The 115,343-nt window shown below is 71.2% G+C and carries 86 protein-coding genes, 3 rRNA genes and 2 pseudogenes (2 of these 91 running past the window's edge); 37 read left to right on the top strand and 54 right to left on the bottom strand.

All coding sequences use genetic code 11. From position 1 onward, the window contains the following. Positions 1 to 2,315 carry the 5' portion of an AfsR/SARP family transcriptional regulator gene (locus J2S55_RS01775; protein WP_306856790.1) on the bottom strand. The gene continues 763 nt to the left of window position 1, outside the view, so the window shows 2,315 of its 3,078 coding nt (coding positions 1-2,315); the start codon lies at positions 2,313 to 2,315; its stop codon lies beyond the left edge, outside the window. A 180-nt stretch (positions 2,316 to 2,495) separates the two neighbouring features. Further along, positions 2,496 to 4,016 carry an MFS transporter gene (locus tag J2S55_RS01770; RefSeq protein WP_306856789.1) on the bottom strand — a complete coding sequence of 507 codons (1,521 nt, stop codon included), beginning with the start codon at positions 4,014 to 4,016 and terminating at the stop codon, positions 2,496 to 2,498. Positions 4,017 to 4,261: 245 nt separating this feature from the next. Here J2S55_RS01770 and J2S55_RS01765 point away from each other — a divergent pair, with 245 nt between their 5' ends. The 3 genes from J2S55_RS01765 (at position 4,262) to J2S55_RS01755 (ending at position 6,920) form a co-directional block, all read left to right on the top strand. Continuing rightward, entirely contained in the window at positions 4,262 to 5,068 is an 807-nt protein-coding gene (locus J2S55_RS01765; protein ID WP_306856788.1) for an SDR family NAD(P)-dependent oxidoreductase, read from the top strand. Positions 5,069 to 5,307: 239 nt separating this feature from the next. Continuing rightward, positions 5,308 to 5,670 carry a YciI family protein gene (locus J2S55_RS01760; protein ID WP_306856787.1) on the top strand — a complete coding sequence of 121 codons (363 nt, stop codon included), beginning with the start codon at positions 5,308 to 5,310 and terminating at the stop codon, positions 5,668 to 5,670. 2 nt (positions 5,671 to 5,672) lie between these two features. Next, complete coding sequence (locus J2S55_RS01755; RefSeq protein WP_306856786.1) at positions 5,673 to 6,920, top strand: RNA polymerase sigma factor; 1,248 nt, start codon at positions 5,673 to 5,675, stop codon at positions 6,918 to 6,920. Positions 6,921 to 6,951: 31 nt separating this feature from the next. Here the strand turns inward: J2S55_RS01755 and J2S55_RS01750 are convergent, their stop codons facing one another. Together J2S55_RS01750 and J2S55_RS01745 are read right to left on the bottom strand one after the other, a co-directional pair. Further along, on the bottom strand, positions 6,952 to 7,689 hold the full coding sequence (locus J2S55_RS01750) for a sulfite exporter TauE/SafE family protein (protein ID WP_306856785.1): 738 nt from the start codon (positions 7,687 to 7,689) through the stop codon (positions 6,952 to 6,954). A 311-nt stretch (positions 7,690 to 8,000) separates the two neighbouring features. After that, a complete protein-coding gene (locus tag J2S55_RS01745; RefSeq protein WP_306856784.1) occupies positions 8,001 to 8,789 on the bottom strand; it encodes an SDR family oxidoreductase in 789 nt (262 codons plus the stop codon). Positions 8,790 to 8,898: 109 nt separating this feature from the next. Here J2S55_RS01745 and J2S55_RS01740 point away from each other — a divergent pair, with 109 nt between their 5' ends. Continuing rightward, the gene (locus tag J2S55_RS01740) at positions 8,899 to 9,498 is read left to right on the top strand and encodes a TetR/AcrR family transcriptional regulator (protein ID WP_306856782.1); all 600 of its coding nucleotides are present in this window, start codon (positions 8,899 to 8,901) and stop codon (positions 9,496 to 9,498) included. A gap of 40 nt (positions 9,499 to 9,538) precedes the next feature. Here the strand turns inward: J2S55_RS01740 and J2S55_RS01735 are convergent, their stop codons facing one another. Continuing rightward, positions 9,539 to 10,462, bottom strand: a complete 924-nt coding sequence (locus J2S55_RS01735) for a cyclase family protein (RefSeq protein ID WP_306856780.1) — start codon at positions 10,460 to 10,462, stop codon at positions 9,539 to 9,541. A gap of 30 nt (positions 10,463 to 10,492) precedes the next feature. On the opposite strand from J2S55_RS01735, the gene J2S55_RS01730 reads away from it, so the two are divergent. Then, positions 10,493 to 11,791 (top strand): serine hydrolase domain-containing protein, encoded by a 1,299-nt coding sequence (locus tag J2S55_RS01730; RefSeq protein WP_306856778.1) that lies wholly within the window; start codon positions 10,493 to 10,495, stop codon positions 11,789 to 11,791. A gap of 2 nt (positions 11,792 to 11,793) precedes the next feature. Here J2S55_RS01730 and J2S55_RS01725 read toward each other — a convergent pair whose 3' ends face one another. Further along, positions 11,794 to 12,585 carry an SDR family NAD(P)-dependent oxidoreductase gene (locus J2S55_RS01725; protein ID WP_306858540.1) on the bottom strand — a complete coding sequence of 264 codons (792 nt, stop codon included), beginning with the start codon at positions 12,583 to 12,585 and terminating at the stop codon, positions 11,794 to 11,796. Beyond that, the gene (locus tag J2S55_RS01720) at positions 12,585 to 13,205 is read right to left on the bottom strand and encodes a cysteine hydrolase family protein (RefSeq protein ID WP_306856777.1); all 621 of its coding nucleotides are present in this window, start codon (positions 13,203 to 13,205) and stop codon (positions 12,585 to 12,587) included. Before J2S55_RS01720 ends, J2S55_RS01725 begins: the two co-directional genes overlap by 1 nt. A gap of 173 nt (positions 13,206 to 13,378) precedes the next feature. Here J2S55_RS01720 and J2S55_RS01715 point away from each other — a divergent pair, with 173 nt between their 5' ends. The 6 genes from J2S55_RS01715 (at position 13,379) to J2S55_RS01690 (ending at position 20,749) form a co-directional block, all read left to right on the top strand. Further along, positions 13,379 to 15,409, top strand: coding sequence for a serine/threonine-protein kinase (locus J2S55_RS01715; RefSeq protein ID WP_306856774.1), 2,031 nt, complete (start codon positions 13,379 to 13,381; stop codon positions 15,407 to 15,409). A gap of 31 nt (positions 15,410 to 15,440) precedes the next feature. After that, entirely contained in the window at positions 15,441 to 15,803 is a 363-nt protein-coding gene (locus tag J2S55_RS01710; protein WP_306856773.1) for a Zn-ribbon domain-containing OB-fold protein, read from the top strand. Next, the gene (locus tag J2S55_RS01705; RefSeq protein ID WP_306856771.1) at positions 15,800 to 16,141 is read left to right on the top strand and encodes a VOC family protein; all 342 of its coding nucleotides are present in this window, start codon (positions 15,800 to 15,802) and stop codon (positions 16,139 to 16,141) included. Before J2S55_RS01710 ends, J2S55_RS01705 begins: the two co-directional genes overlap by 4 nt. 162 nt (positions 16,142 to 16,303) lie before the next feature. Further along, positions 16,304 to 17,878, top strand: coding sequence for a class I adenylate-forming enzyme family protein (locus J2S55_RS01700; RefSeq protein WP_306856769.1), 1,575 nt, complete (start codon positions 16,304 to 16,306; stop codon positions 17,876 to 17,878). Then, a complete protein-coding gene (locus tag J2S55_RS01695) occupies positions 17,875 to 19,998 on the top strand; it encodes an acetate--CoA ligase family protein (protein WP_306856768.1) in 2,124 nt (707 codons plus the stop codon). The genes J2S55_RS01700 and J2S55_RS01695 overlap by 4 nt, the downstream gene beginning before the upstream one ends. A gap of 1 nt (position 19,999) precedes the next feature. Then, on the top strand, positions 20,000 to 20,749 hold the full coding sequence (locus J2S55_RS01690; protein ID WP_306856767.1) for a glucose 1-dehydrogenase: 750 nt from the start codon (positions 20,000 to 20,002) through the stop codon (positions 20,747 to 20,749). Between the two features lie 132 nt (positions 20,750 to 20,881). Here the strand turns inward: J2S55_RS01690 and J2S55_RS01685 are convergent, their stop codons facing one another. Then, positions 20,882 to 21,517 (bottom strand): PaaI family thioesterase, encoded by a 636-nt coding sequence (locus tag J2S55_RS01685; RefSeq protein ID WP_306856766.1) that lies wholly within the window; start codon positions 21,515 to 21,517, stop codon positions 20,882 to 20,884. A 394-nt stretch (positions 21,518 to 21,911) separates the two neighbouring features. On the opposite strand from J2S55_RS01685, the gene J2S55_RS01680 reads away from it, so the two are divergent. Continuing rightward, the gene (locus tag J2S55_RS01680; protein WP_306856765.1) at positions 21,912 to 23,774 is read left to right on the top strand and encodes a CHAP domain-containing protein; all 1,863 of its coding nucleotides are present in this window, start codon (positions 21,912 to 21,914) and stop codon (positions 23,772 to 23,774) included. A 127-nt stretch (positions 23,775 to 23,901) separates the two neighbouring features. On the opposite strand, the gene J2S55_RS01675 is transcribed toward J2S55_RS01680, so the two are convergent. The 8 genes from J2S55_RS01675 to J2S55_RS01640 all read right to left on the bottom strand — a co-directional run bounded on the left by J2S55_RS01675 (position 23,902) and on the right by J2S55_RS01640 (position 36,199). Beyond that, the gene (locus tag J2S55_RS01675) at positions 23,902 to 24,723 is read right to left on the bottom strand and encodes a TIGR03619 family F420-dependent LLM class oxidoreductase (protein ID WP_306856763.1); all 822 of its coding nucleotides are present in this window, start codon (positions 24,721 to 24,723) and stop codon (positions 23,902 to 23,904) included. Positions 24,724 to 24,883: 160 nt separating this feature from the next. Next, the gene (locus J2S55_RS01670; RefSeq protein ID WP_306856761.1) at positions 24,884 to 25,858 is read right to left on the bottom strand and encodes an acyl-CoA dehydrogenase family protein; all 975 of its coding nucleotides are present in this window, start codon (positions 25,856 to 25,858) and stop codon (positions 24,884 to 24,886) included. Next, entirely contained in the window at positions 25,855 to 27,000 is a 1,146-nt protein-coding gene (locus J2S55_RS01665) for an acyl-CoA dehydrogenase family protein (protein ID WP_306856759.1), read from the bottom strand. The genes J2S55_RS01670 and J2S55_RS01665 overlap by 4 nt, the downstream gene beginning before the upstream one ends. Before the next feature lie 135 nt (positions 27,001 to 27,135). Further along, positions 27,136 to 28,857, bottom strand: coding sequence for a S1 family peptidase (locus J2S55_RS01660; protein WP_306856758.1), 1,722 nt, complete (start codon positions 28,855 to 28,857; stop codon positions 27,136 to 27,138). A gap of 647 nt (positions 28,858 to 29,504) precedes the next feature. Continuing rightward, positions 29,505 to 29,762 (bottom strand): hypothetical protein, encoded by a 258-nt coding sequence (locus J2S55_RS01655; protein ID WP_306856757.1) that lies wholly within the window; start codon positions 29,760 to 29,762, stop codon positions 29,505 to 29,507. Positions 29,763 to 30,851: 1,089 nt separating this feature from the next. Next, positions 30,852 to 31,601, bottom strand: a complete 750-nt coding sequence (locus tag J2S55_RS01650) for an ABC transporter ATP-binding protein (RefSeq protein WP_306856756.1) — start codon at positions 31,599 to 31,601, stop codon at positions 30,852 to 30,854. Positions 31,602 to 31,752: 151 nt separating this feature from the next. After that, positions 31,753 to 34,587, bottom strand: coding sequence for an ABC transporter permease subunit (locus tag J2S55_RS01645; RefSeq protein WP_306856755.1), 2,835 nt, complete (start codon positions 34,585 to 34,587; stop codon positions 31,753 to 31,755). Positions 34,588 to 34,939: 352 nt separating this feature from the next. Beyond that, positions 34,940 to 36,199: an ABC transporter substrate-binding protein gene (locus J2S55_RS01640; protein WP_306856754.1), complete on the bottom strand. Its 1,260-nt coding sequence runs from the start codon at positions 36,197 to 36,199 to the stop codon at positions 34,940 to 34,942. A 209-nt stretch (positions 36,200 to 36,408) separates the two neighbouring features. On the opposite strand from J2S55_RS01640, the gene J2S55_RS01635 reads away from it, so the two are divergent. Further along, a complete protein-coding gene (locus tag J2S55_RS01635) occupies positions 36,409 to 37,512 on the top strand; it encodes an alcohol dehydrogenase catalytic domain-containing protein (protein ID WP_306856753.1) in 1,104 nt (367 codons plus the stop codon). Positions 37,513 to 37,515: 3 nt separating this feature from the next. On the opposite strand, the gene J2S55_RS01630 is transcribed toward J2S55_RS01635, so the two are convergent. After that, the gene (locus tag J2S55_RS01630) at positions 37,516 to 39,753 is read right to left on the bottom strand and encodes an MMPL family transporter (protein WP_306856752.1); all 2,238 of its coding nucleotides are present in this window, start codon (positions 39,751 to 39,753) and stop codon (positions 37,516 to 37,518) included. 124 nt (positions 39,754 to 39,877) lie between these two features. Here J2S55_RS01630 and J2S55_RS01625 point away from each other — a divergent pair, with 124 nt between their 5' ends. After that, positions 39,878 to 40,423, top strand: coding sequence for a TetR/AcrR family transcriptional regulator (locus J2S55_RS01625; protein ID WP_306856751.1), 546 nt, complete (start codon positions 39,878 to 39,880; stop codon positions 40,421 to 40,423). 85 nt (positions 40,424 to 40,508) lie between these two features. Here the strand turns inward: J2S55_RS01625 and J2S55_RS01620 are convergent, their stop codons facing one another. The 3 genes from J2S55_RS01620 to J2S55_RS01610 all read right to left on the bottom strand — a co-directional run bounded on the left by J2S55_RS01620 (position 40,509) and on the right by J2S55_RS01610 (position 44,848). Next, entirely contained in the window at positions 40,509 to 42,440 is a 1,932-nt protein-coding gene (locus J2S55_RS01620) for a serine/threonine-protein kinase (RefSeq protein WP_306856749.1), read from the bottom strand. A gap of 108 nt (positions 42,441 to 42,548) precedes the next feature. Further along, on the bottom strand, positions 42,549 to 43,997 hold the full coding sequence (locus J2S55_RS01615; RefSeq protein WP_306856748.1) for a serine/threonine protein kinase: 1,449 nt from the start codon (positions 43,995 to 43,997) through the stop codon (positions 42,549 to 42,551). 26 nt (positions 43,998 to 44,023) lie between these two features. Continuing rightward, positions 44,024 to 44,848: an LLM class F420-dependent oxidoreductase gene (locus J2S55_RS01610; RefSeq protein ID WP_306856746.1), complete on the bottom strand. Its 825-nt coding sequence runs from the start codon at positions 44,846 to 44,848 to the stop codon at positions 44,024 to 44,026. A 110-nt stretch (positions 44,849 to 44,958) separates the two neighbouring features. Between J2S55_RS01610 and J2S55_RS01605 the strand changes: the two genes are divergently transcribed. From J2S55_RS01605 to J2S55_RS01585, 5 genes are all read left to right on the top strand, one after another. Continuing rightward, positions 44,959 to 45,750, top strand: a complete 792-nt coding sequence (locus J2S55_RS01605; protein WP_306856745.1) for an alpha/beta fold hydrolase — start codon at positions 44,959 to 44,961, stop codon at positions 45,748 to 45,750. Beyond that, complete coding sequence (locus tag J2S55_RS01600; RefSeq protein ID WP_306856743.1) at positions 45,747 to 46,997, top strand: LLM class flavin-dependent oxidoreductase; 1,251 nt, start codon at positions 45,747 to 45,749, stop codon at positions 46,995 to 46,997. Before J2S55_RS01605 ends, J2S55_RS01600 begins: the two co-directional genes overlap by 4 nt. 33 nt (positions 46,998 to 47,030) lie before the next feature. Further along, entirely contained in the window at positions 47,031 to 47,912 is an 882-nt protein-coding gene (locus J2S55_RS01595; protein ID WP_306856742.1) for a TIGR03619 family F420-dependent LLM class oxidoreductase, read from the top strand. Between the two features lie 246 nt (positions 47,913 to 48,158). Continuing rightward, positions 48,159 to 48,968: a HipA family kinase gene (locus J2S55_RS01590; RefSeq protein WP_306856741.1), complete on the top strand. Its 810-nt coding sequence runs from the start codon at positions 48,159 to 48,161 to the stop codon at positions 48,966 to 48,968. Next, the gene (locus tag J2S55_RS01585; RefSeq protein ID WP_306856740.1) at positions 48,965 to 49,342 is read left to right on the top strand and encodes a DUF3037 domain-containing protein; all 378 of its coding nucleotides are present in this window, start codon (positions 48,965 to 48,967) and stop codon (positions 49,340 to 49,342) included. Before J2S55_RS01590 ends, J2S55_RS01585 begins: the two co-directional genes overlap by 4 nt. Positions 49,343 to 49,564: 222 nt before the next feature. Here J2S55_RS01585 and J2S55_RS01580 read toward each other — a convergent pair whose 3' ends face one another. The 3 genes from J2S55_RS01580 to J2S55_RS01570 form a co-directional block, all read right to left on the bottom strand. Continuing rightward, entirely contained in the window at positions 49,565 to 49,945 is a 381-nt protein-coding gene (locus J2S55_RS01580) for a hypothetical protein (protein ID WP_306856739.1), read from the bottom strand. A gap of 135 nt (positions 49,946 to 50,080) precedes the next feature. After that, positions 50,081 to 50,923 carry a GNAT family N-acetyltransferase gene (locus J2S55_RS01575; RefSeq protein ID WP_306858539.1) on the bottom strand — a complete coding sequence of 281 codons (843 nt, stop codon included), beginning with the start codon at positions 50,921 to 50,923 and terminating at the stop codon, positions 50,081 to 50,083. Positions 50,924 to 50,979: 56 nt separating this feature from the next. After that, complete coding sequence (locus J2S55_RS01570; RefSeq protein WP_306856738.1) at positions 50,980 to 52,584, bottom strand: alpha/beta hydrolase; 1,605 nt, start codon at positions 52,582 to 52,584, stop codon at positions 50,980 to 50,982. 458 nt (positions 52,585 to 53,042) lie between these two features. Between J2S55_RS01570 and J2S55_RS01565 the strand changes: the two are divergent. After that, positions 53,043 to 54,034: pseudogene (locus J2S55_RS01565) on the top strand (IS5 family transposase). On the opposite strand, the gene J2S55_RS01560 reads toward J2S55_RS01565, so the two are convergent. Further along, a complete protein-coding gene (locus J2S55_RS01560; RefSeq protein ID WP_306856737.1) occupies positions 54,012 to 54,416 on the bottom strand; it encodes a WD40 repeat domain-containing protein in 405 nt (134 codons plus the stop codon). The pseudogene J2S55_RS01565 and the gene J2S55_RS01560 overlap by 23 nt on opposite strands. Before the next feature lie 537 nt (positions 54,417 to 54,953). Here J2S55_RS01560 and J2S55_RS01555 point away from each other — a divergent pair. Continuing rightward, positions 54,954 to 56,225 (top strand): M4 family metallopeptidase, encoded by a 1,272-nt coding sequence (locus J2S55_RS01555; RefSeq protein ID WP_306856736.1) that lies wholly within the window; start codon positions 54,954 to 54,956, stop codon positions 56,223 to 56,225. 1,535 nt (positions 56,226 to 57,760) lie between these two features. Here the strand turns inward: J2S55_RS01555 and J2S55_RS01550 are convergent. From J2S55_RS01550 to dxr, 4 genes and pseudogenes are all read right to left on the bottom strand, one after another. Further along, positions 57,761 to 58,174, bottom strand: coding sequence for a DUF3592 domain-containing protein (locus J2S55_RS01550; protein ID WP_306856735.1), 414 nt, complete (start codon positions 58,172 to 58,174; stop codon positions 57,761 to 57,763). Positions 58,175 to 58,296: 122 nt separating this feature from the next. Then, positions 58,297 to 59,118: pseudogene (locus tag J2S55_RS01545) on the bottom strand (IS5 family transposase). 69 nt (positions 59,119 to 59,187) lie between these two features. Further along, a complete protein-coding gene (gene ispG / locus J2S55_RS01540; RefSeq protein ID WP_306856734.1) occupies positions 59,188 to 60,357 on the bottom strand; it encodes a flavodoxin-dependent (E)-4-hydroxy-3-methylbut-2-enyl-diphosphate synthase in 1,170 nt (389 codons plus the stop codon). Positions 60,358 to 60,391: 34 nt separating this feature from the next. Further along, entirely contained in the window at positions 60,392 to 61,576 is a 1,185-nt protein-coding gene (gene dxr / locus J2S55_RS01535; RefSeq protein ID WP_306856733.1) for a 1-deoxy-D-xylulose-5-phosphate reductoisomerase, read from the bottom strand. A gap of 184 nt (positions 61,577 to 61,760) precedes the next feature. On the opposite strand from dxr, the gene J2S55_RS01530 reads away from it, so the two are divergent. Together J2S55_RS01530 and J2S55_RS01525 are read left to right on the top strand one after the other, a co-directional pair. Beyond that, complete coding sequence (locus J2S55_RS01530; protein WP_306856732.1) at positions 61,761 to 62,816, top strand: trypsin-like serine peptidase; 1,056 nt, start codon at positions 61,761 to 61,763, stop codon at positions 62,814 to 62,816. A gap of 53 nt (positions 62,817 to 62,869) precedes the next feature. Continuing rightward, on the top strand, positions 62,870 to 63,880 hold the full coding sequence (locus tag J2S55_RS01525) for a trypsin-like serine peptidase (RefSeq protein ID WP_306856731.1): 1,011 nt from the start codon (positions 62,870 to 62,872) through the stop codon (positions 63,878 to 63,880). A gap of 141 nt (positions 63,881 to 64,021) precedes the next feature. On the opposite strand, the gene J2S55_RS01520 is transcribed toward J2S55_RS01525, so the two are convergent. Continuing rightward, complete coding sequence (locus tag J2S55_RS01520; protein ID WP_306856730.1) at positions 64,022 to 65,449, bottom strand: aldehyde dehydrogenase family protein; 1,428 nt, start codon at positions 65,447 to 65,449, stop codon at positions 64,022 to 64,024. A gap of 217 nt (positions 65,450 to 65,666) precedes the next feature. On the opposite strand from J2S55_RS01520, the gene J2S55_RS01515 reads away from it, so the two are divergent. Continuing rightward, positions 65,667 to 66,293: a TetR/AcrR family transcriptional regulator gene (locus tag J2S55_RS01515; RefSeq protein WP_306856729.1), complete on the top strand. Its 627-nt coding sequence runs from the start codon at positions 65,667 to 65,669 to the stop codon at positions 66,291 to 66,293. A 60-nt stretch (positions 66,294 to 66,353) separates the two neighbouring features. On the opposite strand, the gene J2S55_RS01510 is transcribed toward J2S55_RS01515, so the two are convergent. After that, positions 66,354 to 67,817: a PucR family transcriptional regulator gene (locus J2S55_RS01510; RefSeq protein ID WP_306856728.1), complete on the bottom strand. Its 1,464-nt coding sequence runs from the start codon at positions 67,815 to 67,817 to the stop codon at positions 66,354 to 66,356. 91 nt (positions 67,818 to 67,908) lie between these two features. On the opposite strand from J2S55_RS01510, the gene gabT reads away from it, so the two are divergent. Continuing rightward, positions 67,909 to 69,261: a 4-aminobutyrate--2-oxoglutarate transaminase gene (gene gabT, locus J2S55_RS01505; RefSeq protein ID WP_306856727.1), complete on the top strand. Its 1,353-nt coding sequence runs from the start codon at positions 67,909 to 67,911 to the stop codon at positions 69,259 to 69,261. A gap of 179 nt (positions 69,262 to 69,440) precedes the next feature. Further along, a complete protein-coding gene (locus J2S55_RS01500) occupies positions 69,441 to 69,686 on the top strand; it encodes a hypothetical protein (protein WP_306856726.1) in 246 nt (81 codons plus the stop codon). A 194-nt stretch (positions 69,687 to 69,880) separates the two neighbouring features. Here the strand turns inward: J2S55_RS01500 and J2S55_RS01495 are convergent, their stop codons facing one another. The 8 genes from J2S55_RS01495 to J2S55_RS01460 form a co-directional block, all read right to left on the bottom strand. Continuing rightward, positions 69,881 to 71,593: an ABC transporter family substrate-binding protein gene (locus J2S55_RS01495; protein ID WP_306856725.1), complete on the bottom strand. Its 1,713-nt coding sequence runs from the start codon at positions 71,591 to 71,593 to the stop codon at positions 69,881 to 69,883. 21 nt (positions 71,594 to 71,614) lie between these two features. Then, positions 71,615 to 73,675: a dipeptide ABC transporter ATP-binding protein gene (locus J2S55_RS01490; protein ID WP_306856724.1), complete on the bottom strand. Its 2,061-nt coding sequence runs from the start codon at positions 73,673 to 73,675 to the stop codon at positions 71,615 to 71,617. Beyond that, positions 73,672 to 74,511: an ABC transporter permease gene (locus J2S55_RS01485; protein ID WP_306856723.1), complete on the bottom strand. Its 840-nt coding sequence runs from the start codon at positions 74,509 to 74,511 to the stop codon at positions 73,672 to 73,674. Before J2S55_RS01485 ends, J2S55_RS01490 begins: the two co-directional genes overlap by 4 nt. Then, on the bottom strand, positions 74,512 to 75,489 hold the full coding sequence (locus J2S55_RS01480; RefSeq protein WP_306856722.1) for an ABC transporter permease: 978 nt from the start codon (positions 75,487 to 75,489) through the stop codon (positions 74,512 to 74,514). 416 nt (positions 75,490 to 75,905) lie between these two features. After that, complete coding sequence (locus J2S55_RS01475; RefSeq protein ID WP_306856721.1) at positions 75,906 to 77,132, bottom strand: saccharopine dehydrogenase family protein; 1,227 nt, start codon at positions 77,130 to 77,132, stop codon at positions 75,906 to 75,908. 246 nt (positions 77,133 to 77,378) lie between these two features. Further along, on the bottom strand, positions 77,379 to 78,638 hold the full coding sequence (locus tag J2S55_RS01470) for an extracellular solute-binding protein (RefSeq protein WP_306856720.1): 1,260 nt from the start codon (positions 78,636 to 78,638) through the stop codon (positions 77,379 to 77,381). A gap of 401 nt (positions 78,639 to 79,039) precedes the next feature. Then, positions 79,040 to 80,545, bottom strand: coding sequence for a CoA-acylating methylmalonate-semialdehyde dehydrogenase (locus tag J2S55_RS01465; RefSeq protein ID WP_306856719.1), 1,506 nt, complete (start codon positions 80,543 to 80,545; stop codon positions 79,040 to 79,042). Then, positions 80,542 to 81,843: an aspartate aminotransferase family protein gene (locus tag J2S55_RS01460; protein WP_306856717.1), complete on the bottom strand. Its 1,302-nt coding sequence runs from the start codon at positions 81,841 to 81,843 to the stop codon at positions 80,542 to 80,544. The genes J2S55_RS01465 and J2S55_RS01460 overlap by 4 nt, the downstream gene beginning before the upstream one ends. A gap of 530 nt (positions 81,844 to 82,373) precedes the next feature. Between J2S55_RS01460 and J2S55_RS01455 the strand changes: the two genes are divergently transcribed. Continuing rightward, positions 82,374 to 83,081: an alternative oxidase gene (locus J2S55_RS01455; protein WP_306856716.1), complete on the top strand. Its 708-nt coding sequence runs from the start codon at positions 82,374 to 82,376 to the stop codon at positions 83,079 to 83,081. On the opposite strand, the gene J2S55_RS01450 is transcribed toward J2S55_RS01455, so the two are convergent. Next, complete coding sequence (locus tag J2S55_RS01450; RefSeq protein ID WP_306856715.1) at positions 83,049 to 84,557, bottom strand: MFS transporter; 1,509 nt, start codon at positions 84,555 to 84,557, stop codon at positions 83,049 to 83,051. The genes J2S55_RS01455 and J2S55_RS01450 overlap by 33 nt on opposite strands. A 55-nt stretch (positions 84,558 to 84,612) precedes the next feature. Here J2S55_RS01450 and J2S55_RS01445 point away from each other — a divergent pair, with 55 nt between their 5' ends. Then, a complete protein-coding gene (locus J2S55_RS01445; RefSeq protein ID WP_306856714.1) occupies positions 84,613 to 85,383 on the top strand; it encodes a TetR/AcrR family transcriptional regulator C-terminal domain-containing protein in 771 nt (256 codons plus the stop codon). A gap of 134 nt (positions 85,384 to 85,517) precedes the next feature. On the opposite strand, the gene J2S55_RS01440 is transcribed toward J2S55_RS01445, so the two are convergent. From J2S55_RS01440 to J2S55_RS01430, 3 genes are all read right to left on the bottom strand, one after another. Beyond that, positions 85,518 to 86,444: a DMT family transporter gene (locus tag J2S55_RS01440; protein ID WP_306856713.1), complete on the bottom strand. Its 927-nt coding sequence runs from the start codon at positions 86,442 to 86,444 to the stop codon at positions 85,518 to 85,520. Positions 86,445 to 86,704: 260 nt separating this feature from the next. Next, complete coding sequence (locus J2S55_RS01435) at positions 86,705 to 91,186, bottom strand: HAMP domain-containing protein (RefSeq protein WP_306856712.1); 4,482 nt, start codon at positions 91,184 to 91,186, stop codon at positions 86,705 to 86,707. A 42-nt stretch (positions 91,187 to 91,228) separates the two neighbouring features. Then, entirely contained in the window at positions 91,229 to 92,389 is a 1,161-nt protein-coding gene (locus J2S55_RS01430) for an EamA family transporter (RefSeq protein WP_306856711.1), read from the bottom strand. A gap of 168 nt (positions 92,390 to 92,557) precedes the next feature. Between J2S55_RS01430 and J2S55_RS01425 the strand changes: the two genes are divergently transcribed. Together J2S55_RS01425 and J2S55_RS01420 are read left to right on the top strand one after the other, a co-directional pair. Continuing rightward, positions 92,558 to 94,183: a PucR family transcriptional regulator gene (locus tag J2S55_RS01425; RefSeq protein WP_306856710.1), complete on the top strand. Its 1,626-nt coding sequence runs from the start codon at positions 92,558 to 92,560 to the stop codon at positions 94,181 to 94,183. A 19-nt stretch (positions 94,184 to 94,202) separates the two neighbouring features. Continuing rightward, positions 94,203 to 94,598, top strand: coding sequence for a cupin domain-containing protein (locus J2S55_RS01420; protein WP_306856709.1), 396 nt, complete (start codon positions 94,203 to 94,205; stop codon positions 94,596 to 94,598). A gap of 82 nt (positions 94,599 to 94,680) precedes the next feature. On the opposite strand, the gene J2S55_RS01415 is transcribed toward J2S55_RS01420, so the two are convergent. Then, positions 94,681 to 94,830, bottom strand: coding sequence for a hypothetical protein (locus tag J2S55_RS01415; protein ID WP_306856708.1), 150 nt, complete (start codon positions 94,828 to 94,830; stop codon positions 94,681 to 94,683). A 289-nt stretch (positions 94,831 to 95,119) separates the two neighbouring features. Here J2S55_RS01415 and J2S55_RS01410 point away from each other — a divergent pair, with 289 nt between their 5' ends. Then, positions 95,120 to 96,583, top strand: coding sequence for a phosphodiester glycosidase family protein (locus tag J2S55_RS01410; RefSeq protein ID WP_306856707.1), 1,464 nt, complete (start codon positions 95,120 to 95,122; stop codon positions 96,581 to 96,583). A gap of 380 nt (positions 96,584 to 96,963) precedes the next feature. Here J2S55_RS01410 and rrf read toward each other — a convergent pair. From rrf to J2S55_RS01395, 3 genes are all read right to left on the bottom strand, one after another. After that, positions 96,964 to 97,080 (bottom strand): 5S ribosomal RNA (gene rrf / locus J2S55_RS01405). A 145-nt stretch (positions 97,081 to 97,225) separates the two neighbouring features. Further along, a 23S ribosomal RNA gene (locus J2S55_RS01400) occupies positions 97,226 to 100,350 on the bottom strand. A 415-nt stretch (positions 100,351 to 100,765) separates the two neighbouring features. Beyond that, positions 100,766 to 102,288 (bottom strand): 16S ribosomal RNA (locus J2S55_RS01395). The 16S, 23S and 5S rRNA genes sit together here, the layout of an rRNA operon. A 541-nt stretch (positions 102,289 to 102,829) precedes the next feature. Here J2S55_RS01395 and J2S55_RS01390 point away from each other — a divergent pair. After that, positions 102,830 to 103,882 (top strand): AI-2E family transporter, encoded by a 1,053-nt coding sequence (locus J2S55_RS01390; protein WP_306856706.1) that lies wholly within the window; start codon positions 102,830 to 102,832, stop codon positions 103,880 to 103,882. On the opposite strand, the gene J2S55_RS01385 is transcribed toward J2S55_RS01390, so the two are convergent. Then, positions 103,845 to 104,462: a response regulator gene (locus J2S55_RS01385; RefSeq protein ID WP_306856705.1), complete on the bottom strand. Its 618-nt coding sequence runs from the start codon at positions 104,460 to 104,462 to the stop codon at positions 103,845 to 103,847. The two genes, J2S55_RS01390 and J2S55_RS01385, sit on opposite strands and share 38 nt — an antisense overlap. Beyond that, on the bottom strand, positions 104,459 to 105,553 hold the full coding sequence (locus J2S55_RS01380) for a sensor histidine kinase (protein WP_306856703.1): 1,095 nt from the start codon (positions 105,551 to 105,553) through the stop codon (positions 104,459 to 104,461). The genes J2S55_RS01385 and J2S55_RS01380 overlap by 4 nt, the downstream gene beginning before the upstream one ends. 139 nt (positions 105,554 to 105,692) lie before the next feature. Between J2S55_RS01380 and J2S55_RS01375 the strand changes: the two genes are divergently transcribed. Continuing rightward, positions 105,693 to 106,688, top strand: coding sequence for an ABC transporter permease (locus J2S55_RS01375; protein ID WP_306856702.1), 996 nt, complete (start codon positions 105,693 to 105,695; stop codon positions 106,686 to 106,688). Further along, positions 106,685 to 107,392 (top strand): ABC transporter ATP-binding protein, encoded by a 708-nt coding sequence (locus tag J2S55_RS01370; RefSeq protein WP_306856701.1) that lies wholly within the window; start codon positions 106,685 to 106,687, stop codon positions 107,390 to 107,392. The genes J2S55_RS01375 and J2S55_RS01370 overlap by 4 nt, the downstream gene beginning before the upstream one ends. Here the strand turns inward: J2S55_RS01370 and J2S55_RS01365 are convergent. Beyond that, a complete protein-coding gene (locus tag J2S55_RS01365; RefSeq protein ID WP_306856700.1) occupies positions 107,372 to 108,670 on the bottom strand; it encodes an RNA polymerase sigma factor in 1,299 nt (432 codons plus the stop codon). The two genes, J2S55_RS01370 and J2S55_RS01365, sit on opposite strands and share 21 nt — an antisense overlap. Positions 108,671 to 108,800: 130 nt before the next feature. Next, positions 108,801 to 109,196, bottom strand: a complete 396-nt coding sequence (locus J2S55_RS01360) for a YciI family protein (RefSeq protein WP_306856699.1) — start codon at positions 109,194 to 109,196, stop codon at positions 108,801 to 108,803. A gap of 288 nt (positions 109,197 to 109,484) precedes the next feature. Between J2S55_RS01360 and J2S55_RS01355 the strand changes: the two genes are divergently transcribed. After that, on the top strand, positions 109,485 to 110,150 hold the full coding sequence (locus J2S55_RS01355; protein ID WP_306856698.1) for a helix-turn-helix transcriptional regulator: 666 nt from the start codon (positions 109,485 to 109,487) through the stop codon (positions 110,148 to 110,150). Between the two features lie 105 nt (positions 110,151 to 110,255). On the opposite strand, the gene J2S55_RS01350 is transcribed toward J2S55_RS01355, so the two are convergent. The 3 genes from J2S55_RS01350 to J2S55_RS01340 all read right to left on the bottom strand — a co-directional run bounded on the left by J2S55_RS01350 (position 110,256) and on the right by J2S55_RS01340 (position 113,385). Continuing rightward, positions 110,256 to 111,020 (bottom strand): arylamine N-acetyltransferase family protein, encoded by a 765-nt coding sequence (locus tag J2S55_RS01350; protein ID WP_306856697.1) that lies wholly within the window; start codon positions 111,018 to 111,020, stop codon positions 110,256 to 110,258. Between the two features lie 98 nt (positions 111,021 to 111,118). After that, positions 111,119 to 111,961, bottom strand: coding sequence for a PhzF family phenazine biosynthesis protein (locus J2S55_RS01345; RefSeq protein WP_306856695.1), 843 nt, complete (start codon positions 111,959 to 111,961; stop codon positions 111,119 to 111,121). Between the two features lie 38 nt (positions 111,962 to 111,999). Further along, positions 112,000 to 113,385: a putative hexosyltransferase gene (locus tag J2S55_RS01340; protein WP_306856694.1), complete on the bottom strand. Its 1,386-nt coding sequence runs from the start codon at positions 113,383 to 113,385 to the stop codon at positions 112,000 to 112,002. A 127-nt stretch (positions 113,386 to 113,512) separates the two neighbouring features. On the opposite strand from J2S55_RS01340, the gene J2S55_RS01335 reads away from it, so the two are divergent. Further along, positions 113,513 to 113,764, top strand: a complete 252-nt coding sequence (locus J2S55_RS01335; protein ID WP_306856692.1) for a lipopolysaccharide assembly protein LapA domain-containing protein — start codon at positions 113,513 to 113,515, stop codon at positions 113,762 to 113,764. On the opposite strand, the gene J2S55_RS01330 is transcribed toward J2S55_RS01335, so the two are convergent. Continuing rightward, positions 113,721 to 114,920 (bottom strand): MFS transporter, encoded by a 1,200-nt coding sequence (locus J2S55_RS01330; protein ID WP_306856690.1) that lies wholly within the window; start codon positions 114,918 to 114,920, stop codon positions 113,721 to 113,723. The genes J2S55_RS01335 and J2S55_RS01330 overlap by 44 nt on opposite strands. A gap of 50 nt (positions 114,921 to 114,970) precedes the next feature. On the opposite strand from J2S55_RS01330, the gene J2S55_RS01325 reads away from it, so the two are divergent. After that, a protein-coding gene (locus tag J2S55_RS01325) for a nitrate reductase subunit alpha (RefSeq protein ID WP_306856689.1) crosses the window boundary here: on the top strand, positions 114,971 to 115,343 show its beginning. 3,170 nt of this gene lie beyond the right edge of the window; only the first 373 of its 3,543 coding nucleotides appear in the window; it begins with the start codon at positions 114,971 to 114,973; its stop codon lies beyond the right edge, outside the window.

The raw sequence follows: 115,343 nt of genomic DNA, 5'->3' as shown, positions 1-115,343 counted from the left end.
GTCGACTCCAGCCCCCGCTCGGCGTCGATCACCCTGCCGTCGAGCAGGTGCACCAGGGACTCCCCCAGCATGGACACGGCCCGGCTCCACGGGTCGGAGCCGAGCAGCCGCCCCCGCCTCAGGGTGGACTCCGGATCCGACGGTCCCGCGACCATGCCCCACAGCACGTTCGCGAACGGGTGCCGCAGCTCCCGGTCCAGTGACCGCATGATCTCCTCGGCCCGCGCCCACTGCTCCGGCGAGGCATTCGGTACGGCCTGCAGCACGCACATGACGTACTCCTCCTCCAGCGCCTCGGGCGGCCCGGCGCCGAACCGTTCGAGCAGCCGCAGCGCCGACGAGGCCGCCTGGCCGCGCCGCCCGCTCAGCCACCAGTACGCCGCCAGGGCCGCGATCAGCCGCAGCGCCGTCTCGGGGTCGCCCTGTGTGGCGTGGCGCAGCGCGGCCTGCAGGTTGCTGTGCTCGGCGGAGAGCTGGGCCAGCCATCGGAGCTGCTCGGCCCGGCGCAGCCACGGCTCGGCGCGCTGCGCCAGGTCGAGGAAGTAGGCGGCGTGAGCGTCGCGCAGCCGCTCCCCCTCCCCGGCCTCCGCCAGCCGCTCCGCGCAGAACAGGCGGATCGTGTCGAACATCCGGTAGCGGCCGTCACTTGCCTCGATGAGGGACTTGTCCACCAGGTCGGCCAGCACCTCGCCGGTCCCGCAGACCCGTTCGACCGCCTCCAGGGACGCGCCCCCGGAGAACACCGAGAAGCGCCTGGCCAGCGTCTGCTCCTCGGGGCCGAGCAGGCTCCAGCTCCACTCCACCACCGCGCGCAGCGTCTGGTGGCGGACCGCCGCGGTACGGTCGCCGCGCGACAGCAGCGTGAACCGGCCGTGCTCGTTCAGGCGCGCGGCGATCTCCTCCACGGTGAACGACCTCACCCTCGCCGCCGCCAGCTCGATGGCCAGCGGCGACCCCTCCAGCGTCACGCAGATCTCGGCGACCTCGGGCCGCATCGTGAAGCCGGGACGCACGGCGGCGGCCCGCTCGGCGAACAGCCGCACCGCGGGGTAGGCGAGCGCGTCCTCGGGGTCCGTGCCCGGGGGCGGCACGGCCAGCGGCGGCAGCGGTACGAGCATCTCGCCGGTGAGCCCGAGCGGCTCGCGGCTGGTGGACAGGATGGACAGCCCCGGGCAGGCGTCGAGCAGCCGGCGGGTGAGCGCCGCGGCCGGCGCGATCACGTGCTCGCAGTTGTCCAGGACGAGCAGGATCTCCTGGTCGGCCAGCGCGCTCACGAGCCGGTCGGCGGCGTCGGACCGGCCGAGGTCCGGTGGCCGCAGCCCCGCCTCGCGCAGGCCGAGCGCGCCCAGCACCACCTGGGGGATCTGGCCGCCGTCGTCGAGCGGGGACAGGTCGACGAAACACGTGTCCTGCCCCCGGCGACGGGCCGCCTCGACCGCCAGCCTGGTCTTGCCGGTGCCGCCGGGACCGGTCAGGGTGACCAGCCGGGAGTCCCGGAGCGAGTCGATCCGCTCCAGCTCCGTCGCGCGGCCCACGAAGCTGGTGAGCTGCGCGGGGAGCCGGTGGCGGGCCGCCTGCCCGCGCGCCCGCTCACCGCGCAGGATCGCCAGGTGGAGCGCCGCGAGCTCGGGCGAGGGGTCGGCGCCGAGCTCGTCGGCGAGCAGCCGCCTGATCTCGTCGAAGACGGCCAGCGCCGCCGCCTGCTGCCCGGCGGCGTGCAGCGCCCGCATGAGCTGGCCGCGCAGCCGTTCGCGCAGCGGGTGCGCGGCCACCAACTGCCGCAGCTCGGCCGTCGAGGTGCCCTCGGGGAGCGCGAGCTCGGCCTCGACGAGGTCTTCCCGCGCCGCCAGCCGTGTCTCCTCCAGGCGGGCCGCCTGCGACGGCGCGAAGGGCGAGTCGGCCACGTCCGCCAGCGCGGGCCCTCGCCACAGCTCCAGCGCGTCCTTGAGCGATCTCGCGGCGCGCTCGTGGTGCCCCGCGGCCAGGAGCCGGCGCCCCTCGCGGGCGAGCCGCTCGAAGCGGTGGGCGTCCACGTCGTCGGGGTCGACCGCGACCCGGTATCCGGTCCCGTGGAACTCGATCAGGTCAGGGGGGAGGTTGCGGCGGAGCCGGGACACGTGGGCCTGGATCGCGTTGGCCGCCCCGGCCGGCGGGTCGTCGCCGTACTGGCCGTCGATCAGCCGGTCCACGCTGACCAGCCGGCCCGCGTCGAGCAGGAGCAGCGCGAGGAGCGCGCGCGGCCGCGGCCCCCCAACGGAGACCGCTCCACCCTCAACCGTCCGGACCTCCAGCGGCCCCAAGATGCCGAACTGCACGGAACCGATTGTGTCCCATGTGTCCGGCCCGCGAGGCCCGCCACCCACCCCCCGGCCGCGCGGCCGGCCGCTGTCCGTCACCGCCGGAGGCGGCCGGCACCGTGTCCGTACCGATGCTCCCGGGTCGGGCTCGGCGTGGACCACGGTGCCGTCACAGTGACGACCGGCGGCCTCGGTCCCTCACTCCCGGTGGGAACGCCTGGAGCGCGCTCCGGAGTGCAGTCTCACCAGGACCGGGATGGCGAGGGCGAAGACGATCAGCAGGGCGAGGCCGGCCCGCAGGGCGCCGGCCCAGTCGGCGAGGCCCGTCCGGGCCGCCCCGGTCACCCCGGCCGCGGCGGCCCCGCCGTCGAGGACCGCGAAGAAGACGGCGCCGACGGCGGTGACGCCGAGCACGCCCGCCATCTCCTGGACGGTGCCGAGCACTCCGGCCGCCACCGCGGCATGGCGGTCACGCACCCCGGCCAGCACTGACGCGATCAGCGGCGACATCACCCATCCCATCCCCGTCCCGGCCACCGCCAGTCCGGCCGCCAGCCATCCGACCGGACCGGCGGCGGCGTGATACAGCAGGGCCAGCCCGGCGGCCAGCGCCAGGCCGCCGGCGCACGGCAGCCGCCGGCCCAACCGGCCGGCCAGCCGCCCGGCGACGGCCGAGCCGGCCAGGAATCCGGCGTTGAGCGCGGTGACCAGCCCGCCGGCGGCCGGCGGCGCCAGCCCCCGGCCGTCCTGCAGGTAGAGCACCAGCACGAACGGCAGCCCGGCCGAGCCGGCGAACAGCGCCAGCACCGCGGCCAGCCCCGGCGCGAACCCCGGCTCCCGGAAGATCGCCAGATCCAGCAGCGGGGCCCGGCCGGCCGCGGCCCGCCGGCGCTGCCGGTGGGCGAACCCGGCCAGCAACGGTACGGCGGCGGCCAGGGCGGGCCACGTCCAGGCCGGCCAGCCCTGCTCACGGCCCACGCTCAGCGGCCCGGCCAGCGCCAGCAGCCCGGCGGCCAGCAGCAGCGCCCCGGCCCCGTCCAGCCCCCGCCACCGCCGGCCCGGGCGCCTCTCGCCGGGCCCGGGACGGCCCGCCCCGGGCAGCAGGAGCGGGGTCAGGGCCAGTGCGGCCAGCCCGATCGGCAGGTTGACCAGGAAGCAGGTGCGCCAGCCCAGCCCGGCCGGGTCGGCCGCGACCAGCAGACCGCCGACCAACTGGCCGCTCACCCCGGCCAGGCCGACCGTGGCGCCGTACCAGCCGAACGCGCGGGCCCGGCCGGCGCCGGGGTACAGCACCGTCAGCAGCGCCGGCACCTGCGGCGCCAGCAGCGCCGCCGCCAGGCCCTGGCCGACCCGGGCGGCTACCAGCGCGCCCGCGGTGGGCGCCGCCGCGCAGGCCGCCGAGGCCAGGGTGAACAGCGCCAGGCCGGCGGTGAAGACGCGCCGGGGTCCGTGCAGGTCGCCCAGCCGCCCGGCCAGGATCAGCCCGGCCGCGTAGGCCAGCCCGTATCCGGCGATCACGAACTGCATCGCGGCCGCGCCGGCCTGCAGGTCCCGCCGGGTGGAGGGGATCGCCACGGTGACGATGAAGAAGTCGAGCGTGGTCATGAAGACCGCGGTCAGCACCACCGGCAGGGCCCGCCACCGGTTCCGGTCCCTGTCCGGCACTCCGCGCGAGCCGGGAGGGCACGGCGGGCAGGCAGGCGGCGTGATGGTCGGCATGTGGGGATCTCCAGCGTCTGATCGCCGGCCCGCGCCGGCGACGCCCCACCTTGGCCAGCGGCGACTCGCGGCGCTGGCGTATTTCGGCCGTCGATGTGCCGGGCGGTCGCGCCGGATTACAGGTCCGAATTCAGCTGAAATTACTGGTCTGAAGCTCGCCGGGGTCGGGCCGCACGCCCGCCGTAGCTTTGCTCCATGAAGCGCCCCTTCCAGCCGGAAGGGGCTGATGAGGAAAAGGGCACACCATGGATCTGCAGCTTTCCGGCCGCGTCGCGGTCGTCACCGGCGCCTCCAAGGGCATCGGCCTGGCCGTCACGCGCACCCTGCTCGACGAAGGGGTCCGCGTCGTGGCCGCCTCGCGCAAGAGCACCCCGGAGCTTGAGGCGCTCGGCGGTGCCGGGCTGCTCCACGTGCCGGTCGACCTGATGGCCCCCGAGGCACCCGGCCGGGTCGTGGCGCGTGCGGTGGAGGAGTTCGGCGGGCTCGACATCCTGGTGAACAACGCCGGCGGTCCGCCGCCCGGCGTCTCCCTGCCACGCTTTTCGTTCCTGGCACCCACCGACGACGACTGGCGGGTGATGTTCGAGTTCAACCTGTTCTCGGTCGTCCGTGCCATCCGTGCCGCCATCCCGCCGATGCTCCAGCGCGGCGGCGGTTCGATCGTCAACGTCTCCTCGGGCAGCGCCCGGCTGCCCGCCCCGATGAACGTCGACTACAACGCGGCCAAGGCGGGCCTGAACAACCTGACCAAGGCGCTGTCGGAGGAGTTCGCCCCGCAGGGCATCCGGGTGAACACCGTCTCGCCGGGACCCGTGCGGACGGCGTGGTGGACCGAGGAGGGCGGTGCGGCCGACATCATCGCCGCCCAGGCGGGCACCGACCGTGACAGCGTGATGGACAGCGTCGCACCGGAGATGATGAAGCTGTCGACCGGGCGCCTCGTCGAGCCGCAGGAGGTGGCCGACGTGATCGCCCTGCTCGCCTCGCCCCGCTCGGCGAGCACGACCGGCGCGGACTTCGCCGTCGACGCCGGGTTCCTCAAGGAGGTCTGACCCGCCGGGGTCCACCGGCCCGGACCTCCCCGGCTGCTCCGCCCCGGCCCCATGGGGCCGGGCGGAGAGCGGAGACCGTGGATCGTCCCTCCGGGCCGCCCAGGGGACCGAGGTCCCCGTCGGCGGCGCGGGAGAGAATTTCGAGTAGTTTGTCACCGGATGTCGAGGACCTGCCTCCGGCTCCGACCGAGAGGTGACAGCGCGCCGGCAGGGCACGCGCGACCGAGGGGACACCCGGGATGAAGTACGTAGCGATGATCTATGGCAACCAGGCCAAGTGGGACTCCTTCCCGGCCGAGGCGTGGCCGGAGGCCATCGCCAGGCAGGAGGCGTTCAACGCCAAGTATCGGGAGACCGGGGAACTGCTGGGCGCCTACGGCCTGGCGGACGCGGCCAACGCCAAACTCGTGCGGCGTGAGGGTGGAGCCCCGGCGGTCACCGACGGGCCATACCTGGAGACCAAGGAGTACATCGCCAGCTTCTACCTGTTCGACTGCGAGAGCGAGGAGCGCGCGCAGCAGATCGCGGCGGACATGCCCTTCGCCGACGTGGAGCCGGTCGAGCTCTGGCCGGTCCTGCACGGGTCCGCGGCGGACATGTGAGCGTGGACCATGGTGTCGAGGACCTGCTGCGCGAGCTCGCGCCGCAGGTCCTCGGCGCGCTGGTCCGCCGGTACGGCGTCTTCGACGCGTGTGAGGACGCCGTCCAGGAGTCGTTGCTCGCCGCCGCGCTCCAGTGGCCGGCCGAGGGGATGCCGGACAGCCCGAGGGGCTGGCTGATCACCGTCGCCTCGCGCAAGCTGGTGGACCAGGTCCGCAGCGAACAGGCACGGCGGCGCCGTGAGGACCGCATCGCCCTGGCCACCCCGCAGGCGGAGCTGCTCAGCCGGGCCGCCGACGCCGACCCGGGCACGGACCGGGACGACTCCCTCGCGCTGCTGTTCCTGTGCTGCCACCCGGCGCTGTCGGCGCCCAGCCGGATCGCGCTGACGCTGCGCGCCGTCGGCGGCCTGACCACCGCGCAGATCGCCGCGGCCTTCCTGGTCCCGGAGGCGACCATGGCCCAGCGCATCAGCCGGGCCAAGCAGACCATCAAGACCTCCGGCACCCCGCTGCGCATGCCCGAGGCGGCCGACCACGCCGAACGGCTGGGCGCGGTGCTGCACGTGCTGTACCTGATCTTCAACGAGGGATACACCGCGACGGACGGCGCCGACCTGACCGCGCCGGCGCTGTCGGCCGAGGCGATCCGGCTCACCCGGATGCTGCACCGCCTGCTGCCCGACGACGGCGAGGCGGCGGGGCTGCTGGCGCTGATGCTGCTCACCGACGCGCGCCGCCCCGCACGCACCGGCCCCGACGGCGACCTGGTGCCGCTGGCCGAGCAGGAGCGCGGCCGGTGGGACCGGCGGCTCATCGCCGAGGGGATCGAGCTGATCAGTCAGACCCTGCCCCGGGGGCAGGTCGGCCCGTATCAGCTCCAGGCGGCCATCGCCGCCGTCCACGACGAGGCCGAGCACGTCGACGCCACGGACTGGCCGCAGATCCTCGTGCTGTACGGGCTGCTGGAACAGGTCGCGCCGAACCCGATGGTCACCCTCAACCGCGCGGTCGCCGTCGCCATGGTGCACGGCCCCGCCGCCGGGCTGGCCCTGCTGGCCGACCTGGAGTCCGACCGGCGGATGGCCCGCCACCACCGCCTGCTCTCGACCCGCGCCCACCTCCTGGAGCTGCTCGGCGAACACGACGGCGCGGCGGACGCCTACCGCGACGCCGCCCGGCGCACCACCAGCGCGCCGGAACGGCGCCACCTCGCCTCCCGCTCGGCGCGGCTGGCCGCCGGACGGAGCTGAGCCGGGCCGCCGGTGGCCCGCGGATGAGGCCTCACAGGAGCAGGCGCACCGCGGCGAGCAGCGTGAGCGCCACCGTGATCCGTTCGAAGAGCTTGCGGTCGATGCGTCCGATGACCACGCGGCCGGCCGCCGCCCCGGCGAGGACGGCCGGGAAGGTCAGCGCGGCGAACCCGAGCGTGGCCGGGGTGACCAGGTCCAGCGCGACGCTGAAGGGCACCTTGAACGCGTTGATGATGAGGAAGAACCACGCGCTGGTCCCGAGGAACCCCAGCATCGGCAGGCCCGCCGCCAGCAGGTACAGGGCCATGACGGGCCCCGCCGCGTTGGCCGTCATGGTCGCGGCGCCGGCGAAGAACCCCGTGAGGGCGGCCACCGGCCGGCGGTGGGCGAGGGAGTCCTCGGGGCCGCGGCGCCGGTTCCACAGGTGGACGGCGAGGATCGCCAGCAGGATCCCGCCGATCAGCCGCCTCATCTGCGTGTCGTCGACCCAGCGGACGACGACCGCGCCGGCCGCCACGCCGGCCGCCACCCATGGGAAGAGCCTGACCAGCTTCGGCCAGTCCGCGTGGCGGCGGTAGGCGACCACGGCGACCACGTCGCCGACGAGCAGCAGCGGCAGCAGGATCCCGGTGGACTGCTTGGCCGGCAGGACGAGCGCGAACAGCGCCACCGCCACCGTCCCCGCGCCGGAGACGCCCGTCTTGGAGAACCCGACCAGGAACAGGGAGAGCAGGATCACCGCCCATTGCAGGGCGTCGAGAGTGGGCATCAGCCGCGCCGCCGCCGTGGCTCCGGCGCGGGGAGCGCCCGTTGCGCCGGGCGCGCGGGCCGTCCCCGCCGTCCGGCGGCCGCCTCCCGGGCCCGTCCGATGCCGGCCATGGTCTCCCCCTGACGTGGCCCGCCCGGAGCCGCCGTGCGGCCACCCCTATGACCGGCCAGAGGACATCATGCCGTGCTGTGCGGTTTCGGGATGAATCGCCCCTATGATCCCGCTCCGGCCGGCCGGGCCCCGCGCCGGCGTGCCGGAGCACTCCGCCGGCGGGGGCGCCGCCACCGTCCGCCGGGCCCGCCGTACCCGGGTCAGACGGTCTTGACGGACCCGCCGTCGATGAGGTGGTCGGCGCCGCTGACGCTGGCGGCGTGCGGCGAGGCGAGATAGACGACCATGGCGGCCACCTCGGCCGGTTCGACGAAACGGCCCGTGGTCATGCCCGTCCAGGCCGGGAGCTGCGCCAGCACCTGCTCGTGCTCCAGCCCCATCGACCTGGCGAGCTCCGCGCCGTAGCCGGCCGGGTCCTCCCACATGGAGGTGCGCACCGCGCCGGGCGAGACGGTGTTGACGCGCACCCCCTGGGGGCCGAACTCCTCGGCGAGGGCCTTGCCGAACGCGGTCAGCGCCGCCTTGGCGGTGGTGTAGGTGACGGGGCCGGCGTGTGGCATCCGGGCCCCGTTGGAGGAGATGTTGACGATGCTCCCCCGGCTCCGCAGGAGGCTGGGGAGCGCGGCCCGGGTGGCGCGGACCGCGCTGAGGAAGTTGAGGTCGAACGCGTGCAGCCACTGCCCGTCGTCGAAGCCGAGGAATCCGCCCAGCTGTCCCTCGCCCACGTCGCCGCCGCCGACGTTGTTGACCAGCAGGTCGATCTCACCCAGCTCCGCCAGCGCCTCGCCGACCAGCAGCGCCGGACCTTCCTGTGTGGACAGGTCCACCGGCACGGCGGTCGCGCCGGTCTCCTTCAGCTCGGGCGAGACCGTGCGCGCGCCGGCCACCACCCGCATCCCCTCGGCGGTGAGCGCGGACACGATCGCCAGCCCGATCCCCCGGCTGGCCCCGGTCACCACGGCGGTCTTCCCGCTCAGTCCCATGTCCATGAGAGTCCCTTCCAGAATCTGCATCACTCAAGACGCAGTAAACATAGTAGTTGCAACATAGTTGTTGCAACTACCGCCGAAAAGGCGTCTCTGGTGTAGTCTCCGGTCCGTGACGAGGGCGCAGAGCGCGGCGGAGGGCGACATGGCGGGCCACGGCGGCCGGGCGCGGCGCGCCGACGCCGAGCGGACCGTGCTGGCGATCCTGGAGGCGGCCGAGCGGGTCCTGAGCAAGAACCCCGCCGCGACCATGGAGCAGATCGCCGAGGCCGCCGGCGTCGCCCGCACCACCGTCCACCGCCGCTTCGCCTCCCGCGAGGCGCTCGTGGACGCCATGACAGCCTGGGCCACCCGCCAGTTCGGCGCGGCCGTGGACGCCGCCCACTCCTCGACCGCCCCGCCGCTGGTCGTCCTCCACCAGGTGACCGCGAACATCCTCCGCATCAAGATCGACTGGGGGTTCGCCATGGGCCGGGCCCCGCAGGGCGATCCCGAGGTCGCCCGCGTCCACGCCGCCGTGCTGGACAAGTGCGACGAGATGTTCCGCCGCGCGCGGGCGGCGGGCGTCCTGCGCCCCGACGCCGATCTCCGGTGGACCCGCCGCGTCTACTACGCCCTCATCCACGAGGCCGCGCAGAGCGAGGGCGACGCCGACACCCTCGCCGTCCAGGTCGTGGACACTCTCCTGCGGGGCGCCGGCGCCGGCCACTGAGCTCCCGCCCGCGGCCGGGGCCGCCGCCGACCCGGGACCGCTAGAGGATCGCCAGGGGGTTGATGGGGCTGCCGGTGCCTCCTTCGATCTTGAGTGGGGCCGCGACGAAGACGAAGTCCCCGCCCGTACGGCCGGCGCACGCCGCGGCCAGTTCCTCCAGCCAGAGCATCTCGGCCAGGTGGATGCCGTGCCGCCAGAGCAGGATCATGTGGAGGTCGTCCTCCAGGCCCTCGTCGGCGAGCTGGCGGGCGTTGAGGCCGCCGATGGCGGCGTTGTCGGAGGCGACCATCGCGACGTCGCGGGAGGCGAGCCAGCGGCCCGCGTCGGCCGACAGGCCCGGCTGGCCGGACCAGTAGTCCTCGGGAGAGCTGTCCCAGACCAGGGGCCAGCCGGTGCGGACGACGGCCACGTCGCCGGGCCGCACGTCGTCGCAGATCTCCCGCAGCAGGTCGCCGGAGACGCGCAGGTCCACCGGGAGGTGGTCCAGGCCCAGGTGGCGGGGGACGTCGAAGAGCACGGCCCGGGCCACGACGCCGCCGACGGTCTCGATGCCGCACCGGGCCGCGCCGTACGATCTGACCCTGGCGGCGGGATGGCCGTTGTAGATCTCCTCCCCCGACCACATGTGGCACAGGGCGTCCATGTGGGTCGTGGTGCCGTGGCAGGTGACGATGACGGCATCGTCGGCCATGCGGAGTCCCGCGCCGACCGGGCGGGTCCCGGCCGCGTAGTCGCCGCCGTCGACCGACATGAAATGCTGCGGCAGCGGGCGGCCGCGCAGGTGGGGGACCGTCGTGGGGGCGGATGAGGAGGTGGCCCCCCTGAGGGGCATGGCCAGGCTGATCACCTGACCGGTGGCGGCCGAGGCCAGCGCGGCGAGGACCGTCGCGGGGGTCAGCAGGTTCAGCGTGCCGCGCTGGTCGTCTGGGCCGAAACGGCCCCAGTTGTTAGGCTCGGTTACCAAGCAAGTGCTCACTTTCATGGAGGGGCGGTCATGACGGCGGTTCACGGGCAGTGCGATCCCCGGTTCTCCCGGGTGCGCGAGGTGTTCGACGGACACTTCGCCGAGGGCGAGGAACTGGGCGCGGCGTTCGCGGTCTTCCTGGACGGCGAGCCGGTCGTGGACCTGTGGGCCGGGGTCGCCGACCGGCACAGCGGGCGGCCCTGGGAGCGCGGCACCCCGGCGCTGACCTACTCGTGCACCAAGGCGGTGACCGCGACGGCGGCGCTGCTGCTGGCCGAGCGCGGGCTGCTCGACGTCGCCGCGCCGGTCGCCGACGTGTGGCCGGAGTTCGCCCGCGGCGGCAAGGAGCGGATCACCGTCGAGCACCTGCTGACCCACCAGGCGGGGCTGCCCGTGATCGAGGAGCCGGTGCCGGTGGAGGAGTTCGAGGACCAGGCCGCCATCGCCGACCGGCTGGCCGGGCAGGCGCCGATCTGGGAGCCGGGCACCGCGCACGGCTATCACGCGCTGACGTACGGCTTCCTGCTCGGCGAGGTGATCCGCCGGGTGTCGGGCAGGTCCGTGGGCGAGTTCGTGACCGCCGAGATCGCCGCGCCGCTGGGGCTCGAACTCTGGCTCGGCGCGCCGCAGGACGTGGCGGCGCGGGCGGCGCGGCTGTCGGCCGGGGAGCGGCGCGGGACCGCCGGGACCGCGGAGGGCACCGGGACCGCGGAGGGCACCGGGACCGTGGAGGGCACCGGGACCGCGGGGGGCGCACAGGCGCTGTCCGGGGCCGCCCCGGACACCGCCCCGGACGCCGTCCCGCGGGTGTCGGGAGCCGCCACGCCACCCGGCGACCCGTTGACGGAGATGTCCAGGGCCGTCCTCGACAAGGACAGCCTGATGAACCGGGCGCTGGGCAACCCGCCGATCCACCTGCTGAAGGGTGGCGCCAACCACCCGGTCATGCTCCGCTCGGGCTGGCCGGCGGTAGGGGCCGTCGCCACGGCGCGGGGCCTGGCCGGCTTCTACCGCGACCTGGTCGCCGGGCGGATCCTGCGCCCGGCGACCCTGGCCGGGGCCGTCCGGCGGCGGGTCGACGGCCGGGACATGGTGCTGTGCGTCGGCAGTTCCTTCGGCCTGGGCTACATGCGCCCGGCTCTGACCTTCCTCACCCCCACCGCGGGGGCGGAGTCCGCCTTCGGCCACACCGGCATGGGCGGGTTCCTGGGGCTCGGCGACGTCGAGCACGGCCTGGGCATGGGCTACACGATGAACAAGATGACCGGCGCGGTCTCCAACAGCCTCCGCGCCTACCGCCTCGCCGAGGCCGTCTACGGCTCCCTCTAGCCTCAATGCATCGTGATGCCGCCGCTGACCGACATGATCTGGCCGGTGATGTAGGCGGCCCTGTCGGTGCAGAGGTAGGCGACCAGGCCCGCCACGTCCTCGGGGGTGCCGAGGCGGCGCAGCGGGACGCTCCGGGTCAGCTTGTCCACCAGCCCAGGCCGGTCGGCGTCCACGCGGCGGAGCATGGGGGTGTCGGTGGGCCCGGGGCAGACCACGTTCGAGGTCACGTTCGCCCGGGCGGTCTCCCGGGCGAGGGTCTTGGCCAGGCCGAACAGCCCGGCCTTGGTCGCGGCGTAGGCGCCCTCCCCGCCGGATCCGGCCCGCGCGCCGTCGGAGGAGATGAAGATCAGGCGTCCCCAGCCGCGCCCGGTCATCCCGGGCAGCAGCAGCCGGGTGAGGAGCATCGGACCGCGCAGGTTGACCCGCCACATCAGGTCCCAGTCCGCCGGGTCGCTGTCGGCGAACGGCTCGACGACCGACACCCCGGCGCCGTGCACCAGGATGTCGGGCGCCCCGGCGCCGCCGCAGAACTCCGCGATGGAGCCCGGGTCGGTCAGATCCACCGGCAGCGCCGTGGCCGGCGCCCTGGGCCCGCTCGGCGCCCCGGCCCTCGCGCCCAGCCCCAGCGACTGGCTGTTCAGCTCGTCGGCGATCCCGGCGGCGCCCGCCCCGTCCACGTCGGCCACGACGAGCCGGGCGCCGAGCGAGGCGAGGTCGCGGCAGATGGCCGCGCCGATCGCGCCGGCCCCGCCGGTCACCACCGCGGTACGGCCGTCCAGCCGCAGGCCCTCCATCATCTCCAGACCTCCACGAGATCGGCGGCGGTCACCCGCGCGGCCAGGAGGCCGACGGTGTTGTCCAGTACGGCCTGCGCGTAGTCGTCGGGGACCCCGGCCACGGCGTCGGTCACCACCGCCACCCGGTAGCCGAGGTTGACGGCCTCCAGGGCGAGCCCGGGGATGCCGAGGTTGAGGGAGAGCCCGACCGCGACGACGGCCGAGACGCCGAGCGAGCGCAGGGTCGTGTCCAGCGAGGTCCCGGTGAAGGGTGAGAAGCCGTGGTAGCGGCGCGACTCCAGGTCGCCCGGGTCGAGCAGCGCAGGCAGGACCTCGATCGCGCCGGTGCCCTCCAGCATGTGCGCGGGGTCCTTGAGCAGGGCGGTGATGAACGGGCAGTTGGCGGTGTGCGACCCCGCCCGGTCGGCGCGGAAGGCGGCGGTGCAGTGGACCACCGGGATCCCGGCGGCCCGGGCCGCGCTCAGGACCGAGGAGGCGTTGGCCACCACGTTCCGCCGCGCGCACACCTCCACCAGATCCGGAAATCTCGCCAGATCGCCGACGACCCCGCGCTGCATCTCCATCACCAGCACCGCACTGTGCCCCGGTGCGGCCAGTGACCCCAGATCGACCGGCATACGGCCTCCAAACGCCCGAGCGCTTGCTTGGTTATCGGCCAGAGCCTAACACGCGGCCCGGCCCGTCACCCGGGCCCACCACCCCGTCACCGTCCGGCAAAGTTCGCCGACCATGACAACCGGCCACCGGGGTGAGACCGTCGAACAAGCGACGGCGCTCGGAGGGGGACTGAATGGTTCCGGGATACCACGAGGTGCGAGAGCTCGGCGCCGGAGGCAGCGGCCGGGTGGTGCTGGCCACCTACGCCCCCACCGGCGCCTACGTGGCCATCAAATATCTGGACGCGGCGCTGCGGGACGACCCCCGGGCCATGGCGCGCCTGCGCGAGGACGCGCGCGTCATGGTGGAGTTGCGCGATCCGCACGTGGTCCGCCTCCACGAGTACTACGAGGACGTGCTCGACGCCGCGCTCGTGATGGAGCTGGTGGACGGGGTCGCGCTCCGGAAGGTCCTGTCCGCGCACGGCACCACCAGCCCCGAGGCGGCGCTGGTGGTGCTCAAGGACTCACTGGCGGGCCTGGCCGCCGCCCACGCCGCCGGGATCGCGCACCACGACTGCAAGCCGGAGAACGTGCTGGTCCAGGCGGACGGCACCGCCAAGCTGACGGACCTCGGCATCGCCGCCCCGGCCGGGGAGGCGGGCATGCCCGCGGGCACCCCGGCCTACCTCGCGCCCGAGCGGTGGGCCGGGGCCCCGGCCGGCCCGGCGAGCGACGTCTACGCGGCCACGTGCGTGTTCTTCGAGTGCCTCACCGGGCGCGCGCCGTACGGGACGGACCACCCCGCCGTGCTCATGCGCCGGCACCGGACGGCGCCGATCCCGCTGGAGGCGGTGCCGGGCTCGGTGCGGGAGCTGGTCGCCCGGGGCCTGGCCAAGGACCCGGCGGACCGGCCGCCGACCGCCCCCGCGTTCGTCGCGGAGCTGGAGGCGGCCGCGCCGGCGGCCTACGGGCCGGGGTGGGAGCAGCGCGGGCGGCGGCACCTGGCCGAGCCGGCCACGCTGCTGGCGCTGACCTTCCCGCTGGCCGGCTCCTCGCCCCGGCCCGGCGTCCCGGTCGCGCGGCGCGTGGCCGGCCGCATGGGCACGATACGCCGCCCCCGGCTGGGCCCGCGGGTCGTGGCCGGGGCCGCGGTGATCGCCGTCGCGGTCACCGTCGGCCTGGTCGCCGCCGACCGGGCCCCCGACCGGCTCTCCACCGGCACGATCTTCACTCCGGAGCAGCGCCCGCCCGGCGCCGAGGATCCGCCGGCGTCCACCGGGAGGACCTCCACCGGGAAGGCGCCCTCCGGGAAGAACCCGGGATCGCCTCCGCCGGAGCCGGTCGCCACCCCCGGGCCGTCACGGAGCGCCTCCATCGGCCGGGCCACGCCCTCGTCGCGGAGCGCCCACCCCAGCCGCCCCGACCGCCCGACCTCGGCCCCCTCGCGGACCCCCTCCGGGACGCCCGCCCCGACCGCCACGGGGACGCCGCCGCCCGCGCACGCGGTCAGCGGCCTGGCGATCACCGGGATCGACGCCGGCGGCGCCACGATCGCCCTGCGGGCCTCCACCGCGGCGGAGGTCGTGCTGAGCGTCGGGTTCGCCGAGGGGCCGGACCCCGCCCGGCTCGCCGAGGCGCCCCCGTACAGCCTCACCCTCACCGGGGCCGGCTCCCACTCCCGGAGCGTCCCGCACGCCTTCACCGCCCCGGCCTGCGGGCAGACCCTCTACCGGCGGGTCACGGTCTCCACCTCGCCCCAGGCCGCCGGCGGCCCGCGCAGCCGCACCGCGCGGGTCAGCGGCGGCCCGTGCCCGCCGCCTCCGGTCGAGAGCGTGGACATCGTCTCCTTCGACGGCGCCACGGTCCGCCTCCGCGTGCGGACCGGCGGCACCTCGGCGGTGACCGTGAGGCTGGAGTCCACCCAGAAGGTCGTCGGCGGCGAGGGCGGGTCCACCAGCGGCGTCCAGGTGCTGGAGCTGTCCGGCCGGACCGACTACACACGCGAGGTCGCCGTGGAGTTCGCCGCGCCGCCCGGCTGCGGCGTCTACGTCCACCGGGTGGTGACGGTCACCACCGTCCCCGGGAGCGGCACGCGCTCCCGCGACGCGCGGCTCGACCTCCCGCCCTGCGGGCCGGGACCGGACCCCGACCCCTCCGGGACGGAGTGGCCCCCCGACGGCGGGCCGGTCCCGGACGGATCCGCGGAGGACGGCACCTTGTGAGTAAAACAAGCGTGCGCTAGCTTGGCGATCGATGACCAGTGACACGCTCACCTACTGGGATGCCTGCCGTCGCGGCGAGTTGGTCATTCAACGCTGTACGGCCTGCGCCCGGCGGGTGCACCTGCCCGCTCCCGAGTGCCCCCACTGCGGCGGCGCCGACCTTCCCTACGAGCCCGTCTCGGGCGAGGGACGCGTGCACACCTTCACCGTGGTGCACCGCTCGCCCGTCCCGGAGTTCCGGGGGCGGGAGCCGTACGTGCTGGCCTGGATCGACCTGCCCGAGGGGGTGAGGGCGTTCGGCCGGGTGGTGGACTGCGCACCGGAGCGGGTGTGGATCGGCATGCCGGTATGCGTGACTTTCGTCGACGACCTACCCCATTGGAGACCGACATGAGCAAGCTCGGCAACGTCCTGATCCCCGTCGACGACCTGGACAAGGCGATCGCCTTCTACTCCGGCACGCTCGGCCTGGCGGTGCGCTTCCGCGACGGCGACCGGTTCGCGGCCCTGGACGGAGGGGGCGCCACGGTCGCGCTGGTCGCCGCCGAGGAGCGGGTGACCGGAGAGGTCACCGCGCCGTCCTACAAGGTCGACGACCTCGCGCGGGCCGTACAGGACCTGACCGGGGCGGGCGCGGAGGTGGTGCGCGGGCCCGAGACCGGGCCGCACGAGATCAGAGCCGTCCTCCGCGACCCGTCAGGGAACGTCTTCGTCCTCTACTCATCCCGCTAGCACCCTTCATCCCCTACCGAGCACCCTCCCCACCCCTCCTCCCTCCGAGCCGTCTCCTGAGCCCACTCCGACCCCGGGCCCTCACCCGGCGTCCGCTCCCACCCCGCCGAGCTCCGCCCGTCCCGCTGCGTCCTCTCCTCGCCCTCTCGACCGGAGGCCACAATGGCGCGATCCCCCTACGGCAACTACGCCTACGCCATCCTCACCGCCAACGCCCTGCGCACCCCGGACCGGGTCGCGCTGACCTACTGCGGCGAACGGAGCTTCACCTACGCCGAGCTCGACCGGACCGTCGACAGGCGCGCCCACGCCCTGTCGGCGGCCGGGATCGGGCCGCGGCGGCGGGTGGCGGCGCTGCTCAACGAGACACTGCACGTGGCCGAGGTCTACCTGGCGGCGGCGAAGCTGGGCGCGGTCACCGCGGCGCTCAACCCGTACTGGCCGGTGGACACCCTGCAGGCGGTCGTCGCGCACTCCGGCGCCACCGCCTTCGTCTACGACTCCACGGTGGAGCGGGCGGTGGCCGAGATCCGCCCCCGGCTCCCCGCCGTCACCACCTGGATCAAGGTCGGCGGTCCGGGCGAGGAGGCCGTCGACCTGGACGCGCTGACCGCCGACGCCCCGCAGGAGGCGTTCCCGCCGGAGGGCTCCGGGGACGACCCGCTCGCGCTCTACTACACCTCGGGGACCACCGGCCTGCCGAAGGCCGTGATCCACACGCACGCCTCGTCGCTGGCGACCGCACGGATCTGGCTGGACGTGCCGCGCGCCGAGGACTCGGTGCTCGGCACCGGAGCGATCATCTGGGGCATCGGCTTCCCCGCGCTGGTCGGGCCGGCGCTGTACGCGGGGATGCGGCTGGTGCTGGAGCAGGACTGGGGGCCGGCGAACTTCCTGAAGGTGGTCCCCCGCGAGAGGGTCACCCACGTCTCGCAGATCCCGTCGTTCTACGCGGCGCTGCTCGGCGCCGACGACCACGACGGGGTGGACCTGTCGTCCCTGCGGGTCATCATGCTGGGCGGCGAGGCGCTCCCGGCGGCGCTGCTGGCCAGGATGCGGCAGCGACTGCCCGGCGCGGGCGTCTACTGCTACTACGGCCAGACCGAGGCCCCCTACACCTGTTTCGGCCGGGTGGACGACGGCAGCACGCCGCTCGGCTCCTCCGGCAGGGCGAGGACCGGCAACGCCGTACGGATCACCGGGCCGTCCGGCGACCGGGTGGTCGGCGAGGTGGGCGAGATCAACCTCGCCGGGCCGCACCGGATGGCCGGCTACGACCGGCTCCCCGACAAGACGGCCGAGGTGCTGCGCGGCGAATGGTACGTGGGCGGCGACCTGGGCGTCCTGGCCGAGGACGGCAACCTGACCGTGCTCGGCCGCCGCGAGGACGCGATCCTGAAGGGCGGCGCCTGGTCGCAGCCCTCGACGGTGGAGGAGGCCGCGGTGGCACTGGACGGCGTGGCCGAGGCCGGCGCGGTCGGCGTGCCCGCGCACGTCGACGGCCAGGCCGCGGCCGAGCAGCGGATCCTGCTCGCGGTGGTCGCCCGGTCCGGGCACTCCCTCGACCCGTCGAAGCTCGCGGTCGCCCTCGCCGAGTCGCTGCCCGAGCACCAGCGGCCCGACCGCATCGTGGTCGCCGACGAGCTCCCCCACTTCCAGGACGCCTCCGGCGGACCCGGCAAGCTGCTGCGCCGGGAGATCCGGGAGAGGTACCTGCACCTCCTGGAGGGGGCGTGAGCGGGCCCGACCCCCTGACGACGGCCGCGCTCCCCGAGCACGAGGTCAAGGCGCTGCTGCGGGAGGCCGGCGTGCCGGTACCGCGCGGCGCCACGGCCGCCTCCGCCGGGCAGGTCGCCGCGGCGGCCGAGGGGCTGACCCCGCCGCTGGTGCTCAAGGCGTTCGGGGCCGGGCTGGTCCACAAATCGGACTCGGGCGCGGTACGGCTGGCGCTCGGCGGGCCCGCCGAGGCCGCCGAGGCCGCGGCCGGGATGCTGGAGGGGCTCCTCGCCCAGGGCATCACCCCGGACGGCTTCCTGGTCGAGGAGCAGGCCGCGCCGGGGGTCGAGCTGATCGTCGGCGCCGTCCGCGACCCGGGGTTCGGGCCCGTCCTGCTCGCCGGGCTGGGCGGCGTCTGGACCGAGGCCCTGCGTGACACGGCGGTGTGCCTGTGCCCGGTCTCCGAGACCGACGTCCGGCGGATGCTCGCCTCCCTGCGCGGCGCGCGGCTGCTGCACGGCTACCGCGGCCGCCCGGCCGTGGACCTGGACGCCCTGGTGAAGCTGCTGCTCACGCTCGGCGGGGCCGGCGGGCTGTGGGAGCGGCTGGAGCTCGGCGAGTTCGAGCTCAACCCGGTGATCGCCACCGGGCAGGGCGTCGTCGCGGTCGACGCCCGGCACATCCCGGATGAGCCCCGCGCGGAGCCGCCGGCCGCCCCGGCGGCCGGGACCGACTTCACGGCGCTGTTCGAGCCCCGCGCCGTGGCCGTCGTGGGGGCGTCCACCAGCCGGCCGAACTTCGGGAACATGTTCCTGGAGTTCTACCGGGCCACCGGGGTGCCGCTGGTGGCGGTGCACCCGGAGGCGGATGAGATCGACGGCGTGCCGGCCGTACCGGTGCTGGCCGACGCCGACGCCGACTACGCGCTGGTCGCCGTGCCCGCCGCGAGGTGCGCCGAGGTCGTACGGCAGGCGGGCGGCATCCCGTTCGTCCAGGTGATGAGCGGCGGGTTCGGGGAGGCGGGCGCGCCCGAACTGGAGGCCGAGCTGGTCCGGGCGGCGCGGGAGGCCGGGACGCGGCTGCTCGGCCCCAACTGCATGGGTGTCTACAGCCCGCGCGGCGGCCAGACCTTCATCGGCGGCGAGCCGGGTCCGCCCGGGCACGTGGCGCTGATCTCGCAGAGCGGCGGGCTGGCCGGGGAGGTCGTCAAGGTCGGCGAACGGCGCGGGCTGGCGTTCAGCCGGGTGGCCACGGTCGGCAACTCCGCCGACGTGACCCCGGCCGAGCTGCTGCGCTGGCTGGCCACCGACGAGCACACCTCGGCCGTCGGCATGTATCTGGAGGACCCGCGTGACGGCCGCGCCCTGTTCGAGGCCCTGATGTCCGTGCGCGGACGCCTGCCCGTCGTCCTGCTGGTCGGCGGCCGGAGCGCCCAGGGCCGGCGGGCCGCCGCCTCCCACACCGGCGGCATGGTCGGCGACGGACGCGTCTGGCAGGCCCTGGCCGGGCAGACCGGCGCCACCCTGGTCACCAGCCAGGACGACCTGATCGGCGCCCTGTCCTTCTTCCAGTCCCACACCGGCCGGCTGGGCGCCGTCCCGGCGGACGGCGAGGACGGGGACGGGGACTCCGCGGTGCTGGTGATCGGGCCGAGCGGCGGGGCGAGCGTCCTGGCCGCCGACGTGTTCGACGCGGCCGGGCTCTCGCTCGACGCGCTGCCGGAGGAGGCGAGGACCGGGCTGAGGGCGCTCGGGATCGGGGTCGGCAGCTCCCTGGCCAACCCGCTGGAGATCCCGGTGGGGCCGCGTGGCCGCCCCGAGCTGGTCCGGGAGGCCATCGCGGCGATCGTGGCGCGGCGACCTTACCCGGACGTCGTCGCCCACGTGAACGTGCAGAGCTTCTTCACCTACGGGAGCTCGGCCGAGCCGCTGTACGCCTGCGCCCGCAACCTCGCCCAGGCCCAGCAGGACCTGCCGGCGGTCAGGATCACGCTGGTCACCAGGAACGGCGAGTGCGCGCCGCCCGGGGTCGAGGACGGGGTCCGCGCGATCGCGGCCGGCGCCGGGATCCCCGTCTACCGTTCGATGGAGGCGGCCGCCGTGGCCGTCGCCGCCGCCAAACGTTTCACGCGAGGAGCCTGAGATGGGTCTGCTGGACGGCAAGGTCGCACTGATCACCGGCGGGGCCAGGGGCATGGGAGAGTCCCACGTGCGGCTGTTCCTGGAGGAGGGCGCGCGGGTCGTCTTCGGCGACGTGCTCGACGACGAGGGCAAGGCGCTCGCGGAGGCCACGGGGGCGCTGTTCGTCCATCAGGACGTGACGGGGCCGGAGGACTGGCGGCGGGCGGTGGAGGTCACCGTCGAGACGTACGGCAGGCTCGACGTCCTGGTCAACAACGCCGGGATCCTCAAGTTCCGCCGGATCGCCGACATGACGCCGGAGGAGTACGACCGGGTCCTCGACGTGAACCTCAAGGGCACCTGGCTCGGCGTCAAGTCGGTGATCGAGCCCATGAAGGCCGCCGGCCGGGGCTCGATCGTGAACATCTCCTCGGTCGAGGGCTTCATCGGCGCCGAGGGCATGTCGGCCTACGCGGCCTCCAAGTTCGGCGTGCGCGGCGTGACCAAGGCGGCGGCCCGGGAGCTGGCCCGCTTCAAGATCCGGGTGAACTCCGTCCATCCCGGCGCCATCAACACCTCCATGGTGCAGGACCCGGAGATCATGGCCGAGGTGGACGGCGAGGCGTTCCTGAAGTCCATGGTCATCAAGCGTTTCGCCAAGCCGGTCGAGGTCTCGCACGTGGTGGCCTTCCTCGCCTCCGACCGGGCGAGCTACTGCACCGGCAGCGAGTTCACGGTCGACGGCGGCATGCTCACCGGCGCGGGCTACTGAGCCCTGCCGCCGAGGCCCCGCCGGAGCGGCCCCACGGCCCGTCCGGCGCGGCATCGCGGCCCGTCAGGGTGCGCGGCGTCACGGCCCGTCAGGGTGCGCGGCGTCACGGCTCCCGAGGCCGGCAGGCCGGGATCATCCCGGCAACCGGTTCTGCGCCCACTCACGGGGGGTGATGAACAGGCCGGTGGCCTCGACCAGCGGTGTGCCGTCGGGGAGCGCGATCCGCCCCTCCGACCAGGACTTGCGGCCCTCGGAGCGGGTGTACTCGGCGGTCGCCACCAGCGGCTCGCCGTAGGGGACCCGGCGCAGGTAGCGCACGGTCAGGGTGGCGGTCATGCCGGCGACGCCGGCCATCGCGACCGCGTGGCCCAGCATGTGGTCGAGGATCATGGCACTGATCCCGCCGTGGACCGCGGCGGGCGGCCCCTCGTGCGTGGGGCGGAAGCTCAGCTCCGCGCGGACCGTCCCGTCCGGAGCGGTCCGGGCGACCAGCGGGAGGGCGTGCGGGTTGGCCGATCCGGTGACGGCGTTGCCCGCGTGCCGGGGCACGCCGTCGGGACCGATCTCGAAGGGCTGGGGGGAGGTCCGCCGCCGGGCGCTCAGGCGCTCGGTGAGGGCGGCCAGTTCGGCGGCGACCGCGGTGAGCTCGCTGTCCGGCACGTCCGTCAGCACGACGGCGTCGACCAGGTCGCGGGCCCGCTGGGTCAGTGCGGCCAGTGCCGCGAGAGCGGCGTCGGCGTCCTCGGTGGAGGCGAGATCGGTCGTCATGGGCCTACTTTAGAACACGTTCTACCGAATCACGTTCGGCCACCCCGGGACGGCCGAACGCCCGGACGGTCCACAAAACTTTTTGTTTGACCGGTTTAAGTGGGAAAAATGGTAAAAGCGCCTCTGACGTCGGTGTTTGCCACCCACCCCGAGGGAAGATCCCTTGGTGTGTGCTTTAACCTGTCTTGACCTTCCGCTCCAGACGGGTAACCTCCCTGGGCACGGAAGACAACTGACCAATGGTGCCGCCACACGGGTCCCGATCGTCCCTTTGGATCGCTCCCGTGAACGTGCCATCGCTCAACCCGTCTCCCGGTAGCCGGGTTGCGAGGGCGGCGCGACCATGCCTTCACGGCTGCCGGGGGTCCCCTCGAAACTGTCTATGACCCCTGAGATGCAGAAGTTCATCGAACTGCTGGAGAGCGAGCTCGGATACTCCGAGAAGGGCGGCGGTTACACCAAGTTCGGTCACTGGTACGGCGAGAACGTCGAGTCCGACGCCGACTACACCGCGGCACCCTGGTGTGACATGTATCTCTCCTGGGCGGCCAAGAAGCTCGGCTACGAGGACTGGGTCGGCCAGTTCGCCTACACCGTCTACCACGCCGAGTGGTTCAAGGAGCAGGACGCCTGGGGCACCACCCCCAAGCCCGGGGCCATCGTCTTCTTCGACTGGAGCGGCTCGAAGAAGATCGACAACATCGACCACGTGGGGATCGTCACCAAGGTGACGGGCAGGACGATCCACACGATCGAGGGGAACATCGACGGAGGCGTCGCCAAGCGCAAGGAGCGCGACACCGGCAAGGTCGTCGGCTACGGGTATCCGGAGAAGATCAAGGCCCGGCTGGACCGGGAGGCGTCCCAGAAGCAGACGATCGTCACCGCCGACGCGCGGGCGGACAACTCGGTGGTGCTCGACCCCGCCCCCAACCTGCTGGCCATGGTCCCCCCGCCCGACCTCGTCCGGGAGGCCGGCGCGTCGGCGGACCCCGCCCCGGCCAAGGCCGGTCCCAAGCACGCCAAGGCCGGTCCCAAGCACGTCAGATCCGCCGCCACCTCCTCCGCCGGCGAGAAGGCCGGTGAGAAGAAGGCCGCCGAAGTCGCCCCGCGGCCCACCCCGGAGACCGGCGAGACGCCCGTCCAGCCCCAGATCTCCGCCGGCCGCACCACCACGAGCGGCAAGCACGCCAAGGCCACCACCGCGGACACCAACGCGCTCGCGACCACCCCCACCGCCCTCAGCAGCGGTCTCTCCCCGCAGGTCCCCCAGCTCGGCAGCCCCACGGTGCTCGCCCCGGTCCTGCTCGCCGCGGTCGCGATCATCGCCCACGCCAAGGTCAAGCAGTCGAAGGCACGGCTGTCCTTCGCCGGGAGCGGCACCGCGCCCGCCCGCCCGTCCCGACGGACCCCGGGCCGCCGCCGCGCCCCCGGCCGCCGCCGGATCACCAAGGTCGCACCCGTCCTCGCCGAGGAGCGCCGGACCGTCCTGGAGACCGTCGCCGAGACCACGCTCGCGCCGGCCGCGACGGCCGATTTCCCCTCGGTCACGACCCCGCTCGCCCACGTCGGCGAGACCTCCTCGCCCACCCGCGTCGGGGAGACCTCCTCGCCCGCCCGCGTCGGCGAGACCTCCCCGTTCGGCCACACCGGCGAGAGCCCCTCACTCGGCCACGCCGTGGAGACCGCCCCGGCCGTCCGCGTCGAGGAGACCGCTCCGGCCGCCCTCGCCGGATGGACGGGCCCCTCCGACCGCGCCACGGGCACGGGCCCGCTCGGCCGCGCCGAGGAGACGGGCCTGGCGGGCCTCGTCGGAGAGACCGGCCTGTTCGGTCTCACGCGCGCCGAGCAGGCCAGCCTCGCCCGTGCCGAGGAGGCCATCCGGGCCAGCCTCGCCCGGACCGGGGAGAGCGGCCAGGGCGGCTTCTTCCGCCCCGAGGAGGGCACCCGGGCCCGCCTCGCCCATGCCGGCCGGACCGGCGCGGCGGGGCCGGCCCGCACCCAGGAGACCGGCCAGGCCGGCCGGCGCCACGACGGCCCCCGAGTCCCCTACCAGGGCAGGCGCCGCCTCCGCGAGCGCCCGGTCGTCGAGTCCTCGACCTTCGTCCAGGACGGCCCCCTGCGCGGCCGGCGCCACCGCCGGGCCGAGCCCGTGGTCAGCACGACCATCCCGACCGGCCCGCTCGCCGCCGAGTCCAGCGACGTCCTGGTCCACAGCGGCTACCAGGGCCGCCGCCGGGCGAGGGTGCCGGTCTGACGGAGGCGGACGCCCGTCCGTGACGGGTGTCCGCCGCTCGCCGCGGACGGGAGGGCCGCCCGGGGCCTCGGGCGGGTCCCCGCGGGGGTGGCCGGGCGAGGTGCCGGTCTGACGGAGGCGGCCGGCTCTAGAGGCAGTCGGCGGCGAAGGCCGTGAGACCGGCGACGGCGTCGCGGCCGCGGCGCCAGGGGCGGACGATCATGCGGTCCACGCCGAGCCTCTCCCACCGGGGGATCTCGGCGGGACCGGTGAGCGCGTAGGCGTGCGCGGTGACCGAGAAGGGACGGCCGTCGCGGAGCGCGGTGAGCCTGTCGAGCTGGGGGCCGATCGTCTCCAGGGAGTGCGGCATGCTGATCCAGCCGTCGCAGAGCCGGGCGGCCCGCCGCAGGGCCGCGCCCGACTCCCCTCCGGCCAGGATGGGCAGCCGGTCCTGGACGGGCTTGGGTTCGAAGGCGACCTCGGGGAAGCTGTAGAAACGCCCTCCGTGCTCGACGGCCGGCTCGGACCAGAGCCGCCGGGTCACCTCGATCGCCTCGTCCAGCCGGGCCCCCCGGGTGCCGAAGTCCATCCCGGCCGCCAGCCACTCCCCCTCGTACCACCCGGCGCCCACCCCGCAGATCGCCCGTCCTCCGGACACCCGGTCCAGGGTGGCGAAGGCCCGCGCGGAGACGAAGGGGTGCCGCAGGGCGTAGAGGTGCACCGCGGTGCCCAGCCGCACCCGGGAGGTCAGCCCGGCCAGCCAGCAGAGGTAGGCGGGGGCGTCGAACAGCGGGGTGCGCGGCGAGATCCCCGGCCTGTCGGTGCCCGGGTAGCGTGCCAGCGACAGGTCGGTGGCGAAGACCAGGTGCTCGGGCAGCCAGACCGACTCGAAGCCGAGCTCGTCCGCCGCGACCGCGACGTCCCGCCAGGCGTCCGGGTGGAGCAGTCCGAGGGGGACGCCGAACCTCATCGCCGCCCTCCCGCGCCCCGCCCCGGCCGGATCACGGCCACCTCCGCAACACGGGGACACCCATGACCGTAGGTCTCCCGCCCCGGCCGCGGACGGACCACGACCACCTCCCAGCTCCGGAAACACCTGTGATCGCGGGCCCCGCCGCGCCCCGGCCGGATCACGGCCATCTCCGCAACACGGGGGCGCCGAGGATCGCCTCTCTCAGCCGTGAGCGGTGCAGGGCGGTCCCGCCGTAGGCGGCCGAGAGCGACCACACCCGGGCGAGCCAGAGGCCCAGGTCGAGTTCGCCGGTGTAACCGATCGCGCCGTGCACCTGGAGGGCGGTCCTGGCGGCCAGCTCGGCGGCCTCGCCCGCGGCGGCCTTGGCCGCGCTGACGTCCCGGTCCACGGTGGGCAGGTCCCGGTCCACGGCGAAGGCGGCGGCGTAGACCAGGGGCGCGGCGAAGTCGACCGCGATGGCGACCTCGGCGAGCTGGTGCTTGACCGCCTGGAACGACCCGATCGGGCTGCCGAACTGCCTGCGCGTGCGCGCGTAGCCGACGGTGGTGTCCAGCAGGTGCCTGGCCGCCCCGATGAGCTGGGCGGCCACCGTGACCGTCATCGCGCGCGCCGCCGGGGCGGCCCCGGCCCGGAGCCGGGTCCCGTCGCGGAACTCCACGCCGAACAGCCGCCTGGCCCGGTCCACCCCGGGCTGGAGCGTCAGCCGTGCCGCGTCGGGCCGGACGGCGTACGGCACGCCCCCGCGCTCCACGATCAGCAGGTCGGCCAGGTCGGCGTCGGGCGAGTAGTCCTGGTCCCCGATCCGCACGCTGACCCGTAGCGAGCCCGCGGCGAGCTTGTCCAGCACCGGATCCCCCGCCAGCAGCAGGGGGGCGGCCACGACGGTCTCGGCCACCGGGCCGGGCAGCGCGGCCCGGCCGGCCTCCTCGAAGGGGAGGACCGCGTCGACGAGCCCCAGGCCGAGCCCGCCGTGCTCCGCCGGGACCAGCAGCCCGAACAGCCCGATCCCGGCGAGCTGGGGCCAGGCGGCGGTCCGTCCGTCCCGTACGGCCGCGGCCGGGCAGTGGGCCCTGAGCACCTGCCCGACCGCCGCCGCGAGGGCGAGCTGGTCGTCGGTGAAGGCGGAGTTCATCGTGGCAGCCCCAGAACGCGTTCGGCGATGATGTTCCGCTGGATCTCGTTGGTGCCCGCGTAGATCGGACCGGCGAGGGAGAACAGGAAGCCGTCCAGCCATCGGCCGCCCTCCTCCGCGTCGGGGGCCCCGCCGTCCAGCAGGCCGCGTTCGCCGAGCAGCCGGAGGGCGAGGGTGTGCATGCGCACGTCGAGCTCGGACCAGAACACCTTGCCCATGCTGGAGGCGGAGCCGATCTCCTCCCCCGCCGCCAGCCTGCGGGCGGTGCCGAAGGTGTGCAGCCGGTAGGACTCGGCGTCCAGCCAGGCCCGCGCCACCTGGTCGGCGAGGACCGGGTCGGCGCCGGTCGAGCGGGCCAGCCGGACCAGCCGGTCGGCCGTGGCGAGGAACCGGCCGGGGCTGCGCAGGGTGAGGCCGCGCTCGGAGGAGGTGGTGGCCATCGCGATCCGCCAGCCCTCGCCGGGGGCGCCGAGGACCTGGTCGTCGGGGACATACAGGCCGTCGAAGAAGAGTTCGGCGAACCCGTGCTCCCCGTCGAGCTGGGCTATCGGCCGGACGGTGACGCCGGCCAGGGGGAACATGAAGTAGGTCAGCCCCCGGTGCCGGACCGAGGCGGGGTCGGTGCGGAACAGCCCGAAACCCCAGTCGGCGTAGGAGGCGCGGGAGCTCCAGGTCTTCTGCCCGTGGAGCAGCCAGCCGCCCTCGGCCCGCTCGGCGCGGGAGGTGAGGGCGGCGAGGTCGCTGCCGGCCTCCGGCTCCGACCACGCCTGGGCCCAGATCTCGTCGGCCCGCGCCATGCCGGGCAGGAACCGTTCCCGCTGCCCGGCCGTACCGTGGGAGAAGAGGGTGGGGGCCAGGAGGAAGATTCCGTTCTGGCTGACCCGGCCGGGGGCGCCCGCCGCCCAGTACTCCTCTTCGAAGATCAGCCACTCGATGAGGCCGGCGCCCCGCCCGCCGTACTCGACGGGCCAGGACACCACCGACAGCCGCTCCTCGGCGAGCCGGCGCTCCCACTCGCGATGTGCCTCGAATCCCTCCCGGGTGTCCATGGAGGGCAGCGGGGCTCTGGGAACGTGCCCGGCCAGCCAGTCTCGCACCTCGGCCCGGAATGCCTGCTCCGCCCGCGTGAAGTCCAGATCCACTCAACCAACCTAGCGCACGCTTGGGAAGCCGTACAGGGAGGGACGGCACACGCCGAGGTCCACCGGTGGATTCACCGGCGGACCTCGGTGGGGCCTGGGCGGGACCGGGCGGGTCCCCGCGGCCGCCGGCGGAGCTCAGCGCTGGTCGGGCGGGCGCTGCCCCATGTTGCGGCGCAGCTCCTCCAGCTCCGCCTCCAGTCCGGCGATCCGGGTGTTCGCCCCGGGGCCGGGCCTGTGCTGCGGCGTCCCGTACGGCGACTGCGGGCGGACCGCCCGGGTGTCCTCGGGAGCGGGCGGGAGCGGATAGGGCGGCCGTTGCTGGTAGGGCTGCTGCTGCGGCGGCACGCCGTACGGCTGGCCGGGGTGGGCGGGCTGGCCGTACTGGCCCTGCCCCGGCGGCAGGTAGCCGGGCTGCGCCCCGTACGGCGCGGGTGGGAAGGAGGACGGCGGGGTCTTCGAGCGGCGCTTGCCCCTGACCACCGCGCCCAGCGTGCCGAGCACGAACAGGACGGCCAGGCCGCCGCCGCCCCACAGCACCCACGGCAGGATCGACGAGGAGCTCTCGTCCTTGCCCGCGGTGATGGCCTGCTGGGAGTCGGTGATGTACTTGGCGACGTACGGGTGGTTCGGATGCAGCGCCTGGACCTCACGGAACTTGGGCAGCGCGTCGGAGTAGCGGTTGGCGAAGAAGAGGTCGAGCGCCTCGTTGTAGGACTTCGTCGTCACCGACTCGGCCGACTTGATGTTCTTCTCGTTCAGCTTCTCCCTGACGATGCTGACCGGCAGCACGAAGCTCTCCCCCTCGGTGGAGCCGCCGTCCTGCTGGATCAGTCCTCCGACCAGGATTCCGATGACGTTGCCGTCCTTGCTGAACACCGGGCCGCCGGAGTTGCCCGGGTAGGAGGGGGCCTGGGTCTGGATGTACGGCACGCCCTCGGGGGTCTGGCGGCTGGCGTTGTAGGGGCCCTCGGTGAAGGCGGGGTCGAGCTTGGACTCGATGTTGAAGATCGAGGTCTGGGTCACCGTGCCGGGGAACCCGCTGATGTAGAGGGTGTCGCCCACCCGCACGTCCGAGTCCTGGCCCAGCGGAACGGTCGGCAGGTTGTTCTGCCCGTTGGCCTTGAGGATCGCCACGTCCTTGCCCGGGTAGACCGTGCCCTTGGCGACCAGCTCGATCGGCACCGCCTTGGCGGTCTTGTCCACCCCGCCACCCGGCAGGCTCTGCAGCAGTGACAGAGAGCTCTGGACGTTGCGGATCTTGATGTTCTCCGCGTTCCAGATCTGGAAGATCTTGGCGGCCGTCCGGACGATCTCCTCGTCGGAGGCGATGTCACCGAGGTCGGCCACCAGGTCGGCGGCGTCCTTCTCGTTGATCTTCGTGAGCGCCTGGGTCGCGAAGGTCTCCGCCAGCTCGCTCTCCTCCTGGCCGACGCAGTGGGCCGCGGTCACCATGTAGCCGTCCGGCGTGACCCACCATCCCGTGCACAGGCCGCCGGCCGTCGCCTCCACGACCCGCTCCGGCGCGCCGGGCGAGAAGTAGCGGCCCGGCTCCTTGGCCATCTGCTGGACGACCCACCGGTAGATGCTGTTCTCGTCGGATGAGATCTTGCCTGACTGGACGGCGGCGACCCCTTGCTGGGTCAGACCTCTGATCGCCTCCAGGTTCGCCACCGGGGTCGGCACGGCCACCTCGGCCGTGTAGGAGACCGAGGTCAGCTGCACGGCCGGATGCGTCCGGGCCGCCAGCCATGTCCCCACCGGAACGTCCAGATCTTTCGGCTTTGCCATGGCGGCGCCAGGCAGGGCCAGCACACCGGCCAGCACCAGGCCGGTCAAGGCGGTGAATCGTGCCCACATTTGCGTTCTCTCCCCAAAACTTGCTTCCCGGGCGAGAGCATGGCCGAGACGACTTGGGGGGCACTTGGAAGCGACTGGGAAATCGGCGGGGGACGCCCGGTGACGCACCACGAAGATCAAACGGGCCGGGCTTCCGGCGTACGGCCGGGGCGCGCACGAATGCACGGCCACGACGGCGAAGGCCGTGTCCGGTTATACCGGGCACGACCTTCGCGACATTATCCGCCCCCCTAAACACACCGGCGCGGCCCGGACGGGGAAAGTCCGGCCGGGATCCCTCCGGATCCCGGCACGGCTCTCAGGCCCGGCGGGGCCGGCCCGGCCGGCGGGCCGGCAGGGTCCCTAGCAGTGGCAGCACAGGCTGTACCGGTCGGTCAGCGCGCTCCACCTGCTCAGCAGGGACACGTGGCGCGCGCAGCCACCGAGGCCGAACGCGCCGAACTTCTCGGCGGAGCCGGCGAGCCCGACGACGCCGACGGAACATTCACGCCCGGTGAGACCGACCAGGCCGACGGAACCGACGGAACATCCACGTCCGCCGAGACTGATCAGGCCGACGGAACCGATGGAACATTCACGTCCGCCGAGGTCCAGGATCCCGACGGAGCCGACGGCGCATTCGGGCCCGCTGGAACTGACCGAACTGGTCAGCCCGGTCGGGCCGGCAGGACCCTCAGGACCGGCAGGACCAGCAGGGCCCTCAGGACCAGCAGGGCCCTCAGGACCAGCAGGGCCGGCAGGGCCCTCAGGACCGGCGGCACCCTCAGGGCCGGCAGGACCCTCAGGACCAGCGGGACCAGCGAGGCCCTCCGGACCGGCGGGGCCTTCCGGACCGGCGGGGCCTTCCGGACCCGCAGGACCCTCAGGACCGGCGGGGCCTTCAGGGCCAGCGGGACCAGCGGCACCCACAGGACCGGCAGGGCCCTCAGGACCAGTGGGACCCGCAGGGCCCTCAGGGCCGACCGGTCCCGCAGCGCCGACCGGTCCCATCGGTCCGGCCGGACCCTGAGGACCGGCCGGGCCCTCAGGACCTGCGGGGCCCTCAGGACCCGCCGGACCGACCGCGCCTGCAGGCCCCATAGGCCCGGCGGGACCAGCAGGACCGGCAGGACCGATGGGACCAGCAGGCCCCATAGGACCAGCAGGACCCGCAGGACCGGCAGGACCGGCAGGGCCCGCAGGACCCGCAGGACCAGCAGGGCCCATAAGGACAGTGGGACCGGCAGAACGCTTGGGACCAGCGGAATCGTCGGCCCGCTTGACGCTGGAGGAGCACGACTTCGAGGAGTCGTGACGGCGGCCGGGATTGTTGTTGTTGTTCTGGATGTTCAGGTTGCACTTGCTGTCGGAGCGGCAGGAGGAACACCGCTCCTTGCAGCACGAGGTGCAGTGCCTTCTCCGGCATCCGCACTGATGGCCCGGGCCCACGGGCTGCTTCACGACACGAGGCACGACGCGAGGCGCGGCGGGCTTTAGGGGCACCCCGTCGGCGCCGCCGATCCCGAACGGAGGGGCGATCGCTTCCGCGCGCTCGGCGGCGGCATCGGCCGGAGCCTGATTCGACGAGACTACGAGGACACCGGCGACGGCCGCCACGGCCAGGGCCCCCATACGCTTTCCGGAAATAGGAATTGATGACAATCTATTTCGGCGATGAAGCACTTAATTTCCCCTGAAGTTCCTAGTGGCAGGAAATATCGATCGGTCGCACCGCCACGATGGCGATTAGTCAGAATGTACCTTCAAAGCACCGGAGAGTGCCCGTTGACATAGTTGAGGGAAAGCAAATAAATGCCATGGAAACAAAACCTTCGCCGACTCTTCGCACGCTTCGCACTTGTTGTCGGGATTCAATGCGAAATCGGGACGCATATGCGCCCGATGATAAATAAGGCGCCGATGAGGCCGTCCGGTGGGATACCGCTCCTCGAAATCAGCAGAACGCACGTCAGCAACCGGAGCGCGGCACCGACCCGGAGCGCGGCTCTGGCCGGTCAGCCGAGATAGGCGGCGCGGACCACGGGGTCGTCACCGATCTCGGCGGGGGTGCCCGAGGCGATGACCTTGCCGAGATCGAGGACGACGAGGCGGTCGCAGGTGTTCATGACGAACCCCATGTCGTGTTCGACCAGCAGGACCGTGGTGTCCAGCGCTCCGATGATCTCCTTGAGACGGCCGGTCTGGTCGGCGTCCAGGCCGGAGGTGGGTTCGTCGAGCAGGAGCAGCGAGGGGCTGTCGGCGAGGGCGCGGGCCAGCTCGACGAGACGCCGCCGGCCGACGGGGAGGGCCGCCGCGTAGGCGTCGCGCAGCTCGGTCAGCCCGCACAGGGCGAGCACCTCGTCCACCCGCCGCCCGCGTTCCCGCTCCAGGCTCCGGCGGGTCCGCAGGCCGGTCAGGTCGGCCAGGAGACCCCCGCCTCCGCCCCGCCACTCCATCGCGGCCAGCACGTTGTCGGCGACGGTCAACCGGCCGAACACCTGGGTGCGCTGGAAGGTACGGCGCAGCCCTCCGCGTGCCCGCCGTACCGCCGGAACGCCCGTGGTGTCGCGGCCCGCCACCGACACCGAGCCCGAGGTCGGCCGGCGGAGGCCGGAGATCACGTCGAACAGCGTGGTCTTGCCCGCGCCGTTGGGCCCGATCACCCCGCAGACCTGCCCCCGCGGCACCTCGAAGGAGACGTCGGTGAGCGCCCGGACGCCTCCGAAGGACACCGACACGGCCTCGACGGTCAACGCTGTGCTCATCGCTCCCCCACCGCCCTCACCCGCAACGCGGGCCGCTCGCCCGTCACGCCCGGCCGCGACCACCGGGCCCCGGTGGCCCTCCACGCCCGCTCACCCGGCCCCGGGTAACCCGTGGCCGGCCCGCTCACCCCACCGCGCCGACTTCTCCCTCTCACGCGACCCCCAGGTAGGCGGCGGTGAGGCGGGCGCCGTCCACCTCGGCGCGGGGGCCGGTCCAGATGGCCCTGCCCAGGCGCATGAAGACGACCGTGTCGGCGAGTTCCAGGGCCGAGGTGGCCTTCTCCTCCACCAGGAGCAGCGCGACGCCGCGCTCCCGGAGCTCGGCGAAGACCTCGAACACCTGCTCCACGACGAGCGGCGCCAGGCCGAGCGACGGCTCGTCGGCGATCAGCACCCGGGGCGGCCTGACCAGCGCCGGGGCGAGGGTGAGCAGCTGCTGCTCACCGCCCGACAGCGCCCCGGCCGCGATGCCCCGGCGGCGGGCGAGCTGGGGCAACCGCCCGTAGACGGGAGCGGGGTCGGCGAGCCAGGTGCGCAGGTTCTCGTCCACGGTCAGTCCCGGGAACACCCCGCGCCCCTCCGGGGCGAGCAGCACGCCCGCCCTCGCCCGGCGGTGCGCGGGCCAGGAGGTGACGTCCACCCCGTCCAGGATCACCCGCCCGGCCGTCACCGGCAGGTCGCCGGCGGCCACCGCGCAGGTCGTGGACTTGCCCGCGCCGTTCGCCCCGAGCAGCGCCACCACCTCGCCCGGCCGGACGGCGAGGTCCACGCCCCGCAGCACCATGACGTCGCCGTATCCCGCCACCACGTTCTCCAGCCGGAACAGCGCCTCCGGCCCGGCCCGACCCTCCGCCGGACGGGGCCCCGCGATCAGGCCCTCCTCCGGACGCGGGCCCGCCACCAGGGCCTCCGCCGGGTGGCGCCCCACCGCTCGGGCCTCCCCCAGGTGCGGAGCCGCCGCCCGCGCCCCGCTCTCGGACGTTCCCTCCCCCGCGGGCCGTGCCCCGCCCACCGATGTCTCCTCCCCTGTGACCGCCGGCGCCTCGCGCTGGACGGCGGCCGCGCCGTCCAGCCGCCGCCTGGCCACCCGCCGCCGGTGGCGGCTCTCGGCCAGCTGGGCGAGCACCCCGTCGGGGTGCTTGGCCAGGACCATCCCGCCGACGCCGAAGAGGATGGCGCCGACGTGGGCGGAGACGTCCCATCCGGCCAGCAGCTCGGGGAAGACCGCGGCGATCAGCCCGCCGAGTACGGCGCCGCCGATCCGCCGGACGCCTTGCAGGACCACCACGGCCAGCCAGACGAAGCCGGCGGAGGCGGGCAGGTCGGTGGCGGTGATGGAGCCCTTGGAGATCGCGAACAGCACGCCGCCCAGCCCGGCGATCCCGGACGCCAGCGCGAACAGCATGATCTTGGCGCGGGGGGCCGAGATGCCCGAGGTGGTCGCGGCGGCGGGGGCCGAGCGGACGGCCAGGACGGCCCGGCCGGAGGCCGAGCGCTCCAGGTTGCGCACCAGCAGGCCGACCAGGCCGATCAGGACCAGCAGCAGCACGACCCGGACCCGGGGGTCGGTGGTGTCGGCGAACCCCAGGCCGATCGCCGGCAGCGGCCAGCCGATCGTGCCGTTGCTGAACGCGTCGATCTGGAACAGCACCTGGTCGGCGAGGAGGGCCAGGGCGAGCGTCGCCAGAGTGAGGATCCGCCCGCCCAGCCGCAGCGCGGGCAGCGCGACGAGGACGCCCACCGCGGTCGCCCCCAGCACGCCCAGCAGGATCGCCACCGGGAACGGCAGGCCGGAGGAGAACGCCCAGCCACAGGTGAGGGCGGCCATCGAGGCGAAGGACGCCTGCGCCAGGTTGACCATGCCGCCGATGCCGGTGACGACCACGAACGAGCAGAAGATCAGCGCGAGGACCAGTCCCTGGGCCACCACGCTCACATGGAAGTCGTCGGCGGAGCGTGTGAGAGTCCACCCGAGCAGGGCCGCCAGGCCCAGCGCCCACGGCAGGCGCCGCCGCCACGGCGGCAGGTCGGCCAGGTAGTCGGGCGGCGGCGCGTCCTCGGCGGCCGATCCGGCGACCCGGTCCCTGGACCGGTTGAGCAGGATCAGCCCCGCGAACAGCAGGATCACCGGGACCGCCGTGCGCAGCCCGGTGACGTCCTCGGCGAAGTCGGCGTATCCGGCGACCAGGTTCTGCACCACGCCGAGGCCCAGACCGGCCGCGAACGTCCACGGGATCGACCGCAGCCGGCCGAACACCGCGGCCGTCGCCGAGACCGACAGCATCACGGTGAACGCCGTGGAGTCCAGGCCGAGGGTGGAGACGGCCAGCACCCCGGCGAGCCCGGCGAGCGCCGAGCCGAGCATCCAGGCCACGGCGGAGGAGGCGTCGGCGTCGATCCCGCGCAGGGTGGCCAGCCTGCGGCGGTCCACCGAGGCACGCATCCGCAGGCCGTACGGCGTGTGCCGCATGAAGGCCCACAGCCCCGCGGCGGCCAGCGCCGCGAAGCCGAAGGTGATGAGCTGGTCGGAGTCGAGGTGGACGCCGCCGAAGGTGAAGGGGACCGCGGGGTAGGGGCCGAGGCCGCGCGGCAGGGAGGTGGCGTCGGCCCGCGGCAGCCCGAACGGTTCGGCGACCAGGTCCACGGTCCACAGCCCGAGGGCGGGCAGCGCGATGGTCAGGCCGATGGTCCCGACGATCTGCGCGGTCTCCCCCGCCTGCGCCAGGCCGCGGAACATGGCCCGGTGCAGCACGTATCCGAGCAGCGGTGAGAAGAGTCCCACCGCGACCAGCCCGGCCTGCCAGGCCGCCAGCCCCAAGCCGGCGTTGAGCTCGAAGAACAACAGGGCGGCCAGGAAGCCGACGGCGCCGTGCGCGAAGTTGAACACGCCCGTGGCCGAGTAGGACAGGGTCAGCCCGGAGGCCATGACCGCGAACACGGCACCGGTGACGAGGCCGCTGACGATATAACCGAAAAGCTCCGACATAAGGGCCTTCACCCCGGGGTTTCGCGCCTGGTCACTGCCTTGCCTGATCGCTGCCTTGCCTGATCGCTGCCTTGCCTGATCGCTGCCTTGCCTGGTCACTGCCTTGCCTGGCGACCGCCTTCTCGCGGCGAGGCCGGTACCTCGCCTCCTACCGCAGGGGTCGCACCTCGACCTCGCCTCCTACCGCAGAGGCGGCGCCTCGCCCCCTACCGCGGGGCCGGCGACACCGCCCGCGTACGTCTCCCGCGACGGGGCCGGCCTGGGCGGCCGGGATGTCCCTGCGGACGCCCCGGCCCGCCCCGCCCCGCCGCCCGCGCGGCCCGCCAGACTCGCGGGCGGCAAGTCCTGGCCGCTATTTCAGCGGCACGTTGTCGAAGCACTTCATGTTCCTGGCGACCTTGAAGGCGCCGCCCTCAAGCTTGACCAGGGCGCCGCAGCCGTTGGGCTCGGTGTGGTCCTTGGGGTAGCGGATCCTGCCGAACCCAGCGTTCTCGTAGGTGAACGAGCCGTTGGCGGTGGCCAGGAACCTCTCCCTGGTCAGGTCTCTGCCGGTCTGTTCGAGCACCTTGAGGAAGATGTCGGCGGCCCAGTAGCCGATGGCCAGGTGCTGGGTCAGCGCGGTCCCCGGCGCCGCCTTCTCCACGTCCGCCTTGAGCTGGGCGATCTCCGGGGCCTGGGATTCGAAGGGTTCGAACATGGGGGCCGCGATCACGCCTTCGAGCGCCTGGGCGGTGGCCGGGTCCTTGAGGATGGCGGCGTCGTAGCTGGTCGCGTCGGACAGCAGGCCCCGGTATCCGGCCTTCTTCAACGCGGCGTACAGGCCGGTGTTGAACTTGGTGCCGGCGATGATCGACACCACCAGGTCCGGCGGCCCGCCGCCGGCCGAAGTCATGATCTTGTTGACGTAGGGCAGCCAGTCCGGCGGCGGGGCGGCGGCGGGCAGGCCGGAGTTGAGGCCGGCCAGCGTGAAGCCCGCCGCCTGGAAGGACTGGGCGATGGTCCGGCCGCCGTATTTGCTGCCGCTCGAGTCGGTCGTCTGGATGTAGACGGTCTTGCCCGCGGACCCGCCGATCAGCTCGGCCATCTGGCTGCCCCACCAGGTCTGCGAGCCCGCGCCCTGCTTGGGGGCGAGGCAGCCGTTGTAGCCGAAGCCGGTCCGCGTGCCGCACCACTGCGGCCCCGTCGCCCAGCCGAACCACGGCACGCCCTGCTGCTCCAGGAAGGTCGCGCCACCGAAGTTGGGCGCGTGGACCGGCACCAGCGCGAAGACCTTGTCCCGCTGGACCAGTTTCTTGGCCGCCGCGTCTCCCTTGGCGGCGTCCTGGCCGTCGTCCTCGGCCCCGACGAACTCGATCCTGCGGCCGTGCACGCCGCCGGCCTCGTTCGCCCGCTGGAACCGGGCCCTGGCCCCGATCTCGGCGTCCTTGGTGGAGTAGCCGCTCGCGCTGGTCTTGGTGAGCACGCCGCCCACCGTGATCGTCGTGTCGGTCACCCCGGCCGCCCCCGCCGCGCCGGAGGCGCCGCCGGCGGTCCGCTGCCCGGCCGCGCAGCCGGCGGCGGTGAGCGCCGCCGCGGTCACCAGGCCGATGAGTCGCACTGCCTGCCGTCTCATGGAACACCCCCTGCCGTGCCACGCGGCCGCAGACCTAATTTGGCCTAGCGCTCGCTTGGTTTCGTCAGCGTAGATTTGGCGCTTCCGGGGTGTCAATGGAGCGGCGCCCGGCAGTTGCGACGCCAATTGAACCAAGCAAATGTTTGCTTATGATCCTGGTCCGGGCTAGCGTGCGGAGCGCACAGGTCTTCGGCGACGGGAGCGGACTGATGTTGATGCGCGCGGCCGTGCTCACCGAGTTCGGGGCGGCGCTGGAGGTCCGCGAGGTCGAGATCGCCGATCCCGGGCCGGGCGAGGTCCGCGTCAGGATCAGGGCGTCCGGGGTGTGCGGGTCGGACATCAAGGCACTGGACGGCAAGAGCCCGGTGGTGCGGCGGCTCCCGTTCGTCCTCGGCCACGAGAGCGCGGGGACCGTGGAGAGCGTCGGCGCCGGCGTGACCGGCGTCAGACCGGGCGATCATGTGATCATCGCGATGAACGGGGCCTGCGGGCGCTGCCGCAACTGCGGCGCGGGCCGCTTCCACCTGTGCGGCGGGCCGGCCCGGACGGCCGCCATCATGGGCACGATGCGCGACGGCACCACCCGGATCAGCGTGGACGGCCACGACGCACGGACGATGATCGGCATCGGCTCGTTCGCCGAGTACGCCGTGGTCAACGAGCCGATGTGCGTGAAGATCGCCGAGAGTGCGCCGTCCGACACCATGTGCCTGCTGGCCTGCGGGGTGATCACCGGCGTCGGCGCGGTGCTCAACGTGGCCAGGGTGCGGCCGGGCTCCAGCGTGCTGGTGGTCGGCTGCGGCGGCGTCGGGCTGAACGTGGTCCAGGGCGCCGCGCTGGCCGGGGCCACGACCATCATCGCCGCCGACGTGGCCGAGTCCAAGCTGAAGCTGGCCGAGGAGTTCGGCGCCACCCACGCGATCCTCTCCACCGACCTGCCCCGGCAGGTGGGTGAGATCGTCAAGGGTGGCGTGGACTACGCCTTCGACGTCACCGGCGTGCCCGAGGTGCTCGGCAGCGCCTTCGCCGCCACCCAGCCCGGCGGCACGACCGTGATGGTCGGCAGCCCGCCCCAGGGCCGGCCGCTCACCATCGAGCCCGGCCTGCTGTTCGCCTCCCGGCGGCTGATGGGCACCCAGGGCGGCGACGCGGCCCCGCTCCGCGACCTGCCCATGCTCGCCGAGCAGTACATGCGCGGCCGGCTCGACCTCGACCGCCTGGTCAGCGAACGGGTGCCGCTGGAGGAGGTCAACGAGGCGATCCGCCACGTCCGCGAGGGGACGGTGGCCCGCAGCGTCATCGTCTTCGACTGACGCTCAGCCGTGGCCGGCGCCGACGAGCTCCTTGCGCGGGCCGTCGGCGGGCTCCTCCTCCTCGTGCCCCTCGACGGAGAGGTTGGGCAGGATCCGGTCCAGCCACCCGGGGCACCACCAGTTGAACCTGCCGAGCAGAACCATGGTGGCGGGGACCAGGAAGCCGCGGATGATGGTGGCGTCCACCGCGACCGCCACCGCCAGGCCGACACCGAAGATCTTGACCATCGGGTCGGGATAGGCGATGAAGGCGACGAAGACGGCGACCATGATCAGGGCGGCGGAGGTGATGACCCGGCCGGTGGTGCCCAGGCCCTCGGCCACCGCCCTGCGGTTGTCGCCGTGCCTCAGATACGCCTGCCGTACCGCGGTGAGCAGGAAGACCTCGTAGTCCATCGACAGGCCGAACAGCACCGCGAACAGCATCAGGGGGATGTAGCTGTCGATCGGCACCGAGAAGAACAGCGTGGCCAGGTAGGAGTCGTCCACGCCGACCGGTGGGTCCATGCCGACCAGGCCGCTGCCCAGGCCGAGGGAGAAGACCAGCGAGAGCGCGCCGAACGCGGCGCCGAGCGAGACCAGGTTCATCAGCGCGGCCTTGATCGCGACCACCGGCGACCGGAACGCCAGGAGCAGCAGCAGCGCGCTGAGCAGCACCACGACGCCGACGACCAGAGGGGTGCGGTCGGCGATCCTGGTGCTCGCGTCGGACATGGCGGCCACCTCCCCGCCCACGTGCACCCGCGCCCCCTCGACCCGGATCGCGCGCACGTCCTCGACCACCCGCAGCGCCTGCGGATCGCTGGGCGCGTACTCGGTGACGGCCTGCACCAGGGCGGTGGTGCAGTCGTCGTTCAGTACGGGCTCGCCGACGTGGGCCACCCCCTCGACCGCGCCGACCTCCTCCTTCAGGATCTGGAGTACGGCAGGCGCGGGGTCGCGGTCGACGGCCCTCTCCTCAAGGGAGGCGACCACGATCAGCGGACCATTTATCCCCGGCCCGAATCCGGCCTGCATGAGCTCGTAGGAGCGGCGGGCGGCGGTGTCCTTGTCGCCGTAGCCGTCGTCGAGCGGGCCGAGCTTGAGCGCGAGGGCGGGCGCGGTCAGGGCGGCGAGGACGGCGACGCTCAGCGCGAGGACGCTCCAGGGCCGTCTGGCCACCCAGGTGCCCAGGGCGCTCCAGCCGGAGGCGTCGTCCGCCCTCCTGCGGCGGCCCACGAAGGGCAGCCGCAGCGCGTTGACCCGGTGCCCGAGCAGGCCGAGCAGGGCGGGGACCAGGGTGATCGAGGTGAGCACGGCGCAGACGACCGAGATGCCGGTGATCCAGCCGAGCGTCTGCAGCATGGGGAAGCCGCCGAGCAGTAGCGCGCTGAGCGCGATGATCACTGTGCCGCCGGCGAACACCACCGCGCCGCCGGAGCCGGCGGCCGTCCGGCGTACGGCCTCGCGCACCGGCACACCGTCGGCCAGCAGCTTGCGGTGCCGGCTGAGCAGGAAGAGGGCGTAGTCGATGCCGACGCCCAGGCCGATCATCGTCGCCATGATGGACGCCTGCTTGGGGACGTCCACGATGTGGCCGAGCAGGCTGATCACGCCCAGGCCGGTGGCGATGCTGACCAGCGCCGTGAAGATCGGGATCATCGCGGCCACCAGCGTGCCGAAGGCGAACAGCAGCACCAGCAGCGCGCAGACCACGCCGATGATCTCGCTGGTCCCGGTCTTGATCTCCTTGTCGGCCGGGGTGGACGCGTCGGCGGGCACCGCCTCGATGCCCAGCTCGCGCACGGGCCCGGCCGCCTCCGACAGCCGTCGGGTGGTCTCGGCGAGCTTGCTGTTGTCGTGCCCCTTGAGCTTGACCGTGATGAGGCCGATCTGCAGGCTGGGCGCCAGACCGCCGACCCGGTAGGGGGTCAGGACCTCCGCCACGTGCGGGACCTTTCGGAGCTCCGTCATCGCCCGCTCCACCGCGAGCTTGCGGGGCTTGGCGACGAGGGGGCCGTCGGCGGAGTAGAGCACGATCTGGACCGTGCCGCCCGGGTCGTAGCCGGGGCCGAAGCCGTCGCGCATCAGGTCGTGGGCCCGCTGCGCGTCCGTGCCGGGTATGGTCACGTTGTTGCTCACGGGACCGGCGAACACGATCGACCCCGCGGTCAGCAGCACCGCCGCGGCCACCCAGAGTGCCAGCACGATCTTGCCGTGCCTCGCGCACCAACTCCCCAGTCGCCCCAGCAAGCCAGACATCGGTGACCGCCCTGTTCAAGACTGAAATGCGCCTGAAACGCCGTCCTGTACGGTCGTACAGAACCTACGATCAAGCGTAGGCGCGGACATTCCAGAATGCTCTAGAACACGTGGGAATGAGACGATGACCACACTTGAGCACGGCTACGACACACGGCGCCGGATTCTCGACGCCGCCCGCCGGCTCTTCGCCGAGCGCGGTTACGCCGCGACCTCGCTGGCCGACATCGCCTCGGCCGTCGGGCTGACGAAGACCGCCGTCGCCTACCACTTCCATCCGAAGGACCGGCTGGCCACCGAGCTGCTCGCGCCCGCGGCCGAGGACATCGTGGCCCTGCTGGAGACCGACCTCGGCGGCGAGCGCCAGTTCGTCGAGGCGCTGGTGACCTTCGTGGTCCGGCACCGGGCCATCATCCGCCTGATCATGGAGGACATCAGCGGCGCCGACGACGCCCCGCCCGGCTCCCCCGGCGAGGCCATCCGCGCCTTCCGCGACGCGATCTACACCCGCCTGGCGCCGGCGGACCCGGACCCCGCCGGGCGGGTGCGGGCCTGGGCTCTCCTGGGCGCCCTGCAGTGCGTGGTGGTCAAGACGATCGACCTGCCGGAGGAGGTCGTCCGGGAGACCCTGCTCGACACCGCCCGCGCCATGCACGGCCCGTCCGCCTGACCCACGCCCGCCGTACGGGGCCGCCTGTACGGGCCACCCTCCGCACGGGATCGCCTGTACAGGGCCGCCCTCCGCACGGGGCCGCTCAGTCCCGCCCCGCGGCCGGGGCGGAGCCGAGCACCTCCGAGACCGTCGGGTCCACCGGGGTGGCCGTCTCGCCGGGGTCGGGGCCGGGACCGCCCTGCCCTCCGACGCCGACCGTGATCACGACCACCGCGCCCGGCCGGGCACAGCCCCCGGACGCGCCCCGCTGCGCCAGCACCACACCGGACTTCGACGGGTCGGCGACGAGGCGGGGACGCACCCGCACGGTGAAGCCCGCCCCGCTGAGCGCGCCGCGCGCGTCGGCCTCCGTCCGGCCGACGACCGAGGGCACCTCGGCCCCGCGCCTGGACACCACGAGCGTCACCACGCCACCCGAGGAGACCCGCTCGCCCGCCCCGGGGGTGCTGGCGAGGACCTGGCCCGCCGGACCTGCCGAGCAGCGCGGGGTGACCCCTCCCGGCACCAGCCCCGCCCGGGTGACAGCGGCCTCGGCCTGCTCCCTGCGGAGGCCGGTCAGCACCGGCACCGCCACTCCCGCGGAGACCGCCAGGTCGACTTCCGTCCCCTTGGCCACCAGCGTCCCGGCCTCCGGCCGGCTACTGAGCACCTGCCCGATCCGGCGGTCGGAGTCGGTCGCGGTGAGGGCCCCGGCGACCAGGCCGGCCTTCTCGATCAGGCGCAGCGCCTCGGAACGGTCCAGCCCGGCCAGGGCCGGCACCGCGACCCCGGCGGCCGCCGGAGGCGTCGGGGACGCCTGGGACGGAGGGGCCGCGCTCCTCGTGCCCGTGCCCGGCGGGTCGCCCGGACGGGCCGCCCTGGCCGGCAGCGGGGTGAGCTCCACCCGCGCGCCGGGCACCCCCGCCGACGCCTTCGGCCTGTCCGGCCCAGGCTGCCCGTCGCCGCCGCTCAGCGCCGGGACCAGCACCGCGGCCAGCACGGCCGCGCTCACCAGCAGCGCCCCCGACACCGCGACCGAGGCCCTGGTGGCCGCCCGCCCCGGACGGGTCCGCGGCTCGGCCGGCTCGCCGGGACCGCCGCGGGGGCCGCGGGCCGGCGGCGCGGGCCGGGCCTGGCCCGGCGGGGACCCGTACCTGGCCGGGCCCGGCCAGGGCCCGGCCAGATCGTGGCCCGGGACCGGCGAGGACCACGGCGCCTCCGGCCCTACGGCGTCGTCCCCGAGCAGCGCGAGCAGCAGTTCGCGACTGCTGGGGCGGTTGCGGGGGTCCTTCTCCAGGCAGCCGGCGACCAGCGCGCCGAGCCGCCCGTCGAGGCAGCCCAGCTCCGGTGGCGCGGTGAGGATGCGGTGCAGCACGGCCGCGATCGAGTCCTGCCCGAACGGGGCATGGGCGTTGGCGGCGAAGCAGATCGTGGCGCCCCAGGAGAAGACGTCGGCCGCCGGCCGGATCCCGGCCCCCTTCACCTGCTCGGGCGCCATGTAGGCGGGTGTGCCCGCGCCGCGCCCGCTCTGCGTGGCTCCCGCGTCCAGTGCGCGGGCCAGGCCGAAGTCGATGACCCTCGGCCCGTCCGGGCCCAGCAGCACGTTCTGCGGCTTGAAGTCGCGGTGCACGATCCCGGCGCGGTGGATGGCCGCCAGGGCGGTGGCCGTGCCGATGGCCAGGCGCTCCAGCGCGCCTCCGCCGCGGGGCCCGCCGTCGGTGACCTCGCGGTGGAGCGAGGGGCCGTCGACGTATTCGCTGACGATGTAGGGCCGGTCATCGGCCAGCCCGGCCTCGATCACCTGGGCGGTGCAGAAGCGGGCCACCTGCTTGGCGAGCTCGACCTCGCGCAGGAAGACCGCCTCGTCCTCCCCGAGCGGGCCGTGCAGCAGTTTGATCGCATAGGGCGCCGATCCGGTCGCGGGGTGCACCCCGAGATAGACCACCCCCTGGCCGCCCTCTCCCAGGCGGCCGACGATCGCGTATCGGCCGATCCTTTCGAGGTCCCCCGTCCTGAGCGGCTGCGCATGCGGCACGCGGGCCTCCCTCCCCACCACTCTTCCCACTCAAGGAGAGGTATTCCCGGCAGTCAACGGTGGTGAAGCGCTCATGGCCCCGACCGTGACACTCATGTGATGCTCGGGTCAGGGGGAGCGGACCATGTCCCCGGAGTAGCGGGGCACCCGCTCGCCCGTCCTGGTCACCTGGAAGGCCAGCCGGTCGGGGCCGCGCGGGGAGAACGCCACCGTGCCCGGGTAGCACTGGCCGCCGCTGACGCCGACCAGCCGGTAGGTGGTCTCGGCGCCGGTCCGGGAGAGCCGGGCGGCGCAGTGCAGATCGGCTCCCCACCTCATGCTCGCCCCCTCCTCCGTGAAGCGGACCTCCACGGGGAAGACCCGCTCGGCGGTGGAGTGATCGGCGACGCCCGCCCAGGTGCCCGTGTAGGAGAAGCCCTCACGGGGCCAGAAGACGGCCGCCCCGGCCACGGCGGCCGCGATCGCCAGGCCCACCGCCGCGAGCAGCGGCCACCGGCGCCGCCGTGACGTCCCGCCCCTCACCGCGGGGAGCTCGGCGGTCGCGGTGGGAGGGGCCCACGGCTCCGCCTCCGGCCCTCCGTAGGCCGGGAGCTCCGCCGTCGGGACCCCGGAGGCCGGGGACTCCCCCGTCGGGACTTCGGACGGCGGAGGCTCCCCCGTCGAGGACCCGGACGGCGGAGGATCCGACACCGCGGACCCGGAGGCCGTCACCGGAACGGCCCCGGGTGTTCCGGCGGGCCGGGAGACGGCGGCGCTGCCGTACAGCCGGCGCAGCACCTCCTCGGCGACCGGCCGGTCCCCGGGCTCGGCGGCCAGGCAGGCGACCACGATCTCCCGGAGCGGGCCGGCCAGCGGGCCCAGGTCGGGCCTGCCGTACAGGATCCTGGCCAGCACCTCGTGGTAGGAGCCGGCGGAGAAGGCGTGGCGGCCGGTGGCGGCGTAGGCGACGGTGAGCGCCCAGCCGAACATGTCGGCCGCGGGCCCGGCGGGCTCGCCCTTGATCTGCTCGGGCGACATGTAGGCGGGAGTGCCGAAGGGGATCTTGCCGGTGGTGATCGTGGCGTCCATCATCCGGGAGATGCCGAAGTCGATGACCCGGGGGCCGTCCGCGCCGAGCAGGACGTTGCCCGGCTTGAAGTCGCGGTGGACCACCCCGGCCCGGTGGATGGCGGCCAGCGCGGTGGCCGTGCCGACCGCGATGCGGTCCAGCGAGCCGTCGGCGCGGGGCCCCTCGGCCGCGATGTGCTCCTGGAGCGATACCCCGTCGACGAGCTCGCTCACGATGTAGGGGCGGTCGCCGTCGAGGTCGGCGTCGAGCACCTGGGCCGTGCAGAAGGGGGCGACCCGCCGGACGGCCTCGATCTCGCCGGCGAGGCGGCGGCGGACCCTCTCGTCGTCCACCAGCCGGGCGTGCAGCAGTTTCACCGCGACGCGCGCGTTCTCCGGGGACTCGGCGAGGAAGACGATCCCCTGGCCTCCCGCGCCGAGGCGGCCGGTCAGCCGGTAGGGGCCGAGTTGCCGGGGGTCCTCCGGCCGGAGCGGAGCCGGACGCGACATGGGACCCGACTATAACGACCTCTCGTTCATGCCAGGAAACGCGCGTGATCGTCGAGCACCGGGAGCACGCGGGCGGCGGGGGCGCTGGGGAGGTTGAGCACGACCTCCTCGATGCCCGTCTCCCGGTAGTGGTCGAGCTTCTCCCGGGTCGGCAGCGTCCCGAACGGGATCACCCTGACCATCTCCCTCCCCGCCTTCTCGCAGGCCTCGCGCAGGGCGGGGAGCGCCGCCCGGACGCCTCTGCCTCCGATCGGCATCCAGCCGTCGGCGTACTCGGCGACGTGGGCGAAGAGCTTCGGGCCCGCCGCGCCGCCGACGTAGACGGGCGGCCCGGACACCGGCTTGGGCCAGGACCAGGACGGTTCGAAGCGCACGTGACGGCCCTCGAAACCCGCCACGTCCTGGCTCCACAGCGCCTTCATGGCGAGCATGTGCTCGCGGGCGACGTCCCGGCGGGAGCCGTAGGCGACACCGTGGTCCTGGATCTCCTCCACGTTCCAGCCGAACCCGACGCCGAGCACCGCCCGCCCGCCGGACAGGTGGTCGAGGGTGGCGACGGCCTTGGCGGTCACGATGGGCTCGCGCTGGGCAGCGAGCAGGATGCCGGTGCCGAGGGTGATCTGGCTGGTCACGGCCGCCGCGTGGGAGAGCGCGACCAGCGGGTCGAGGGTGCGGCTGTACTCCTCGGCGAGCACGGCCTCCCCGGTCGGGGGGGCCGTGCGGCGCGAGGTCGGGATGTGGGTGTGCTCGGGCAGGTAGAGGGAGGCGAAGCCGCGCTCCTCGACGGCCCGGGCCAGCTCGGCGACCGGCATCGACAGGTCGGTGGCGAACATCGTGACACCCAGCCGCATGACAGCCTCCGCTCTCCCGCGCCGGGCGGGCCCTTGCCAAACCAAGCGATTGCTCGGCTACCATTCCTAGGGTAGCTTGCCAGGCGGGCAATCCTCACGGAAGGGCGCTCATGGCGTTCACGGACTTAGGCGACGTGCGGCTGTTCCACACCGACGACGGATCGGGAGACCCGGCACTGCTGCTCGTCCACGGCCTGGGGTCGGACTCCCATGAGTGGGTCCACCACATCCCCGCGCTCGCCCGGCGGCACCGGGTCATCGCGGTCGACATGCGCGGGCACGGCTACTCGTCGGCGCCGGAGACCGGCAACACCCCGCGGCTGATGGCCGAGGACCTCGCCGGGCTCTGCGCCGAGCTCGGCGTCGGGCAGTGTGTCGCGATCGGCCACTCCATGGGGGGCCAGATCGTCTCCCACCTGGCGGTGGAACACCCGTCGCTGGTCAGGGCGCTGGTCACGGTCGATCCGGGATACGGCTTCACGGGCCCGGTGGCCGCCTCCTTCCCCGCGCTGATCGAGCAGATGCGCGAGGACCCCCTGGCCGCCAGCCTCCGCAACGACCTGTGGACCTCCACCGGGGCGACCCCGGGCTGGCTGCGCGAATGGCACCGGCGGCGGATCCTGGCCACTCCCCCGCACGTGCTGCTCCAGGCGTTCGAGGCGATGTTCGGCGGGCCGGAGCCGCTCGGTCTCCGCCCCAACTCCGACGGATACCTGTCACGCCGGACCTGTCCGGTGCTGACCTTCTGGTTCGATCCGGCCCAGGCCGCGTGGGAGGCGGGTCTGTTCAAGGACCCGCGCTCCAGAGCCGTCACCTGGGAGGGCAGCGGCCACCGGCTGCACGAGGAACGCCCCGGGGAGTTCCTCCTCGTCGTCACAGACTGGCTAAGGAGCCTGGCATGAAGTTCTCGATATTCCTCAACCCGCAGATCCCCGGCTCCGGATACTCCAACGAGGAGAACGCGGTCGCCAAGCGGCCGATCGGGCGGAGCGTCGAGTCCTACCAGGCGCTGCTCCACGAGGTGCGCGAGATCGCGATCCACGCCGACCAGATCGGCTTCGACGCGCTGATGATGACCGAGCACCACTTCCACTCCGAGGGCTTCGAGTTCTCGGTGAACCCGCTGATGTTCCTCACCGACCTGGCGGCCAGGACCGAGCGCATCCTGCTGGCCCCGCTGGGCATCGTGCTGCCCGCCTGGGACCCGATCAGGGCGGCCGAGGACGTGGCCCTCCTCGACCAGTTCAGCAAGGGCCGGCTGAGGCTCGGCGTGGCCCGCGGCTACCAGAACCGGTGGATGAACGTCCTGGGCCAGCGCTGGCAGGCCACCGCCGCCCGCTCCGACGGCTCCAAGACCGACACCCGCAACTTCGACGTCTTCGGCGAGGTCCTGAAGATCATGAAGATGGCGTGGACCCAGGACACGCTGCGCTACAAGTCCGACGTGCTGGACTACGAGGTGCCCGCGCCGTTCGACGGCATCGAGGGATGGCCCGCGCTGGAGTGGACCCAGAAGTTCGGCGCGCCGGGCGAGGTCGACGACCAGGGCAGGATCCACGCCGTCTCGGTCGGGCCCAAGCCGTACCAGAACCCGTACCCGGAGCTGTGGCAGCCGTTCACGATCTCCGACCGCTCGGTGATCCGGGCCGCGCAGGAGGACATCCTGCCGTGGATGTTCACCCCGAACCCGGACGAGCACGCCGCCAAGGCCAGGCTCTACCAGGAGGAGTCGGCCAAGTGCGGCCGCGACTACAAGCTGGGCGAGCACACCGGCATCCTCAAGATCGTCGGCATGGCCGACACCCGGGAGGAGGCCATCGCCACCTACGGCATGAGCATGCAGAAGGACTTCGCCGCCTTCTTCGGCCCGTTCGGCTACCTGGAGGTCCTGCGCAAGAAGGAGGACGACCGGCACCAGCCGATCAGCCCGGAGAAGGGCGACTACAAGCGCATGAACGAGGTCGAGATGGCCCTGCTCGGCGGCCCCGACGACATCAAGCGCGGCATCCAGCGGATGCTCGACCGGATGCCCGACCTGGAGTGGTTCGGCCTGTTCATGCAGGGCCAGCAGGGTGTCCTCCCCCTCGACACCGTCAAGCGCAACCTCGAACTCTTCGCCACCAAGGTCATCCCCGAGTTCTCAGACTGACCCTTCCGAATCTACGAAGCCCGGGGAGGACCCGTGCAGTTCTGGCTTGGAGCGTCGTTCGTCGAGACCGACCAGTTCGTCGAGCTGGCCAGGGTGTCGGAACGGTGCGGCTTCCACACGCTCACACTGTCGGACCACATCTTCTACGCCGACTTCGACTCCCCCTACCCCTACTCCGAGACGGGCGCGCCCCGCTGGGACGCCGAGACCCACTGGCCCGACGTGTGGGTGACGATCGGGGCGATGGCCGCGGTCACCTCGACCCTGCGCTTCGCCCCCAACGTCTACGTCGCCCCGGCACGGGACCTGTTCACCGTCGCCAAACAGGTCTCCACGGCGGCGGTGCTCTCCGGGGACCGGGTGACCTTCGGCGTCGGCGTCGGCTGGTGCAAGGAGGAGTTCGTCCAGACCGGCCAGGACTTCCACACCCGGGGCCGCAGGCTGGACGAGATGATCCCCGCGCTGCGCGAGCTGTGGGCCGGCGGCACGGTCGAGCACCACGGCGCCCACTTCGACTACGGCCCGCTGTCGATCTCCCCCGTCCCCGCCCGGCCGGTGCCGTTCTTCGTGGGCGGCGACAGCGAGGCGGCCCTGCGCCGCGCGGCCCGGATCGGCGACGGCTGGATGGGCAACCGCGTCTACACGGAGGAACAGCTCGACGAGATCCTCGCCGCGCTCAGACGTCACCTGAAGGAGTACGGCAGGCCGGAGGACGCCCTGGAGATCATCGCTCCCCTCGCGGTCATGCCCGACGCGGGCACCTACCGGCGCTTCGCCGACAAGGGCGTCACCGGCACCCTGGCCGCCCCCTGGTGGCTGGCCACCCCGGAGGAGAAGGCCGAGCACGGCGACGGTCTCGCACTCAAGATCGCCACCATGGAGCGTTTCGCCGAGGAGGTCATCGCCGAGATGTGACCGTGGCCGGGCCGCGGCCCGCCGCCGGACCCAGCTTGTGACCGTGGCCGGGCCCGGCTTGTGAGTGTGGCCGGGCCGCGGCCCGCCGCCGGACCCGGCTCCGGCGGGTGGCGCGCGGCCGCCGTCCCCGCCTCTCGGGAGCCGCTCCGGGAGGCGGTCGGCACCCTGGAGCCGTCGGGTGGCGGGCTGGTCAGGCGGGTGACGCCGAGCGCCGTCCGGGAGAGAGCGACCCGGTAGCCTGGCAGGGTGTTGGAAGAGATCACAGCGACCCGCTACGTGACGCCCCTGCGCGAGGGCGGGTCGCTCCCCGGGGTGGTCGAGGCCGACGACCTCGGCACCTACGTCGTCAAATTCCGTGGCGCCGGGCAGGGCCGCCGGGTGCTCGTCGCGGAGATCATCTGCGCCGAGCTGGCCAGGCGGCTCGGCTTCCGCACCCCCGAGCTGAAGGTGATCGACGTCGATCCGCAGCTCGGCGCCCGGGAGCCCGACGAGGAGATCCAGGATCTGCTCAAGGCCAGTGAGGGCCACAACCTGGCGGTCGACTTCCTGCCCGGCGCGCTCGGCTTCGAGCCGCTCGCCTGGCCCCCGGACCCCGACTCCGCCTCCCGGCTGCTCTGGTTCGACGCCTTCGTCCACAACGTCGACCGGAGCTGGCGCAACCCGAACCTGCTCCTCTGGCACGGCGACGTCTGGCTGATCGACCACGGCGCCGCCCTCTGGTTCCACCACAACTGGCCCACCGCCGACCCGCAGCGCGGCTTCGACGCCGCCGACCACGTGCTGGCGCCCTTCGCCACCCGGATAGCCGAGGCCGACGCCGAGCTCAGCGAGCAGATCACCAGGGACTTCCTCGACGGGGTGGTCGACGAGGTCCCCGACGAGTGGCTGGAGGACGAGCCCGGCTTCGACGGCGCGCAGGCCGTACGGCAGGCGTACGTCGAGCACCTGCTGGCCCGCGCGCAGGGGCCCCGCTCCTGGCTGCCCGGCCCTTCGAGCGCCCCCAGGCAGGACAGGAAGACCGGCTCGGTCGGTGCGTTCTGGAAGGACAACCGGTGAGAGACGTCTACGAGTACGCCGTGATCCGGGTGGTCCCCCGCGTGGAGCGGGGCGAGCTGATCAACGCCGGGGTGGTGCTCTACTGCCAGCCGCGTTCCTACCTGTGCGCGCGGGTGGAGCTGGACGAGACACGGCTGCAGGCGCTCGACGCCCACGCCGACGTCGACGGGGTGCGGCACGCGCTCGGCGCCTACCAGCGTTCCTGCACGGCTGACGCGGGGCCGCTGACCGGTGAGCCGCTCGGCGGCCGGTTCCGCTGGCTGACCGCCCCGCGCAGCACGATCGTGCAGACCGGCCCGGTCCACGCCGGCCTCACCACCGACCCCGAGGCCGAGCTGGAGCGCCTGATGTCCTGCCTGGTGCGCAGCCTCTGAGAGGTTCCGGCGCCCGCCCCCGCCCCGGGAGCCGTCCGGGCCGGCGGCCCGCTGACGACCGCGTCGCCCTGGCGGGCGTCGGCCACGCACCGCGCGGGCACGGCCCGGTGCGAGGTTCCGGCCTGCGCCGTCAGCCGCCTCCGCCACCCGCGGAGCACCTTCCGCCACCCGCGGGGCACGTTCCGGAACCGCCACCCGCGGAGCACGTTCCGGGACGAGCTGTCACGCGCGATCGAGCGTGGAGCTCCGGATCGCGCGGCCGCGACGGGGGAGGAGCACGATGAAGCATCCGGCCAGACACCCGGCGGCGCCGGCGGCGAGGAGCCACGCGCCCGAGGACTGGGAGCCGTACTCCTCCTGGTCGGCGTCGGCGAACCCCGCGTACCGGTCGGCCTCCCGGGTCAGCTCCTCGTACCGCCCGGGATCGGTCCCCTTGACGGTCTCCGCCTCGCTGAGCAGTCCGGCCGCCTTCCGCAGGTGCCCGTCGATCCGTTCCTGCGTGGCGCCCGCCCGCAGGAACACCAAGACGCTCAGCCCCGTCACGATCAGGGCCACGACCAGCAATCCCGTTCCGAACCACGTCTTCCGCTGCGCCACCTTCATGGGAAGGGACCGTAATCCGGTGTCCGGGCCGACCGCACCCGTCGCCGGGATGATCCGGTGTCCCCCGTCCGGGTGACCCGTGACCAGGCGCCTTCTACCGGACAGCGGTCGCGCGCACGCTCCGGGCGCCGGCGCTCAGAAGAGCACCGACATGAAGGTGCCGACCTCCTTGAACCCCGCCTTGCGGTAGGCCGCCCTGGCCGGGGCGTTGTAGTCGTTGACGTACAGCGAGACCACCGGCGCGAAGCAGTCGAGCGCGTGCTTGACCACCGAGGCCATCCCCGCCGCCGCGTGCCCGCGGCCGCGCAGGTCGGGGTGGACCCAGACGCCCTGGATCTGGCAGGCCAGCGGCGTGACCGCGCCGATCTCGGCCTTGAAGACGACCCGGCCGTGCTCGATCCGGGCGTAGGAGCGGCCGATCCGGATCAGCTCGGCGACCCGGGAGCGGTAGAGGGCACCGCCGTCCCCCGCCTCCGGGGAGATGCCCACCTCCTCGGTGAACATCGCCACGCAGGCGGGGAGCAGGATCTCGAACTCCTCCGGCCGCACCCGCCTGACCAGGGGGTCGATCGGGACCGGGGACGGCGTGGTGGCCGCCATCACCGGCTGGGCCCAGCGGACCGCGCGGGCGGCGCCCCAGTGGGGCTCCAGCCGCTCCCACAGCGGAGCGACGGCGTCGGCGGGGCCGACGATCGAGGAACAGCGGCGCCCCTGCTTACGGGCGCGGTCAGCGAAGGCGTGCACGGCGTCCGTGCCGGCGTTCACCGGGACCAGGTTGGCACCGGCATAGCAGAGAGAGGTCAGACCGCCGCGCGGCCCGAACCCCCACATCTGACCGCCGAGCCTGGCCGGATTGAGCCCGACGGCACGGACCCTGGAGGCGACGAAGACGTTGACGACGGGGTCGGCGTCCAGAAGGGCCAGCACCTCGTCACGATCGTTGTCGTCGAGCACGCGCGACGCCGTTGTGCGCAGCATCACGCGATCAGCCTACGCGACCCCTTCGATTTTGGCAGGAACCAACCTAGAGCCAGTCATCTCCGCCTACTCAAATCAACCCTCGCCGCCATACGGGCGGTGGGCGCGGGCTCGGCGACCCCCGTGCAGCGGGCGTCCGACCCGGTCGCGGCGCGCTCGTCCGGACCCGGCAGGCTGCCGTCCTTGAGGTAGGCCGCCAGATAGCGGTCCGCGCAGCGGTTGCCGCTGAGCACGACACCGTGGTTGCCACCGGGCACGGTCACCAGCCGGGAGCCGCCGAGCAGCTTGCGCATCTGCAGGGCCCCCGGATACGGCGTCGCGGCGTCACGCTCGGCCTGGACGAGCAGGACCGGCGGCAGGTCGCGGCTGTCCTGGATCTTCACCGGGGTGCCGCCCCGCTCGGACCAGAACGCGCACGGCGCGTTGTACCAGGCGTTCGGCCAGGTGAGGAAGGGCGTGGTGGCGTGCAGCCGGGACATGTCGCTCCGCCACCGGCTCCACTCACGCGGCCACGCGGCGTCACGGCACTGAATCCCCAGGTAGACGGCGTAGCCGTTCTCCGCCTTGGCGTCGTTCTTCACGTGCCGCTGGTAGGCGGCGAGCATGGGCGCCGTGTCGCCCTTCTTGACGTAGGCGGAGAACGCCCTGGCGAGCTGCGGCCAGGCCGCGTCGGAGTAGCCGCCGACGGTGTAGATGTCGTCGAGCTCGCTCGGGCCCACCACCCCGCCGGCCGGGCGGGTGCGCAGCCGCTCCCGCATGGCGTACCAGGCGAAGGAGACCGACTTGCCGGTGCCGCCGAGCTTGTAGACGTCGTTGTGGCGGGCGGTCCACTTCAGGAAGTCCTGGTGCCGCCGGTCGAAGGCGACGTCCTGGGCGAGGTTGGCGGCGTACCAGACCCCGCGGGGATCCACGACGCTGTCCAGGACCAGCCGCTTGACCCGGTCGGGGAAGAGCGTGGCGTAGACCGCGCCGAGGTAGCTGCCGTAGGAGTAGCCCAGGAAGCTGATCTCGGACTCGCCCAGGGCCTCCCGGATGGCGTCCATGTCCCGGGCGGAGTTCGCGGTGGTCATGTGGGGCAGCAGCCAGCCCCACCGGTTGCCGCACGCCTCGGCGTACTGCTTGGCCCGGCCGATCAGCGCGTTCTCCTCCCGCTCGGTGCGGGGCACGTGGTCGGGGCGGGGGGCGGCGTAGTATTTCGCGGGGTCCACGCATCGGAGCGCGGGCTCGCTGTCCCCCACCCCCCGGGGGTCGAAGCCGATCACGTCGAACCGGTCGGCCAGGTTGTCGGGGAGCCGGGCGGCGACGTATTTGGCCAGGTTGCGGCCGGAGGCCCCGGGGCCCCCGGGGTTGACCAGCAGCACGCCCAGGTGGTTGTGGTCCCGCGAGGCCTTCCCCTTGATCCTGTTCAGGGCCAGGCTGATGGTCTGGTACGGGTTGGCGTAGTCGAGCGGCACCCTGAGGTTGGCGCACTCCACCTCGCCCTCCCTCGCCCTGGACCTGGCCGGGGCGGTGAGCACGCCGTCGAGCGGCACGGTCTTGGGGGCCTCGTCACAGGGCCCCCAGACCAGCTCCTGCCGCCCCTGCGCCACCGCCCCCTCCGGAACCCCGAGGGTGGCGGCCAGCATCCCGATGGTCGCGACGATCCCGACGACCCTTTTCACAGAGACTCCCCCTACTCATAAGGCAGAGGCGATGGTCTCCCAGGTGATGGCACCGTCATCGGTAACACACCCGGATCATTACCACTCTGTAGTCAAGCAATTGCGTTATGTAATCGATGTGGGCAAGGGCGGGGCGGCTCCGTCACCGCGTGTCCACGGGACACCCATGGGTCCCGCGCGGCGGGTGGCCTGCGGACGTGAGTGGACGGCTGCGCGGAGGCGCACAGCCGTCCAGGAGGCGCACAGCCGTTCAGAGGTGTACGGCACGGCCGCCCGGCGGCGCGCAGCCGTTCGGCGCAGTTCGTCCGGTGCAGCCGTCCGGCGGCCCTGGGACATCCGGCGGCGCGCACGGCCGTCCGGGCGGCGCGCGGCCGCCCGGCGGGCGCTAGGGAGTGTTCTGAGTTGAGATCACGGTGTTCGCCCTGCGGGTGAACACCGTGGCTGGTAGCACCGTTGATATGGCACGTGGTGATGTAACCGATGCGGAATGGGCGCTGATCGAGCCATGGCTGCCGTTGGGTGAGCGGGGGCCGGTCCCCGACCTTCGGCGGCAACTGAACGGGGTGATCTACCACTTCCGGACGGGCAGCCCATGGCGGGACGTTCCGGCCGAGTATGGGTCGCGGTCGACGGTCTATGACCGGTTCCGGGCGTGGGCGCTGTCGGGCGTCATGCAGAACTTGCAGGAACGGATGATCGCGGAGGCGGCTGCTCGCGGTCAGGTCGATCTCAGTTTGGTCAGCGTGGACTCCACCAGCCAGCGAGCCCACCAGCACGCCGCAGGGATGGCAGTGGATCCCGAACTCCTGCGGGCGCTCGAAAAAGCGGCTGAGGAGGAAAAAGGGGTGCGAGCGAGGGACAAAAACCGCAACTCCAAGACGTCCAGGACAGCAAAGACGTCCAAGACGGCGGGCGTCGGCAGGCCCGGCGGCGACGGAAGGTCCGGCTGAAGACCGCCCTCTTGGGGCGCTCTCGTGGCGGGCTGACCAGCAAGACCCACCTGTCGACCGACCGGCGGTGCCGTCCGTTGTCGTTCGTCCTCACCGCCGGGCAGAGCGCGGATTGCCCTCAGTTCGTCAAGGTCTTGACGCTCATCAAGGTCCGCGGTTGGGTCGGCCGTCCCCGCACTCGACCCGACGCGGTCGCCGCTGACAAGGCCTACTCTTCTCGCTTCAACCGTATCTACTTGCGCCGCCGCGGCATCAAGGGTGTCATCCCGGTCAAGGCCGACCAAGCCCAGCACCGCAAGAACAAGGGCGGTCGCGGTGGCCGGCCCGTCTCCCACGACGAAGGCCTCTACCGCGACCGCAACACCGTCGAACGCTGCATCAACAAGATCAAGCAGTGGCGAGGGCCCGCCACTCGCTACGACAAAACCCCCGAAAGCTTCCTTGCCGGGCTCCACCTCTGCGGAGCACTCATCTGGATCAGAAGCCTCGACCCGCTATAGATCCAAACCCAGAACGCTCCCTAAACGCAAGCGAGATGACATTGCTGGCGTGGCCGGTGAGGGTGGCGATGCTTTCCTTGCTGGTCACGTCCCACAGTCGAACCATGGAGTCACGACTGCCGGTGGCCAGGGTGCGTCCGTCCGGACTAAAGGCAACCGACCAGACGGAAGCAGTGTGGCCAATGGCGTTAGAGGGTAGGGGTGTTCCTACTTCGGTGGGGAGACCGAGAAAGACGCGCGCATCCGGTACCACCACAACGGCGGCGGCGGCACCGATAGCTCCGAAAATAGTGCCGATAATCCCTAAAACAACGCCTACTACAGCCAGCCGCTTGCTGCTTTTATCGTTTCTCTCTACTGTTCCCGATGCCCTTTCGGTCATTGTCATGATTCTACGCCCTCCAGTCTCGATACGATTAGAGACTCCCGAAAGTTCCGGGCGTGTTCCACACGCCGCTCCAGATCCGACCACGGCTCTGCACTCACACGAGGGGTACTCAAGCCCTGTAGGCGCTTTGCGGGTAGTGCGGGGTTGAGGAACAACGGGACAACCGTTGGCGACGAGAAAGATCTTGTTTCTCGTCGGGGTCCCGGTAGCAATGGCGAAAATCCAGCGAAGCTGGCATTGACCTGCGGTTTCTTCACAGTGGACCGGACGGCCCAAGCTGAATCATCTTCCTGTACACGCAGGTCAGGCCCTACTTCGTTGGATTCACGGCCGAAACTACGAGGACCCCTCCCGGGGGCCGGAACACGTTTTCCGGCCCCCGGGCCCGTGCGCCCGTCGAGAGCGCTATACACGCCATACGCCCGAAATATGGGGATTTGTAGGGTTCTCCACCCCTCATGTCGATGTCACCGTTGGGGCAGCCCTGGCCGGCCACGGCTCCTTGCGCTTGCGGACAAGGAGTCATCGCGTATGAACCCCAAAACCACGCTGGGAGCGGTCGCTCTCATGACGGTCGTCGCCATGGGCGCGACGGCGCCGGCGAGCGGCGCGGAGACCACGAGCACGGTGTCCCGACTCGCCACGGCACACAGTGCGGGCACGGACGGGAGCCTCTCCTCCGGCCAGGCGCTCCTGGGCTCAGGCAACAGTCACTTCAACGGCAACCCGGTGACCATCCAGACCACGAACTCCGGGGGCCTGTACTCCCTGAACGACCCCACCCGCCCCGGTCTGAGCTGCGGCCCTCTCAACGGCCCCGTCTTCACCAAGACGACCGACACCTGGGGTAACGGAACCGGCACCAGCCTGGAGACCGCCTGCGTCGACGTCATGTTCGCCGCGCAGAAACACTGGGACATGCTGAGCAACTGGCTGGGACGCAACGGCATCGACGGAGCCGGCCGCTCCTACCCGGCGTCCGTCGGCCTGAACAACATCAACGCCTACTGGGACGGCACCCGCACCGTCTTCGGCCACAACAGCGCCCACACCAAGCAGCTCACCTCACTCGACGTGGTCGGCTATCAGTACGGCCTCGCCGTCTATGAAATGTCCGGTTCCGATGACGGGAACGGCGCGGAGGCGCAGGATCTCAACAAATCGGCCGCCGACATCTTCGGCACCCTGACCGAGCACTACGTCAACCACCCCCTCGCCCTGGACGAGCCCGACTATCTGATCGGCGAGGAGGTGAACACGGTGGGCACGGGACCGCTCATCCACATGTACAACCCCTCGCTGACAGGGCAGTCGAACTGCTACGGCTCTCTCCTGCCGCCCCCCGGAGGGGGACCGCAGGACCACTGGTTCTACCTGCTCGCCGAGGGCACCAACCCGCCGGGCAAACTCGCCAGCCCGGTCTGCGCCGGTCCGTCCACGCTGGTCGGCATCGGCATCCAGAAAGCCGCCCGGATCTTCTATCTGGGAATCCAGCGCAAGTCCCTTGGCTGGTCATACGGCAGGGCACGCGTGGCCACCATGCAGGCCGCCAAAAACCTCTACGGCTGCCCCGAGATGAACGCGACCAAGGCCGCGTGGACCGCCATCCGCGTCCCCGTCCAGGCCGGCGAGCCGACCTGCTCGATGCCCACTCCCGCTCCTTCCGGTACTCCCAGTCCTACCAGCCCTTCCGGTCCCTCCCCCTCTCTCAGCGGGATCACGGTCGACCCGCCCTCGGCCAGGGTCAGCCCCGGTGGATCCACCACCGTCCAGATCAAGCTGTCGCCCGGCACGGCCCAGTAGGTGACCCTGTCCGCCAGCGGCAGCCCTGCGGGGGCGACCGTCAGCATCGATCAATCCACCACGGCGATCATCAACGTCTCGGCCAGCACCCCTCCAGGGCACCTACACCATCACCTTCGTCGCGACCTCCGGCGGCTCCACCAAGACAGCGCGTGGGTTTGCGGGAAGTTGCGTTCCCGCAAGTGAATCGGGGCCCTGTGAGCGCACGGTTTCGTCACGCTCATCCGTTGCGAAAGCAGGGCGACGTCTCCCAGGAGGAGGATGTCCCGACTGCGGAGATCACTCTGGAGGGGGACATGGAATCAAGGAGCGCTTTGACGACCGGGAAGGGGGACGACTTCTACCGTTCAATCCATGGTTTTCAACACGAACACATTCCGCCGCGCGGCAGCTGGCATCGGTCTTATCCTCGCCACTCTCGCCTTTCCCGCCGCGGCACAGGCGGCCACGGTGCAGACCTCCGCCACCCCCGTCCTATCCGGCATCTACTCGACGTCGGATGCATGCGCGCGTGCGGCTGCCACATACACCGCTGCCGGGAAGACCGCTTTCTGCCGTCCGAGCAGCATCTATGCGAGGCCCCCCTACTGGATGCTGTACGTCTCGTAGACCGCATCGAAGTGAAAGTGACCGGTGTGCGGTGCGGGCCCCGAAACCGGGAGCCCGCACTGCACCCGGGTCGGGGCGCCCGGCACCTCTCATCGGTCTGGGCAACACCGACGCCTCCGGGCACACTCCGCACGCCTACCGCGGCAATCTGATCAGCGGGGAGACAGGCCGGCTGTCCGCTGCTGTGACCGAGCCGTGGGATCCAGTCCTACGGCATCGCCGGTCATACGACTTTCGCCGGAGATCTTGTGGTCTTGGGGGCATGCAGTCACATGGCCCCTGGCCTGCCCTCCTGCCCCCCAACGACTCGCCCACACCACACCGGCCTGGACGACGCAGCTGTCCGTGCCCCCACCCTCACGCACGGCCGTAGCCCAAACGCTGCTGACGGCGTTCATGGTCTGCATGGCCAACCAGCACATCCTGCTCAGCTGGCGGCACGTCCACGACCGCACCGAAGAGCCCGCGCCTCAAGGGGGTCCCGGTAGTAATCGCGGAAAATCCAACGGATATGCCCTTTACCTGTGCTGATGTGAGGGCGCCGCAGGGGTGGTGGGCCGGTTGGTAAATACGGCGGGCCGGCTGAGGCTGCCGCTGGCCTTGCCCGGATGCTCCACGTCGACGCTGGTCAGCGATATCCGTCGGGTTTTCCACGATTACTACCGGAACCCTAGTGAAGGTCACCTCGGCGATCTTCGCCACCGGCATGCCCTACACCGACAGCAGCACCATTTGCGCGCGCCGCCAGGTCACCGCCGACCCGGTCCCCGGCGGACGATCCGTAGCAGCCGTCTGTCCTCGTCATCGTCGATCTCGCATACATGTGTTCCGCCCCCAGCCAGGGTGACGGCCACGCGCCGCCCGGCACAGCATTCGGACGGCGCATCACACCGCAACAGGGCAAACGTTGCCGATCCGGTACTAGATCACTTGCTCTGGATTGCTTGCCTGAGATACCAGCTCGCCATCGCCAGCGTCACCAGCCCGATCAGCACAAGCAGGATGGTGCGGCCGTGATTGGCGGAAATCCGGGTGTCTTGTACGTTCGCCGGGTTATCCGACTCGTAGATCAGGGTGGCGGTATCCCCGACTTGCGGCCGCGGGGTCCAGCAGTAGGCCTCGACCTTGACAAGGACGAACTGGCCCTGATTCGTTGTGAATTCCGCCATGACATAGGAGTTGCGACCACCATGGACCTCGACCACGGTGGCCTGCGCTCGCAGCCCATGATCGCGAAGGCCGTTGACGCTGATTCCCTCCGCGGTCGCGGCCAGGAAGAAGAAAATCGCAGCTGCGAGGCCGATCGCGGCTTGTACGCCAGGCGGCCACTGTCGTTGCACGGCATCCTCCCACCCGGGCAACGAGTGGGAGGCGGGAAAGGTTCGAGGTCGGTCATTGCTCAACACGCATCAGGCACGACGTCGCTCAATCTGGTCTCACAGCCTGTACGGAGTTCGGATCTTTAGGCTGGTCGGAGACTTCGGATCCATAAAACGGCTCCGCGTAGGTGCAGGCCGGCCAGATAGCTGTCGGGCGTCTTGTCGAACCGGAAGGCCAGCCCACGCCACTCCTTCATCCGGTTGATGCAGCGTTCGGCCGCGTTGCGCTGCTTGTAGAGATCGGGATCATGGGTGACCGGCCGGCCACCGCGGGAGCCGCGCTTCCTGCGGGTTGGCCGCCTGGTCGATCTTCTCGTGAATGACCGCTTTGATCCGGCGTCGGCGCAGGTAGGCGCGGTTGCCGCGAGAGGAGTAGGCCTTGTCGGCGGCCACCATGCCCGGCCGGGTGCGCGGACGGCCGATCGGCAGACGGATCTTGATGCGCTCCAGCACGGCGCGGAACTGCGGGCTGTCTCCAGCCTGGCCGGCAGTCAGGACGAAGGACAGCGGACGGCATCGACCATCGGCCGACAGATGTACCTTGCTGGTCAGGCCGCCCCGCGAGCAGCCCAGCTTGGCCGCCTTCAGCCGGAACCGGTGCCGGCGTCGTAGCCGCCTTCGTCCGTCCCCGTCCCCCTCCCGGTCCCCGTCGTCTCCGTCGTCTCCGTGGTCGCCGCCTCGGAATCGCCGTCGCGGGCGTTCAGCGCCCAGGAGCGGAACCGGTCGTAGGCGGTAGACCATGGCCCGTACTCGGTCGGCAGGTCCCGCCAGGTCCTGCCGGTACGAAACCGCCACATCACCGCGTTGAACAGCCGTCGCGGATCCGGGATCGGGCCCCGCTCAGCCAGCGGCAGGTGAGGCTCGATCAAGGACCATTCCTCGTCGGTGAGGTCTCCGCGCGTCATGCCCGATGGCCTACCAGGACCGCCGGCCATACCGCAGGCAATCCCTTTGATCTCAACTCCGTACAGGCCCTAGCGGACGATGACCTCGGGACCGGAGGCGTCCTCGTCGTCGAGGTCGACCTCCACGCCCATCTCCTCGGCCAGGCGCAGGGCCTCCTCGATGAGGGTCTCCACGATCTGGGACTCGGGGACGGTCTTGATGACCTCTCCCTTGACGAAGATCTGGCCCTTGCCGTTGCCGGAGGCGACGCCGAGATCGGCCTCGCGGGCCTCGCCGGGGCCGTTGACGACGCACCCCATCACCGCGACGCGGAGCGGGACCTTCAGCCCCTCAAGGCCCGCCTGGACCTGCTCGGCCAGGGTGTAGACGTCGACCTGGGCGCGGCCGCAGGACGGGCAGGAGACGATCTCCAGGCCGCGCTCGCGCAGGTTCAGCGACTCCAGGATGCCGATGCCGACCTTGATCTCCTCGACCGGCGGGGCCGACAGCGACACGCGGATGGTGTCGCCGATGCCCTCGGAGAGCAGCGCGCCGAACGCGACGGCGGACTTGATCGTGCCCTGGAACGCCGGGCCCGCCTCGGTGACCCCGAGGTGGAGCGGGTAGTCGCACCGGGCGGCCAGCTGGCGGTAGGCCTGGACCATCACGACCGGGTCGTTGTGCTTGACCGAGATCTTGATGTCGCGGAAGCCGTGCTCCTCGAAGAGCGAGCACTCCCACAGGGCCGACTCCACCAGCGCCTCAGGGGTCGCCTTGCCGTATTTCTGCAGCAGGCGGGGGTCGAGCGAGCCGGCGTTGACGCCGATCCTGATGGGCACCCCGTGGTCGGCGGCGGCGCGGGCGATCTCGCCGACCTTGTCGTCGAACTTCTTGATGTTGCCGGGGTTGACCCGGACGGCGGCGCAGCCCGCCTCGATCGCGGCGAAGACGTATTTCGGCTGGAAGTGGATGTCGGCGATCACCGGGATCTGGGACTTCCTCGCGATGATCGGCAGCGCGTCGGCGTCATCCTGGGAGGGCACGGCCACCCGGACGATCTGGCAGCCCGAGGCGGTCAGCGCGGCGATCTGCTGGAGCGTGGCGTTGATGTCAGCGGTGACCGTGGTGGTCATCGACTGGACGGAGACCGGCGCGTCCCCGCCCACCGGCACGGAGCCGACCATGATCTGACGGGATTTGCGTCGCTCGGCGATCGGCCTGGTCCTTACGGAAGGGATCCCGAGAGCAACAGAAGTCATTTTCAGCCCTTGTGAAGTCGACGACTTCCCCAGTCTAGGCAGTCGCGGTGAGCTCCCGAGCCCGTGCCCGCGCCCATTCGTCGGCATCGAGCACTTCTGCGACGGAATCTGCTCCTGTCACGGTGTGCTCGGAGACCACCGCCGTCACGGTGTCGACGATGCCGGGGAAGGGCAGCCTCCCGGCCAGGAAGGCGTCGACGCACACCTCGTTGGCGGCGTTGTAGACGGCGGGAGCCGTGCCGCCGGCGGAGCCGACGTGGCGGGCCAGCGCGACGGAGGGGAAGGCGTCGTCGTCGAGGGGGTCGAAGGTCCAGGTGTGGGCCCTGGTCCAGTCGACGGCGGGGGCGGCTCCGGCGACCCGCTCCGGCCAGCCGAGGGCCAGGGCGATGGGCAGCCTCATGTCGGGCGGGCTGGCCTGGGCGATGACCGAGCCGTCCACGAACTCGACCATGGAGTGGACGACCGACTGGGGGTGGACCACGACGGTGATCCTGTCGAAGCCGATGTCGAACAGCAGATGGGCCTCGATGACCTCCAGGCCCTTGTTGACGAGTGTGGCGGAATTCACCGTGATGACGGGCCCCATCGACCAGGTCGGGTGGGCCAGGGCCTGCTCCGGGGTCACGTCCGCGAGCTCCGCGCGCGACCTGCCGCGGAAGGGCCCGCCGCTCGCGGTGACGATCAGGTTGCGCACGGCCGACGCGTCGGGACCGGCGGGGCCGGCGGCCCACAGGCACTGGGCGAGCGCGGCGTGCTCGGAGTCGACGGGGATGAGCTGTCCGGGCTTGGCCAGGCGCTTGACCAGCGGGCCGCCGATGATCAGCGATTCCTTGTTGGCCAGGGCGAGCGTCCTGCCCGCCTCCAGCGCGGCCAGCGTCGAGGTCAGCCCGAGCGCGCCGGTGATGCCGTTGAGCACCGTGTCGGACGGCCAGGCGGCGGCCTCGGCGACCCCCTCGGGCCCGGCGAGCACCTGGGCGCCCACCCCGTGCGCGGCCAGGGCCTCGCGCAGCCGCGGCGCGGCCGAGGGGTCGGCCACGGCCACCACGTCGGGCCGGAACTCGGCCGCCTGACGGGCCAGCAGGTCGATCCGGCCGCCGCCGGCGGCGAGCGCCGCCACCCGGAACCGGCCGGGGTTGCGGGCGATGACGTCGAGGGACTGGGTCCCGATGGAGCCGGTCGAGCCGAGCAGGACAACGGAGCGGGTGGTGTCTGGCTGCACCGCCCCATTCTCCCGGCTGCCGCTCACCTGTCGAACCGGGGTCGAAATCTGTGGTGCGTGAAACGCAGGGGGAAATGCAGTTCTTACGCCGGAATTTCGCCATATCAATAGTCGTAAATATTGAGAAATGCAGCCATGCAGCGCACTAGCTTCCCCACTCACCATCAGGTCTCGGGAGGTACGAATGCGCCGCACGGCACGCCTGGTCCCCGTCATCGCCCTCGCCACGGGCGCCACCCTGCTCCCGGCGGCGGCCGCGCACAGCGCCGCCGCGTACAGCGCCGCCGCGCCGGCGGCCTCCTTTCCGGCCGCCCCCCGGCCCGCCGAAAGGGAGGCCGCCGACACCACGACCGAGCAGCGCACCGTCCAGCGTTACTGGACGGAGGCGAGAATGGAGGCGGCCCAGCCGCTCGACGCCTACGCTCCGAAGAAGGACGGTCTCCGGCTCACCGCGGCGGCGATCGCGGCACAGGCCGCGGCCGACCCCGTCTCGGTCCCCGCGACCGCGCCGGACGGCGACGCCGTCACCGCCGTCCGGGCCGCCGCCGCACGCGCCACCACCGGATCGCGGTGGACCCGCGGCGGCGCGGTCGCCAAGACCGCCGGCCGGGTGTTCTTCACCTATCAGGGCCGCAACGCCTCCTGCTCGGGCAACGCGGTGACCAGCGACAACAGAAGCACTGTGATCACCGCGGGGCACTGCGTGAAGCTGGGCGGGGCCTTCCACGGCAACTGGGTGTTCGTGCCGGGCTACGACGCCGGCGAGCGGCCGCACGGCACCTGGGTGGCGACCACGCTCTACACCACCCCGCAGTGGAACAACAGCGAGGACATCAACTACGACGTGGCCGCGGCCGTGGTGGCCCCGCTGGAGGGCCGGTCGCTGACCGACGCGGTCGGCGGGCAGGGCGTCTCCTTCAACCAGCCCAGGCGGCGGCAGATGCACTCCTTCGGATACCCGGCGGCCGCCCCCTACGACGGGTCGAAGCTGGTCTACTGCAGCGGGCGGTCCTTCGACGACTTCCTGATGTCCCGCGACATCGGCCTCGGCTGCGACATGACCGGCGGGTCGAGCGGCGGCCCCTGGTTCACCGGCTTCGACGAGGGCACCGGCCTGGGCACGCTGAACTCGGTGAACAGCTTCAAGTACGGCTTCGCCGCCGGCTGGATGTTCGGCCCGTATTTCGGGACCGAGGCGCAGGCCGTCTACGAGGCCGCGCAGGGCACCGGCACCCCCTGAGATTCACCGAAAGTAGTCACAACAGCACACCACGTAGTGCAAAATCGGGTCTCATGACCTCGAGCCTCCCCCTGCTTGCGGGCGCCGCGCTCGTCGCCGGCCTGATGGGCCTCCCCCAGGCCGGCGCGACGACCACCGAACACGGGCAGCGGGCCGCCGGCGCCGCCCACCCCCTCCCGGCAGCCGCCAAGGCCCCGCGCGCGGCCCCCGGCGGGGACGGCGTCGCCGAACACGTGACCGCCCCCGGCCCGGCGGACCAGCGCCGGGTGCTCGACTACTGGACCCCCCGCCGGATGGCGGCCGCCGTCCCGCTCGGCCTGCTCGGGACGGCGGCCGGCGTGTTCGGCCGGCCGGGCCTGCCGGACCACCAGCGTGCCGCCCGCACCACCGGGGCGCGCTGGAGCGCGGGCGGGTCGGTGACCCGCACCACCGGACGGGTCTTCCTCACCCTCGGCGGGCTCGACTTCGTCTGCTCGGCGAGCTCGGTCAGGAGCGCCAACAAGGACCTCGTGGTGACCGCCGGGCACTGCGTCAAGGACGGCGCCGGCGCGTGGGCGGACAACTGGACCTTCGTGCCCGGTTACGACCGGGGCCGCCGGCCCTACGGGCAGTTCACCGCCCGGCGCATGTTCGTCGCGGGCCCGTGGTCGCGCAGCGCCGACGACAACCACGACATCGGCATGGTGGCGCTCAACCACAGCGGCGGCCGGCACCTGGGAGAGGTCGTCGGCGGCCAGGACATCGCCTTCGGCGCCGCCCGGGGCCGCCCGGCCCACGGCTTCGGCTTCCCCGCCGAGGCGCCCTACGACGGCGAGCACCTGGTCTACTGCGCCGGCCCGGTCCATGACGACCCGCACGGCCAGACCGGCGACCAGGGCATGCGCTGCGACATGACCGCCGGGTCCAGCGGCGGCCCCTGGATGAGCGGCTTCGACCCCGCCACCGGCCGCGGCACGATCACCTCGGTGAGCAGCTTCAAATACAGCGACGACCGGAGCACCATGTACGGCCCCTACTTCGGCGACGTGGCCAGGGAGCTCTACACCGTCGCCGAGAGGGCGTGACCACGGTGAGTGCCCGTGCCCAGGCCGTGGGCGAGGAGTGGGAGCCCGCGGCGGGCGACCACCGGAGCTCGGCACGGAGCCGGGACGGAATGGACACGGCCCGCACCCCGGGGCGACGGGGGGCGGGCCGTGGACGGGATGTCAGAGCGACAGACCGGTGAGGACCATGACCTTCTCGTAGGTGAAGTCGGCCATGGCCGAGCGGACGCCCTCGCGGCCGACCCCGGAGTCCTTGACGCCGCCGTAGGGCATCTGGTCGGCCCGGTAGGACGGGACGTCTCCGATGATCACGCCGCCGACCTCCAGCTCCCGGTTCGCGCGGAAGGCGACGTCCAGGCTGCGGGTGAAGATCCCGGCCTGCAGGCCGTACTTGGAGTCGTTGACCGCGGCGAACGCCTCGTCGACCCCGGACACCGTCTGGATGATCATCACGGGGCCGAAGACCTCCTCGCAGGAGACCTTGGCGTCGTGCGGCACGTCGGCCAGGACGGTCGGCGCGACGGTGGCGCCGTCGCGGGTGCCGCCGGTCAGCAGCCGGGCGCCGGCGGCGACGGCCTCCTTGACCCACTGCTCGACGCGCTCGGCGGCCTCGACGGAGACCAGCGGTCCGACCTGGGTCCTGTCGTCGGCCGGGTCGCCGGTGACCAGGGCCTCGACGGCGGGGATCAGCTTGGCCACGAAGTCCTCGCGCACCGACTCCTCGACGATCACCCGCTGGACCGCGATGCAGCTCTGCCCGGCCTGGTAGTTGGAGAACAGCGCCACCCGGGAGGCGGCCCAGTCGAGGTCGGCGTCGGCGAGCACGACGGCGGCGGCGTTGCCGCCGAGTTCGAGGGTGACGTGCTTGCGCGGCACCTGGTCCATGATCGCGTATCCGACGGGCCCGGAGCCGGTGAAGGAGACGATCGGCAGGCGCGGGTCGTCGACCAGGGCGGCGGCGCGGTCGTTGGGGACCGGGAGCACGGAGAACATGCCCTCGGGCAGCGCGGTCTCGGCCAGGATCTCGCCCAGCACCAGGGAGGAGATGGGCGTGGCCGGCGCCGGCTTGACGATGATCGGGGCGCCGACCGCGATGGCCGGGGCGACCTTGTGGGCCACCAGGTTGAGCGGGAAGTTGAACGGCGTGATCGCCAGGACCGGGCCGTGCGGGACCCGCGAGACGTAGGCGAGGCGGCCCGCGGAGGCGGCCTCGGTGTCCAGGCGCACCGCCTCGCCACCGAGGCGGCGGGTCTCCTCGGCGGCGAACCGGAAGGTGGAGATCGCGCGGTTGACCTCGCCGCGGGCCCAGAAGATCGGCTTGCCGTTCTCCTCCATGATCAGCCGGGCGATCTCCTCGGCCCGCTCGGCCAGGCGGCGCGAGACGTGGACGAGGGCCTCGGCCCGCACGTGAACGGGGAGCGCGGCGGCCTGCTTCTGCACGGCCGCCGCCGCGGCGACGGCCTCCTCGACCTGGCCGGCGGTCGGCACGGAGCAGACGCCGACGACACGGCCGTCATGGGAGTTGGTCACGGTGAGCTCGGCGTCCCCCGTGGCGGGGCGGCCGGCGAGCCAGAAGGGGCGCACGTCCATGGCTCCGACGGTATGCCACCGGTCCGGAGGTGGCGTTACTCCACTACGCACAAGACCCTTGCACTGGCACGCCGTTACGCATAAAAATATCTCCCTCTCTGCCTGTAACGAAACCGGGGCAGATTACGGATATTCGTTATATGGCAGCGGTTTGAAGGATCGCCGCCCTGGCTAAGTCACCGAGTGCAACTCCCCGACAGCGGAAGGGCGTGGCCGCATGACCTCTCCGGCGCCGCGCGGACTGCAGGGCGCCTATCTGGTCGGCGAGCGGGCCACCCAGGACGAGCTCCGCGGCAAGCTGCTCGACGTGGCCAGCCAGCTCCTGGTCACCATCGGGCCCGAGAGCCTGTCGATGCGCCGCATCGCCACCGAGGCCGGATGCTCGACGACCGTCATCTACACCATGTTCGGCAGCAAGGAGGGCCTGGCCGAGGCGCTCTACCTGGAGGGTTTCGAGCGGTTCCGGCGGCGTCTGGAGGCGGTCCCCGCGCGCGGGAACGCGCTGGAGCACCTGACCGCGCTCGGCCCCGCCTACCGGGAGGCCGCGCTGGCCGAGCCCGGCTACTACGCCCTGATGTTCGAGCGGGCGATCCCCGGGTTCGTGCCGAGCGAGCGGGCCAGGACCCTGGCCCGGGCGGCGCTCAACGTCCTCGACCGGGTGATCGCCGACTGCATCTCGGCGGGATACATCATCCCGACCCAGCCCAGGAAGATCGCCGACGCCCTCTGGGCCGCCGCCCAGGGCGCCATCGGCCTGGAGCGCGCCGGGCACCTGCGTGACAGCCACACCTACGACGCGGTCACCTACGCCACCATCTCCCGCTACCTGGTCGGCGGGCGCTGACCCCGCCGCACCCGCTCCCCGCGTCCGCGCGCCTCCCAGACCGCCGGTCTCCCGTACCGCTCACTCCGTCATGGCCAGCGCCACCCAGAGTTCGGCGCGGGCCGCCGGGTCGTCGAGGTCGCGGCCGAGGAGTTCGGCGACGCGGCGCATGCGGTAGCGCAGGGTGTGCCGGTGCACGCCGAGCCGTTGCGCCGCCGCGTCCCAGTGGCCGTTGCACGCCAGGTAGGCGCGGAGGGACTCCAGCAGGTCGGCGCGCGAGCCGTACTCGCGCAGGGGGGCGAGCAGCGCCGCGGAGAACGCCCCGGCCACCTCGGGGTCCAGCAGGGACAGCAGGCCCTGGCCCGCGAGGTCGGCGAAGCGCATGACCCGTCCGGCGACGCGGCGGGCCGCGGCGAGCGCCCGGTCGGCCTGGTCGAGTCCGGTGCGCAGCTCGTCGGGTCCGACCGGGGAGCCGATCCCGACCGGACCGTGCTCCCGCAGCGCCGCGGCCGCCTCCTCGGCCCGGTCCGCCGCGACGACGACCACCACCCGCTCCTCGGCGTCCGCCGCGAACTCCTCGCCCGCGGCCTCCAGCACCGCCTCCTGGTCGCCGCCAACGGCCAGCACCACCAGCGGCCCGTCGGGGAGCCCGCCCCCCAGCAGCTCCAGCGTCTCCTGACCGGCCCGCACCTGCCCGGCCAGCAGCAGCCGGAGCGCCGCGGAGCGGACCCGGCGCTCGGCCGCCAGGTGCTCCCTGCCGTGCTCGATGGTGAGCGTCAGCAGGGAGCCCGCGGCGTTGATCACGGTGTGCGCGACCGGGCTGAACGGCCGGTCGAGTCCGACCGCGAAGAACCCCCTGACGCGACGGGCGCCGATCGGCTGGACGATGACGTGCTCGCCGGGCGTGGACAGCGCCAGGCTCGCGGGGGTGCCGCCGCCGGCGGGCCGTCGCAGTCGCTCCAGCTCGGGGCGGAGTCCGGCGATGCCGGTGGCCCCTTTGCCCGCCGCGTGCCGTACGGCCCCCGCCTCGTCGAGCAGGACGGCCCAGCCGCCGAGCTCACGGGCCAGGCCGTCGATCACCGCGCGGGGGCCCTCGGGGCGGAGCGCGGCACGGGTGAGGCGGCCCTGGGTGGCGAAGGCGCGCCTGATCTCGTCGTACTGCTCGGCGGCGATCAGGTCGCTGACCACCTTGCCGATCGCGACGAACGGGGTGTCGCGCGGCACCTCGATCAGCGGCAGCCCGGCCCGCGCCGCCGCCTCCACCAGCCCGGCCGGGATCACCTCGTGGCCCAGCCCGACGCCAAACCCGAGCCCGGTGACCCCCTTGCCGACCAGCCGGTCGACGTACGGCCCGGCGTTGTCGGCGCCCAGGCGCATGCCCGTGGTGAGGACCAGCTCACCGCCCTCCAGGAACGGCGTCGGGTCCTCCAGTTCGCTGACCGCCACCCAGCGCACCGGCCGGTCGAGCGCGTCCTGCCCGGTGAGCACACCGAGTTTGAGCGGCAGGCGCCGCACGACGGTGCGGAGCGTGGGAGCCACAACCACCCCCGATTTGTACGTTACGGCCAGAGCACTCCTCGCAATTTTGCCATAGTGCATCATCCGTACACCGGCATGCGCGACATACCGTCGCAGTATGAGCACCGTCACCCAGGGCGGCCCCTCGCTTCCGCAGGAGCGCCGGGTCGTCACCGAGATTCCCGGCCCGAAGTCCCGCGAGCTGTTCGCGCGCAAGCAGGCCGCCGTTCCCCCGGGCATCGGCACCACGCTGCCGGTCTTCGTGACGCACGCCGGTGGCGGTGTCGTCGTCGACGCCGACGGCAACTCGCTGATCGACTTCGGCTCCGGCATCGCGGTGACCAGCGTCGGCAACGCCGCGCCGCGCGTGGTCGAGCGGGTGCAGAAGCAGGTCGCCGACTTCACCCACACCTGCTTCATGGTCACGCCGTACGAGTCCTACGTCCAGGTCTGCGAGAAGCTCAACGAGCTCACGCCCGGTGACCACGCGAAGCGCACCTTCCTGCTCAACAGCGGCGCCGAGGCCGTGGAGAACGCGGTCAAGGTCGCCCGCCACGCCACGGGGCGCCAGGCGGTCGTCGTGTTCGACCACGGCTACCACGGCCGGACCCTGCTGACGATGTCGCTGACGGCCAAGAACATGCCGTACAAGCACAGGTTCGGCCCGTTCGCCCCCGAGGTCTACCGGGTGCCGCTGGCCTATCCCTTCCGCTGGCCCACCGGCCCGGACAACTGCGCGGAGGAGGCGGCGGCCCAGGCGATCGACCAGATCACCAAGCAGATCGGCGCCGAGAACGTGGCGGCCGTGGTGATCGAGCCGATCGCCGGCGAGGGCGGCTTCATCGAGCCGGCCAAGGGCTTCCTGCCGAAGATCGTGGAGTTCTGTCGCGAGAACGGCATCGTGTTCATCGCCGACGAGGTCCAGACGGGCTTCTCCCGCACCGGTGACCTGTTCGCCTGCGAGGACGAGGGCATCGTCCCGGACATCATCGTCACCGCCAAGGGCATCGCGGGCGGCCTGCCGCTGGCGGCCGTCACCGGCCGCGCCGAGCTGCTCGACAAGGTCCACGTCGGCGGGCTGGGCGGCACCTACGGCGGCAACCCGCTCGCCTGCGAGGCGGCGCTGGGCGTGCTGGAGACCATCGAGGCCGACGACCTGACCGGCAGGGCCCGCCGCATCGGCGAGGTCATGCTGCCCCGGCTGCGCGCCATCGCCGACAAGAACCCGGCGATCGGTGACGTGCGCGGCCGCGGCGCCATGATCGCCATCGAGCTGGTCGTCCCCGGCACCAAGGACCCGCACCCCACCGCGGCGGGCGAGATCGCCAAGAGGTGCCACGCCGAGGGCCTGCTCGTGCTGACCGCGGGCACCTACGGCAACGTTCTGCGCTTCCTGCCGCCGCTGGTCATGCCCGACCACCTGCTGGAAGAGGGATTGGCAATTCTGGAGAAGGCCATCAACGAGGTCTGACGGTTTAGACCACCCCAAAAGGGGCACCCGGCTTGAGACTGGGTGCCCCTTTTGCTGCTGTACGACCCCTAGGTAGAGAGTGATTTAACCACTGCTTGACACCCACCAAAGCGATCACGGGTCGTGGCGGCGTTATAACGGTTCCGATATGACACTGCGCGATCAAGACGGGAGGCGCAATGAACTGGGGACCGAGTAGGACGGCGCAGAACACGCTGACGTTCGACCCTGAGGGCCTGACCCGCACCCAGCGCGAAGGTGACGCCTGCGTGGCCTGCCACAAGAAATGGCCCCGGCCGCGGATCAGGATCGGCCGCCTGCCCGACGACGGAGCCCTGTTCGCCTGCCCGGAATGCGCGGACGCGCTGATGCAGGACCTCCAGGAGAACGTCTACCCGCTGCCCCGCCGCGTGGCCTTCTCCTGAGCCTCCAGGCCCGCTCCCGGCCCTCCTGGAGCACCCGGACAGCACCCGGCCCCTCCCGGCCCTCCTGAACGTCCGAGCCCCGCTCCCGGGCCATGCCCGGAGAGGCCGAGAGCGGAGAGCCGGAGCAGCCAGAACAGAAAAGGAAGGTGCCCTCCCCCGCCGGAGCGGAGAAGGGCACCGGGACGTGCCTGCGGCTACTTGGTGTAGCCGACCGTCGTCCAGTTCTTGTCGGAGTACCCGAAGGAACCGTAGTTCGCCAGGGTCTTCTTCGTGGCGTAGATGTCGGGGCGCTGGTACAGCGGAATCGTGTGCACCTCGTCCCAGATCATCTTGTCGGCCGCGTTGCCCAGCTCGATCGCCTTGGCCGGGTCCATCTCACCCGCGGCCTGGTCGATCAGCTTGTCCAGCTCGGGGGTGCCGATGCGCGGGAAGTTGCTGCCGAAGTTCTCCGCGCTCTCGGGCGTCCGGTAGATCTGCGGCAGGGCGCCGTTCGGGAACGGCGTGCCCAGCCAGGAGAACGGGGCGAGGTCGAAGTTGCCGGGGATGATGAAGTCGTCGAAGAGCTTGTCGTCGGGGACCGGCTCGATGACGACCTTTACGCCGACCTCCTTCAGCATCGCCTGGGTCAGCTCACCCTCCTGCTTTGCGGTGGGCAGGGAGGCCGGGACGATGAAGCGGAGCGAGAACTCCTTGCCGTCCTTCTTGCGGTACTCGCCCTCCTGCTTCCAGCCGGCCGCCTCCAGCATCTGCTTGGCCTTCTCCGGGTTGTACTTGCCGAGCTCGCCGGAGTTGTCCACGTAACCCTTGTGGGTGTTCATGTACAGGTGGTTGTTGAGCGTCTGGACCGGCCAGTCCATGTCCTTGAGGTCGGACGCGGCGATCGTCTCGCGGTTGATGCCGAGCTGGATGGCCTGACGGACCGACTTGTCCTTGAGGAAGTCGCTGGAGCCGTTGACGGTGATGTGACGCCAGTTCGGGGCCGCGGCCTTACGGATGTCGGCGTTCGGCACCTCCTTGGCCCGCTTGAGGTCGGCGGCGTTCACCGGGACCTCCACCGCGTCGAGCTCGCCGTTGGCGAAGGCGTTCAGGACGGCGGTCGCGTCCATGCCCCGGAAGATGACCTTGTCGAGCTTGGCCTTCTGGCCCCACCACTTGTCGTCGCGGACGAGGGTGGCGGCCTTGCTGGTCTGGTCGATGGACTCGACCTTGAACGGGCCCGCGGTGACCGGGATCTTGTCGATCCAGCCCTTGTTGAACGCCTCGGGCGTCTCGTTCGTCGAGGCGGGGTAGAGCGGGGAGAACATGCCCGGCCAGTCCGGGTAGTTCTTGGCGAAGGTCACCACCACGTCCTTGTCGGTGGCGCCCTTCTCCACCGACTCGACCCGGTCGTAGCCGTCGGTCGAGGAGACCTGGTACTTCTTGTTCTCGCCGCTCAGGGCCTTCCACTGGGCCTGGAAGTCCTTGTAGGTGATCGGCTTCCCGTCCGACCAGGTCGCCTTCTCGTGGATCTTGTAGGTGACGACCTGCTTGCCCCCGGTGAGCTCCATCTTCCACTCGGTGACGTAGTCGGGGTTGTTGGTGACCTCGGCCTTGTCGTTGGCGATGGCGACGAGCGGCATCAGCGGCTCGATCACGTCGTCAGTGGTGGCGTGGGTGCCGTTGACCTGGTTGTAGTTCCACTGGGTCTGCCACCCGCTGAGCGCCAGCTTCACGACGCCGCCCTCGGCGACCTGGTCGTAGGGGACCGGGTTGGTCGCGCTTCCGGCAAGCCCGGCGGCCTGCTGCTGGGCCTCCTTGGCGGCCTCGCTCGACCCGGCCTTCGGCTTGTCGGCGCCGCCGCCGCCGCAGGCGGTGAGGGCCATGGCCAGGAGCGCTGTCCCGGCGACGGCCTTGTAGCCAACCTTCACGTGTTCCTCCAACGGGATTCGTCAGCGACGCGAGGCCACGACGACCTCGGTCTCCTCGGGGTAGTGGCAGGCGGCGCCGTGGTCGACGGCGGGCGCGAGCCGGACAACAGTGGGCTCTTCCTCCTCGCACCTGCGCGCCTCCTCGGCGCCCAGCCGGGCACGCTTGGGGCAGCGGGTGCGGAAGCGGCAGCCCGACGGAGGGTCGGCCGGGCTGGGCAGGTCGCCTTCGAGCAGGATCCGCTCGCGGGAGCGCTCCAGCTCGGGGTCGGGCAGCGGGATGGCCGACAACAGCGCCCGCGTGTAGGGGTGCGCGGGCCTGCCGTACACCTCCTCGACCGTGCCGATCTCGGCGATCTTGCCGAGATACATGACGGCGATCCGGTCCGCGAGGTGCCGGACCACCGACAGGTCGTGCGCGACGAACAGGTAGGACAGGCCGAGCCTGACCTTCAGGTCCTCCAGCAGGTTGATCACACCTGCCTGGATGGACACGTCCAGCGCCGACACGGGCTCGTCGAGCACGACCAGCTTGGGCTCCAGGGCCAGGGCGCGGGCGATGCCGATGCGCTGGCGCTGGCCGCCGGAGAAGTGCTGCGGATAGCGCTGGGCGTGGCTCGGGTCCAGACCCACCAGGCTGAGCAGCTCGGCGATCCGGGCCTCGACGTCCTTGTGGCCGTGCGCGCGCAGCGGTTCGGCGAGGATGTCGCCGACCGGCATGCGCGGGTCGAGCGCGGCCATCGGGTCCTGGAAGACGATCTGCAGGTCCCGGCGGAGCGCCTTGCGCTCGGCCTTGGCCAACCGGGCGCTGTCCTTGCCGAGCACGACGACCGTGCCACCCTGCGGCGCCTCCAGCTGCATGATCTGCTGGAGCGTGGTGGTCTTGCCGCAGCCCGACTCGCCGACCAGGGCCAGCGTCTCGCCCTCGGCGATGTCGAAGCTGATGCCGTCCACCGCGTGCACGGTGCCGACCCGGCGCTTGAACACCGCGCCCTTCATCAGCGGGTAGTGCCGGACCATGTCCTCGACCCGCAGCACGGTCTCCCGCTCGGCGCGCGGCCGGGGATCGGCCGCCTCGGCGGGGGCCTCGGGCACGGGATAGATCGTGGCGCCGTCGAGACCCTTGAGCTCGATCTCGTGCGAGCGGATGCAGGCCGACATGCGGGTGCCGGGGCCGATCCGCTCCAGGTCGGGCTCGGCCTCGTCGCACGCGGTGACCCGCATCGGGCAGCGCGGCGCGAACGGGCAGCCCGGCGGGAGCGCGGCGGGCGAGGGCGGGCTGCCCTCGATCGGGACCAGCCGCCCCTCCGGGCGGTCCATCCGCGGGATCGAGGCGAGCAGGCCCATCGTGTACGGCTGGCGCGGGCGGTAGTAGATCTCGTCCACGCCGCCCAGCTCGACCGGCTTGCCCGCGTACATCACCAGCACCCGGTCGGCGATGCCCGCGACGACCCCCAGGTCATGGGTGATCATCACGATGCCGGCGCCGGTCTCCCGCTGCGCGGTCTTGAGCACCTCCAGCACCTGGGCCTGGATGGTGACGTCGAGTGCGGTGGTCGGCTCGTCGCAGATCAGCACGTCGGGGTCGTTGGCGATGGCCATGGCGATCATCGCGCGCTGGCGCATGCCGCCGGAGAACTCGTGCGGGAACGCCTTGGCCCGCACGTTCGGGTGCGGGATGCCGACCAGGTCCAGCAGCTCGACGGCCCGCTTGGCCGCCTTGTCCTTGCCGACCTTCTGGTGGATCCGCACCGCCTCGGCGATCTGGTCACCGATGGTGTAGACGGGGGTGAAGGCCGACAGCGGGTCCTGGAAGATCATGCCGATGGTCTTGCCGCGGAGCCGGATGAGCTCCTCCTCCGGCATGTCGAGCAGTTCCCTGCCGTGCAGCTTCACCGATCCGCTGACCTCGGCGCCGGCCGGCAGCAGGCCCATCACCGCCAGCGAGGTCACCGACTTGCCGGAGCCCGACTCGCCGACGATGCCGAGCACCTCGCCCCGGCTGAGCTCGTAGCTCACCCCCCGGACGGCCTTGATGCCGCCGCGGAAGGTGACGTTGAGGTCGTTCACCTCGAGAATCGTCATGAGTTGCTCCCCGGGTCGAGCGCGTCACGCAGGCCGTCGCCGATGAGGTTGACACTGAGCACGAGCAGCACGAGCAGACCCGCCGGGAAGAAGAACAGCCACGGATAGCCGGTGACCTTGTCACTGCCTGCCGCGATCAGCGTGCCGAGCGAGACGTCGGGCGGCTGGATGCCGAACCCGAAGAACGACAGCGCCGCCTCGCCGATGACCGCCGCGCTGACGTTGAGCGTGGCGTCGATGATCAGCAGGGAGGAGAGGTTCGGCACGATGTGCCGCAGGATGATCTTCCAGCCGGGGATGCCCATGTAACGGGCGGCCTGGATGTACTCCCGCTCCCGCAGGGAGAGCGTCATGCTCCGCACCACCCGGGAGGTGATCATCCAGGAGAAGGCGGCGAGCAGGACCACGAACCAGAGCCAGGAGCCTCCCTTGAGGCGCGGCGAGATGATCGCGATGATCAGGAAGCTGGGCAGCACGAGCAGCAGGTCCGCGCCCCACATCAGGGCCCGGTCCACCCACCCGCCGAAGTATCCGGCGGCGGCACCGACCAGGGCGGCGGCGCCGGTGGCGAAGAGTGCCACGAGGAAGCCGATGACGAGCGACTTCTGCATGCCGCGCAGGGTGACCGCGTAGACGTCCTGGCCGATCTGGGTGGTCCCCCACCAGTGGTCGGCCGAGGGCGGTTCGAGGAAGGCCAGGAAGTCCTTCTCGGTCCAGTCGTGGGGGCCGAAGAACGGACCGGCGTAGGCGAGCACCAGGAGCAGCACCAGCGCGATGAGGCCGTAGCGGGCCTGCGGGTTGCGCATCAGGCGAGCGAGGACGACTTTCGACCGCATCTAGCTCACCCGGACCCGGGGGTCGAGGGCGGCCACGGCGAGGTCCGACAGCAGGCCCGCCACCAGGACGCAGACGGCGGCGAACAGGCTCACCGCGGCGACCGAGTTGGTGTCGTTCTGCTGGATCGAGTCCACCAGCCAGGCCCCCATCCCGTGCCAGCCGAAGATCTTCTCGGTGAAGGTCGCGCCGGTCAGCAGGGTGCCGAAGGCGAAGGCGAAGTAGGTCGCGGCCGGGACCAGCGCGGTCCGCAGCGCGTGCTTGAACAGCGCCGTGCGGCGGCTGAGGCCCTTGGCCCGGGCGGTGCGGACGAAGTCCTGGCCCAGCACGTCCAGCATCATGTTGCGCTGGATCCGGCTGTAGAAGGCGATCTGCCCGAGGCTGAGGGAGATCGTCGGCAGGATCAGGTGGTTGAGCCGGTTGGCGAACTGGTCCCAGCCGCTCAGCGCCGGGTTGTACTCACCGGTGTACTCCAGGAGCGTGAAGCCCAGGGTGTCGTTGAGGCCGACCGCGGCGATCGTGAGCATCGTGGCGGTCACGAAGACCGGGACCGCCATGATGACGAAGGAGCTCACCCCGATGACCCGGTCGCTGAGCTTGTACTGCCTGACGGCGGCGAAGGCCCCCACGACCACGCCGACGCCCGAGCCGATGATCGTGCCGATGAGCAGCAGCCGCAGGCTGACGCCGATGCGCCGGCCCATCTCGTCGTTGACCGACTTGCCCTGCCAGGTCTTGCCGAAGTCGCCTTGGACGATTCCGGAGACCCAGGTGACGTAACGCTCGAAGACCGGCGTCTTGTCGTTGAGGTTGTAGTCGTCCAGCGTCGCGTCGACGACGGCCTCGGCCACCGGCGGCTGGCGACCTTCGTACTTGGCCCTCGGTTCGAGGCTGGTGGCGGCGAGGAAGTAGGCCATGCTCGCGGCGATCGCCACGAGCAGGACATTGCTGACCAGCCGCTTCAGCAGGTAGGCGCCCATCGTCCTCCCCTCGTGTATCGCCTGGGGCGCGAGGGGCGGCGTGGGTCACCCGCGAGCAGCCATCACATATACCCCGTTAACGCGCGTTTAATCCCGGATGACTTTTTTAGACCGGGATGAGCGAAACGATACCTGCGAGAGAGCTACAGCCCCAGCACCTGGGGTAACGATCCGGATTCATGATGTCTGGATTCTGTAACCTATGTTCGGGTTCTGTGACAGATCACAGAGAGTGACGGCCGTTCCGGCTCCGGACGGGCCCGGCGTCCGCCGCCCGGCACGCCGAGGGGCGGCGGCCGGATCGATCATGGCCGCCGCCCCTCGGGGTGGCGCGGGCCGCCGGGGCGGCCGTCGCCGCCCGGGGCGCGCGGACTCGGGGACCGGGCGCCGGGGACTCCGGCCGGGCGGGGGCGGGCTCAGGCGGGCTGGAGGACCTGGTCGGTCTGGTCGCGCATGCCCCAGGGCGAGCCGTAGGCGTTGAGCAGTTCGAGGAAGGGCACCGAGTCGAACGCCTCGGGCCCCAGCACCCCCGCGCCCGCCCAGGCGCCGGTGGCCAGTAGCTCCAGCGCGACCACCGGGTGCACGGCGGTCTGCCAGACCACGGCCTGGCAACCGTACTCCCGCATCGACCATTCGTTGTCGACCACGTGGTACAGGTAGACCTCGCGCGGCCCGCCGTCCTTGCCGACGCCCTTCACCCAGGTGCCGGCGCAGGTCTTGCCGCGCATCCGGTCACCCAGCGTGGCCGGGTCCGGCAGGCTGGCCGCGACGACGTCGCGGGGTGAGGCCTCGACGCCGCCCACCCGGATCTTGCCCGCGTTGTCCAGGCCGAGCTTGTGCAGCGTCTTCAGGACGCCGATGAACTCCTCGCCGAGGCCGTACTTGAACGTCACCCGCTTGGTGTCGATCCAGCGCGGCACGAGCAGCACCTCCTCGTGCTCGACGTTCACGCACTCGACCGGGCCGATCCCCTCGGGGAAGTCGAAGACCTCCGGCTCGCTGAACGGCTCGGTGGTGTGCCAGTCGCCGTTCTCCCAGATCACCGGCGGGTTGAGGCACTCCTCGATGGTCGTCCAGATGGAGAAGGTCGGCGCGAAGTCGTAGCCCTCGACCACCAGGTTCGACCCGTCGCGGATGCCGATCTCCTCGATGCTCTCGAAGAGGTGCTCGGCCGCGTAGCGCGCGAACACGTCGGCGAGCCCGGGCTCCACCCCCATGCCCACCAGCGCCAGCCTGCCCCTGTCACGCCAGGCGTCGCCGAGCGCGAACTGCTCGTCGCCCAGCTTCACCCCGGTCAGCTCGTAGGGCCTGCGGGGGTGGGGCCGCGACAGCGACATCGCCATGTCGAGGTAGTGCGCCCCGGCGTTGAGCGCGGCCCGGAACAGGGACATGGTGAAGCGCGGGTCCACGGCGTTGAAGAGCACATCGCAGCGGTGCTCCGCCAGGGCGGCCTCGACCGCCGCCTGGTCGGAGGCGTCCAGCCCGATGGCGCTGAAGCGCGGATCATCGATCTTGGCCACGGCGTCGGTGGCGCGGCTCTGTTTGGAGTCGGCCACCACGATGTGTTCGAAGAAATCTCGGCGTGCGGCGATCGGGACAACGGCGGAGCCAACCCCGCCCGCTCCTACAAGAAGGATTCTCATGACAGCGAGCCTACTCGCTGACTGGTTGACCAGTCGATAGATGAGGCAGGATCAGCCACTGAATCCATTGCCGATGTTGGTGATCGCGACGGAAATCGCGGTGATTACGAGGTCAGGCGGACGTGCCTGGAGAAAGACGGAGCGCTCCGGGGTCGGGGGACCACCCGGAGCGCCCCTGGCGGGCCACGCCCAGCGGGGGGATGGGCGTGCCCGCGGCCCGTCAAGCGGGGGTAACGGGAGCCCCGCTCACCTCACCAGGTTCTTCCAACGTTGTGTCCAGTCGGTGTAGTCAGTGCATTCCCCGCCCCGGCCGCCGCAATCCCGCGTCGGACGGGCGGCGAAGAAGATCCGCCGGATCCAGTCGTCGTCACGGACGTGATAGATCTCGCACATGCGGTCGGCGCGCCCGCCGCAGGCGTCGGGATTGGCCGGGGCGAGCCCCGTCCAGGCGGCGGCCGAGCGCTGCACCTTCGCCGAGCCCATCCAGTTGAGCCACCGGTAGGCGCAGTTGGGGCTGGCGGCCTTGGCCGCCAGCATCCACGAGTCGACCCACCCCGTCATCGGCGCGCTGTCCAGTGCCTTCACCGGCCGGCCCGCGCGCTGGAAGAGGTCCCGGTGGTACGGCAGGGCCTGGGCGAGCCGTACCGACCCCGACGCGAAGGCCCGGATCACATCGATGGAGTCCTTCCAGTAGACCCGGTCGGGGCCGTCGCGCTCGGCCAGCAGCTTCACGGCGGCGTCGAGCTGGGCGGGGGTGAGCTGGAAGGGGTCCTCGACCCCCAGACCGGGATCGGTCCGCCCGAGCGCGAGCGCGGCGTCGGCGATGCTCAGCGGGCTGTCCCTGATCGCCACGGGGGTGGTCGCGTAGAGGGCCTCCGGCCCCTGCGGCCTGCCCATCTCGTAGATGACCTGGTTGACCCCCCAGAGATAGGGGACCCCGTAGACCTTGCCCGCCCGCCGGACGGCCGGCAGCTCGCGCAGCCGCTTGGGGATGTCCTTGTAGAAGTCGAGCAGCGCGGTGTCGACCGGCGCCACCCTGCCCTCGGCGACCAGCCGCCCGGCCAGCTCCGGTGGGGGTGAGATGACGTCGTAGGAGTTGCCGACGAGCTTGGCGGCCATCTCCTCCTCCGTCTTGACCCGGTCGAGCTTCGCGACCCGGCACCCCGTCTCCTCCTCGAAGGAGGAGACCCAGTTGGCCCTGGAGCTGGTCCCGCCGTACTCGACATGGCCCTGGAAGGTGAGCACCTGGAGCGTGCCCTCGCCCTTGCCGATGGAGGCCGAAGGCGTCGGGCTGGGAGTGGCGCCGGAGGCCGCGCCGGAGCCGAGACCAAGACCGGGACCGGGGCTCCGGCCGGGCGACGCCGCCGCGGGCGCGGCCGGGACCGACGGGCTGCCCACCGGCTGGACGGCGCCCGCCGCCGCCACCGAGACGGAGACGGCGAGCGCCAGCCCGCCCGCCCCCGCCAGCACTCCGAGATGTGTACGGCGGAGCCTGTCCCTGCTCACGAAGTCCCCCCACGGTGCCACTGCCGACCTGTCCGGAGCCTATCTGCCCGCCACCCGGCAGGCCGGGCAGTCGGGTCCCCTCCGCCCCCGCACGGCCCGCGAGGCCCGCGCCGGCGGGCCCGCGAGAAGGACGTGGGCGGGCCCGGACGGACGTGAGCGGGCCCGGACGGGGGTGGAGACGGGCTTGGACGGGCCTGGACGGAGGTGAACGGGCCCGGACGGATGCGAACGAGCCCGGACGGGGATGGAGACGGGCCCGGACGGACGTAGACGGAGGTGAACGGGCCCGGACGGATGTGAACGGGCCCGGACGGGGATGGAGACGGGCCCGGACGGACGCGCCGGAGCCCCGCGAGAGGGCTCTCGCGGGGCTCCGGCGCGCGGCGGGACGGTCCCGGCGGCTACTTGTTGGTCGGGAAGCCCAGGTTGACCCCGCCGTGGCTCGGGTCGAGCCAGCGCGAGGTGACGACCTTGCCCCGGGTGTAGAAGTGCACGCCCTCGGTCCCGTGCACGTGGGTGTCACCGAACAGCGAGGCCTTCCAGCCGCCGAAGCTGTAGAAGGCCATCGGCACCGGGATCGGCACGTTGATGCCGATCATCCCGACCTCCACCTCGTTCTGGAAGCGCCGGGCGGCGCCGCCGTCGTTGGTGAAGACCGCGGTGCCGTTGCCGAACTCGCCGCCGTTGATCAGCTCCAGCCCCTCCTCGTAGGAGGACACGCGCACGATCGCCAGGACCGGGCCGAAGATCTCCTCCTGGTGGACCCGGGAGCCGGCCGGGACGTGGTCGAGGACCGTGGGGCCGAGCCAGAAGCCCGGGGTCTCGGCGGCGGCGCCGCCGCCGAGGACCGGCGTCTGACGGCCGTCCACGACGAGCTTGGCGCCCTCGGAGACGCCCAGGTCGAGGTAGGAGGCGACCTTGTCGCGGTGGACCTCGGTGACGAGGGGGCCCATCTGGGAGGCCGGGTCGTCGCCGGGGCCGATGGTCAGCTCGGAGACCCGCGAGACGATCTTGTCGACCAGCTCGTCGCCGACCGGGTCCACCGCCAGCACGACGGAGATCGCCATGCAGCGCTCGCCCGCCGAGCCGAAGCCCGCCGACACCGCCGCGTCGGCGACGAGGTCGAGGTCGGCGTCGGGCAGGACGAGCATGTGGTTCTTGGCGCCGCCCAGCGCCTGGACCCGCTTGCCGTGGGAGGTCCCGGTCTCGTAGACGTATCGGGCGATGGGCGTGGACCCGACGAACGAGACGGCCCGCACGTCCGGGTGCTCCAGCAGCCGGTCCACCGCCACCTTGTCGCCCTGGACGACGTTGAAGACACCGTCCGGCAGCCCAGCCTCCCGCCAGAGCGCGGCCATCAGCAGCGAGGCCGACGGGTCCTTCTCGGACGGCTTGAGGATGAAGGCGTTGCCCGCGGCGATCGCGATGGGGAACATCCACATCGGCACCATGGCCGGGAAGTTGAACGGCGTGATCCCGGCCACGACACCCAGCGGCTGGCGGATCGAGTAGGAGTCGACGCGGGTGGAGACGCCCTCGGAGAAACCGCCCTTGAGCAGGTGCGGGATGCCGCAGGCGAACTCCACGACCTCCAGGCCGCGGGCCACCTCGCCCAGCGCGTCGGAGTGGACCTTGCCGTGCTCGGCCGAGATGAGCCGGGCGAGCTCGTCACGGTTGGCGTACATCAGCTCACGGAAGCGGAAGAGCACCTGGGACCGCTTGACCAGCGAGGCGTCCCGCCAGGCCGGGTAGGCCGCGGCGGCGGCGGCCACGGCCGCGTCGACCTCGGCCACCGAGGCCAGGTGGACCCGTCCGCTGACCTCGCCCGTCGCCGGGTTGAAGATCTCGGAGGTGCGGCCGGAGCCCTCGGCGGGGGCTCCGTTGATCCAGTGGGTGATGTTCTTCACGACGAGACGACCTCAGCGTTGATGACTTCGAGCGCGTTGACGATGATCCCGAGGCCCTCGGCGGCCTCGTCCGTCGTCAGGGTGAGGGGCGGGGCCATGCGGAGCACGTTGCCGTGCAGGCCGCCCTTGCCCGCGAGCAGACCGGCCTTCTTGGTCTCCTCCATGAACCGGGCCGCGAGCGCCGGGGAGGGGGCGCCGGTCGCCGGGTCGACCAGCTCGACGGCGAACATCAGGCCCTTCCCGCGGACGTCGCCGACGATCGGCAGGCGGGCCGCGGCCTCGTGGAGCCCGTCGATGATCAGGGTGCCGGTCCGGGCCGCGTTCGCCTGCAGGTCGTGGTCGAGCACGTAGTCCAGCGTCGCGTTGGCGGCGGCCATCGAGATCGGGTTGCCGCCGAAGGTCGCGAGGCCGACCGCGTGCAGGTTGTCCATCAGGTCGCCGCGGGCCACGACGCCGCCGACCGCGAAACCGTTGCCCAGCCCCTTGGCGAAGGTCATCATGTCCGGCGTGACACCGTGGTTCTGGATGCCGAAGAACGCCGAGCCGGTGCGGCCCCAGCCGGTCTGCACCTCGTCGGAGATGAGCAGGATGCCCTGCTCGTCCAGGACCTCCTTGTAGGCGGCGAACAGCCCGTCGGGGGCCATGGTGAACCCGCCCACGCCCTGGATCGGCTCGGCGATCAGCGCGGCCACGTCGCTCGCGACGGAGGTGGCGAGCACGTGACGCAGGTCGTCGACGCAGGCGGCGATGTAGTCGGCGTCCGACATTCCGCGGAACTGGGTGAGGTGACGGTCGGCGCCGTGCAGGAAGTGCACGTTCAGCGGCGACAGCGAGTTGTTCTTCCAGGCGCGGTTGCTGGTCACGCTGATCGCGCCGAAGGAGCGGCCGTGGTAGCTCTGCCGCATGGCGAGCACCTGGTCGGACTTGCGCGCGTAGGTCGCCATCAGCAGCGCGGTCTCGTTGGCCTCGGTGCCGGAGTTGGTGAAGAAGACCTTGGCGTCCTTGATGCCGGACAGCCTGGCGATCTTCTCGGCGAGCTCGACCTGGCCGCGGAGCAGGTAGACCGTGGAGGTGTGCACGACGCCGGTGGCGAGCTGGCGCTCGACGGCCTCACGCACCTCGGGCACGTCGTACCCGATCATGTTGGTCAGGATGCCCGCGAAGAAATCCAGATAGCTTTTGCCCGACTCGTCGACGACCCGGTTGCCCTTGCCGCCGACGATCTCGATGGGCTCGTTGTAGTAAAGGGCCACCCAGTTGGGCATTACCGCCCGGTGGCGTGCAAGAAGGTCCGACATGTATCGAGTATCGCGGCTCGGGGCGGCCGCTCCCACCATCAATGTGTCGGGAGATGTCCGGTTAACCCGTCACATTGTCACCGTGAGGTCCTCCGCGGCCGGCCGGCCCGCCGGCGCGGGGCGGAGGGGTCCTGTACGGCTTGCGCCCTGCGACGGTTGGCGCAAGCCGTACAGGACACCGGACGGGAGCACCCCCCAGGTCCCCGTCCGGGCACAGGGTCAGGCGGCCACGAGGGGCCGCGCCCCGGGAGGGCGGCCGGCGACCGCGGCTGAGCGACTCATGCCCTCATCGTCACCCAAATTTCCTACTAAAGCAATCTGAAATGCATGAATTTTTGCGGCTTTCCTCCGGACCGTCCCTCTACCCCTAGGGGATGTCCCGTCCGCCTGGCGGTGTAGCGCGGGGGCGCCGGTTACTCCCGGAGAGGCACCGCGTCCGCATCCCCACGGCCGACGACCGGCGGGGGTCTCCTCCTCCACCATCGAGTCATCCGACGAGACCGACGAGATCCGACGAGAGGCACCCCGCCATGACCCTCACGATCGACCGCCCCGAGGCCCCGGCCGGCCCGCCCAAGCTCGACGGCCACCGGCTCAGGACCGCCCAGCGCGAGACGCTGGACTCCCCGAGGATGGAGTACGGCCTGCTCGCCAAGATGATGTTCAAGCCCGTGGACCTGCTCTACGGCAGGGAGGGCTCGTACACGAAGTTCGCCATGCTGGAGATCATCGCCCGCGTGCCGTACCAGGCCTGGGAGCGCATGGGCTACTGGGCGCTCCACCGCCACCACGGCAGGTCCGCCCTGGCCAGGCGGGTCTTCGACCGGATCGTGGAGGCCCGCGCCGACCAGGACAACGAGCAGTGGCACCTGCTCATCATGCAGGACCTCGTCCAGCGCAACGGCGACCGGCAGAACTGGCTGCTGCACAGGCTCGCGCCCTGGTTCATCGCGTTCTTCTACTACCACGTGTCCTGGGTGCTGTTCCTGGTCAGGCCGGAACTGAGCTACAGGCTCAACGCCGAGTTCGAGGACCACGCCGAGCACGAGTACATGACGTACGTCGCCGAGCACCCCGAGCTGGAGTTCCAGCCCGACCCGGGCACCTACGCCGCCGAGTACGGCCGCTACGCGTCGGTGGCCGACCTGCTCCGGCAGATCGGCCACGACGAGCGGGTGCACAAGCTCGACAGCCTGGAGAACGTCTCAGCTCCCCGTTTCCACCAGGTCCGGCTCTGAGGCCGGGGCCGCGGGGGCGGGACGCAGCACCGCGAACGCCAGCGCGGCGGCCGCGAGGGTGAAGCCGACGCCCACCCAGGAGCCGAACGCCATGGCCGAGACGAACGCCTCCCGCGCGGTCCGGGCCAGGCCGGGATCCCCGAGCAGGAGCGCGCCGCCGATCGAGTCCCGGGCCGCGGCCGGGGCCCCGGCGGGCATCGACGAGGTGTAGACCCCGGCCAGCACGCTGCCGAGCACGGCCACACTGAGCGCCATGCCCACCTGCTGGACGGTGTCGTTGAGCGCCGACCCCACGCCGGCGTGCTCGGGCGGCACCGCGCCCATCAGGGTCGCGTAGGCCGCGGGCCCGGTCAGGCCGCCGCCGACGCCCATGAGCATCAGACCAGTGATCATCATGCCGTATCCGGTGTCGGCGGTCATGAAGGCGAGCACGCCGAAGCCGAGGGCCATCACGGACATTCCCACCGCGACCAGCGTGCGGTTGCTGACCTTCTGCCCGAGCCCCGCGCCGACCGCGTTGAAGAGGGCGGCGGCCACGGCGTACGGCAGCAGCGCCAGGCCGGCCTGCATGGGACCGTAGCCCAGCACGAACTGCAGGTACTGGGTCAACATCAGCAGCAGCGCGCCGGTGCCGAACGACATCAGCACGATCGAGAACGACGACCCGCTGAAGTTGCGGTCACGGAACAGCCCAAGCGGCAGCATCGGGTGCGCCGACCTCCGCTCCCAGAGCACGAACCCGCCCAGCGCCAGTACGGCCAGCACCGCGGCGACCACCACCTGGGAGGAGGTCCAGCCCTTGCCCGGCGCCGAGATCACCACGAAGACCAGGGCGCTCATACCGGTGGTGGACAGCACCACACCGACCGGGTCGAGCCGGCGGGCCGGGCCGCGGGTCTCGGGCATCAGCAGCACGGCCGCGACGACGGCCACGACCGTGATCGGCACGTTGAGCAGGAAGATCGAGCCCCACCAGTAGTGCTCCAGCAGGAAACCGCCCAGCGTGGGACCGGCGATCACGCCGACCATGGCCACCGCGCTCCACGCGGCGATGGCCTTGCGGCGCTCGCTGTCGTCGAAGACGGTGATCAGGATCGACAGGGTGCTCGGCATCAGGATGGAGCCGCCGACGCCCATCAGGGCCCGGGCGGCGATGAGCTGCCAGGGCTCGGTGACCAGCAGGGCGACCAGCGAGGCCCCGCCGAACAGCACCAGGCCGATGATCAGGAAACGCTTGCGGCCGTAGCGGTCGGACAGGCTGCCGGAGGTGAGCAGCAGCCCGGCGAAGACCAGGATGTAGGCGTCGATGATCCATTGGATGTCCGAGGGACTGGCACCCAGGTCGGTCATCAGGGCCGGGATGGCCAGATTCAGGACGGTGTTGTCCACGACGAGGACGAGCAGGCTCAGGCAGAGCACGCCAAGGATCCACCAGCGCCGGGGGTGCGGCTCTGCTCGCACAGTGTTCGATTCCACCCGCACAGCGTACGACAATTCTCGAACGGCGTGCGAGTGGATTTATGCTTGAGTGGTGAAACAGCACTTCACCTCGGTCTGGACCCGCGAGCCCCGTACCTCCAGGAGTCCGGCGCTCAGCCGCGACCAGATCGTGCGCGCGGCCATGGAACTGCTCGACGCCGAAGGACTCGACGCGCTGAGCATGCGCCGTCTGGGCGCCAGGCTCGGCTCCGGCGCGACCAGCATCTACTGGCACGTGGCCAACAAGGACGAGCTGCTCGAACTCGTCATGGACGAGGTCTTCGGCAAGGTGCCGCTGCCCGATCCCAGCGTGATCGGCTGGCGGGACACGGCCTCGGTGTTCGCCTACGGCCTGCGCGCGACGCTCTTCGCGCATCCCTGGGCGGCCGCGCTGATCGGCACCAGACCGGCCCTCGGCCCCAACGCGATGGAGCTGGCGGCCCAGCTGCTGCGCACGTTCACGCTGGCCGGGTTCAAGGGTCTGGAGCAGGATTACGCCTCCTCCGCGCTCATGTCGTACGTGCTGGGCGCGACGACACCCGAGCTCACCTGGCGCAGGATCACCAACACGGGCGAGATGAGCGCCGAGAAGGTGCTGGCGACGATGAGGCCCCTGGTGCAGAAGGCGTCCCGCAACCATCCCGAGCTGGCCGCGCGCCACGCGGAGTACTACGGCACCGAGATCGACGTCGAGACCACCCGCCTGCTCAGCTTCGACTTCGGCCTGATGTGCTTCCTCGACGGCCTGCAGGCCCGCCTGGGGCAGGCCCACCCGGAGCACGAGGCCGGGAGGGTGGAGACGGCGGACCCCCGCAAGGCGTGAGGTCGGGAGGGTGGAGACGGCGGACCCCCGCAAGGCGCGAGCCCGCAGGCCGGAGAGGCACGGGGCTCGAAGACGACGGCCCCCAGGCCGGGGAGGGTGAAGCCCGGAGACGGCGGCCGGCGTGAGGCGGTCTCCTACGCGGCCGTTCTCTTCGAGGACGCCGGCACGGCCGTGGTCTCCTCCTCCGCCGAGGCGTCACCACGGGCCGAGTTCGCCAGGATGCCCCAGACCGCGCCGGCCAGCACGACCGCCCCACCGGCGAGCTGCGGCCACGACAGGGCCCCGCCCAGCAGCAGCCACGTGGCGAGCACCGCCACGACGGGCTCCAGCATGCTGAGGATCGACGCGCGGACCGGGCCGAGCGCCGTGGCCCCGACGAAGAACAGCGCGATCGCGAGCACGGTCGACACGATCGCCACGGCCGCCGCCCAGCCCCAGCCGGCCGGCGCGAAGCCGAGATCCAGCCCGCCGGTCGCCAGCCCCAGCAGCGCGAACGAACCCGTGGCGAACATCGCCAGATAGGCCGTGGTGACCGTGGGGGACAGCGAGGCGGAGACCTTGCTGCCCAGGACGATGTAGCAGGCGTAGGCCACGGCGGACCCGACCGCAGCGAGCACGCCGAGAACGTCGAGGCCGGCGTCGAGCGGGCCCACCACCAGTGTCAGCCCGGCCAGTGACACCAGGATCGGCCCGACGACGGTCCAGCTCAGCCTGGTGCGTTCCACCACCGCCGACAGGACCGAGACGAGCCCCGGATACACGTACAGCAGCAGCACGGCGAGCGCCGGCGCGATGCGCTGGACCGCCGTGAAGTACAGCAGCGACTGCGTGGCGTACATGCCGCCGCCCAGCAGTGCCAGGGTCATCCACTGCCGCCCCGTCAGCCGCCCGAGCCTGCCGCGCAGCCCCAGCCAGCCGAGGAACACCGCCGCCGCGATCGCGAACCGCAGCATGAGAAGTGTCGTCACCGACATTCCCGTGTCGTAGGCGTAGAACGCGAAGACGGGCATGAACCCGAAACCCGCCGCCGAGACCAGCGTCGCCACGACACCGTGCCGCATCACCACTGCCACCTCCGAGGGGCCATTGTGACCCATCGGCCTGGGACGTGACCCACGGACCCCGGGACGTGATCCATCGGCCCGGGACGCCCGTCATCCAGGCCCGGGACGCCCGTCATCGCACCGGCCGCGCGGCGCCACCATCACCGAGCGGCGCCACCATCACCGGGCGGCGCTCCGCCCACGGAGGTCAGCGCTCAGGGGCCCGCCCACGCGCGGCGGTCACCACTCGGTCACCGCCGCACGCGGCGGGACACCGCTCACAGTCCCATCCACTGCTGTATGCGGGAGAGCAGCTCCTGGGCGTCGACCGGCTTGGTGACGTAGTCGCTGGCCCCCGCGGCCAGGGTCTTGTCCCGGTCGCCCTGCATGGCCTTGGCGGTCACCGCGATGATCGGCAGGTGGGCGAAGCGCGGCATCTTGCGGATGGCGGCGGTGGCGGCGTAACCATCCATCTCCGGCATCATGATGTCCATCAGGACAAGGTCGACGTCCTCGTTGCGTGACAGCGTCTCGATGCCCTTGCGGCCGTTCTCCGCGTAGAGCACCTGCATGCCGTGGAGTTCGAGGATGTTGGTCAGCGCGAACACGTTGCGCACGTCGTCGTCGATGACCAGCACCTTGCGGTTCATCAGCATGGTGTCCGCCTCCTCCAGCGCCCGCGGCCGTTCGTCGGGGCTGGGCTGGACCAGCGGCAGGACATGGCCCGGCTCCTGGGCCGACAGGTGCAGGGTGATGCGCTCACGCAGCTCGTCGAGGCTGGGCAGGAGCTCCAGCGGCTGGGTGTTGGAGCGGCCCTTGAGCAGGTTCTCCTGCGGCCGGGTGAGCGTACGGCTGTGATGGGCGAGCACGGGGAGCCCGCGCAGGGCCGGGTCCTCGTCGAGCCCGCGGAGGAACTCCGCCGCCCCGTCCTGCCCCATGCCCAGGTCGAGCACGACGCACTGGTGGCCGCCCCTGTTCAGGATCTCCAGGGCGGTCGCGGGGTCGTTGGCGGTGGAGACCCAGACCGGCCCGTGGGTCCCGGTCAGGTCGGCGACGACGCTCTCGGCGAGCTGGGAGAGCAGGCCGTTGAGCCGGGACTCCACGACGAGCAGCCGGCGGCCGTCCCCGCCGAACCTCTCGGGCGCCGCGCCGACCGGCTGCAGCGCGAGCCCCGTGGCTTGCCTGACGGCCGGGCCGGCGCCGGCCGGAGCGACGTCCGCGATCGGCAGGAAAAGGCTGAAGGTGCTGCCCTCGCCCAGGGCGCTGACCGCCTGGAGCTCGCCGTTGAACAGCGCGGCTATCTCACGGCTGATGGACAGGCCCAGCCCGGTGCCGCCGTATTTGCGGCTGGTGGTGCCGTCGGCCTGCTGGAAGGCGTCGAAGATCTGGGAGAGGTTCTCCTTGGCGATGCCGATGCCGGTGTCCACGACATGGAAGGCGAGGACCTCCTGCCCGGGGGCTCCCGGGAGGTCCACCTTGTCGGTCCGTTCGATGCGGAGCCGGACCGAGCCCGTCTCGGTGAACTTCACCGCGTTGGACAGCAGGTTCCGCAGCACCTGGCGTAGCCGCTGCTCGTCCACGAGCAGCTCCTCGGGCACCTCCGGCGCGACGCTGACGTCGAAGCGCAGCCCCTTCTCCGTGGTCAGCGGGCGGAAGGTCGCCTCGACGTAGTCGAGGAGCTGCCGCAGGGGCAGGGATTCGAGGCTGATGTTCATCTTGCCGGCCTCGATCTTGGACAGGTCGAGGATGTCGTTGATCAACTGGAGCAGGTCGGTGCCGGCCGAGTGGATGACGTTGGCGTACTCCACCTGCTTGGCGGTGAGGTTGCGGGCCGGGTTCTGGGCCAGCAGCTGGGCGAGGATCAGCAGCGAGTTGAGCGGGGTGCGCAGCTCGTGGCTCATGTTGGCCAGGAACTCGCTCTTGTATTTGGAGGCGAGCGCGAGCTGCTTGGCCCGCTCCTCCAGCTCCTGCCGGGCCTGCTCTATCTCGCTGTTCTTCGTCTCGATGTCGCGGTTCTGGCGGGCCAGCAGCTCCGCCTTCTCCTCCAGCTCGGCGTTGGAGCGCTGCAGCTCCTCCTGTCCGACCTGGAGCTCGGTCGCGAGCCGCTGCGACTCGGCGAGCAGGGAGTCGGTGCGGGCGTTGGCGACGATCGTGTTGACGTTGACGCCTATGGTCCCCACCAGCTGTTCGAGGAAGGCCCGATGCACCTGGGTGAACCTGTTGAGGCTGGCCAGCTCGATCACGCCGAGCACCTGGTCCTCGACGATGATCGGCAGCACGATGAGGTTGACCGGACCGGCCGCCCCCAGGCTGGAGGAGATCGTGAGATAACCGGCGGCGATGTCCTCCACCAGGATGGGGCGCTTGACGAGCGCAGCCTGTCCCACGAGCGAGTCGCCGAAGGCGTAACGACGGCCGGTCTCCCGGTGACCGTATCCGCCGACCACCCGCAGCTCCGCGCCGTCCGGGGTCTCCTCCGCGAGCAGGAACGTCCCGCACTGGGCGGAGACCAGCGGGGCCAGCTCGTTCATCACCAGCTCGGCCACGACGGCGAGGTCGCGGTGTCCCTGCATGAGCCCGGAGATGTGGGCCAGGTTCGACTTGAGCCAGTCCTGCTCCTGGTTGGCCAGGGTGGTCTCGCGCAGGGACTTCACCATGGAGTTGATGTTGTCCTTGAGCTCGGCCACCTCGCCGGAGGCGTCGACGGTGATCGACCTGGTGAGGTCGCCCGAGGTCACGGCGCTGGTCACCTCGGCGATCGCGCGGACCTGGCGGGTCAGGTTGCCGGCCAGCTCGTTGACGTTCTCGGTCAGCCGCTTCCAGGTGCCGGAGACGCCCTCGACCTCGGCCTGCCCGCCGAGGCGCCCCTCGCTGCCCACCTCGCGGGCCACGCGGGTGACCTCGGCGGCGAAGGACGACAGCTGGTCGACCATCGTGTTGATCGTGGTCTTCAGCTCCAGGATCTCGCCCCGGGCGTCCACGTCGATCTTCTTGGTCAGGTCGCCCTGGGCGACCGCCGTGGTGACCTGGGCGATGTTGCGGACCTGGTTGGTGAGGTTGCCGGCCATCGAGTTGACGTTGTCGGTGAGGTCCTTCCACGTGCCGGCCACGTTGGGCACGCGGGCCTGACCGCCCAGCTCGCCCTCGGTGCCGACCTCGCGGGCCACCCGGGTGACCTCGTCGGCGAACGCGCTCAACGTGTCGACCATGGTGTTGATGGTCTGCGCGAGCGCGGCGACCTCGCCCTTGGCCTCAACCGTGATCTTCTGCGACAGGTCGCCGCGGGCGACGGCCGTGGTGACCTGTGCGATGGAGCGCACCTGGCTGGTGAGGTTGTCGGCCATCGAGTTGACGTTGTCGGTGAGGTCCTTCCAGGTGCCGGACACCCCCCGGACGGTGGCCTGGCCGCCAAGGTTGCCCTCGGTGCCGACCTCGCGGGCCACCCTCGTCACCTCGTCGGCGAAGGCCGAGAGCTGGTCGACCATCGTGTTGATGGTCTCCTTCAGCTCCATGATCTCCCCGCGCGCGTCCACCCTGATCTTCTGCGACAGGTCGCCCTTGGCCACCGCCGTGGTGACCTGGGCGATGCTGCGCACCTGGGCGGTGAGGTTGTCAGCCATCACGTTCACCGACTCGGTGAGCGCCTTCCAGGTGCCGGAGACGCCCTTGACGTCGGCCTGGCCGCCGAGCCGGCCGTCGGTGCCCACCTCACGGGCCACCCTCGTCACCTCGTCGGCGAAGGACGACAGCTGGTCGACCATCGTGTTGAGAGTGTTCTTCAGCTCCAGGATCTCGCCCCGGGCCGAGACGGTGATCTTCTGTGACAGGTCGCCGCGGGCGACGGCCGTGGCCACCTGCGAGATGTTCCGCACCTGGTCGGTGAGGTTGCCCGCCATGTAGTTCACCGAGTCGGTCAGGTCGCGCCAGGTGCCGGAGACGCCCTTGACGTCGGCCTGGCCGCCGAGCCGGCCGTCGGTGCCGACCTCGCGGGCCACCCTCGTCACCTCGTCGGCGAAGGACGACAGCTGGTCGACCATGGTGTTGATGGTGTTCTTCAGCTCCAGGATCTCGCCCCGGGCGTCCACGGTGATCTTCTGTGACAGGTCGCCCTTGGCCACCGCCGTGGTGACCTGAGCGATGCTGCGGACCTGGTCGGTGAGGTTGCCCGCCATGAAGTTCACCGAGTCGGTCAGGTCGCGCCAGGTGCCGGCGACGCCGGTCACCTCGGCCTGGCCGCCGAGCCGGCCGTCGGTGCCCACCTCACGGGCCACCCTCGTCACCTCGTCGGCGAAGGACGACAGCTGGTCGACCATCGTGTTGAGGGTGTTCTTCAGCTCCAGGATCTCGCCCCGGACGTCCACGGTGATCTTCTGTGACAGGTCGCCGGTCGCCACCGCGGTCGCGACCTGGGCGATGTCGCGGACCTGGTCGGTGAGGTTGCCCGCCATGGCGTTGACCGAGTCGGTCAGGTCCTTCCACGTGCCGGAGACGCCGGGCACGTCGGCCTGGCCGCCCAGCTGTCCCTCGGTGCCCACCTCACGGGCCACCCTCGTCACCTCGGAGGTGAACAGGGAGAGCTGGTCCACCATGCCGTTGAACACGGTGGCGATCTCTTTGAGCAGCCCGTCGCCGTCGTCGGGCAGGCGAGTGCCGAAGTCGCCGTCACGCACGGCCGTGAGCCCGGCCAGAAGCTGACGGAGATCCAGCTCCTCGACGCCCGGCGCGGAGCCGCGCGCCGCCGAGCCAGAAGCCTCAACCATGCTCATCATCGCGCCTCTCAGCGGAGAAAGGGTCAAGTAATCTTAATGCCCCAGGACCAGGACTTGACCTGCGCCGATGCGTGAAAGCCCAGAGATGCGCGGAAGCTCGGAGCGGGGCGTACGGCCGCCGGGCGGTGGGATCCGCGCGGAGCCGGCCGCCGTCCGCCGCCGTCCGCCGCCGTCAGGGCCCTGGCCCCCGTCCCGGGCCCTGACCCCCGCCCGCCGGCCGAGCGCCACCCGCCGGCCGGGCACGGGCTCCCGCCGGCCGGGCACCGGGTCCTGGACGGTGGCCGCCCGCCGCCCGGCCACCGTCCGCTGCGCCAGGAGCGCACCCGCCAGCACCAGGGCGCCGCCGAGCAGTTGGGGGGCGCCGAGCGCCTCGCCGAGCAGGACCCAGGCGATGAGGATGCTGGCGAGCACCTCCAGCGAGGCGACCGTGGCCGCGACGGCGGCGGTCAGGGCCCGCACCGCCGCGATGCCGGTGGCGTAGGCGATCACGGTGCCGACGACGACCAGCCAGCCGACCGCCGCGGGGGCCGGCAGTCTCCAGCCGCCCAGTACGAGGTCGGCGGTGGCCAGGTCCCAGGGCAGGTGCCACGGCGCGGCCGGCGGCGTGAGCACGGCGGCCGCGCCGGTCAGCCCCCACGTGAGCGCGCCGAGCGGGTGGACGTCGTCTCCCGCCTCCTGGCTGAGCAGGAAGTACACCGCGGCGCAGACCGCCGTCCCCAGGCCCAGCACGAGGCCGAGCCCGTCGAGGTGGACACCCCGCCACACCTCGACGACGCAGGCGAGCCCGCCGACCGCCAGGACGGCGCCGACCGCGGCGGCACGCGGCAGCCGGGTCCGGCGTGCCAGCCGTACCCAGGCCAGGACCAGGACCGGCGAGGCGTACTCCAACAGCACCGCGACCCCCACCGGCAGACGGGCGATCGTGCCGTAGTAGAAGGCCTGCACCGCGGCGAAGCCGACCAGGCTGTAGGCGGCGACGAAGCGCAGCCGGTGCCGGGGGACGGCGAGGGCGGACGGCCGGACCAGGGCGGTCGCGACGAGCAGCACGAGCGCCGCCCCGGCGAGCCTTGTCCACACCGCCTGCAGCGGCGACAGCCCCGCGTCGATGAGCGACTTGGCCAGCGGGCCGGAGAAGCCGAAACAGACCGCCGAGACGGCCGCGAAGATCAAACCCTTGAAACCGGGACGGGACATCTTGATCCCTCCTCCCATCTCAACACCACCATACCCTCTTCACCGGTGTCGCTGACGGCGAGGGGTGGGCAGCCGAGGCGGCAGGCATGGACCGGTAATCGGATCGGCGCAACAAGATGTAATGCAACTATCGTCCGGACTTACAGTCTGATCGGATACTCTCGGTGTGTGCTCCCTACCATCGCCGACGTCCTCGCCCTGGACACCGTCCGCCGAGGCAACCCCCGGGTCGTCGCGGGAGCCGACCGGCTGGACACCCGGGTGCGCTGGGTCCATGTCGGTGAGGTCACCGACATCGCCCACCTGCTGCGCGGCGGAGAGCTGGTGCTCACCACCGGCGTCGCGCTCCCCGACGCCCCTGAGAGACTGGTCCAGTACGTCGCGGAGCTGGCCGCCGTGGGCGCCTCCGGGCTGATCGTGGAACTGGGCCGCAAGTTCGTCAGGGAACTGCCCCGGGGCGTGGTCAGCGCCGCCGAGGAGCACGGCCTGCCGTTGATCACGCTGGCCCGCGAGACCCCGTTCGTGCAGATCACCGAGTCGGTCCACGCCAGGATCATCGACATCCAGCTGGAGGAGCTGCGCGCCTCCGAACAGCTCCACGAGGTCTTCACCGAGCTGTCGGTCGAGGGCGCCTCCCCCGCCGAGGTGCTCAGCCAGGTCGCGCGGCTGTCCGGACGGCCGGTCCTGCTGGAGAACCTCGCCCACCAGGTCCTCGCCTGCGAGACGGCCGGGCGTGACACCGGGACGCTGCTGGCGAGCTGGGAGACGCGGTCCCGGGCGGTGGCGCCGGAGGAGCGGACCGCCTACGACTCGGCCTCCGGCTGGCTGGTCACCATGGTCGGCGCCCGAGGGCAGGACTGGGGCCGGTTGATCCTGCTCTGCGACGGTGAGCCCGGCCCGCGCGACATCGTGCTCGCCGAACGCGCCGCGACCACCCTCGCGCTCGGCCGCCTGCTGGAGCGCCACCAGGAGTCACTGGAGCGCCAGGCCCACGGCACGATCATCACCGGCATCCTCACCCACGCCTACGCCGATCCCGACGAGGCCGCGGCCCGCGCCCGGGCGGTCGGCGTCCCGCTGACCGGCCGCAAGCTGATCAGTGTGGTGCTCCGCCTGACCGAGCCCCCGGAGAGCGCGCTGGACGGCCAGGAGCAGCTGGCCCGGCTCGGCGAGCTGGCCGACGCCGCCGCGGCCGCCTGCCGCGACGCCCGACTCCCCGCCCTGGTCGGCGCCCTGAACCAGAACCGCGTCGGCGTCCTGCTCCCGCTGCCTCCGCGCACCTTCCCCGAGCCCGCGCTGACCACGCTCGCCGACCGCCTGCGCATGGCCTTCACCACCCCGTTCGTCCTCGCCGCCGGCTCGGTGGTCGAATCCCTCCGTGACGTACGGCGGAGCTTCCTCGAGGCGGAGCAGGTCGCGGACGTGGCCGTCCGGCAGCCCGACGGCCGGGCCTTCTACCGCCTCCCCGACCTGCGCCTGCGCGGCCTGCTGCACTTGCTCAGAGACGACGCCCGCCTGCAGACCTTCGCCGAGCGCGAGCTCAGCCCCCTGCTGGCCCACGACGCCCAGCGCGGCGGTGACCTGACCAGGATCCTCCGGGTCTATCTCGACTCCGGCCGCAACAAGGCCGTCGCCGCCCAGAAGGCCCACCTGTCCCGGCCCGCCTTCTACGACCGGCTCCGTAGGCTGGAACGGATCCTCGACACCGACCTGGACGATGTCGAGTCCTGTCTCTCCCTTCACGTCGCGCTGCTGGCGCTGGAATCGTTCCGGAGAGACAACCCCCGCACCTGAAAGATCCTGAAAGGCCCCCATGCCTGACATCCTCGTCCCCGAGACCGCCGACCTGGCCCGTATGGTCACCGCCGCCGGGATCTTCGCCGTCCCCACCGGCGAGGTACGGCTGTCGCCCGACGAGCTGGACCCCGCCCAGATCATCGCCGGCTCACCGCAGGTCTCCTCGGCCGAGCTGTGGTCCTCCCCCGACGGCTCCCAGAGCCGGGGAATCTGGGAGATCACCCCGGGCACGGTGACCGACGTCGAGCGCGACGAGATCTTCGTGGTCCTGTCCGGCCGGGCCACCGTGGAGGTGGAGGGCGGCGCCGCCGTCGAACTCGTCCCGGGATCGGTCTGCCTGCTCGCCGAGGGCGCCAAGACGACCTGGATCGTCCACGAGACCCTCCGCAAGGTCTATCACTGCCTGTCCTGACGGAGCTTACGGCGCAGGCCGTACGGGACCCAGATTCCGTACGGCCTGCGCCCGCCTGTCGCGCCTGCCGGTCCGCGCCCGCCTAGCCGTCTCGGTCGGATGTGACGTCGACGTGGAGGGTGTCGTCCGCGCAGACGTAGAGATCCCAGCGGCGCGGTCGCGCCAGGATCACGCCAAGGATGAAACCCAGGACCATGCTCGCGATGATCACAATGAGAATGTTCAGCCCCATGACGGCTGCCTCTCGGAAAGACGTGCCGCTTGAACTGAGGGAATGCGGCCTACTGCACCGTAGCGCCGTATTGCCGCCCGCGCAGCGAAACGACGTGGGCTAACCCGTATTGACCAGCGCGGTTGACCCGATGGGGGCAGCCCGGGACTACGCGAATTCCGTCGTTCCGCATATGGCGCCGCCCAGGCGACAACACTTTCTTGTGGTGTTTGGCGTGTTTCGCTCCCCTTGACAGGTAGATCTCGGCACGATGGTGCACCGAAGTCTGGTCACCAACGGGGAGAGATACATGTCGCGACGTATCATCGTCGGGCTTTCAGCCATAGCACTTACCATCACGGCGATTCCCGCCCAGGCCGACCGGGCGGGTCAGACCTTCCCCTCCTCGGCTTTCCCGCTCGGCCAGAACGGGATCCCGGTCAAGAGCCAGCGCAGCATCGCGCCGGGGGTCGACCTCTTCAGCGTGATGTACGGCACGTCCACCCAGGGATGGACCGTGACGGTGTTGATGCCCAACGGGCACGACGACGGCAGGCTGACCACCGCCCAGACGAAGGCCGAGGAGGTCGCCGCCGCGGGCTTCACGCCCACTCTGGAGAAGATCGTGCAGCCCGCCGCCGCGGACGCTCCGGCCGTGGAGCGCTATCTGGTCCGCGTCGGCCTGTGGACGTTCAAGCAGCGCGCCAAGGCCGACAAGGTGGTGAAGGAACTCAAGGAGGCCGGCATCCGGGCCAAGACCGACTATCTCGGCGACGACGGCCTGGAGACCACCGGCCCCTGGGACATGCGCGTGCTGATGGTGGATCCGAAGACCTTCAAGGGATCCTTCAGGACCAGCGTCGGCACCAGCGTCGCCAAGCGTGAGACCACCAGCTCCATGTCCAAGCTCACCAAGGCCATCGCCGGGGTCAACGGCGGCTTCTTCAACATCCACACGCCCAAGGCGCTCCAGGGCGACCCGATGGGCGTCTCGGTGGTGGGCGGCAAGCTGCTCAGCGAGGCGGTGCCCGGCCGCAGCGGCCTGGTCATCAACGGGCGCAAGGCCCGGATCACCGAGCTGCAGACGGCGATCACCGCGATCCCCGCCGACGGAGCGAAGACCGAGGTCAAGGGGGTCAACCGGGCCGCCGGAGCGGACGAGCTCGTCCTCTACACCGAGGAGTTCGGCACCAAGACGGCGGCCGACGGCGGCGCCGAGATCGTGGTCGACGCCCAAGGGCGGATCGTCAACGCCCGGGAGGCCGGCGGCGCCGTCCCGCGCGGCGCCTACGTGCTCCACGGCACCGGCATCATGGCCGACTGGCTCCGGGAGCACGCCCTGGAGACCTCCATCATGAAGCTGGACACCAGAGTCATCGACCTGCGGACGCAGCGGGCCGTCCCCCTCACCCCCGAGACATACATCATGGGCGGGGGCGTCGGGCTCCTCAGGAACGGCCGGGTACGGATCACCGCCCAGGCCGACGGGCACGCGTCGGTCGTGATGATGCTCCGCCGCCACCCGCGCACACTGGTCGGCGTCACCAAGTCCGGCGGCCTGATCCTGGCGACCGTGGACGGCCGCAACCCGGGCGTCACCGTGGGCGCCTCGATGGTGGAGGCGGCTCAGCTGATGCGCTGGCTGGGCGCCAAGCAGGCGATGAACCTCGACGGTGGCGGCTCGACCGCGATGGTGGTCAACCACAAGGTCATCAACCGGCCCTCCGACGGCAGCGAGCGGACCGTCGGCGACGGCCTGTTCATCACACCCTGATCCGGACAGCTCCTTGATCCGGGTCACTTCCTGATCCAGATTGCTCCTTGATCCGGATCACGCCTTGATCCGGGTCGCTCCGGCCGGGCCCTGCCCGACGCGCCGGCCTCGGCGGGGCCGGCGCGTCCTCCGGCGTCAGGGGCTCGCCTCCTGGCCTCGCCCGCGGTCCAGCGCACCGACACCACGATCGCCCTGTCGGTCCAGGTGCCCTACCGGATCGAGCCCCTGCTCCACGCCGCTCCGGACGCCTGAGCGGATCCTCCACCAGGGCCGCCCGGGTGCCAGGCTCGGGGTGCTGGGCCCGGGGTGCCGGGCTCGGGTAAAAGTCCCCGGAACGCAGGAAAGGCCACCCCCGAAGGGATGGCCTAACCTGAATGATTGTCCGGCGGCGACCTACTCTCCCACACCGTCCCCGGTGCAGTACCATCGGCGCTGAAGAGCTTAACTTCCGGGTTCGGAATGTAACCGGGTGTTTCCCCTTCGCCATAACCGCCGTAACACTATGAAACTGTCAAACACACGCACATGCCGCGGTGTTCGCTGTTTCAGAATCGCATAGTGGACGCGGGCAACAACCCTGATCACGCGCTGCTCCGGACCCGGCGAAGGGACAGAGCGCTGCAGTGACCAAGAATATGCTTTGTGGTCAAGTCCTCGGCCTATTAGTACCGGTCAGCTCCACACATTACTGTGCTTCCACCTCCGGCCTATCAACCCAATCGTCTATTGGGAGCCTTACCCCTCACGGGTGGGAGACCTCATCTCAAGGCGAGCTTCCCGCTTAGATGCTTTCAGCGGTTATCCCTTCCGAACGTAGCCAACCAGCCGTGCTCCTGGCGGAACAACTGGCACACCAGAGGTTCGTCCGTCCCGGTCCTCTCGTACTAGGGACAGCTCCTTTCAAGTCTCCTGCGCGCGCAGCGGATAGGGACCGAACTGTCTCGCGACGTTCTAAACCCAGCTCGCGTACCGCTTTAATGGGCGAACAGCCCAACCCTTGGGACCTACTCCAGCCCCAGGATGCGACGAGCCGACATCGAGGTGCCAAACCATCCCGTCGATATGGACTCTTGGGGAAGATCAGCCTGTTATCCCCGGGGTACCTTTTAGCCGTTGAGCGACGGCGCTTCCACAAGCCACCGCCGGATCACTAGTCCCAGCTTTCGCTCCTGCTCGACCCGTCGGTCTCACAGTCAAGCTCCCTTGTGCACTTACACTCGACACCTGATTGCCAACCAGGCTGAGGGAACCTTTGGGCGCCTCCGTTACTCTTTAGGAGGCAACCGCCCCAGTTAAACTACCCACCAGACACTGTCCCTGATCCGGATCACGGACCGAAGTTAGACGTCCAAAACGACCAGAGTGGTATTTCACCAATGACTCCACCATCACTAGCGTGACAGCTTCACCGTCTCCCACCTATCCTACACAAACCGTTCCAAACGCCAATGTCAAGCTGTAGTGAAGGTCCCGGGGTCTTTCCGTCCTGCTGCGCGTAACGAGCATCTTTACTCGTAGTGCAATTTCGCCGGGTCTGCGGTTGAGACAGCGGGGAAGTCGTTACGCCATTCGTGCAGGTCGGAACTTACCCGACAAGGAATTTCGCTACCTTAGGATGGTTATAGTTACCACCGCCGTTTACTGGCGCTTAAGTTCTCAGCTTCGCCACATTACTGCAGCTAACCGGTCCCCTTAACGTTCCAGCACCGGGCAGGCGTCAGTCCGTATACATCGTCTTACGACTTCGCACGGACCTGTGTTTTTAGTAAACAGTCGCTTCCCCCTGGCCTCTGCGACCCCCACCAGCTCAGGGAGCAAGTCCCATCACCAGCGAAGGCCCCCCTTCTCCCGAAGTTACGGGGGCAATTTGCCGAGTTCCTTAACCGCAGTTCACCCGATCGCCTTGGTATTCTCTACCTGACCACCTGAGTCGGTTTCGGGTACGGGCCGCCACGACACTCACTAGAGGCTTTTCTCGGCAGCATAGGATCACCCACTTCGCCACAATCGGCTCGGCATCACATCTCAGGATACGCGGACCGCGGATTTGCCTACGGTCCTCCCTACATGCTTACCCCAGGACTACCATCGCCTGGGCTGGGCTACCTTCCTGCGTCACCCCATCGCTTACCTACTACCAGATCAGGCCAGGCGTTCAGCCTCACCCACACCCCGAAGGGCGTTAGGGGCTTAAGGACCCTTAGTATCACTGGATTCAGTATTGGCGCATCGTAGCGGGTACGGGAATATCAACCCGTTGTCCATCGACTACGCCTGTCGGCCTCGCCTTAGGTCCCGACTTACCCTGGGCGGATTAGCCTGGCCCAGGAACCCTTGGTCATCCGGCGCAGAAGTTTCTCACTTCTGATTCGCTACTCATGCCTGCATTCTCACTCGCACGGCCTCCACAACTAGATCACTCTGCTGCTTCGCCGGCCGCACGACGCTCCCCTACCCATCCACACACCTAAACCACAAAGGCTCGGACACATGTGTGAATGCCACGACTTCGGCGGTGTACTTGAGCCCCGCTACATTGTCGGCGCGGAATCACTTGACCAGTGAGCTATTACGCACTCTTTCAAGGGTGGCTGCTTCTAAGCCAACCTCCTGGTTGTCACTGCGACTCCACATCCTTTCCCACTTAGCACACGCTTAGGGGCCTTAGTCGGTGGTCTGGGCTGTTTCCCTCTCGACTACGGAGCTTATCCCCCGCAGTCTCACTGCTACGCTCTCACTTACCGGCATTCGGAGTTTGGCTGACGTCAGTAACCTTGTCGGGCCCATCGGCCATCCAGTGCTCTACCTCCGGCAAGAAACACGTAACGCTGCACCTAAATGCATTTCGGGGAGAACCAGCTATCACGGAGTTTGATTGGCCTTTCACCCCTAAACACAGGTCATCCCCCAGGTTTTCAACCCTGGTGGGTTCGGTCCTCCACGCGGTCTTACCCGCGCTTCAACCTGCCCATGCCTAGATCACTCCGCTTCGGGTCTACAGCATGCGACTCAAACGCCCTATTCAGACTCGCTTTCGCTACGGCTCCCCCACACGGGTTAACCTCGCCACACACCATAACTCGCAGGCTCATTCTTCAAAAGGCACGCAGTCACATCACAAACAGGCAAGCCTGTTTACGCTCCTACGGCTTGTAGGCACACGGTTTCAGGTACTATTTCACGACCCCTCACCGGGGCGCTTTTCACCTTTCCCTCACGGTACTTGTTCACTATCGGTCATCAGGGAGTATTTAGGCTTACCAGGTGGTCCTGGCAGATTCACACAGGATTTCTCGGGCCCCGTGCTACTTGGGATCCCCTCAAACAGTCGACAAGATTTCGCCTACCCGGCTCTCACGGTCTCCGGCGCAACTTCCCAGAAGCTTCGACTATCCCATCGATTTCTCACTGTTTGGAGGAGCGGCAGCTCCTCCCAGAGGGTCCCACAACCCCGCACACGCAACGCCTGCCGGCTATCACACGCATACGGTTTAGCCTCTTCCGCTTTCGCTCACCACTACTCACGGAATCACTAATTTGTTTTCTCTTCCTACGGGTACTGAGATGTTTCACTTCCCCGCGTTACCACCAACCGCCCTATACATTCAGGCGGAGGCAACACCACATGACTGGTGCTAGGTTTCCCCATTCGGACATCCCCGGATCAAAGTCAGGTTGGCGACTCCCCGGGGCTTAACGCAGCCTCCCACGTCCTTCATCGGCTCCTGATGCCAAGGCATCCACCGTGTGCCCTAAAAAACTTGGCCACAAAGATGCTCGCGTCCACTATGCAAATCTCAAACAACAAACAGCGACCGCACCCACCCCACCACCAAACACCCACACCAGAAGCTGAGGCAAAACCCCAACCCCGGCCAGGCCGGTATGACAGGAGGACGGTCCCGCACGAGGTCACACAGACCACGAAGCCCGCCACAGGCAGGCTCCGCATCCGGTCCGTTTCCTCAGGACCCAACAGTGTGTCCGGAACCCCGGAACCCCTCGACCCGCGTTCCCACTCCCGACCCCCGTGAGGAGGATGGGCGGTACTAGCCGGTCAGCGATCCCGCTGAACCGAGTAGCCAGTGCTCCACTAATGAGCGTGCCGAGCGTGAGACGTACGCTCACGGACCCGGCCTGGACCAGACCCTCAAAGCTGAGGATGTGGCCGATGCTCCTTAGAAAGGAGGTGATCCAGCCGCACCTTCCGGTACGGCTACCTTGTTACGACTTCGTCCCAATCGCCAGCCCCACCTTCGACCGCTCCCCCCACAAGTGGTTGGGCCACGGGCTTCGGGTGTTGCCGACTTTCGTGACGTGACGGGCGGTGTGTACAAGGCCCGGGAACGTATTCACCGCAGCGTTGCTGATCTGCGATTACTAGCGACTCCGACTTCATGGGGTCGAGTTGCAGACCCCAATCCGAACTGAGACCGGCTTTTTGGGATTCGCTCCACCTCACGGTATCGCAACCCTCTGTACCGGCCATTGTAGCATGTTTGCAGCCCAAGACATAAGGGGCATGATGACTTGACGTCATCCCCACCTTCCTCCGAGTTGACCCCGGCAGTCTCCAATGAGTCCCCACCACCCCACAAGGGAGCGTGCTGGCAACATTGAACAAGGGTTGCGCTCGTTGCGGGACTTAACCCAACATCTCACGACACGAGCTGACGACAGCCATGCACCACCTGTCACCCGATCCGAAGAGGCACCCATCTCTGAGTGTTTCCGGGCGATGTCAAGCCTTGGTAAGGTTCTTCGCGTTGCGTCGAATTAAGCAACATGCTCCGCCGCTTGTGCGGGCCCCCGTCAATTCCTTTGAGTTTTAGCCTTGCGGCCGTACTCCCCAGGCGGGGCGCTTAATGCGTTAGCTACGGCGCGGAAACCGTGGAAGGTCCCCACACCTAGCGCCCAACGTTTACAGCGTGGACTACCAGGGTATCTAATCCTGTTCGCTCCCCACGCTTTCGCTCCTCAGCGTCAGGTAAGGCCCAGAGAACCGCCTTCGCCACCGGTGTTCCTCCTGATATCTGCGCATTTCACCGCTACACCAGGAATTCCGTTCTCCCCTACCTACCTCTAGCCAGCCCGTATCGAATGCAGACCTGGAGTTAAGCCCCAAGCTTTCACACCCGACGTGACAAGCCACCTACGAGCTCTTTACGCCCAATAATTCCGGACAACGCTTGCGCCCTACGTATTACCGCGGCTGCTGGCACGTAGTTAGCCGGCGCTTCTTCTGCAGGTACACGTCAACTTCGTCCCTGCTGAAAGAGGTTTACAACCCGAAGGCCGTCATCCCCCACGCGGCGTCGCTGCGTCAGGCTTCCGCCCATTGCGCAATATTCCCCACTGCTGCCTCCCGTAGGAGTCTGGGCCGTGTCTCAGTCCCAGTGTGGCCGGTCGCCCTCTCAGGCCGGCTACCCGTCGTCGCCTTGGTAGGCCGTTACCCCACCAACAAGCTGATAGGCCGCGAGTCCATCCCCAACCGAAAAAACTTTCCACCACCATCCCATGCGGGAAGTGGTCGTATCCGGTATTAGACCCAGTTTCCCGGGCTTATCCCAGAGTCAGGGGCAGGTTACTCACGTGTTACTCACCCGTTCGCCGCTCGAGTACCCCGAAGGGCCTTTCCGCTCGACTTGCATGTGTTAAGCACGCCGCCAGCGTTCGTCCTGAGCCAGGATCAAACTCTCCAAACAATGTCTACAGAGTTGCTCCCGGCTGAAAGCACCCACCACCGGCAAAGGTGGCGGTGTCATCAACCAAAGGAATCCGTCCTCCCACACACGTGGGTGGGACGGGGTTGTGCTTCATGCACTGGCTTTTAACACACTGTTGAGTTCTCAAGAAACGGACGCGTTCTCCGTCGTCCAGGCCATTCGGCCCGGCTTCCGGGGCGTTCCATTCCGCTTTTCCATCTTATCAGGCCCGCCCGGTCTGTGTCAAACTGTCGCTTTCCGCGTCAGCCGTTCCAGACCCGCCGAACCCGCTAGGATGTCGACCACTCCGCTTCCGGAGCAACCCTTCTAACTTACTCCGACATCCGGCTCTTGTCGAATCGGATCCCGTCGAGACGCACGCGTCCCAGCGAAGGGAGGTGATCAGAAGGGGTTCCCGAGGCTCTGGCGATCTCCGCCTACCCCCTCGGGCCTGTGAACTCTATGTACGCCGTCCCCTTCCGTCAAATCGACGGCCGGCCACCCGGAGACGTGTTTTCCGCCCCATGGGTAGAGACCCGACATGACGGACCAACGACTGGTGCCCCGGGCACTCATCGGGCTGCTCTGCACCGCGAGTGCCGTGGTCACACTGGCCGGGATCAAAGAGGTCGGATCGATCATCGGCCCCGTGCTGCTGGCCCTCGTGCTCGTCCTCGCGGTCTCCCCGGTCAGGACCTGGCTCCAGAGACGCGGCGCCCCCGGATGGACGCTGATCGCGGTCCCGCTGACCATCGTGCTGCTCCTGCTGTTGGGCATGGTGACGATCCTGACCATCGCGGTCGCGGAGACGGCCAACCTCGTCCCGGCCTACGGCCCGCAGTTCGACCAACTGCTCGCCGAGGCGCAGAAGCTGGCGGCGAGGTTCGGTATCGGCACCGAGCAGGTGAACCAGACGATCAAGTCGTTCGACCTGGGCAAGATCTTCGCGCTCGTCCAGGGGTTCGCCAGCGGACTGCTCGGCGTGTTCACCAGCCTCATCCTCATCGTCGTCCTGGTGCTGGCCATGTGCCTGGACGCGCGCTCCTTCTCCCAGGTCCTGGCCTCAGGCGCCGCCCACCGCCCCAGGTTCGTCCAGGCGCTTGGGGACTTCGCCCACAAGACCCGCCGCTATCTCGTCGTCTCGACGGTGTTCGGTCTCATCTGCTCCGTCCTGGACGTGACCGCGCTCTGGCTGCTCGAGGTGCCCCTCCCGCTGCTGTGGGGGGTGCTGGCACTGATCACCAACTACATTCCGAACGTGGGCTTCGTCCTCGGGCTGATCCCGCCGGCCCTGCTCGGCCTGCTTGAGGGCGGCCCGAAAACGATGATCTTCGTGATCCTCTCCTACATGTTGATCAATTTTGTGATCCAGTCGCTCATCCAGCCCAAGTTCCTCGGCGACGCCGTCGGCCTGTCCACGACCATGACACTGCTGTCCCTGCTGGTGTGGGCGTTCGTGCTCGGCCCGCTGGGCGCCCTGCTCGCCATCCCCCTCAGCCTGCTGGTCCGGGCGCTGCTCATCGACAGCGATCCCAACGGCGAGTGGGCCGCGGCCCTCATCTCCGGAGAAGTCCCCGCCGGCGAGCGGCCATGACCGCTCCGGTCCGGTTGTCCACCTCCAGCTTCGCGTAGATGTGCACCAGATGGCTCTTCACCGTGGCCTCGCTGATGAACAGCTCCCGGGCGATCTGCCGGTTCGACAGCCCGTCGGCCACCAGGGCGACGATCTCGATCTCCCGAGGGGAGAGCGGCGTCTGCGGTGACCGCATCCGGGTCACCAGCCTGGCCGCGACCGGTGGGGCGAGGATGGTCTCCCCCCGCACCACCGCCCGGATGGCGTCGAGCAGGTCGTCGGTGGGGGCGTCCTTCAGCAGGTAGCCCGCCGCCCCCGCCTCGATGGCGGTGAAGATGTCGCCGTCGGTGTCATAGGTCGTCAGCACCAGCACCCGGGGCGGGCGTGGCAGCCGGCCGATCAGCCGGGTGCTCTCCGCGCCGGACATCCCGGCCCCCAGGCGCAGGTCCATCAGCACGACGTCCGCGCCGGGGGCCAGCCGTACGGCCTCCTCGCCCGTGGCGGCCTCACCGACCACGGCCATGTCGGCGGCCTGGTCGAAGACCGCGCGCAGGCCCTTGCGCACGACGGGGTGGTCGTCGACGAGCAGCAGGCGGATCACGGCACGGGGAGGGTGACGGCCAGGGCCGTACCGAGGCCGGGGGCGGACTCGACGGTGACCGCGCCGCCGAGTTCGGCGGCACGGTCACGGATGAAGCCGAGACCGTTGCCCGACCTGGTCAGCGGGTCGAAGCCGCGCCCGTCGTCCACGATGTCCATCGCCACTTCGTCCTCCATGTAGGTCAGCGTGAGCGCGGCCCTGCCCGCCTCCGCGTGCCGGGAGACGTTGGCGAGTCCGCCCTGGGCGATCCTGAGCAATGCGATCTCAGCGGGGCGGGGCAGCATGTACGGCTCGCCGTCGAGCTGGAAGGCGGCTCCCTCCCGGGAGCACAGGCGGCGCAGCGCCTCCTCCAGGGAGCCGTCCAGCCCCGGCGGGCTCAGGGCGTGGACGAAACGGCGCGCCTCGGCGAGGTTGTCCTCGGCCGCGTGCATCGCCTCGGCCACATATCCGGCCGGGTCCGGCGGCGCGGCGCGGAGCAGCAGGACGATGCTGGACAGGCCCTGGGCCAGGGTGTCGTGGATCTCCCTGGCCAGCCGCTGGCGTTCGGCGAGCACCCCGGCCTCGTGCTGGGTCTCGGCCAGCTCCGCGCGCGTGCGGGTCAGCTCGTCGATGAGATCGCGGCGGCGCTCGCTCTCCCGGTACAGGGCCGTGTAGCCGGTGACCATGAGGATCGCCACCATCGCGCCGATGGCCGGACCGACCACTTGGGCGGGGTTGAGCGAGGGTTCGTGCAGGGCGAGCGTGCCGACGGTGACCGCGGTGAGCGCGATCACGGCCGGGACTCCTCCGCGCAACGGCAGTAGATGCAGGCAGACGAAGAACAGCGGGAACGCCAGCCAGACGAAGTCCGGGGTAAGCAGGCCGAGCGCCGCCCAGATCAAGGTGACGGCCGCCAGCCAGAGCAGCGACGCCGCGCGACGCCGGCCGAGGGTGAGACCTACCGCGTAGACGGCGCCGAGCAGGACACCCCCGGCCAGCGCCGCCCAGGAACCGGACACGCGGGCCAGGCCGACCGCGAGCAGCACGTAGAACACGCCGTGCAGGCCGAACTTGAGCAACCGCATCGCGGGAATCTCCAACTCCCCTCCCATGCGTCCAGGTTAAGAGGGGTTTGATGAGTGCTCGCATCCAACCTTCGGTTGATTCGCGGACCGATCGGAGTCGCGATGCCCCGGGCGGGCGGGTCCGGCGAGCCTGGTGGGAGTCAAGAGGCAACCGACCGGAGACCACGTGTTCATCGCACTGAGAGACATCAGCTTCGCCAAAGGGCGGTTCACCCTCATGGGGTCCGTCGTGGCGCTCATCACCTTGCTCGTCGTCCTGCTGTCCGGACTGACCTCCGGGCTCGCCGGGGAGAACGTCTCCGCCGTCGAGAACCTGAAAGGCGACCTGATCGCGTTCGGAAGCGAGAAGATCTCCTTCTCCGACAGCACGGTCACCGCCGCGCAGTGGACGGGCCTGGGCGGGCAGGCGCTGGGGATCACGCAGACCCGACTCACCCGTGACGACGCCAACCAGGCCGTCGCGGTCTTCGGCTCGGACACCCTGGCGCCCGTACGGCAGCGCGACGGCGAGTTGATCGTGTCGCCGGATCTCGGCCTGGCCGCCGGGGACACCGTGACCCTCGGCGATCGGCCGTACCGGATCACCGCGATCGGCCCGGAGGACTCCTACGGGCACACGCCCGTGGTGTGGACCACGCTCGCGGACTGGCAGCGTCTCGCCCACGCCAAGCCGGACACCGCGACCGTGGTCGTGCTGAGCGGCGACGCCCCGGAGCGGACGCTGGGCACGCATCCGGTCAGCAAGCGGGAGTCGCTGGCCGGAATCGGCTCCTACACCTCCGAGAACGGCTCGCTGATGATGATGCAAGGGTTCCTGTTCGCCATCTCGGCGCTGGTCATCGGGGCGTTCTTCACCGTGTGGACGGTTCAGCGCCAGGGGGACATCGCCATCATGAAGGCGCTCGGCGCGTCGAGCGGCTACCTGATGCGCGACGCCCTGTCCCAGGCGCTGATCGTGCTGATGGTCGGCGGCGGGATCGGCGGGGCCGCCGGGCTCGGGATCGGGGCGCTCGCCGAACGGGTCATGCCGTTCGTGGTCGACGTCTCGACGACGTTCGTGCCGGTGCTGGCCATGATCGCCCTCGGTATGGCGGGCGCCGTGCTCGCCGTCCGCCGTATCACCTCCGTCGACCCGCTGATCGCCCTGGGGAGTGCCCGATGAGCCTGGAACTGACCGACCTGCGTCTCACCTACGCCGACGGCGACACCACGCTGGTCGCGCTCGACGACGTGTCCCTGACCGTGAAGCCCGGCGAGCTGGTCGCGGTGGTCGGGCCCTCGGGATCCGGAAAGTCCAGCCTGCTGGCCGTCGCCGGGACCCTGCTGCGGCCCGGCTCCGGCCAGGTCGTCATCGCCGGGACCGACGCCTCACGGCTCGGGGACAGGGAGCGTACGGCGCTGCGCAGGGAGCGGATCGGCATCGTCTTCCAGCAGGCCAACCTGATCGCCTCGCTGACCGCGCTGGAGCAGTTGCAGGTCATGGACCACATGCGGGGCGGAAACTCCGGAAGGGCCGCCGATCTGCTGCGGACGGTGGGACTGGCCGGCAAGGAGAACCGGCGGCCGCACCAGCTCTCCGGGGGCGAGCGGCAGCGGGTCAACATCGCTCGCGCGCTGATGAGCGACCCGGCCGTGCTGCTGGTCGACGAGCCCACCTCCGCGCTGGACCACGCGCGCGGCACGGAGATCATGGGGCTGCTGGCGGAGCTGACCGAGGAACGCGCGGTCGCGACCCTGCTGGTCACGCATGACGTCGCGCAGATCGGCCACGCGCACCGGGTCACGGAGATGGACGACGGCCGCCTGTCGGAGCGCCGGGTCGGTCTCCCGCCGGGGATCCCGGCACTACGGCCGGGGGTCCGGTAGCGGTCCCGGCCCCGCCGCCGGCGCGCACGCGGCGGCGCGGTCGAGCAGCAGCGTGCGCTCACGTCCGTTCCGGGTGAGTGAGGCCGCGCGCTCGAACTCCGCGTGCGCCTCGTCGAGGCGGCCGAGCTTGGCCAGGAGGTCGCCGCGCACGCTCGGCAGGAGGTGGTAGTCCTTGAGCGACGGCTCGGCGGCCAGCTCGTCGACGAGCCGCAGGCCGGTGGCCGGGCCGAAGGCCATGGAGAGCGCCACCGCGCGGTTCAGCTCCACGACGGCGGAGGGGACGAGCCCGGCGAGCGCCTCGTACAGCGCCGCGATGCGCATCCAGTCGGTCTCCTCCGGGGTGTGCGCCCGGGCGTGGCAGGCGGCGATCGCGGCCTGCAGGCCGTAGGGGCCGAGGTCGCCGCCGAGCGCCTCGGCCCGCTGGAGCGCCGCCAGACCGCGGCGGATGAGGAGCCGGTCCCAGCGTGCGCGGTCCTGGTCGAGCAGGAGGACGGGTTCCCCGGACGGGCCGGTCCGGGCGGCCGAGCGCGACGCCTGGATCTCCATCAGCGCGACGAGGCCGTGGACCTCCGGCTCCTCCGGCATGAGCTCGGCCAGGACACGGCCGAGGCGGAGGGCGTCCTCGCAGAGCGCCGGCCGCATCCAGTCGTCACCGGCGGTCGCCGAGTAGCCCTCGTTGAACACCAGGTAGATGACCTCCAGCACGGACGACAGCCGGTCGGCGCGGTCGGCCCCCTGCGGGACCTCGAAGGGGACGCGCGCCTCGGCCAGGGTCCGCTTGGCGCGGACGACTCGCTGGGCGACGGTCGACTCGGGGACGAGGAACGCCCGTGCGATCTCCTCGGTCTTCAGGCCGCCGAGCATGCGGAGGGTGAGCGCGACGCGGGCCTGGGCGGACAGGACGGGGTGGCAGGCGGTGAACACCAGGCGCAGGAGGTCGTCCTCGATGTCGTCGTCGAAGGCCGCCTCGACGCCGGCCGCGGCCCCCTCCCCGTCGATCTCAAGCTCGTGGCCGAGCTCTTCGACCTTGCGTTCGAGCCGCTGCCGCCTGCGCAGGAGGTCGATCGCGCGGCGTTTCGCGACGGCCATGAGCCAGGCGCCCGGATTACCCGGGATGCCCTCCCGCGGCCACTGTTCGAGGGCGGCGACCAGCGCGTCCTGGGCGAGGTCCTCTGCGGTGCCGACGTCACGCACGATCCGCGCGAGACCGGCGATGAGCCGCGCCGATTCGATCCTCCAGACCGCGTCGATCGCACGGTCTGTCTCGGAAGCCGTCACGGCCACCAATCAGAGCAGTTCCCTCCGTACCACCGCAAGACGATCCGGGCGTCTGTCGACTTTGACAGCCGGGCGGGTCGGGCCGGCCGGGTCCGGCCGGCCCGGATCCCGCCTGGCCTGGCCCCGCGTCTCAGTCCTGACCGAAGCCGAGGGCGAAGTCCTCCGGGCCGAGCAGCTTGCGGACCTCGGACTCGCCCTCCCAGCCCGCCCAGTGCTCCTGGTGGAGCCGGAGGAAGCGCGCCGCGAGCTCGACCGCCTCCTCCTTGGACTTCACCTGCACCAGCGCGTAGCTGGCGATCAGCTCCTTGGTCTCGGTGAAGGGGCCGTCGGTCGTGGTCACCTTCCCTCCGGAGAGCCGGATCCGCGCGCCCGTCGCGCTCGGGGCGAGCCCGCCGGTGTCGAGCAGCACGCCGGCCTTGGTCATCTCCTCGCCGTGCTTGGCGATGGCGTCCATGAGCTCCTTGGGGGGAGCGCCCAGCGCGGAGTTCTCCTCGGTCTTGAGCAGCAGGATGTATCGCATCGTCATGTCTCCTTCTGTGTCGGGTCCGGTGCCCTGTGTCGGGTCCGGCGCCGGGCTCCCCGGCCCGCTGGGACCCGGCGCTACTTACGCGTCGACCGAGAGACTTCCGGATCGACACGGCCGGTGGATTTTTTTCCGGAAATCTCCCCACGATTTTTCCGGCACCTCCCCGTTTCTCCGGCCCCTCCCCGTAGCCCCGTCACGGGAGGCCGGCGGAGCCGTACTCCCGGCGGGTGCCCCGCCCCGGTCCGGGCTCCGGGAGTGTCGGGGCCCGGCCGGCCGTAGCCTGGGGGCATGTACCGCGAGTGGGCCCCGGATCCGGCGATCGCCGGGCGAGTGACCTGCCTCTGGACGTCGACGGCGGACTCTGCGACGACGAGCCTGGTGGTCCCCGACGGCTGCGTCGATCTCATCTGGGGGCCGGACGGCCCACAGGTCGCCGGCCCAGACACCGGGCCGAAGCCCGTCCGGATGTCCCCCGGCGACCGCTACGTCGGGATCCGGTTCCGGCCCGGCGCGGTGGGCGAGGTGTTCGGCGTGCCGGTCGAGGCCCTGCGTGACCTGCGGGTGCCGCTGGCCGAGCTGGGCGTGCTGCCGGAGCTGACGGTCGAGACCATGCAGGAGGCCCTGACCGTGCAGCTGCGCACGGCGCCCGGACCCGACCCCGCCGCGCCGGCGATCGCGGCGGCGCTGCGGACCGGGCGGAGCGTCGCGGAGGTGGCCCGGGACCTCGGGCTCGGCGAGCGGCAGCTCCACCGCAGATCGCTGCGGGCCTTCGGGTACGGCCCCAAGACGCTCCAGCGGATCGTCAGGTTCCAGCGGGCGCTGCGGCTGGCCCGGCGCGGGACGGCGCTGGCCGAGGTGGCCGTGGCCAGCGGATACGCCGACCAGGCGCACCTGGCCAACGAGGTCAGGCGGCTGGCCGGGGTCCCGCTGGGACGGCTTCTGAACCGGCAGTAGGACTGTGGCCCCCGATGGCCGGTCGGCGGGCCGGGCCCGGACGTCCGGCCCCGGCGTGGGACGGGTGTCCCCGGGCCGCGCGGGGTTCGCCGCCCACGGCCCATCTCATCCGTCTGATCGTCGAGGTGCCGTAGGCAGCCGGGTCAGCTCGATGCCGAAAAGGTCGCGGTAGGCGGCGAACGTCTCGGCGTCGGTGGTCAGGCGCCGTTCCCGGCGTCCGTCCGCCGAGGTCTCGATGAGCAGCCTGTCGCTCAGCGTGACGCGGCCCGTCTCGGTGAGCAGCGAGCAGACGAGCGACCGGGTGAAGTGCGACTTGGGCGAGGTCTGGTGCCACCAGCAGGCCGGCTCGAAGTCGGCCAGGGCACGCGGCCGCTGTTCGAGGCGGTATTCCAGCGAGCCGTTCTTGAACACGTCGAGGTCGCCGTCGCGGGCCTCGGCGACGCGGAAGGTGCCGCCGGGGTCGGCCTGGTCGGCGCGCAGGTCGAGGCGGAGCGGGTGGTGGCTGAACGTGCCGAAGCCGACGTCGACGAGCCACGGGTCGGGGGCGTCGACCCGCAGCGCGAGGTGGTCGAAGGGCGGCCCGAGGGAGTCGTCGCCGACCGGCCGGGCCGACAGCAGGGTCACCTGGTAGCCCAGCGAGCGCAGCAGCGCGGCGAAGGCCCCGTTGACCTCGTAGCAGAAGCCGCCCCGGTGCCTGCCGACGACCTTCTCGACCAGTTCCCGCTCGTCGAGCACGACGGGTTCGCCGAGGTGAACGCTCAGGTTCTCGAACGGGACCGTCAGCAGGTGGCGCAGTTGCAGCTCGCGCAGTGACCGCGCGTCCGGGGCCGCGGGGCGGGCGGCGCCGATCCGCTTGAGATATCCGTCCATGGCCTGATTCACTCACATCGCGGACCGGCCGCGCCATCGGGCCCGATCACCACGGCCCGATCACCAAGGCCCGGTCGCCGTCGGGCCCGGCGCGGGACCTACATCTCGACGGCCCCGCCGCTCACCCTGGTGCGCCCGTCCGCCTCGGCGATGGAGACCTTCAGCTCGCTGGGCTGTCCCATGTCGACGCCCTGGATGATCGTGAACTCGTCCGAGCCGGTCCCCAGGATCCGGAGGTAACCGCCGAAGGCGGCGGCCGCGGCGCCGGTGGCCGGGTCTTCGACGACGCCGCCGATCGGGAAGGGGTTGCGGGAGTGGAAGCGCTCGTCGCTCTCCCGCCAGAACAGGTTCACCGTCGTCCAGCCCTCGCGCGTCATGATCGAGCGCAGGCCCTCGAAGTCGTAGTCGAGGTCCGCGAGGCGTTCGCGTGATCCTGCGGCGAGCATGAGGTGGTCGTTCCCGCCGAAGGCGACGTGCGGCGGGAACGCCCTGTCCAGGTCGTCGCGGGACCAGCCCAGCACCGCGAGCGTCTCGTCCAGCACCGGCTCGGCCACCGGCCTGGACCGCGTGGGCACGCTGGTGAGCGTCGCGCGCAGCGTCTCGCCGTCGACGAGGGTGTCCACGGCGATCTCGCCCGCGTTGGTGGCGAAGACCAGTGGCCCGGTCCCGAGCCGCTCGGCCAGGGCCACCGAGGCGGCGATCGTGGCGTGACCGCAGAAGGCCACCTCCGCCGTGGGCGCGAAGTAGCGGACGCGGAAGGCGCGGGCCTCGTCGTCGCGTCCGGTGATGAAGGCGGTCTCGGAGTAGCCGACCTCCGCGGCGATGGCCAGCATCTCGCTGTCGGACAGTCCCGCGGCGTCGAGGACGACGCCGGCGGGATTGCCCCCCTTGGGGTCGTGGGTGAAGGCGGTGTAGCGCAGGATCTCGATGTCGTCCGTCACATCTGCGAACATATCGGGCGCGATGCCGGCCCGGCCCTTCAGGCGGACGCGGGGACGGGCGCGTGCGGCGCCGTGTCCGGCGTCCGGGCGGGAGTCTTGGGCCCGCGACGGCCCCAGGGCATGGCCAGGGCCAGGATCGGCAGGAGCACGATGGAGCACTGGGCCCAGATCGAGTGGAGCTCCCACCAGGTATTGGTGTCGAACTGGGTCATGTAGAGGTAACCGTATCCGGCCCAGAGGGAGACGCCGATGATGGCGGGCCAGGCGAAGCGGGTGGGGCGGGCCACCAGGAACGGCATGAACCACAGCAGGTACTGCGCGCCGAGGCGGGGGGTGGCGACCATGAAGGCGAGCAGCAGGGCGGTGGTGAGGTCGACCGGGTCGGCGCGCCGCCACAGGAAGGCGACCACCAGCAGCGTGATGTAGATCAGCCGCGTGCCGAACGTGGCGATCCCGGCGTCGAGCGTCCAGTCGCCGCCGACCAGGATCGCGCTGTAGCCCCACTCGCCGACGATCGGCCGGATGTCCTGGATCACGCGGATGACCTCGGGGATCTGGCTCAGCGAGGTGCCCGCGAAGACGGGCAGGGTGACCAGGAAGAAGACCGGGGCGACGCCGGTGGCGACGAACGCCACGGCCCGCGCGCGGAAGGTGGGCAGCAGCAGGAGCATGCCGGGGATCAGCCAGATCGGCCAGCTCTTGGCGCACAGGGCCAGGCCCATCAGCAGGCCGGCGAGCAGCGCCCGGCGGAGGGTCTCCTTCTCGCCGGGCTGCGGGGCGAGCGCCCGCCGCACCACGCCGACCGGGCCCAGGGCGTGCCGTACGGCGCCGCCGACGCCGAGGGTCGCGACGCTCCGCCGTACCAGCGCGGCCACGTCGGTCGTGAGGCCCGGCCGGTCGGGGCTGCCGGGGCCGCGGGCGACCACGAACGCGGCCACGCCGAAGACCAGCGCGACCGGCTCGACCTGGCCGTGGACGGAGGCGACGAGGATGGCCAGCGGGTTGCAGGCGTACTGGAAGGCGCGCAGCGAGGCGGTGGCGCCGCCGGCGAGCCTGCCGACCAGCGGGATCAGCGCGATGTCGGCCACCACGGTGACCAGCCGGCCGCCGATCTCCCACGGGATGCCCAGCCAGAGCAGCAGGCCGTACACGTAGGGGATGGTCGGCAGGAAGTGCCAGCCGCCCTCGCTGCCGAGCACGGGGTCCTCACGGTTCAGGATCGCCTCGCCCGCGGGTCTGAAGCTCTCCATGAAGTCGACCGGCTGCCAGGTGTCGATCGCCGAGGTGGTCATGATGAGCACCCGGAACCCGATCCCCACCGCGAGGATGGCAAGCAGGGAGGGCCGCCACCCCTTCCACTGCGCGACCAGAGCGAGCACGACACCTGAGACGAGGACGAGCCCCGTGAGAATTGCGTAATCCATGACGGGTAACAGACTGCCGGAAGCCACGGCCAACCACCCACCCGGTCGTCAAAACGAGACCAGTCTCTCAGCTTTCCTACCCTAGAGTAGTTGAAAAGTCGCATTCCGTGGCGAAAGGGGGCAGAACGTGACAAGGACACCGGCGGACGGGCCCCGCCCGTCCGGCGGCCGGCTGGCCGCGATCTCACCGCGCGGGTGGACCGCCCTGGCGCTGGCCGCGCTCGGCGTGATCTTCATCGCCCAGAACCGCGACCGCGTCCGGATCCAGTGGCTGACGTTCAGCGTGACCTCGCCGCTGTGGACCGCGCTGCTGGCCGTGATGCTGGTCGGCGTGCTCATCGGCCTGCTGCTCCGCCGCCGGCCGTCAAAGCGGAGGTGAACGCCCTGCGGGTGTAGAGCAGCGCGGCCAGGGCCGTCACGGCGAGCAGGACGTAGCCGATCACGTAGGTGCCGGCGGCGGTGTAGACGACGCCCATGACCAGCGGCGGGAAGTAACCGCCCAGGCCGCCGGCCGCGCCCACCAGACCGGTCACGGTGCCCACCCTGGACGGCTCGACGAGCCTGGCGACCAGGGCGAACACGCCGCCGGTGCCGAGGCCGAGGAAGAAGGCCATCAGCACGAAGCAGCCGCCGGCGGGGATCTCCGCGGGCGGGTTGAAGGCCAGGACCAGCGCCATGACGGTGGTCCCCGCGAACGACACCAGCAGCACCCGCACCGGTCCGACCCGGTCGGACAGCACGCCGCCCAGCGGCCGGGCGGCGACGGCGGCGATCGAGAAGCCCGCGTCGCGCAGGCCGGCCCCGGTCTGCGAGAAGCCGTAGACGTTCTGCAGCAGGGTCGGCAGGTAGGTGGAGAAGGCGACGAACCCGCCGAAGGCGACGGCGTAGAGGAACGCGCACTGCCAGGTGGCCCTGAGTTTCACGGCCTCGCGCATGCGGGGCAGCGCCGGAGCGGTGGACGGCTTCCAGGCGGGCGAGTCGCGGCTGAACAGCAGCATGACGACGGCCATCGCCGCCAGTGCGACGGCCATCAGCAGGTGGGTCTGGATCCGGCCGACGGACTCGACCAGGCGGGGGGTGAGGAACGCCGACAGCGCCGTGCCGCCCATGCCCGCGCCGAAGACGCCGGTGGCGAAGCCGCGGCGGGCGGGGGCGTACCAGGCGTTGACGAAGGGGATGCCCACCGCGAACGAGGTGCCCGCGACGCCGAGCAGGAAGCCCCACACCAGCAGCCATCCGTAGGAGTCGACCCAGCCCACGAGGATGACGGGGACGATGCTGACGGCGCAGACGACCGCGAACATCAGCCGCCCGCCGAGCCTGTCGGCGAGCACCCCGACCGGGATCCGGCCGAGGGATCCGACCAGCACCGGGATGGCGACCAGCAGGGAGGTCTGGGTCGGCGACAGGCCGAGCTGCCTGCCGTAGCCCCCGGCGAGCGGGCCGATCAGGTTCCACGCCCAGAAGGTGATCGCGAACGCGGCCGTGGCGAGGACGAGGTTGGCCGTCTGTCCTTTGCGAAGTTCATCCGACATATATACCCCCGAACACCGTAAATATTAACTGTCTGTGATGAACTGGACACATGGCGTCCGATGTCGAGAATCTACTCCTCAGGACAGGCCGGTTCTTCAGAAGGGCACCGGCGAACGACGATCCGCGAACGCTGTATCTGGTCGGGGGCCGCGAGGGCGACTCCTTCTACCGGGACCGCTGGAGCCACGACAAGGTGGTCCGCTCCACGCACGGGGTCAACTGCACCGGCTCGTGCTCGTGGAAGGTCTACGTCAAGGACGGGATCATCACCTGGGAGACCCAGCAGACCGACTATCCGAGCGTCGGTCCGGACCGTCCCGAGTACGAACCGCGCGGCTGCCCCCGGGGTGCGGCCTTCTCCTGGTACACCTACTCCCCCACCCGGGTCCGCTACCCCTACGCGCGCGGGGTGCTGGTGGAGA

Origin of the sequence: Streptosporangium brasiliense, assembly GCF_030811595.1 — a bacterium.
In the GTDB taxonomy this organism is placed as follows: Bacteria; Actinomycetota; Actinomycetes; order Streptosporangiales; family Streptosporangiaceae; genus Streptosporangium; species Streptosporangium brasiliense.
The sequence above is the reverse complement of the archived record's forward strand: the minus strand, read 5'-3'. Positions and strand labels throughout refer to the sequence as shown.

Coding starts and splice junctions, on each gene's coding strand:
- J2S55_RS01770 (WP_306856789.1), bottom strand. CDS start 4,016: ATGCCGACCATCACGCCGCCTGCCTGCCCGCCGTGCCCTCCCGGCTCG.
- J2S55_RS01765 (WP_306856788.1), top strand. CDS start 4,262: ATGGATCTGCAGCTTTCCGGCCGCGTCGCGGTCGTCACCGGCGCCTCC.
- J2S55_RS01760 (WP_306856787.1), top strand. CDS start 5,308: ATGAAGTACGTAGCGATGATCTATGGCAACCAGGCCAAGTGGGACTCC.
- J2S55_RS01750 (WP_306856785.1), bottom strand. CDS start 7,689: ATGCCCACTCTCGACGCCCTGCAATGGGCGGTGATCCTGCTCTCCCTG.
- J2S55_RS01745 (WP_306856784.1), bottom strand. CDS start 8,789: ATGGACATGGGACTGAGCGGGAAGACCGCCGTGGTGACCGGGGCCAGC.
- J2S55_RS01730 (WP_306856778.1), top strand. CDS start 10,493: ATGACGGCGGTTCACGGGCAGTGCGATCCCCGGTTCTCCCGGGTGCGC.
- J2S55_RS01725 (WP_306858540.1), bottom strand. CDS start 12,585: ATGGAGGGCCTGCGGCTGGACGGCCGTACCGCGGTGGTGACCGGCGGG.
- J2S55_RS01720 (WP_306856777.1), bottom strand. CDS start 13,205: ATGCCGGTCGATCTGGGGTCACTGGCCGCACCGGGGCACAGTGCGGTG.
- J2S55_RS01715 (WP_306856774.1), top strand. CDS start 13,379: ATGGTTCCGGGATACCACGAGGTGCGAGAGCTCGGCGCCGGAGGCAGC.
- J2S55_RS01710 (WP_306856773.1), top strand. CDS start 15,441: ATGACCAGTGACACGCTCACCTACTGGGATGCCTGCCGTCGCGGCGAG.
- J2S55_RS01705 (WP_306856771.1), top strand. CDS start 15,800: ATGAGCAAGCTCGGCAACGTCCTGATCCCCGTCGACGACCTGGACAAG.
- J2S55_RS01700 (WP_306856769.1), top strand. CDS start 16,304: ATGGCGCGATCCCCCTACGGCAACTACGCCTACGCCATCCTCACCGCC.
- J2S55_RS01690 (WP_306856767.1), top strand. CDS start 20,000: ATGGGTCTGCTGGACGGCAAGGTCGCACTGATCACCGGCGGGGCCAGG.
- J2S55_RS01685 (WP_306856766.1), bottom strand. CDS start 21,517: ATGACGACCGATCTCGCCTCCACCGAGGACGCCGACGCCGCTCTCGCG.
- J2S55_RS01680 (WP_306856765.1), top strand. CDS start 21,912: ATGCAGAAGTTCATCGAACTGCTGGAGAGCGAGCTCGGATACTCCGAG.
- J2S55_RS01675 (WP_306856763.1), bottom strand. CDS start 24,723: ATGAGGTTCGGCGTCCCCCTCGGACTGCTCCACCCGGACGCCTGGCGG.
- J2S55_RS01670 (WP_306856761.1), bottom strand. CDS start 25,858: ATGAACTCCGCCTTCACCGACGACCAGCTCGCCCTCGCGGCGGCGGTC.
- J2S55_RS01660 (WP_306856758.1), bottom strand. CDS start 28,857: ATGTGGGCACGATTCACCGCCTTGACCGGCCTGGTGCTGGCCGGTGTG.
- J2S55_RS01650 (WP_306856756.1), bottom strand. CDS start 31,601: ATGAGCACAGCGTTGACCGTCGAGGCCGTGTCGGTGTCCTTCGGAGGC.
- J2S55_RS01645 (WP_306856755.1), bottom strand. CDS start 34,587: ATGTCGGAGCTTTTCGGTTATATCGTCAGCGGCCTCGTCACCGGTGCC.
- J2S55_RS01640 (WP_306856754.1), bottom strand. CDS start 36,199: ATGAGACGGCAGGCAGTGCGACTCATCGGCCTGGTGACCGCGGCGGCG.
- J2S55_RS01635 (WP_306856753.1), top strand. CDS start 36,409: ATGTTGATGCGCGCGGCCGTGCTCACCGAGTTCGGGGCGGCGCTGGAG.
- J2S55_RS01630 (WP_306856752.1), bottom strand. CDS start 39,753: ATGTCTGGCTTGCTGGGGCGACTGGGGAGTTGGTGCGCGAGGCACGGC.
- J2S55_RS01625 (WP_306856751.1), top strand. CDS start 39,878: ATGACCACACTTGAGCACGGCTACGACACACGGCGCCGGATTCTCGAC.
- J2S55_RS01615 (WP_306856748.1), bottom strand. CDS start 43,997: ATGTCGCGTCCGGCTCCGCTCCGGCCGGAGGACCCCCGGCAACTCGGC.
- J2S55_RS01610 (WP_306856746.1), bottom strand. CDS start 44,848: ATGCGGCTGGGTGTCACGATGTTCGCCACCGACCTGTCGATGCCGGTC.
- J2S55_RS01605 (WP_306856745.1), top strand. CDS start 44,959: ATGGCGTTCACGGACTTAGGCGACGTGCGGCTGTTCCACACCGACGAC.
- J2S55_RS01600 (WP_306856743.1), top strand. CDS start 45,747: ATGAAGTTCTCGATATTCCTCAACCCGCAGATCCCCGGCTCCGGATAC.
- J2S55_RS01580 (WP_306856739.1), bottom strand. CDS start 49,945: ATGAAGGTGGCGCAGCGGAAGACGTGGTTCGGAACGGGATTGCTGGTC.
- J2S55_RS01575 (WP_306858539.1), bottom strand. CDS start 50,923: ATGCTGCGCACAACGGCGTCGCGCGTGCTCGACGACAACGATCGTGAC.
- J2S55_RS01560 (WP_306856737.1), bottom strand. CDS start 54,416: ATGACCGAAAGGGCATCGGGAACAGTAGAGAGAAACGATAAAAGCAGC.
- J2S55_RS01555 (WP_306856736.1), top strand. CDS start 54,954: ATGAACCCCAAAACCACGCTGGGAGCGGTCGCTCTCATGACGGTCGTC.
- ispG (WP_306856734.1), bottom strand. CDS start 60,357: ATGACTTCTGTTGCTCTCGGGATCCCTTCCGTAAGGACCAGGCCGATC.
- J2S55_RS01530 (WP_306856732.1), top strand. CDS start 61,761: ATGCGCCGCACGGCACGCCTGGTCCCCGTCATCGCCCTCGCCACGGGC.
- J2S55_RS01525 (WP_306856731.1), top strand. CDS start 62,870: ATGACCTCGAGCCTCCCCCTGCTTGCGGGCGCCGCGCTCGTCGCCGGC.
- J2S55_RS01520 (WP_306856730.1), bottom strand. CDS start 65,449: ATGGACGTGCGCCCCTTCTGGCTCGCCGGCCGCCCCGCCACGGGGGAC.
- J2S55_RS01515 (WP_306856729.1), top strand. CDS start 65,667: ATGACCTCTCCGGCGCCGCGCGGACTGCAGGGCGCCTATCTGGTCGGC.
- gabT (WP_306856727.1), top strand. CDS start 67,909: ATGAGCACCGTCACCCAGGGCGGCCCCTCGCTTCCGCAGGAGCGCCGG.
- J2S55_RS01500 (WP_306856726.1), top strand. CDS start 69,441: ATGAACTGGGGACCGAGTAGGACGGCGCAGAACACGCTGACGTTCGAC.
- J2S55_RS01490 (WP_306856724.1), bottom strand. CDS start 73,675: ATGACGATTCTCGAGGTGAACGACCTCAACGTCACCTTCCGCGGCGGC.
- J2S55_RS01485 (WP_306856723.1), bottom strand. CDS start 74,511: ATGCGGTCGAAAGTCGTCCTCGCTCGCCTGATGCGCAACCCGCAGGCC.
- J2S55_RS01480 (WP_306856722.1), bottom strand. CDS start 75,489: ATGGGCGCCTACCTGCTGAAGCGGCTGGTCAGCAATGTCCTGCTCGTG.
- J2S55_RS01475 (WP_306856721.1), bottom strand. CDS start 77,132: ATGAGAATCCTTCTTGTAGGAGCGGGCGGGGTTGGCTCCGCCGTTGTC.
- J2S55_RS01460 (WP_306856717.1), bottom strand. CDS start 81,843: ATGTCGGACCTTCTTGCACGCCACCGGGCGGTAATGCCCAACTGGGTG.
- J2S55_RS01455 (WP_306856716.1), top strand. CDS start 82,374: ATGACCCTCACGATCGACCGCCCCGAGGCCCCGGCCGGCCCGCCCAAG.
- J2S55_RS01440 (WP_306856713.1), bottom strand. CDS start 86,444: ATGCGGCACGGTGTCGTGGCGACGCTGGTCTCGGCGGCGGGTTTCGGG.
- J2S55_RS01435 (WP_306856712.1), bottom strand. CDS start 91,186: ATGGTTGAGGCTTCTGGCTCGGCGGCGCGCGGCTCCGCGCCGGGCGTC.
- J2S55_RS01430 (WP_306856711.1), bottom strand. CDS start 92,389: ATGTCCCGTCCCGGTTTCAAGGGTTTGATCTTCGCGGCCGTCTCGGCG.
- J2S55_RS01420 (WP_306856709.1), top strand. CDS start 94,203: ATGCCTGACATCCTCGTCCCCGAGACCGCCGACCTGGCCCGTATGGTC.
- J2S55_RS01415 (WP_306856708.1), bottom strand. CDS start 94,830: ATGGGGCTGAACATTCTCATTGTGATCATCGCGAGCATGGTCCTGGGT.
- J2S55_RS01410 (WP_306856707.1), top strand. CDS start 95,120: ATGTCGCGACGTATCATCGTCGGGCTTTCAGCCATAGCACTTACCATC.
- J2S55_RS01390 (WP_306856706.1), top strand. CDS start 102,830: ATGACGGACCAACGACTGGTGCCCCGGGCACTCATCGGGCTGCTCTGC.
- J2S55_RS01380 (WP_306856703.1), bottom strand. CDS start 105,553: ATGGGAGGGGAGTTGGAGATTCCCGCGATGCGGTTGCTCAAGTTCGGC.
- J2S55_RS01370 (WP_306856701.1), top strand. CDS start 106,685: ATGAGCCTGGAACTGACCGACCTGCGTCTCACCTACGCCGACGGCGAC.
- J2S55_RS01360 (WP_306856699.1), bottom strand. CDS start 109,196: ATGACGATGCGATACATCCTGCTGCTCAAGACCGAGGAGAACTCCGCG.
- J2S55_RS01355 (WP_306856698.1), top strand. CDS start 109,485: ATGTACCGCGAGTGGGCCCCGGATCCGGCGATCGCCGGGCGAGTGACC.
- J2S55_RS01350 (WP_306856697.1), bottom strand. CDS start 111,020: ATGGACGGATATCTCAAGCGGATCGGCGCCGCCCGCCCCGCGGCCCCG.
- J2S55_RS01340 (WP_306856694.1), bottom strand. CDS start 113,385: ATGGATTACGCAATTCTCACGGGGCTCGTCCTCGTCTCAGGTGTCGTG.
- J2S55_RS01330 (WP_306856690.1), bottom strand. CDS start 114,920: ATGTCGGATGAACTTCGCAAAGGACAGACGGCCAACCTCGTCCTCGCC.